Here is a 115,343-nt window from a genome sequence, read left to right as displayed (position 1 = left end):
GACAACAAGCCTAGTTGAGCATAATTACCATTAACATCTGGCTGTGCGCCATCGCGTTTCATATTATTTATTAACTCTTCGTTATGCAGTAAAGTGAAATCTACCGTACTTTTTTCAAACTGAGATTTAGAAATTCCGTCTTCCAATTGAATATATACTGGGTGATTACGAGCATCCCAAACATCTATATTCTCTTTGTATTCATAATGACTATCGAAAGGGATAGCAATATCAAAACTAACACTACTATTATCTGGTATGCTTTTTAGAATGCTTGAAACCTTAAATGGTTTTTCGTCTTTACCTATGAGCACTTTCACCGTTTTACCTATAGCATCTGTAGTACCAAATAACTTTTTAGATGCCTCTTCTGTAAGTGTTATTGAATTTTGATCTTGTATGGGTTTATTGTTATGGCCCGCAAGTGTTGGATAACTAAAAATGGAGAAAAAATCTGTATCTACATATTCGGCATCTAAATTAAAATCATTCTCGCCATACGACACCAAGACATTTTCACTCAATGCTCTAGCAACATGTTTTACACCTGGAACTTCTTCTTTTAATGCCGGAGCAAAAGGCACAGGGTTGGCCGTAGAAATATCTGGACCTTTTGGTGTCTGGTTTGAATAATACACTTGATAGGTAGATGCCTTATTTACATGAAATTGATCATAAGACAACTCAAATAATGCTGTCATGGTCAACAACAACGCCACCGCAAATGCTAAAGTAAGTCCAACAATATTTGCAGCAGTGAATACCCTATTCTTAAACAAGTTTCGCCAAGCTATTTTTATATAATTCTTAAACATGATTTGATTTTAAATTGATTGATGAATTTTAAACTACTCTGTTCTTAGACTCTTTACCGGGTTTGCCTTTGCTGCTTTTACGGCTTGGAAACTTACCGTGATCAAAGCGATTAGCAGTGTTAATACACCAGCGATTGCAAAAATCCACCACGAAATAGCTATTCTAAAAGCAAAGTCTTCTAACCAATTAGACATATAATACCACGAAATAGGTATTGCAATTAAAATGGAAATACATACTAGTTTTAAAAAATCTTTTGATAATAGTGTTACAATTGTACCAACCGAAGCACCTAATACTTTTCTAATACCTACTTCTTTAATTCTATTTTCTGCCATATAGCTAGCCAAACCAAATAAACCTAAACAAGAAATTAATATGGTTAGCAAAGTAAAAAGCCCCGCAAGCTTACTTGTAATCTGTTGATCACTGAATTTCTTAGCATACTCGCCATCTACAAAGTCATAATTAAATGGATACTCTGGGTTATAGTTTTTGTACACGTGTTCTATCGTAGCCAAATTATTTGCCGTGGTATTTGCCTCGTTTAATTTCATATGAACAACGTTGAACCAACCCATTGCCCCTTCAATAACCAAAGGTTCAATCTTCTGAAAAGGAGAATTGAATACAAAATCTTTAACCACACCAATTACATGCCATTTTTTACCATTATCATTTATAATTTTCCCTATTGGATTTTCAAAACCCATTAATGCTACCGAAGCTTCGTTTAATATTACTGCTGTCGAATCTGTTGGGAATTTTTGCAGATCTAAATCTCTTCCTTCCAAAAGCTCTAAGCCTAACGTTCGAACAACAGCATCATCAGCCATCATTCTTAAAATGATTGTTTTATTATTCTCTTTTTTACCTTCCCATTCTACACCCCAAGTATTGCTCCAACTTTCTGTTATTGGAGAGCTTGTTTTAGTTACTGAAGTGGCAGCGCCAGACTTTAAAAGTTCTTCTCTTAGGGCATCATAGTTTTTTTCAATATCACCCTCCATGAAAGTATAAACGAGATTATCTTTTGCGTATCCCAATTGTCTATCCTGTACTTTTTCTAATTGTTGCGTAATAATTAATGTTGCGGTAATTAAAATTATAGCTACCGAAAATTGAACAACAACTAATACTTTTCTAGGGGTAATTAATGTATTTACTTTATGAAATGTTCCTTTTAATACTGCAGATGGTTTAAAAGCAGATAAGTATAATGCAGGATAACTACCTGCCAATATTCCTGTAAATAACACAATACCTATTGCAGATAACCAAAACCATTTACTTGTAAAATCTATGGAGAGCTCTTTACCTACTAAATTACCAAACGCTGGTAATACTAGAAGTATGATTACAAAAGCGAGTAGCGCCGCAATAGAAGAAATCAACATTGATTCGCCCAAAAACTGATATATCAAATACTTTTTAGGAGCTCCCATTACTTTTCGAACGCCTACTTCTTTAGCTCTTTTCTCACTTCTAGCGGTACTTAAATTCATGAAATTAATACAGGCGATGAGCAATATGATCGCTGCTATAAAACCGAACATCCGTATTAATTCTATTCTACCATCTATTTCTTTTCCGTTTTCAAATTCTGAATATAAATAGGTTCTTGAATATGGATATAACAGGGTTTCCATATCTGGCGAATCTTTATCATAATTCTCACGAAGGGTCTTAATCTTTGCTGAAAACGGAGTGAAATCAACACCCTCTTTAAGTTTTACATACGTTGCTACAGAATTGTTCCCCCAGTTGTTATCATCCCAGTCTTTTTGAATCAAATAATCCCAAGGGACTAAAAATTCGAAAGTAAAATCGGTATTATCGGGCAGATCTTTTAATACTCCTGTAACCTTAAAGCTATCGGCATTATCAATTTTAACCAACTTACCAATAGGGTCTTTTTCACCGAATATCTTTTTTGCGAATGTTTCTGTAATTACTACCGAGTTTACGTCGCTTAATACGCTCTCGATATCTCCCTGAACTAAAGGAAAACTGAAAATATGTAAGAAATCTGGATCTACTATTGTTCCATTTCCCTTAATTCGTTTGTCATCTACAGAGAACAAAAAAGGCGTATCATAATAGTATCTAGATACCCGCTCTACTTCTGGGTAATCTTTTTTAATGGCAAGGGCCATTGCCTTTGGTGTGGAATTCCATGTCCAAATTTCTCCATCTACATCATACTGATTATTTACTTCATAAATACGCTCTTGGTTTTCATGAAATCTATCGAAGCCTAATTCAAAATTTATCCAAAGCACAATTAGCGTAAAAACAGTTAACCCTATAGAGAGTCCTGCAATGTTTAATACCGAAAAGCTTTTATTCCGAATTAAATTCCGCCAAGCTACTTTTAGATGGTTTCTAAACATGATTATTTATTTTTTATTGATTGACTGATGATATACTTGTTATTCTGTTCTTAAACTCTTCACTGGGTTTACCATTGCTGATTTTACCGCTTGTATGCCTAATGTGAATGCTGTTATTAAAAAGGCAATTAATCCTGCCAAAACAAACATCCACCATTGTATAGCAATACTGTAAGCGAAACTGCCCAGCCATGCATTCATTACAAACCATGCAATAGGGAAGGCGATTAACGCTCCTATACCTACTAACAAAATATAATCTTTAGACAGTAACACTACTATTTTAAGCACACCAGCACCTAATACTTTTCGTATACCTATTTCTTTGATTCTTCTTTTCGCCATAAATGAGATAAGACCGAACATGCCTAAACATGATATGAAAATGGTCATCATTGCAACCACATTTACCGTCTTTAACATGCCGTCTATTAACCTATATTGACCACTTACTTTTTCACTTATAAATTCTTGCGAGAAACTTTTACGAGAACTTATTTTAGAAAAAGCAGTATTCATTAAATTCTGAATTTCTTTTTCGTTCCCCTCCATTACCCGAACAGATAAATACCGATGATGTGCCAAATCTTTTTCATTATTGTAATAATGCACTAAAGGCTCTACCGAGTTTTGTAAATCTTGATAATTAAAATCTTCCATAACACCTACAATCGCAAAACCATCAGAATCATCACCTCTATATTCTAACCGTTTGCCTTCTATTGATGACCAGCCAAATGCTCTCATAGCACTACGATTAATGATAACCGATTTACTTTCTTCTGTATCTAAAATGTTATCAAAATCTCGACCCATAGCCATCGGTATCTTCAAAGTTTTTAGATAACCATCATCTACATATGAGCGACGTATACGAACATCTACATCGGTATTTGGGTCATAAAACGTACTGTAGTTAAAATAATAATCTGAAGGTACAGCTTGGCTAGTGCTAACACTTTCTACAAATGGATTGGCTTTTAACTCATCTAACAACGCATTAAAGCTAGAGTTCGCTGCATCTATATTTTTATAATCCAGATCTATGTTCGCTGCGATAACATTTTCCCTATCAAAACCTAAATCTGCACTTTTCATAAACCCGATCTGACTATTGAGAATAATGGCAACACAGATAAAAAGTATAGCGATGGTAAATTGCAAAATGACAAAAGAATTTCGAAATAGGAAATTGCCCTTTGCGGCATCTATTTTTCCTTTAATCCCTTTTGAAATGGGTAAAGATATAAACCTCAACGTAGGCAAAATACCTACTATTAAAGTAACAACTAAACCCAATACTACAGCTCCTATAATGACTGGATAATCATCTACAAAACTGAAACTAATCTCACCAAAATCTGCCCCGAAAACAGCATTCATCTTCGGCAATAAAATACCAAGAAAGAGTCCGCCAGAGATTAAAACTGACAATAAAACCAATATTCCATTTTCAAGACAGAACTGTACTATCACTCCTTTTTTAGTTCCTCCTAATATTTTTCTGACCGCTATGTCTTTTGTGCGACGAAACATGGTAGAAGTATTCAAGTTCAACAAATTAACTAGCACAATAAGCAGTACAAAAAAAGCTGCCGCGATATTTCCGTTAATTATAATTTTAGCAACGGGAACGGTATCCATTCGCATCTCCTTATATGGCATCAATTCAATTCTTGAAATGGTTCTAGGATCGGCATAATTTTCTACTACTAGTTGATTTACTTTCTTTTCGAATTGCAATGCATCTGCCTTTTCATCTAGCTTTAAGAATATGGGCGAAAAACTGTTGTCCCAATTTGTTTGTCTGATAAATATCGGATTATCTTCTAAAATCGTATTCGGTAACAATACCCCTAGCCTAAATGATGAGTACGGACTAATAGGTTCTAAAACCCCAGTAATGGTGAGATTTAAAGTATCTGCAGCTATTAAGTTTTTACCAACGGGGTTCTCTTCTCCGAATAATTGTTTACTCACCTTATCAGTTAAAACAATAGAATATTTCTCTTTTAAGGCATCACTCTGATTTCCATATTTTAAAGGCAACCCGAATACCTCGAAAAATTCTGGATCCGCATACGTCGTTGTCTTTTGAAATTCTTTATTATCGCTCTCTAACCAAATATTGCCCCAGCCATGCATGTGTGTACCTGCTTTTATCTCAGGTGAAGTGCTTAGAATTTTATCTAACAAAGGGTAGGTAACTTCATTGTAGCTATTGCCATCTGTTAAGTGCGTTTTTAAATACACTATATTTTCTTGATTAGGAATATTAGCATCTGCTACATAATATGCATACACTGAAAATAACAATGTCAACACACTACCAATACCGATACTTAAGCCTAGTAGATTTAATGAGGAGAGCAATCTGTTTTTCCAGAGGTTTCGAATAGATAACTTTAGGTGGTTTTTTAGCATGATTGCGCGTTTTTTGATTGATGACACTAAATCTAAGACTAAATCCGTGCCACACTATTAACCTATTGAATATTAGTTATTTATGATACTATAGAATATTTAAGTGTCAAATTTTTTGACAAAACATGTACAATATATTTACAAAGACTATTTGAAAAACGGATCGTTACATTAATCCCTGTATCATCTTTATAAGAATGGGTGCAATCTATAGCACGGTTATTCTGAACGTAAACTCTTAACGGGGTTTACAACCGCCGCTTTTATACTTTGATAACTAACCGTTACAATAGCCACTATAATTGCAAGTAGTCCTGCAAGGGCGAAAATGCCAAATCCTATTTCTATTCGGTATGAAAAATCTTCGAGCCATTTATTCATAACATACCAACCTAATGGCAATGACACTAATATTGCTACACCGACCAGTTTTAGAAAATCTACTGTAAGTCGGTAAGAAATTTGACTTACAGTAGCTCCCAACACTTTTCTAACACCGATTTCTTTTGTTCGTTTTTCGGCATTAAAGGCAGCTAATCCAAATAATCCCAAACAAGCAATAAAAATGGACAGCATAGTAAAAATGAAAAATATCTTACTCAGTTTTTGTTCCGCTTCATAGGTGGTATTGAAAGCTTCGTCCATAAAGCGATAATCAAATGGTTGACCGGGTGCAATGGCGTTCCATGTACTTTCTATTGCTGAAATATTATTTACAAAGTTTCCACCGCTCATTCTAACCGCCATATTTTCGGCATCAGATTTAAGTTGTATACCTAGTGCCTCTATATTATTACGCAAAGATGTAAAATGAAAGTCTTTAACTACACCGATGATAGTATAGTAGGTAGGGTTTTCGAGTTCAATTTCTTCTGATATACGCATACCCAAAGCTTCTTCTGCGGTGACATTCATAATAGGCAACGTAGCTTCATTTATAATGATAGCCGTAGAATCTGATACATATTTCGGATTAAAATCTCGCCCAGCAACTATCTCCATTTCCATAGCTTTTAAGTAATCTGAATCTACCTTCCATTCTTGCATTTGAATGGCAAATTCTTGATCTCTTGCACCTTCTTCAAAGAACGAGGTATTTGACCTCCAAGATGGTGTTGGATAGTAATCGCTTAACGTAGCGCTTTCCACAAAAGCCATGTTAGCAATTTGTTCTTTAAAAGCTTTGGTCTTTGATCCTAGCGCCCCTATTTCGTTAATTAACAGCACCCGATCTTTGGAAAAGCCCAAATCTTTGTTCTGTATATAATTTAATTGTTGAAAAACTACCAAAGTGCTTACGATGAGAAATACCGAAATTGAAAATTGAAATATGACCAAGGCATTACGCACCCTACCATTACCTACACTTTCTGTACTACCACCTTTTAAGCTTTTAACGGCAGTAAATCTTGACATGAAAAATGCAGGGTAACTGCCTGAAAATAATCCTAGTAAAAAGGTTGCCCCAAATAACGCCAACCAAAATAAGGGCTGAGTAAACGGAATAACAATTGATTTGCCCGTGAAGCTATTGAAAAATGGTAATGCTATCATTGAAATTATTAGTGCCGCTAACAAAGACACAAATGCTATTAAACCTGATTCTGTTAAAAACTGAAAAACCAGATTCATTCTATTGGAACCCAAAGTCTTTCTAACTCCAACTTCTTTGGCTCTCTTTAAAGAATGTGCCGTAGACAAGTTCATAAAGTTTACACTTGCCAAAATGATCAAAAACAATCCAATAAATGATAAAATGTAAATATTTTGAATACTACTTGTTGCATTCATTTCCGTATCTCTATCAGAATACAAATGAATATCGGTCAATGGCATGGTATGATACCTAATATAATTACCAGATGCCGCAAACGACTCTGCCGTCATACCCGGAAAATACTTTTGTGACCATGGTAACATATACCTTTCTAACATGTCTTGCAAAGGCTTTTGAAAATCTTCTGCATTGGCTTCAGGTATTAATTTTACAAACGTAAAATAATTATTACCACCCCAATTATCTTCCCTAGATGCCACATTGCCCGCCATAGCCAAAAACACACTATAGTCATTGAAATAGGAATTTTGGGGCATGTCTTCAATCACTCCGGTTACCGTATAAGTATCGGTATTGTCCAACAGTAAATTTTGACCAATAACATCTGTATCCCCAAAATGTTTCTCTGCTGCACTTTTGGTCAAGACTAACGAGTTGGTGCCGGTCAATGCCGTTTTAGCGTTACCTGCGAGCAACTCTATTCCGAAAAAATCGAACATTGTAGAATCGGCAAAGGCTATATGGCTTTCTTTGGCACTTCTGTTTCCTCCTTCTTTTTTCACATACGCACTACCTATAGTTCTAAGACGAACAGTTGATTCTACTTGCGGATAATCTCTTTTTAAGGTTTCTGCCATTGGTGCGGCAGCTTCACCTGCCTTCATTTCAGCTCCACCAAATTTTATATCTGCATCTATACGATAAATCCTATCTACATCGGTAAACATTTTATCATAACTAAGCTCGTCGTAGATATATAACGATATAATCAATGCCCCAGCCATACCAATGGCTAGTCCAAATGTATTTAAGAAAGTAAAAAAGGCTTGCTTCTTTAAACTTCTCCAGGCAATTTTTAGATAATTTTTAAACATGATTTTCGTTTTTTGATGCTTAGACTTTGCTTAGCGAGATTTGATGATGGTGATTGACAACAAAAAATAAGAAGTCTAATTTCATGCCATTAGTTTAATGTGCTGATCTATAGTTGTTTAAAATAAAATCTAATATCTTAACTGTCAAATATTTGGACAAAATTTGTAAAATATATTTACAGTAGAATTCTGATAATAAGTCTTGTTATCATAATTAATGCCCTTACTCTGTACGTAAACTTTTAACCGGATTCGCTCTAGCTGCTTTTAAAGCTTGAAAGCTTATCGTTACTAACGCTATAACAATAGCGACAACACCTGCAATTACAAAAGCCCATATATCTATAGAAATACGGTACGAATAACCTTCTAACCAATTGTGCATTAATAGCCATGCAAGCGGACTAGCAATTAAAATTGCGATTACTACCAATTGCATAAAATCTTTTGACAACAAGCCTACAATACTCGATATGCTTGACCCTAAAACTTTACGAACTCCTATTTCTTTTCTACGCTGATCTGCGGTAAAGGCTGATAATCCGAAGAGTCCTAAACAAGAAATTAATATAGCTAGTAGCGCAAAAATTTGAGAAAGGTTCCCGATTAATTTTTCACTTTTAAACTTGGCATTATAGGTATCATCTACAAATTCATATTCAAAAGGAAATGCGGGATTGAACTTTTTCAACGATGTTTCCATAGCTGTCAAAGCCGATGCTGTTGCTATACCCTTTTTTGTCTTTACATAGAGAAAACTTGCATCACTAGGGTTATTAAAAAATATAACCGGATCACTAGATCCATACATGTCATCGTATAAATAATCTTTTACTACGCCAATTACTGGGTAATCACCTTCTACTGTTTTGCCTATAGCACTGCCACTACCCATCAATTTTGCAAAAGATTCACTTACAATAATATTGGTACTGTCTTGAACAGGGTTGTTACTAAATCCTCTACCTTCTACAATCTCCATCCCAGCGGTATTAAAGAAATCTGATGTAATACTTCTAATAGATACCAGCACATTTTCGGTATCAATACCACCTTGCCATTCTAAATTAGATGTATTATTACCACCGGATAAAATATCTGAATTATTGAGACCGATGCTTTCTATCATACCTGAAGATTTCATATCTTCTTCAAGAGGTTTGAAGTTTTTTATGATACCTCCTGTTACAGGAATTTTAACCAGATTTTCTTTATCATACCCTAAATCGCGCCCTTTTACATGTTGTACTTGTTGATACACGATTATAGTACTTATGATGAATACTATAGAAACTACAAACTGAGTAGCCACTAGCCCTTTTCTAATAAATGATGCGCTCCCTTTTGTTTTTCGTGCTCCCTTCAACACATCTATAGGTTTAAAAGAAGACAAATAAAATGCCGGATACCAACCCGCAACAATACCACAAACCAGGGTAATGCCAACTAAGGTTAAAATATGTGTGGGGTTAAATAAACTTAACTCTAGCTGTTTGTCGATAATCATATTGAATTGCGGCACCAATAATTTCAATAACAGCACACTTAATACCGCAGATAATGCTGCAGTTATTATTGCCTCTGCCATAAATTGAGATATCAATCCTTTTCTACCAGATCCCAATACTTTGCGGACTCCGACTTCATTAGCTCTTTTTTCACTTCTGGCGGTAGCCAAGTTCATGAAGTTAATACAGGCTATTAATAATATGATTATTGCAATAAGGCTGAACAGTCTTACATAAGTAATTTGCCCACCTACATTCTTTCCTCCTTCAAAAGCTGACCGTAAATGCCAATCTTTCATAGAAAATAAAAATGCAACAGTTTCATCATCTTCGGTCTTCATAGGCAGTATTGCCTTCACCTTTTGATTAACTACTTCAAAATTTGCTTCTGGCGAAAGTTCTACAAATGTGTCTGAGAAATTAGAGCCGTAATCTTTCATCCACTCTTTACCTTCTGCAAAACGCTCAAATGGCGCCAACCAATCAAAAGTATAGGTGACATTGTTTGGCAAATCTTCATAAACACCAGAGACAGTATAATTAGTTTCGTTATTTATTTTCACCACTTTATTAATGGCTGAAGTGTTTTCTCCGAATAATTGGGTAGCCGTTTCTTGTGAAATAATAATAGCATCTACATCATTAAAAGCTGTTTCTAAATTGCCTTCTACAAAAGTTAGACTGAACATGCTTAAAAAATCTGGGTCAGCATATCGTCCGTTTTTATTAATAGAAGTATCATCTACCTGAAACAAAAAATCATCACTTTTTGTTCTTGCAGCTCCTACAATTCCTGGAACTTCTTGCTTTAAAACTTCTGCTAACGGCCCCGGAGTAGCTTGAAAAAATGTTCTCCATTCGCCATCGTATTGTTGGTTGGTAGGTATGTAATACACCACATCTTGTTTTGCAAAATCTTTATCATAACCTACCTCATCTTCTACCCAAAGTAAAATCATAGCGGCACAGGTTATCCCTATTGCCAGACCAAAAATATTCAATAGGCTATAGCCTTTATTCTTCCAAAGATTTCGCCAAGCGATTTTTATATAGTTCTTAAACATAGTTCTCGTTTTTTCTTCCCTTCCCTTCGGGAAGGGCTGGGGATGGGATATTTATTCTTTTCTAAGGCTTTTCAAAGGTTGTATTAATGCTGCACCAACAGATTGGTAACTTATGGTCAGTATTGCAATGGTTAATGCTATTAAACCTGCAGCTAGAAATATGCCCCAACCGATGGTGATATGATAGGCGAAATCTTCTAGCCAACGGCTCATAATGTACCAACCAATTGGTATTGCAATAATGATGGATACCAAAATAAGCTTCATAAAATCTAACGTTAGTAGTCGGTATATACTTTTAAATGGTGCGCCTAAAACCAGCCTAATGCTTATCTCTTTTTTACGTTGTTCTACCATAAAGGCAGAGAGTGCAAACAACCCTAAACATGCCACCAATATGGCGAACAGTGCAAAGCTGTTGAATATCTTACCCATACGCCCTACATCGTCATGCATACGACTAAACTCTTGATCTAAAAAGCTATAATTTATAGACTGATTGGGAATGTTTTTATTCCATACCGATGCGATAGATGCCAATGCCTGATTCACATTTCCTTTTTCTAACTTCAGTGATATGGACCCTAAATCTTTACCAATTACCAATGACAATGAAGAAATATCTTCTTTTAGAGATTTAAAATGAAAATCATCAACCACCCCTATAACCGTAAATAGTTGTCCGTTGTTATTAATCTCTTTACCAATTGCATTATCCAAGCCAAGCTCTCTTTCCATATTAGCATTTATAATGATGGAATTCAAAGAGTCTGAAGCAAACTGCTTAGAGAAATCTCTACCTGTTTTTAGAGTAATACCCAATGTTTTTATGTAGTCATAATCTACTCGCCAAATTTGAGCAGGTATGCCTCTACCTTCATTACCTTCATCTTCTCTTCTAAAGGTATTTCCGTTTCTACTGCCACCATCTACTGGTAAATAATTAGATATCGTTGCCGATTTTACTTGTGGTAATTGTAGTAATTGTTCTTTAAAATTCTCTGCGCTATTTCCTAAAACTCCTGTTCCCTCTAGTATCACCACTTGTTCTTTATCATATCCCAATTCTTTCTGAAGTATAAAATCCATTTGTTGGTAAATAATCAACGTGGCTATAATCAGAATTACAGATGTAGAAAATTGAAAAATAACGAGTCCGCTTCTTAATTTTCCACTTTTACTACCAATGCTTAAACTTCCTTTTAAAACATTAACCGGTTTAAATGCTGATAAATAAAATGCAGGATAAAGCCCTGCCAAAGAACCTACCAACAGCGCAGCAACTAATATAATTGGAATGAACCACCATGCTGCCCAAGGCATTTCAATTGTTTTTGATGCAATAGAATTGAATGATGGTAATAATGCCCAAGCCAATAAAACCCCTAAAATAAAAGAGACAAAACTGAACATTATTGATTCGGTCATGAACTGAACCACCAAATTGCTTTTATAAGCACCAATAGTTTTTCTAAGTCCTACTTCTTTTGCTCTATTTGCTGATTTTGCAGTAGAAAGGTTTATAAAATTGATCACTGCTAACAGTAATACGAAACCGGCAATAGCCGCAAAAAGCCAAACGAATCTGATATCGCCATGCTTTAGACCATCTGCCATTTTAATGTCTGAATACAAATGAATATCTGTGATAGGCTGAAGCTTATACTCCATGGTTCTTAGCACATCAATAAAGTCTGGAGCACGACCTCGTTCTCTTTGCGCGGGAATGATGTAATCTTCAACAATAGAAACCATTTTTTTCTCTAGTTGCTGAACATTTGTATTTGGATCTACTAGAATATAAGTGAAGTAGTTTTGGTTGGTCCAACTTGCATTGGTATCTTCAATGGGAATTAAAAAATCGTATGTTAAATGCGAGTTTTTAGGCGCATCTTTCATGACACCAGTTACGGTATATGGCTTTGTAGGATCATTGTCTAAAATGATTGTTTCGCCTATAATCGTACCGTCTTTAAAATATTTTGCTGCTTTAGATTCTGAGATAACAATGCTTTTCGGATTTGCCAATGCCGTGCTTGCATTACCTTGTTCGAGCTGAACTTCTAAAATCTCAAATGCTTCTTGGTCTGCAAGTAAAAATCCGTCTTCTAGGTTATTTTGCTTCTCACCAGCTAATCTAATACCACGTTTACCGGCTCCAAATATTCCTGTTGTATTAACTTTTGCTGCTTTTATAATTTCAGGGAAATCACTTTGCAAGGCATCTGCAAAAGGTAACTGAAAGTGTGTACTTTTCATTACCTCTCCTTTATACATACCCTCCAACACTACACGGTACATTTGATCCTTATTGGCGTAGTGTTGATCATAACCCACCTCATTACGAATGAACAATGCTATTAAAAGACATGCTGCTATACCAACAGCGAAACCGCCAATTTTTATAGCGGCAAAGAGCTTGTCTTTCTTTAAACTTCTCCAAGCAATTTTAAGATGGTTTCTAAACATGATTTTTTGATTTTTCCTCCCCCTAGCCCCCTCCGAAGGAGGGGGAATGGTTTGGTGATTGATTGATTGATGATACTCTATTATCCGTGATTAAGGGATAGGTTTGGTTTTCGGTTGATTTGTCTTCGACTCCGATTTGTGAACGAAATTGAAAATTGATTGATAAATAAACTCTTTTTTAAAACCCCCTTCGGGGGCATGGGGGATTACATCATAGCACCGATCGCTCGGTTCTGGCTTTCAGTAACGATTTGACCATCGAATAGATTTACAATTCTATGCGCATAATGCGAATCTCTGTCTGAGTGCGTTACCATGACAATTGTGGTTCCCTCTTGGTTTAGTTCTGTTAATAGGTTCATTACTTCGATTCCGTTTTTAGAATCTAAGTTACCTGTTGGCTCATCAGCTAATATTAATTTCGGGTTAGTTACTACCGCTCTCGATATTGCCACACGTTGTTGCTGACCACCAGATAATTGCTGCGGAAAATGCTTTTCTCTATGTGCAATTTTCATTCGCTCTAACACCTTCATTACCTTTTCTTTTCGTTCTGCCTTACCCATCTTTAAATAGATTAATGGGAGCTCTACATTTTCAAACACCGTTAACTCATCGATAAGATTAAAGCTTTGAAAAACGAAACCTAAATTTCCTTTACGTAATTGTGTACGCTGACTCTCTTTTAATCCGCCTACTTCATTACCTGCAAAATTGTAGCTGCCATCTGTTGGGTTATCTAACATTCCAATAATGTTCAATAACGTAGATTTACCACAACCAGACGGACCCATAATAGCCACAAACTCGCCGTCTTCTACTTTTAGGTTGACACTATTCAATGCCAAGGTTTCTACTTCTTCTGTTCTAAAACTTTTTTTAAGGTTCGTAATGGTTATCATATTCCTGCTATTTTGATTGTTATAATGACACCGAGAATTCTCAGATGTGACAGTTGATTTTCTATTTTAATACTATTCTTTAGTCCTTTTCACCCTTCGGCTACGCTCAGGGTTCGAAACTGAACTTTATAGGTAGCTGAGCGAAGCCGAAGCTATTTTAATACTATTCTCTCGGCTTCTCCGAAATTATCGTAGTTACTTGTAATTACTTTTTCTCCAGGTTCTAAGCCTTCTAAAACCTCATAGTATCTAGAATTCTGTTTTCCTATTCTAATGTTTCTCTTAATTGCTTCTCCTCCATCAGAATTCACAACAAAAATCCATTGTCCGCCTGTGCTTTGAAAAAAGCTTCCTTTTGGTAATAAAAGTGCGTCGTTAGATTCCCCTAATTGTAATTTAATATTATAGCTCTGACCTGAACGAATGGTTTCTGGCTTACTATCGGTAAAAACCAAATCAACCTTAAACCTACCATTTCTAACCTCAGGATATACTTTTCGTAATCGCAATGGAAATTCTGTTCCGTTACGTTCTAAAACCGCTACCAAATCTCTTTTTACACGGTCTATATAGTGCTCATCGATTTCAGCTTCTATCTTATAGTCTGTAAGTACGTTAATCTGACCTATACGCTGACCTTGCGCAATACTCTGCCCAATTTCGGCATCTAAAAACCCTAATTGACCATCTGCAGGGGCACGTACATTTAAGTGATCTAGTCTTTGGTACACCATACCCAAAGTTTTTTGCATACGCGCCAAATCGGTATCTAACCCTTTCAATGATGTCTCACGTAACTCATCATCTTGCACAGTTTGCACTTTGATAATTTCATGTTGTTTTTGAGATAATTCATAGTTTTCTTTAGATAGTTGAAATGCTTCTCTTGAAATTAATTCATCATCGAACAACGCTTTATTTTGCTCATAATTTCTTTTCAAGCGTTGCAAATCTGTACTCGTTGTTGCCAATGACCTTCTACCTTCTACCTGTCTTGAATCGAAACTCATTTTGGTTGATCTTAAATCATTTTGCTTTAGTGCCAAATTACTTTCACTTGCTAAAATCTGCTCGTACAAATTCATGTTCTCAAGCTTCAAGATGATATCACCTTTCTTCACCATGGCACCTTCTTCAATCAATTTCTCACTTACACGACCACCTTCATAAGCATCCATATAAATGGTGGCTATTGGTGCTACGCTACCGTTAATAGTAATGTAGTCATCGAATTTACCTGCAGAAACCTCAGCAATCGAAAGCTTATCTTTTTCTGTTCTAAATGTAGACACAGAACTGGCAAACAATAGCTGATACCCAACAAATAGTAGCAATACACTTAATGCGATGTAGCCGTAATGTTTTGGCTTAAATCCTTTTTTCTTTTCTAATTTTATATCCATGGTAATCGTTTGTTCTTTATTAAATCTTATTTCTTTTTAGCATCTAGTCAAAGGTTCAGCAGTTTGCTTCGTACCTCGCAAAGACGTTTTTTTCTTCTAATCAATATTGAATACTGGTAATCCTCTATAAAAATCTAACGTACTCTTATTAATTTCTGACCTTAATTTTACTTGTAAATTTTCATTTTGGGCACTCGCATATAAATTCTTAGCGGTAAAAAGTTCTAAAGCATTTATCAATCCTTTTTCATATCGCTTTTGAGCAATGGTGAACGCTAAATTCTGCGCGTCCATTTTCTGATTGCTCTGCACCAACTCTACCAGTAATGAATTATAATCTTGTACTAATTTCTGAATAGCCTGAAACAACACCTGTTCTTGTGTCTTTAAATTATTCTCTGCGCGTAACTTTTCAATTTTAGATTGTTTAACCCTTGATCTAGCCGACCAGCCATTACTAATTGGCACATTTAAATTAATACCTAAATATTGTGAAGTATTGTCTCTAAACTGCTCTCTAAATGGTAATGTATTCCCTAATGTATCTCTAAAGGTCTCGAAATATCCTGTTCCAATACCTGCAAAGAATGATAGTGATGGGTACAATCTACCTCTAGAAACCGCCACTTGTTTTTTAGCTGCTTCTGCTCTAAATTCCTGCGCTTTTATCATTGGTATAAACTCCCTTGCTTCAGTATAAACAGAATCAGATTTCATTTCTTGACTATTAAATTCTGATACTATTTCTTCTAAGTCTTTCTGGATCGTTATGTCTGAAGTGTTCTCTAAATTCATTTCTTGAATTAAGGTCAACTTCGCCGAAGCCAATTGATTTTTGCTTTGAGTAACATTTAATTTATCGGTCAACAATAAAGATTCTGCTTCATACAAATCTGCTCCTGCTTTCAAGCCTAATTCTACCTGCTTCTCAACTAAGCTATAGTTCGATTGTGATACTGTTAATTGTTCTTTTGATATTTCTACCAATCCTTCAAAAAATTGAATGTCATAAAAGGCTTGCATGACTCTAAATGCCAATAAATACTTTTGCTGTAATACTTCTTCTTGTGTTGCCTTAAATAACAACTTAGAGGCTTTTATTGAATTTATTTTCTGAAACCCCTGAAACAAATCAATCGAAGATTCTAAAGAGTAGTTATTCGAGTAAAAATCTTGATTTACGAATGTACCTGTGTTAGGATCTTCTGCTCTACCATAATTAATAAGATAGCTTGAAGATGCATTTACCGATGGCAACAAATTACGAACCGATTGTCTGTAGGTTTCTCTGTTAGATTGGTTGGTATATTTAAAGTCGTTCAACTGCAAGTTATGCTCCATTGCATAAGAAACACATTCATCTAATGTCCAGCTTTCTTGAGCAAGTATAGACCCCCAAATAGAGAGTAGTAAAAGTGTCGTTATTTTAAATTTTTGATTCATTTCTTCATTGGTATGCCATTCTCTATACTATATACGTGCCATAATTTTAAAATATTGATTAACAGCTGATTACAACATTAAAATAATCGCCACTTATTTATCAGTGTAAAAATGTTGTACAGATAATGTCAAATATTTTTACAGTACCATGAAAATACAAACTTGTATGTGTAGTTTTAAAAGAGTTAATAGAATTTACCATGATCGATGCTAAAATACTTGTTGTAGATGATACCAAAAGTGTATTGAGCGCTTTAGAGATATTATTACAGTTTGAATATAAAAGTGTACAGACTATTTCTAATCCCAATTTACTTACCTCTTTCCCCAACCTAAAAGACATTGATATCATACTATTAGATATGAATTTTTCTGCGGGAGTAAACACCGGTAATGAGGGATTATATTGGCTTCGAGAAATAAAAAAGAAGGCATCGCATATTTCTGTGATTATGATGACCGCTTATGGTGCCGTAGAACTTGCGGTTGAAGCTATAAAAGAAGGTGCCACCGATTTTGTTCTCAAACCCTGGAACAACGAGCGACTATTAACCACAGTAAAATCTGCCTACGAGCTTAGAAAATCGCAGAAAGAGGTACAGCACCTAAAACAGAAAGAGAGTAATTTGAAGCAGGTTATCAATCAGAATTCAAATTACATTATCGGGAATTCTAAAGCATTGAACAGTGTTTTAAACCTCGTACAGAAAGTTGCCAAAACAGATGTGAATATATTAGTTACTGGCGAAAACGGAACGGGCAAAGAACTAATCGCTCGCGAACTTCACAAATCTTCAGCTAGAAATAATGAGGTTTTTATTTCGGTGGATATGGGGTCTATCTCTGAAAATTTATTTGAAAGTGAACTTTTTGGTCATGTAAAAGGATCCTTTACAGATGCTAAAGATGACCGCGCAGGTAAATTTGAAGCCGCCAATGGTGGTACACTTTTCTTAGATGAAATCGGTAACCTTTCTTTACAGATGCAAGCAAAGCTGCTATCTGTTATTCAGAATAGGGTTGTTGTGCGTGTGGGATCCAATAAACCTATTGCTGTAGATATCAGATTAATTTGCGCTACCAATGGTAATTTAGAACAAATGGTTTCTGACGGCTTGTTTCGTGAAGATCTTTTATACCGAATAAATACCATTCAAGTACAGGTACCTGCATTACGAGATCGAGATAATGATGTGTTAGTATTATCAGATTTCTTCTTGAAAAAATTCGCCAATAAATACGGCAAGCCTAGTTTAAAAATCAATCAATCTGCACAAGAGAAATTAATGAGCTACCCGTGGCCTGGTAATGTTAGAGAGCTTTTGCATACCATGGAGCGTGCCGTTATCCTTTCTGAAGGAAATGTATTAAAACCTACCGATTTTCTATTGGACACCAAAACTACGGTAACTATTGAAGGCGGACCAAAAACGCTGGAAGAAATGGAACTGGTAATGATCAATAAAGCGCTGAACGACCATGAAGGAAATTACAGTGCCGCTGCCGATCAATTGGGTATTTCGAGACAAACGCTTTACAATAAACTTAAAAAATCGAGCAAATAATGGTCAGCAAAAGTATATACTACCAACTTGTTTTCAGAATTATTCTGATAGCCGTTTGTGCGCTACTCACTGCATTTCTGTTTTTTAAAGAACATTATCTGCTCAGTGTTATTTTAAGTCTTGTTTTTATAGGACAGACATACGGACTCATACATTACGTGAACCAGACCAATAGAAAAATTGCTTATTTCTTTGACGCCATTAAAAATGAAGATTTCACTTTACGTTTTCCTGAAAAACTGAGTGTAAAATCTATTGAAGAACTCAACCAAAGCTTGAATATGCTGAATGGAATGATTCAAGATATTCATGTAAAAAAACAAGCCCAAGAGCAGTATTACCAAGAAATATTAAGGCAAGCAGACATTGGTATATTTACCGTTAATGACAAGGGGCATATTTTATACGCGAACCCAACGGTGCAAGATTTGCTCAACTACCGACCACTTAACCATGTTAAGCAATTAAAACAAATAGACCCTAATCTCTATAGCCTTTTTGAATCTTTAGAGCCTTTCGAAAGCACATTATATTCTTTAGGTAATGAACGGGGTAAAAAAGTATTAACGCTAAAGTGTACGCCTATCACTATTGAAGGTAAGCAGTTATTATTGGTTATTGTTCATGATATTCAAAAGGAATTAGATGATAAAGAAACTGATTCTTGGGCAAAATTAATACGTGTTCTAACCCATGAAATCATGAATACCATTACTCCGATTACTTCTATATCTGAGTCTATCTTAAAATACTTTAAAAAAGGTAATGTGCTTTCTACGCCCGAAGAATTCGGAGAACTTCAGATAAAAAATTCTGCAAAAGGTTTAGAGGTTATCAAAGAACAAGGCAATGATTTAATGAGTTTTGTACAGTCGTACCGAACATTTTTAAGTGTACCCGAACCTGATCGAGAATTAATACCAGCTAGCAAGATTTTAGAAAAAGTACGGTTGTTATTACAGGAGTATACCAACGGACATAATATTACCTTAGAAGTATCATCTGAACCTGAAGACTTAGAACTGTATATTGACGAAAAACAGCTTACCCAAATACTTTTAAACCTAGGAAAAAATGCCCAGCAGGCTTTAGAAGAACAAGATGAGGGTAGCATCATTATAAAAGCAGAAGAAGATGCGCAGGGTAAAAAATATATTACGGTTACCGATAACGGACCTGGGGTTTCTGCGGAGTTGTTAGATGAAATATTTGTTCCGTTTTTTACAACCAAAAATACTGGAACAGGAATCGGTTTAAGCTTAAGCAAGCAGATAATGCGTTTGCACGGCGGGTCAATTCGGGTAGTATCTAATGAAAAGACAACATTTACCCTAACATTTCAATAGCGCTATAATTCTGCTTTTAGCTCTGTAAATGGATCCCAAAAGTAATTTTCTAATTGTACTATTTGCAAGTCTTTAATTACTACTCCCTCACCTTCTAACAGTTGTTGCATGAGATTGGTGCCATCAAAATGATGCTTACCAGTTAATAGCCCGGCTTTATTGACTACTCTATGTGCGGGTATGTCATCCATATTGTGCGATGCATTCATTGCCCAGCCTACCATTCTTGCACTACGGGCCGCACCTAAGTATTTGGCTATTGCGCCGTAAGAAGTTACACGCCCCTCGGGTATTAACCGTGCTACCTGATATACTCTTTCAAAGAAATTCTCATTTTCAGGTTTCATCGGCTACATCCGTTTAATTAAACAATCTAAAAGCTGTAATCACAAATAGCAACAACATTAATCCGCTTAAAATAAAATTACTATTCTTAGAGAATGATTTTGTTTTATGCTCCCACTTATTAAAATAGATCACATATAAATACATGGCAAGAAAAGTACCACTGCCTGCAGCCAGAATGAACAAAACCTCATCTATGATTTTAAAGGTCATAAATCCTTGCGAGTGAAAAACCGTATTCAATCCGCTATAGTACGGTATCGCCAAAAGATTAATAAGTGCCAAGAACACTCCTTTAGAAAAACTATTTCGTTTTTTAGTCTCGGTTAGTATCAACGGCTTATTTTCTTGCTTTCTACCTTTTATAAAAAATACAATTGCCAGCACAAAGAAAATACCTAAGGCCAATTGCAATAATATTTCTATAACATGCTGATTTCTAGAAATTAATTTTGCGATACGTACCGATACATACGTTTGTAACATTACGGCAAGAGCAACACCCAAACCAAAAATTATTCCATTTGTTTTTCCCTTTTCTACACTGGTCTTTGCTGCATTTAAATTCAGCAAACCGGGTGGTAATGACGCGAAGAAAGCCGCACCAAAAGTGAATACAAATAAAATAGGTAATTGTTGCATTGAATCAGTTTACCTTGAACCTAATAAAAGTAATAGGCTTTCCTTTTTCAAGATACTGATTTTCGTAGAAAGTCTGTATTTCTAAAACTTCTTTTGGGCTACCTTCATTCTTATACACATCATGATTGGCATAAACTACCTCTAAACCAAGACCGTGAAGTAAACCTAAAGTGTACCCGTGCATGAACTCACTGTCTGTTTTTAAATTAACCGTCCCTTCAGGTTTTAAAACTTGTCTGTAGCGTTCTAAAAATGCCGTATTGGTCATACGGTGTTTGGTACGTTTGTATTTTATTTGTGGGTCTGGGAAGGTGATCCAAATTTCAGATACCTCTTCTTTACCAAAAAGATGATCTACCAATTCTATTTGAGTTCGTATAAAACAAACATTGGGTATATCTTCTTCAACAGCTTCTTTAGCTCCTTTCCAAAAACGGGCACCTTTAATATCGATACCGATAAAATTCTTATTCGGAAATTTTTTAGCCAAGCCAACGGTGTACTCCCCTTTACCACAACCCAATTCTAAGACAATAGGGTTGTCGTTTTTGAAATGTGTATTCCACTTTCCTTTCAACGGGAAACCGCCTACCACTTCTTCTCTTGTTGGTTGAATTACGTTTGAAAACGTCTCGTTTTCCTGAAATCTCTTTAATTTATTTTTACTTCCCACAATTATTACATCTAAACTGCGGCAAATCTAAGAAAAAAGTGAGGGTTAGCGATTATTGTACTTCCTCTATTTGAACGATACTTTTCTCTAAAGTAAAAGAAAACTCAGAACCTACCTCTACAGCGCTTTCTACATAGATTTTTTCTCCATGCGCTTCTATAACATGTTTTACAATGGCCAGACCCAACCCAGAGCCACCTTCACGACGACTACCACTTTGGTCTACCCTATAAAAACGTTCAAAAAGTCGAGGAATATGAATTGCAGGTATACCTTCACCATTATCGGTTACCCTAACAATTACCTTATTCTTGACCAAATTTTCAACACTTACCTCTGTTGTACCATTATCATTGCCGTACTTAATAGAGTTGACCAATAAATTGGTAAGCACCTGTTGTATTTTTTCTTTATCGGCAAATACGAATATGGGATCAACATATTCCATATCGAAAGTTAGGGTTATATTTTTCTTGGCTGCTTTCATCTCCAACAGATCAAATACACTTTGTATTAAATCTATAATATCGAACGAGCGCTTTTCAAGAGTAAGGTGCCCAACTTCTAACTTGGTTATTAAATCTAAATCTTTTACAATATAAATTAACCGGTCTACCGCTTTATTGGCTCGTATTAAATACTTCTTACGAACATTTTTGTCATCAATAGCACCATCTAGCAAGGTTTCAATATAACCTTGCACAGTAAATAACGGCGTTTTTAATTCATGAGATACGTTACCCAAGAAGTCCTTCCGGTATTCTTCCCGAATTTTCAAAGTGTCTATCTCTATCCTTTTATCTTTAGCAAACTTCTCGATTTCTGCAGTTAAGGTTTTCATATCTGTAGTAACAGGGTATGAAAGTATGGTACTTGATTCTAGCAACTCTACATCATCATAGATTTTTTTAATTCGCTTGTAAATGAATTTCTCTATTCTTAATTGTAGTGTAACAAAAGAGATTATAAAAAAAATTATCGCCGCAGATATTAAAATACCCCAGTTTATGGTGCTAAATCGCCATTGTAATAAAGCGAGCATCGCTATGCTAATTATAACAATATAAAGCGATGAGCGCAACGCAAAACGATATGATTTTCTTGAACGAACTTTAGCAGCCATTTAAAGTACAAACTTATATCCTACTCCTTTAACGGTCTTAAAATGGTCTTCTCCAATTTTTTCACGAAGCTTTCTAATATGTACATCTATAGTACGACCACCAACAACCACTTCATTGCCCCAAACTTTATCAAGAATTACTTCTCTCTTGAAAACTTTACTAGGTTTTGAAGTTAACAAAGCTAGAAGTTCAAACTCTTTTCTAGGTAAAATAATCTCTTTACCCTTCTTAACAATTTTATACTCTTCCCTATTAATAACGATATCACCTACCTGGGTAATATCTTCTTGAGCATTCTCATCGTTTTTAAGGCGTCTAAGAAGTGCATTTACTTTACTAACCAAAACTTTTGGTTTTATAGGCTTGGTAATGTAATCATCTGCACCAGCATCAAAACCTGCTACTTGAGAATAATCTTCTCCTCTAGCTGTTAAGAAGGTAATGATAGTATTTTCTAATCCGGAAGTTCTTCTTAGAATTTCACAAGCTTCAATACCATCCATTTCAGGCATCATTACATCTAGTATAATAAGGTGGGGCATTTTCTTTTTTGCCTTGGCAACACCATCAGCTCCATTTTTAGCAGTATACACATCGTACCCTTCAGCAGATAAATTATAAGCTACTATCTCTAGAATATCTGGTTCATCATCAACTAAAAGTATCTTAATGTCCTTCTTTTTCATGGTTTTCAAATTAGATTGATTCGCTCAAAAGTAAAGATAATACTATTACTGCAACGCCACTTAACATTGATTTAATGTAGTAACGTTTACATAACATTAACAAAATAAATGTTTAACATGGATCTAACCCGAACATTACACCCTCTCTGTTTCTTTGCCGCTGATTAAAGAATCGATATATCTAATGAACAAGTTACTATTTTTTACATTCCTTTTTATCTCTATTATTTCTAGTGCTCAAGACACAGGAAGCATTGCCGGAACAATTACAGACAAAGAATTAAACGACGAACCATTACCATTTGCAAACGTATTATTAAAAGGTACTACTAAAGGTACTACTTCTGATTTTGACGGACTATATGAGATATCAGACATTGAGCCTGGCACCTATACCATATCATTTAGTTATTTAGGATACGAAACTGTTGAAATGCCGAATGTTGAAATCTTAGCAGGTAAGTCTACCACTATCGATGTTTCACTTAGCGCATCGCAAGGTGTTTCTTTAGACGAGGTAACGGTTACAACTGTAGCTCGTAAAGATTCTGAGACAGCATTATTATTGGATCAAAAAAGAGCTATCGAAATTAAAGAAAGTATCGGTGCTGTTGAACTTGCTAAGATCGGAGTATCTGATGCTGCTACTGCAACTACAAAAATATCTGGTGTATCTAGTAGCGAAGCTTCTGGCGATGTTTTCGTTAGAGGATTAGGTGACAGATATTTATCTTCTACATTAAACGGACTTCCTGTTCCGTCTGATGATATTGATAAAAAAAACATTAATCTTTCTTTATTCCCAACACGTGTTCTTCAAAATGTAAGTATCAGTAAAACATACGGAGTAGAAGGGTCTGCTGATCAAGCTTCTGGTACAGTTAATATTACTTCTAGAGAATTAGCGGGTTCTAGTGAACTTGCAATTGGTGTTTCTGGTGGTGTAAATTCTAATGTAGCTAAAAGCGGAGTTTACGATAACTTTAGAATATCACAGAATTCTAAGAATACAACATTCGGTTTCTACGACCAAAATCTTTCTACACAACAGTTAATTACCAACCAAGGGTGGAATACTTTACGACAAGAAAACCCGATGGATTATTCTATGTCTATCGCTGCAGGTAAGAAAATAGCAGATAAGCTTGCTATATTTTTCACAGCTTCTCACTCAAGATCTTTTGAGCATAGAGAAGGGGTCTTTAGACAATACCGTTCTAACTTTATCGATGACACCATTACCGATGCAACTACCTATCAAAAGAAAATAGTAAATACGGGGTTATTAGATATTACTTATTTAGCCAACGCCAAGAACAAAATTAAGTCAAGCACTTTTTTCGTTAATAAACTAGATGAAAATGTTTTTGAAGCAGGTCGTAATGGCGAGGCAACAATCTTTGAAGAAACGAGCCCAAGTGAAGGTCTTTTTCAATTTATTAGAGATCAAAACACTAAACAAACGAGATTATTAATAACTCAATTAATAGGTAGACACCAAATTGGTGAGAAAAACACACTGCACTGGGCCGCTGGTTATAATCTTTTAAATGCCGATGAACCAAACAGAATTAGAAACGAAGTCAATTTTGATCCCGATGGCACACTTGTTCAACTAGGTAGAAATGGCGGATTTCAACAACGTAAGTCTAGTCAAAAAATTGAGGACAACGAATTCAGTGCTTACCTAAAAGACGAATTAAAAATAATTGATGAGGAAACAAGAAACTTCAAACTAAACTTTGGTGTTTCTTACCGCAATAAAGAACGTGATTTTAGTTCTGAATTTGTTGGTGTAGAAGAAGTCAATACAAATGCAGTTAACCCATCATCTATTGATGATCTTGGTGCAGTTTTTCGTCAATCTTATTTTGATGCGGGACTCTTAGAAATTAATCTTTTAGGCTCAAATGCTAATGACGAAAGAAAAGATATCTATTTAGGAACTTTAGATTCTAAGGCAGCATTCTTTTCTTTTAATGTCGGACTTGACCAATGGAACTTTGATGCAGGCCTACGTTTTCAAAGAGATGAAATTAAAGTTGCTTATGATATAGGAAACCTTTCGCCTAGAACAGGAGATAGCAATCAAGATTACAGCAACTTCTACCCTAGCTTAAATATTAAGTACACTATTAACGAACTAAACGCATTACGTTTAGCAATAAGCCGCACAATTACATTACCAGAATTTAAAGAAATAGCGCCTTTTAACTATGTTTCTCCTACTGGTCAAATAACTAGAGGTAATCCAGATTTAATAGCTTCAAAAGATATTAATCTAGATTTAAAATGGGAATACTTTCCATCTGCCGCTCAGCTTGTTTCTGTTGCTGCCTTCTATAAAGATATATCTGACCCAATCAACAGAGTTAGAGAAAGAGGTTCTGCAGGTATCTTCTCTTACTTCAACTCTGGTGAGAAAGCTGAAATTTTTGGTCTTGAAGCAGAAACTAAATTAGATTTAGTAACCCCTGCTTACAACGATGACGATGGTTCAGAATCTGGTTATAACCTTAACATGGTTCTTAATGTAACCCGTATGTGGCATCAACAAGATTTAAAAGAAATTTATAACGATGAAGGTAATTTATTAAGAAGCTTTCAATATAAAGGTATCACCAAAACTGATCTTCAAGGTGCTTCTGATTGGATTTTCAATACTAGTTTAAATTATGATACCGCTGGCGACAATCCTTTTGCAGCATCTATAAATGCAAATTACGCATCAGACAAAATTTATTCTTTAGGTGTACCTACCGATCAAACCAATAGAGATATCTTTTATGATGACGCTATCGTTGAAAATGGTTTCGTAGTCTTAAATGCCCAAATCAGCAAAGAATTTGGTGAGCATATTAAAGTAAGTCTTACAGGTAAAAACTTATTGAATCCAGAAATAAAGCAAACACAATTAATTCGCAACCCAGTAACTGAAATAGAACTAGAGCAAACTGTTAGCTCTTACTCTACCGGTATGGGAATAAGCTTAGGGCTTAATTACAAATTCTAATTAGAAACACTCAATACTCACTAATCTTTAATTTTAATCTTTTAAAATGTTTATTATGAAATTGAAAACGAAAAATTTTGTAAAAGTTTTTGCTCTTGCAGCAGCTATTACCTTTGCCAGTTGTAGTAGTGATGATAATGATCCAGATAATGGACCAGACGCGGTATCACCGACTTGTACCGATGGTATAAAAAATGGTGATGAAACAGGAGTTGATTGTGGGGGTTCTTGTACTGCTTGCGAAGCAACAAACCCAGAAGAAAGTACTGTTTTAACAGGAGAATTAACTGAAGAAAGAACACTTGACGCTACTAAAACCTATTCATTAGAAAAAAATTATAGTATTGAAGCTGGGGCTAAATTAATTATACCTGCAGGAACCGTAATCAACGCAACTGTTGAAACAGGTGACGAAACTTCAACATACATTGTTGTTCAAAGAGGTGGTGAAATAGATGTACAAGGTACAGCTGCTGCTCCAGTAACTATGCAATCTACAGGTGGCCAACCTGGTCAATGGGGTGGATTAGTGGTCTTAGGTGACGCAACTACTACCGAAGGTGTTGATGCAACTGCTGAAGTTGGTAACTTTAAATATGGTGGATCTACAAATGATGATAATTCTGGTTCAATTTCGTATTTGATTATAAAGCATGCAGGTGCTCAAATCGATGCCGAATCTCAATATAACGGTCTTACGCTGTATGCTGTAGGTTCAGGTACAACTATTGACAACGTTGCTATGATTGATGGTGATGATGACGGAGTTGAGTTTTTTGGTGGAACTGTTTCTGCTTCTAACTTATACTTCGAGAACAACCAAGATGATTCTATCGACTGGACAGAAGGTTGGAACGGTACCGTTACCAATGCATATGTTCTTCATACTAAAGAAGGTTTCTCTACAGCTGTTGAAGCTGATAAAGCGAACGGGAATCCTCAATTAATAAACTTTACTGCTGTTTCTACAGTAGGTGGTACTGCTTTACAATTTAAAGCGACTTCTGGAGCGACAATTACCGGACTTTCTTTAAGTGGTTATGAAACTTCAATTGATATGAAAGACGACGGTCCTTTGGCTAACGTAATTATAGAAGGTGAAGCTGGTAACCCAGATACTAGCTACAATGCAAATGCAACAGTTGATATCGCAATTTTTGATTGGGTAAATACAGATGCAGCTGTTGGTAGTAGTATTTTAACAGGCAACTTAACTAGCGACCTTACTTTAGATGCTGGTATAAACTACTTCTTATCTAAAAACCTTAGTGTTGAAGATGGCGCTACGCTTACAATACCTGCAGGCACAAAAATTACTGCTCAGGTTGAGTCTGGCGACGAAACTGAAACCTATATTGTAGTACAAAAAGGTGGAATGATTTCAATAGAAGGTACTGCTGCTAACCCAGTAGTTATGACTTCTACAAACGATAACCCTGGCGATTGGGGCGGATTGGTGATTTTAGGTGATGCAACTACTACTGAAGGTGTAGATGCAACTGCAGAAGTAGGAAACTTTAAATATGGCGGTACTACTGATGATGATAATTCTGGTTCAATTAGCTACTTGATAATTAAGAATGCTGGTGCTCAAATTGATGCTGAATCTCAGTACAACGGACTTACGCTTTACGCTGTAGGTTCTGGAACAACTATTGACAATGTTGCTATGATCGATGGTGAAGATGACGGAGTTGAGTTCTTTGGCGGAACTGTTTCTGCTACTAACTTGTATTTCGAAAACAACCAAGATGATTCTATTGACTGGACAGAAGGTTGGAACGGTACTGTTACAACAGCATATGTATTACATAGCGAAGAAGGCTTTTCGACTGCGGTTGAAGCTGATAAAGCAAACGGTAATCCGAAGTTAATTGACTTTACTGCTGTATCTACTGTTGGTGGCACTGCTTTACAATTCAAAGCGACTTCTGGTGCAACCTTAACTAACGTAAGCCTATCTGGTTATGATACTAATGTAGACATGAAAGATAACGGTCCATTAGCTAACGTAATTGTTGACGAAACTGCACTTACTACAGTTGAAGACGATGTTTTTAACGGAACAGCAGTTGATGTTGCAATTTTTGCTTGGGCAACTGGAAACTAAATAACAGTATTATATATATTTTAAAAGCCCGCAAATTGCGGGCTTTTTGTTTAGAATAATTCTTACAATCAAAGACTACACGCTACTTAAAACCACAATAAAACAGGTAGTTTAAGTCATAAATAGTGCATTTCATCGATTATATTGCATTTCATCGATCTTTTCACAATATCTACTCTTACAAAAATAAAAAGGAGTGTTAAATTCTTATATTTGTGGCATAGCATTTGTAACCAGCTATATATGAAGCACCTTTACCTAATCATCTTCTTTTTCTTTATTTCTTTCAGCTATGGGCAAAGTACCCAAAGTAATGGAGACATTGATGGTTTTAGTATGTACCCAAATCCGGTTACTACAGGTAAAGTTTATATTTCTACCAACCTTAACGCACCTAAAGAAATTTTCATCTATGATGTATTTGGTACATTATTATTGAAGACAACTATTTTAGGTAAAGAATTGAATCTTTCTGATTTAGATTCTGGTGTGTACGTATTACGTGTTCTTGAAAAAAACAAGATGTGTACACGTAAGTTGATTGTTAAGTAACAACTCCCCTCTTTTTCTCGGTATTTTCAAAATCCACTATCGGTTAACTACACGTTTTTACGACGAATTACTTCGACTTTCTCATTGACCTACAAAAAAATTGGTTTCACAACATTTTCAGTGTTCAAGTTACACTTAACCATACCTTTGAAGTGTTGATCCCAAATCAATATCAAATGAAGAAAATCTACTTTATGCTATTTATGGCAGTCTCTGTTGGCTTATACGCCCAAGACACTATAGATATCAACGACCTACGTAACGATGAAATTGCCGGATTCAAATTATACCCCAACCCAGCAATTGCTGATGTTGTTTATGTAACAACACAGAAAAACAGTATAAAAGAAGTAAGAGTTTATGATGTATTCGGAGAGCTCGTCTTAACCGAAAAATTGTCTGCAAAGGCAATGAATATCTCTAGACTATCGCCTGGCGTTTATGTTGTTCAGGTAACCGAAGACGAAAAATCTATTACTCGTAAGCTTGTGGTGAAATAAATTACCTACATATTTTCATCTCAAAACAATTAAAATAATTTGGTTCAGTACCTTTGCCAGAATTGGTGCCGAACATGAAGCATAATGCTATTTTTGATATACAAACAGAAGGGGATTTTCTAACCCAAGCACTGCGTATATTCAAGTTTCAATACGACAACAATGTAGTCTACCACGATTTTTGTACTTATTTAAATGTGCAACCAGATGCTGTTCAAACTTTAGAACAGATTCCGTTTTTACCTATAGAATTCTTTAAGTCTAAAGATGTTCTTAGCACCACTGATACACCAGAAATTACCTTTACCAGTAGCGGCACCACAGGCAGTGAAACCAGTAAGCACTTTGTTACCGACTTAAGTCTATACGAGCAGAGCTATTTAAAGGCTTTTAACCATTTTTATGGCGATATTACTGACTATTGTGTTCTTGCACTGTTACCTTCTTATCTAGAACGTACAGGCTCTTCATTGATCTATATGGCAGATGATTTGATCAAAAAATCGAATCACCCAGAAAGCGGTTTCTTTCTAAACGAATACGAACAACTGCATGAGCTACTTATTGAACTTCAAAAAACGGATACCAAAATATTAATTATAGGTGTTTCTTTTGCCTTGCTAGAATTTACCGAGCAATACCAGATGTCTTTACATAACACCATTATCATGGAAACTGGTGGCATGAAGGGTCGTAGAAAAGAAATTGTACGCCAAGAATTGCATCAGCTTTTATCGAACGGATTCGGAGTACCAAATATTCACTCTGAATACGGAATGACAGAACTTTTATCGCAAGCGTATTCTAAAGGAAACGGGGTTTTCGACTGCCCAACTTGGATGAAGATTTTAGTGCGCGATACCGAAGACCCACTTACCTATTTAACCTATGGCAAGTCTGGCGGAATCAATGTAATCGATTTAGCAAACATCAACTCCTGCTCTTTTATTGCCACTCAAGATTTAGGTAAAATAAACCAAGACGGCACTTTTGAAATTATCGGAAGATTCGATAATTCTGATATTAGAGGGTGTAATTTAATGGTGCTTTAATTTTCTTTACAATGCCATTGTATACGTTTTAGAAAAGCCAAACGTTGTTTACTTAAGATATTTCTTACTTATATTTAACGTAAACAAGAATTAATGCGCTTTCATATTTATATCATTCTTTTCTTACTTGCATCTCTTTTCACAAATGCTCAACAAGCAAAAAAAACCTCAACTCCGAATTGGGTTACTCCTATATCAATTACAGACAAAAAAGATGCTAAAGAAGAAGGAGCCTACAAATACTTGCTATTAGATTATCAAGATAATTTAATTAAAAAAGAACAGTTTGTTCACTATGCTTTTAAAATTTTGAATAGTGATGGTATTCAAGAGATGTCTGACATTAGCGCATCTTACGACCCAGAATACCAAAAAATAGAATTTCATAAAGCACAAGTTATTAGAGATGGTGAAATCATTGATAAATTAGAAAAATCATTCATAAATACCTTTCAGAGAGAAACCAATTTAGAACGTTCATTATATGATGGGTCATTAACTTCTGTAATTAATCTATCAGATATTCGTGTTGGTGATATCATTGAATATTCTTACTCTATCAATGGCTTTAACCCCATAAATGAAGGCAATTATTCTAACCTTGTCTATGAGGAATATACAACACCGGTTAATAGTATATACAATAGAATTTTAACCGATTCAAACAACCCCATCACATATAAAACGCTTAATGGAGCTAATGATCCGAAAGTAAATAATACAACTTTAGGTAAAGAATATACTTGGACAAATAATAGTGGTGCATATGTAACTTATGATAGTAACACCCCTTATTGGTATAACTCACAAAAGCGCATTTCTGTTTCAACCTTTAATAATTGGAAAAGTGTCGTTGAGTTAATGACACCATATTATAAATTTCCTAAAGAACATTTGAAGAACCCTATAACTATAGATAAAGAGCTAGATTCTAAACAAGATGTTATCATAAAGCTCATTAGATTTGTACAAGATGATATTCGCTATTTAGGGTTTGAATCTGGTATTGGTGCCTTTAAACCTACTAAACCAGATGTCGTATTAGATCGTAGATACGGAGATTGCAAAGACAAATCTTTACTTCTAGCAACTTTATTACAAAACCAAGGTGTCAGCTCATTTCCTATTTTGGTAAACTCTAAATCAAGTGAAAATTTAGATAAATTTTTACCTAGTCACCTAATGTTCGATCATTGTATTGTCTACTTCGAACACGGCGGCAATGAGTATTTCGTGGATCCTACTATTTCTAACCAAGGTGGTAATCTATACCATCTATACACACCCGATTATAAAAACGGATTACTACTTAAAGAGGGAAGCGCCTCATTAAAGAAGATACCCTATAAAACAAATTCTCGTATTAGAATTGTTGAAGATATCACTGTAGACAAAATTGGTGGTAACGCTAAATTTGAAGTAAAAACAGAATACTTTGGCAGTAGAGCCGATAACACAAGAGCTTATTTCAAAAATAATAAGGAAGAAAGTATAAATAAGGAATATCTAAATTTCTATAGCAGCTTATACCCTTCAATTTCTTCAAGTGAAAAAGTAACTTATTTAGATGATTCAAGACCATGGGAAAATATATTCACCACAAACGAATACTATGATATTGAAGGTCTTTGGAGCACGATAGAAAACGATGAAACAATCTACTTTGATACCAATTCACTAGTCTTAGACGGATTAATTAGCTACAACAATTCTTTAGAAAGAGAAATGCCATATAGTGCTGGAGTTCCTTTTAGTTTTACACAAACTACACGCATATTATTACCAGAACCTTGGTCTTTAAATTTAAAAGACATCAGAATAGATAATGATTATTACAGCTTTTCGAAGACGATTAAGCAAACAGGGAACATGATAACTTTAAATTATGAATATGAATTAAAGAAAGATGTTATACCAGCAGACGATACCCGATCTTTCATAAAAGAACACGACGACCTTAGAGATAAAATTGGATTACAACTTACCTATGGCGATAACGAATCGGAGTCGGGAATTAGTTGGTTATCCATTTTTATAATGTTATTATCAACTGCGTTAAGCATCTTTTTCGCTATTAAACTTTACAAAAGCTACAACCCAAAAAAGGACGAAGAAGCATCTTTACCCGGACAAGAATTTGGAGGCTGGTTAATTCTTCCATTAATCGGTTTAGTGCTGACACCTGTTATACTCATTTTTAATATTTACCAAAATGGGTATTTTGATAAAACTATTTGGGACGGTTTCGAATATGCCGGTTACGAAAATGCAAAAATGTTAGAAGCATACCTAGGTTTTGAGCTCTTCTATAACTTTGCCTTCTTAACATTCGCTGTATTAACCATACTATTGTTTTTACAAAAACGAACGGCTGCCCCAAAAATGATGATCATATTTTATGGTTGCAATTTGGGTATTACATTACTTGAAAGTTTTCTTATGAATCAATTTGCAATACCTGACCCAACAGCTACTGCAGATATTCTTAAAGCCATTATTTCTTCTGCTATCTGGATACCTTATTTTCTAAATTCTGAAAGGGTTAAAAATACTTTTGTGAATACCTATAGCAATACAGAGTCTGAAATTGAAGAATTGCAATTAAAAATATAAGAGATTTAATTCTTACTCAGCGAATAATCTAACCCAGGTCCATCACAAGCCATCCAAAGGCTAGAAATCATGGTTGAATTTCTGTACATTAAAAGCTCTTTATCGTCGCCCGTACAATTACCTGCCAATTCGTTACCTGTTTCAAAGGTTAGTTCTAAGTAATGATTTAGATCATTCTCGTATTCTACGACCTCAAAACTACCCGTAGCTTCAACAAGCTCATCACCAATAGTTCTTGATTTTACAAAAGTACCTTCTGGTGAAAAAATGTAATATTCTTGCCATTCCATTTCTTCGCCTGTAGTTTCTGAATTTTGAAAACTACCAGACATTTGAGTTAGCTCCCATTTTTGTTCTGAGAATACAAATTGTGTTGACTCTAATCCGAAATCATCGTCATTAGCACAAGAGGTAAGAAAAACAAGAAACAAAAATAAAAGGGCATATCTTTTCATAGCTCGAAGACTTTTAACTAGTTACAAGATACCCAACTTAACAAATAGTTGCGTTAAGGCAATCTTAAATTAAAGTCCTAATATTTTGGCATCTACAAAAAAGGTAGAATTCACCTCTAATTCGTGGTCGCTACTCATTAACTCGTCGGTAACGGTATTTAATCGCAAGCTGAATTCATCGCTCTTTATATACTCTTTCAAATCTGTATCTGAAGTATCTAAAGTTATTTTATTACCAGCATCTTCAGGAACTTCGTCTAAACTCGCAATTCTAATTTCTTCTAGTCCATCCGCAGAGATATATACTTCTATCGAATTTAAAAAGCTGAAATCAGCACTTTCTGGCGAAATGATAACCAATTCTAATTCGGTCAACTTAATTTCTTCAATAAGGTCTTTTCTGGTATCGTTTACTTCAAAAGTAGATTCGGAATTCGTCTCTATTTCTGGAGTAAAAACATCAAAAGGTAAATCGATACCTGCAGTAGAAGGTATAGTAGCGCGCTGGCTATATTCCATATCAAACTTTGTCAAATCATCGAGCTTATCGCAAGCAGTAAACAATGTAAACAAACAGATAATAGCAATACTCTTCTTAAACATAACTTGGGGGTTTATGCTAACAAACGCTATTCTAAAAGAAATATTTAAAAATAACTACCCTAAATGACGTACTCTTTACTAGCGCGTAAAAACAAAGGTTACCTCATCATCTGCAATATCAGGATTGTCTTCATACGTAAGTATAAGTTGCTCACCTCTAGTTTCGAAAAAGTACACAGAACCGTCAGAAAAATTGATTCTATTGGCTTGTCCGCCATAAAAATGCTCCCCATTTTCTCTGAAAAAAGCATATTCACTTTCATTGGTAACGGTAACCATACTTCTGCTTGAATCGAAATTAATTGTGGTTAAAGAAAAATCTATATCCTCCTCAAAACCACAATAACAAACAACATTAGAAAGTATCCATTCGCCTTCTAAAGCCAGATCTTCTATTACGCGATCATCATCACTACAAGAAATAAATAACAAGAACAATACTGCTACAAGTTTCAACTTCATAAAATACAGTCTAAAAGAAATTTATCTAGTTAAATACCAATACAAAATAGTTCTTCTTACCTCTTTGTAATAAGACAAACTTGTCATTTATCAAATCATCAGCAGTAATCAAAAACTCTTCTTTTACTTTCTCTTTATTTACTGAAATTGAATTTTGCTTTAATTCTCTTCTTGCCTCACCATTAGATCCTAAAAAGTTAGTTTTAGCTGCCAATGCCCCGATCATATCTAGACCGTCTGTCAATTCAGATTTTGAAAGTTCTGCTTGAGGTACGCCATCAAAAATTTCTAAGAATGTTTTTTCATTCAATCCTTTTAAATCAGACGCTGTAGACTTACCAAACAAAATTTGACTTGCACGTTCTGCATTATCTAAATCATCTTTAGAATGTACCATAACGGTAATTTCGTCGGCTAACCTCTTTTGTAGTAATCTTAAATGCGGTGCTTCTGCATGTTCTTTTATTAAATCTTCAATTTCTTGTTGACCCAACAAAGTAAAAATCTTTATGTATTTATTGGCATCATCATCTGATGTGTTCAACCAGTATTGGTAGAATTTATATGGTGATGTTCTTTCAGCATCTAACCAAACGTTACCGCCTTCTGTTTTACCGAATTTAGTACCATCTGCCTTTGTAATTAACGGGCACGTAAGTGCATACCCTTTACCACCGGCTATTCTTCTAATTAATTCTGTACCCGTAGTAATATTACCCCACTGATCACTACCACCCATTTGAAGGCTACAATTATGTTCCCTGTACAAGTGCAGAAAATCGTACCCTTGAACCAATTGGTAGGTAAATTCAGTAAATGACATACCTTCTTTTGCTTCTGATGAAAGGCGTTTTTTTACAGAGTCTTTAGACATCATGTAGTTTACCGTAATATGCTTACCTACATCTCTAATGAATTCTAAGAAAGAGAAGTCTTTCATCCAGTCATAATTATTGACCAAAACGGCGGCATTTTCTTCATCTCCAGAAAAATCTAAAAAACGAGATAATTGATCTTTTAAGGCATTCTGATTATGACGAAGTGTTTTCTCATCAAGTAAATTACGTTCTGTAGATTTACCAGAAGGATCACCGATCATACCTGTTGCACCACCTATTAAAGCATATGGTTTGTGCCCTGCCAATTGAAAATGACGAAGCATCATTACCCCTACCAAGTGACCTATATGTAAAGAATCTGCGGTTGGATCTATACCCACATACGCAGACTGCATATTTTCTAATAAATGTTCTTCTGTTCCTGGCATTGCATCATGCAACATTCCGCGCCATTGTAACTCCTTGACAAAATTTGTCATCTCTTCCTGTATTTTAATTGAAGTGCAAATATAAATGGAATTCTTGCCAGTACACAGTAGATTAAAGCATGAATTTATCCATCTGTATTTCCTAAATTTGAATTATGGTATTAGTTACAGGAGGCACGGGTTTGGTGGGGTCGCATTTGCTACTGAAATTAACGATGAACAATACAGCTGTTCAGGCTTTGTATAGAACTGAAGATAAGCTTACTCAGGTAAAAAAAATCTTCTCTTACTACGCTGACGATTCTGCTTCTTTATTCGCTAAAATCGATTGGGTACAGGCTGATATTTTAGATATACCTTCTTTAGAAAATGCTTTTGAAAGCATTACCTATGTTTACCACTGTGCCGCTTATATTTCTTTTGACCCGTCAGATTTCAAAAAATTGGAACGTATAAATAGAGAAGGCACCGCTAATATTGTAAATATCTGTATTGCGAACGGTATCAAAAAACTATGCCATGTAAGTACCATTGGCACTATCGGAAGAACGATTACCAATGAACACGCTGACGAAGAAACGGAGTGGACACGACAGAATGCTAATCCATATGCGATAACAAAGCACCTAGCCGAAATGGAAGTTTGGCGTGGTGCTCAAGAAAATCTTGAAGTCGTAATTGTAAACCCGGGAGTGATTCTTGGTCCAGGATTTTGGAATAGCGGTAGTGGTTCTTTCTTCAAAACCGCTTCTAAAGGATATAATTATTACCCACCAGGCGGATCAGGGTTTGTAACTGTAAACGATGTTACTAATATTATGATCGCACTTATGAATTCTGATATTTATAATGAACGTTTTATACTGGTAGCAGAAAACTTGACCTATCAAGAGATATTGAAAAAAATTGCTTTATCGATGGATAAAAAGCCACCTTCTACATCTTTAAAATTTTGGCAGTTAAATATCGGGAAGTTTGCAGATAGACTTAGAAACCTAATAACCGGAAGCCCAAGAACGATAACAAAAAGTACTATCTACGGACTAAAAAACCCTACTACATTCAATAACAAGAAAATAAAGAAGAAGTTGAATATGGAATTTGAGAACTTAGACGAACAAGTGAAATTTTCTTCGAAGCTATTTATTTCTGAACACTCTTAGACGATACCGAGTCTTTCACTTTAATATCGATGTTCTTTTTAGACTTCTCAACAACACTTAAACTATCTCTAATTCTTTTCTCAGTTTCTAATTTTAAACGTTGATCTTCTAGATCAGACTCCACCTTCTTATACATATTTTCGTATCGTAAAGGTTTTGACGCATAGTACCTGTCACTATCTACAAATTGGGCACTATCGATTTCAAACTTCTTAAATATGAAAGATGTTGGCTCTACACCATTTTCGCGTAGTTTAGAAAGGTTCGTCGCTTTTGCAGCATTGACAATAGCCATCTCTTTAATAACCGCCACCATCTTATCTTCTGGTATTAAATTATCTGGCTTTTCTACTAATTCTTCTGCACACGAAGAAAGCATTAACATCGCTACCACTAAAAAGAATAAGTGCTTCATGGTCTATTGAATGTTAGCCTTTTTGCATTTCGTTTCTCAGAAAACTGTCCGTTACTATACCCTAAATGTCCGTTAATGAACGTATGTACAATCTTAGATGAGAATGTAGTATCCTCAAAAGGAGACCATTTACATTTATAAGCGATATTTTCTTTTGTAACCGTCCAAGAACTATTTAAATCTGCTACTACCAAATCGGCATAATAGCCTTCACGTATATACCCACGCTTTTCTATTTGAAATAAAATCGCTGGGTTATGACACATTTTCTGTACCATTTTCTCTAGTGTGATCTTCCCCTCTCTTACCTTCTCTAACATAGCATTTAATGCATGTTGCACTAATGGGCCGCCAGAAGGTGCTTTGGTATACACATTGTCTTTTTCTTCTAATAAATGAGGCGCATGATCGGTTGCGATGACATCTATTCGGTCATCTAACAGCGCATCCCATAACATATCTCTATCCTTGGCTGTTTTCACCGCAGGGTTCCATTTGATCAACGTTCCTTTTTTTGCATAATCGGCATCAGAAAACCACAAGTGATGTATACATACTTCTGCAGTAATTTTCTTTTGCTCTAACGGAATATCATTGCGGAATAAATCGGTTTCTTTTCCGGTGGATAAATGAAAAACGTGCAACCTCGCACCTGTTTTCTTAGCCAACGCAATTGCCCTTGATGAAGAAAGATAACAAGCTTCTTCGCTTCTAATAATAGGATGCATGGCAATAGGAATATCATCGCCGTACTCTGCCTTATACTTCACCATGTTTTTACGAATGGTCGTTTCATCTTCGCAATGTGCAGAGATCACCATTTCGGTATTACTGAATATACTTTCAATTACTTTTTCATCATCTACCAACATATTACCTGTCGATGATCCTAAAAATAATTTAATACCTGAACAGGCATTTTTATCAAGTTTCTTTAATTCTTCAAGATTATCATTGGTACCACCGAATAGAAAAGAATAATTGGCAAATGCAGAATTGGCTGCGGTTGCAAACTTTTCTTCTAACTTTTCTATTGTGGTCGTTTGCGGCGTTGTGTTGGGCTGCTCCATGAAAGTGGTAATACCACCCGCAAGTGCTGCTCTACTCTCAGTTGCTATGGTGCCTTTATGGGTAAGACCAGGTTCTCTAAAATGAACTTGATCATCTATTACACCAGGTAATATATGTTTACCCGTAACGTCTATAACTTCGGCATCTGCATCAGATATGTCTTTTCCGATTTTTGCGATAATATCATCAACAATTAGAATATCACTGTCTTGTGCTACTCCCTCATTAACTATTATTCCGTTTTTCAATAAAATTTTACCCATAACTAAAACTTATTTTTCAAAAATAGACTTCTCATTTTCATAATAAACACCCCAAAAATAGCCTCACTAATAATCGAAGAACTCATTTTTGACTTTCCTAATACCCGGTCTCTAAAAATAATAGAAACTTCTTCTATTTTAAAGTGCTTTAAATGCGCCCTAAACTTCATTTCAATTTGAAATGCATAACCTACAAAACGAACCGAATCTAAATCTATAGCTTCCAACACTTTTCTTTTATAACATACAAAACCAGCGGTAGGATCATCTACACGCATACCGGTAATCAGCTTTACATATATTGAAGCACCATATGACAACAAGACTCTGTGTAGTGGCCAATTGACTACATTTACTCCTTTTTTATATCGAGAACCCACCGCCAAATCAGCACCGTTCTCACAGGCTTTCAGCAATCTTAACAAATCTGATGGTGTATGCGAAAAATCAGCATCCATTTCAAATATATAGTCGTAACCCTTCGCTATCGCCCATTTAAAACCGTGAATGTATGCAGTACCTAAACCTGATTTCTCTAGTCTAGTCTCTAAAAACAATTTCCCCTTAAACTCTTCTTGAAGACCGCGAACACAATCTCCTGTTTTGTCTGGAGAATTATCATCTACTATGAGAACATGAAATTCTTTCTGCAAATCAAATACCGCACGAATTATAGCCTCTACATTCTCAATTTCGTTATACGTAGGTATGATTACGATACTACTAGACATATATTATTTATAGGTGTTTCGACAAAAGTAAGGTTTTAAAAGTCTTATTAAAATGGACAACAATACCTTTATGAAATTTTTACACTAGGTAGCTAACCTTAAATTTGTAATTTTGCCATTTAGTAACCGATGCAAATGTTGACTAAAATTCCGAAGCAGTTTTACTTTTTTTTAGCTGTAATATTCATTCTTAACCTTATTCAATCTAGTTATACGCAACTCATTTTTGACGAAGCTTATTACTGGTACTACAGTCAGAATATGGCTTGGGGTTATTTTGACCACCCGCCGATGGTGGCCTTGATGGTGAAAATCAGCAGCTTCTTTTTTAATGGCGAACTAGGTGTTCGCTTCATGAGCTGCGTACTATCTGCTGTCAATATTATTCTTCTTTGGTTAATGATAGACAACCCAAAAAAGAACGAATACATTAAACACTTCTTTGTATTGGTGTTTTCGATGACACTGCTAAATGCTTATGGCTTTTTCACATTACCAGATACTCCCCTATTATTTTTTACGAGTTGCTTTTTATTGACCTACAAGTATTTCATTAAAAAACCAACCGCAGCTTTAGCGATAGTGATGGGTATATTTATGGCTGCCTTAATGTACAGTAAGTACCATGCCGTACTGGTCATATTCTTTGTACTACTTTCAAACCTTAAACTTACCACCAACAAATATGCATGGCTAGCCGTAGCAGTGGCTTTGTTTTGCTATGCCCCCCATTTTTATTGGTTATACGAAAATGACTTTGTATCTATAAAATATCATTTATATGAACGCCCCAACGGTGCATATCGTTTCGAAAAATACACCCTAGGTTTCTTTGTAAACTTGGTTGCCATATTCGGTTTAACCTTTCCGTTTATTTACAAAGCGTTGTTTAAAACTAAAAGTAATGACCTATTCAACAAGGCTCTGATCTATCTTACTTACGGCGTACTTATTTTCTTTTTTGTTTCTAGTTTTAACAGAAGGGTTCAAACACAATGGATTATTATTGTTTGCATACCATTGGTGATTATTGCCTTTAACTACATGCTACAGAACAAACAAGCCTTAACCTGGATTTTCAGATTAGGACTCATCAATACTGTTCTAATTATTTATTTAAGAATGGGACTTGCCTACCAACCTTTACTTTTTAATTTCTATTACGAAAGTCATGGTAATAAAGAATGGGCAGAGGCTATTGAAGAAGAAGTTGGCAATATACCTGTGGTATTTGAAAACTCGTACAGAAATGCCCCTATGTACTCTTTTTACACCGATGCAACACCGACGTTTTCTTTGAACAACTTTATGTATCGAAAAAATCAATACTCAATTGATGGCTCTGAAGAGCAGGTTCGCGGTAAAGACGTGGCTTATGTTTCTAAATATGCAAATAACCCAACATTTACGTACACTAGAGAAGATGGCGGCTTATACAAAGGCAAATACATAGCTAACTTTCAGTCGTACCGAAAGTTAGATTGTATTGTAGAGGACATTCCTGTTACTTTGAACTCAGAAGAAAGTATTGAACTTAAAATCTACAATCCATACCAAGAAGATATAGACCTTAAAAAACTGAAGTTTGCTGTAAGTTATATGGATGATTACAAAATTCCTGTAGAGACACTTCAAATGACTCCAAAATCTATCCAAACGGGCATTACATTCTTAAAGCAACAAGACACTACTAATTTTATATTTCAACTTCCTAAAACAAAAAAGGAAAACATTGGCTACTTTAGAGTAGTTATTTCTGAGAACGATCTTTTATACGGTCTAAACGGAAAAGCAATTCCTGTTAAATAATGGAACCTATTGCAAGAACTTTTGAGCAAACTGATTGGATCACCATAACACTTATGGTTAGTCTGTTGTTCCCGTTAATTGCAAAAAGCATCTATTATACCCGTTTTTTAAACTTCATTATTCTTCCTTTTAACAACAAGTACATTACGATGTATACAAAGAAAGAAAAGCTGTTTAATTGGTTTCATTTTCAAATGAGCGTGTTTCAAATCATAAATACGACCTTATTTATTTTTTTTATTTGGCGTTCATATTTAAACCCTACCGAAGCAAAAAACCCCTATATTTTTCCTTTACTTCTTGCAGGTGTTTTCTTATTTATAACTGCGAAAACAATGGCGCAATTATTCAACGGATTCATATTTAATTCATATAACACCTTTAATGAGTTGATTTTTAAGAAACTAACTTACCTTAACTATGCAGGTATTGTTCTTTTCATTGCTAATATATTTTTAGCCTATGTTTTTATTGACTCACAAATCGTAATTATTATTGCCCTCATTATGTTTTTCGTTATTAATATAATTGGTTGGGTAACAGTCCTCAGGAATTATCAAAAATTCATAAGCACCTATTTTTTCTATTTTATTTTGTACCTTTGCGCACTCGAAATTGCACCCTTAGTTATTATGGGAAGCTTTCTAAAATAGTGCAGCATATGAAAGTAAAAACGATTTTGGTCTCTCAACCTGAGCCGAAAATGGAAAACTCCCCCTATTCCAAGCTTATTGACAAAGAGAAAGTAAAGGTTGATTTTAGACCGTTCATTCATGTAGAAGGAGTTGACGCAAAAACAGTGCGACAGCAAAAGATAGATTTGAATGATTTTACCGCGATTGTATTAACAAGCAGAAACGCAGTAGACCACTTCTTTAGAATCGCAGACGAAATGCGCTTTAAAGTGCCAGATTCTATGAAATATTTCTGCCAATCTGAAGCGGTAGCCTATTACCTTCAAAAATACGTCGTCTACAGAAAACGTAAAATTTACGTTGGAAAAAGATTATTTACAGATTTAGTACCATTGATCAAGAAATATAAGGATGAAAAATTCTTACTTCCTTCTTCAGATGTACTTAAACAAGATGTACCTGATACTTTAGATTCTTTAAGTATCAATTGGAAAAGAGCCATTTTTTACAAAACTGTAATTAGCGACCTTTCTGATTTAAGAAATGTATACTATGACATTTTGGTATTTTTTAGTCCGTCTGGCATTGAATCCTTATTACAGAATTTTCCAGATTTCGATCAAAAGGAAACTAGAATAGCTGTTTTCGGTAACTCTACGGTAGATGCAGCTACAGGAGCTGGCTTACGTATAGATATCAAAGCACCGACGCCTGAGACACCTTCTATGACGATGGCATTACAGAAATATATTATGAGCGTAAATAAATAATACACTCACATTACTTTATATAAAAAAAGCCTTGCAATGCAAGGCTTTTTTATTGTCTTAAAATGCGTACCGTTGCGGTCCGCCTCTTCTTATTTCTTCACTGGCATAACTTTCAAACTTTTTAAAGTTTTCTCTAAAGGCATTTGTCAATTTAAATGCAGTGGTATAATATTTCTCATCATCGTTCCAAGTTGATCTCGGACTCAATACTGACGTTGGCACACCCGGACACTCTCTAGGTTGCGCTACACCGAATACAGAGTGAATATGGTACTTATCATAAGAATACAAGCCTAAATCGCCATTTAAGGCCGCTGTGATCATCGCTCTAGTATACTTTAATTTCATACGAGTTCCAATACCGTAAGGTCCACCTGTCCAGCCTGTATTTACAAGCCATACATCTACACCAGATTCTTTCATTTTCTTACTCAACATTTCAGCATACTTTGTTGGGTGCAATGGCATAAATGGCGCACCGAAACATGCAGAAAACGATGGTACCGGCTCTACAACACCAGCTTCTGTACCTGCAACCTTAGCAGTATAACCAGATATAAAGTGATATGCAGCCTGACTAGGAGTAAGCTTTGATATTGGAGGTAGTACACCAAATGCATCGGCAGTTAAAAAGAATATGTTCTTTACATTCTTACCAATAGATGGTTGTTGAATGTTATCGATATGATGAATTGGATAACTAACTCTTGTATTTTGTGTAATTGAAGTATCTGCAAAATCTACATTGCCCTTATCATCTAATACAACATTTTCTAATATTGCACCTGGCTTGATAGCACCATAAATTTCTGGTTCTTGCTCTTCAGATAAATTGATAACCTTCGCATAACAACCACCTTCAAAGTTGAAAACGGTGTTTCTACTCGTCCAACCATGTTCATCATCACCTATTAATTTTCTATTAGGATCTGTTGATAAGGTTGTTTTTCCTGTTCCTGATAATCCGAAAAAGATTGCTGTATCGCCATCTTCACCAATATTAGAAGAACAATGCATTGGCAAAGTCTCTTTGTATACTGGCAAAATAAAGTTTAAGGCAGAGAAAATTCCTTTTTTGATTTCTCCGGTATATCCTGTTCCTCCAATTAATGCAATTTTATCTGTAAAGTTTAAGATTGCAAAATTATGCTGTCTTGTTCCGTCAACTTCTGCATCGGCCATAAAGCCTGGTGCGTTGATTACCGTCCACTCAGGAGTAAAATCTTTTAATTCTTCCTCCGTAGGGCGCAAAAACATATTATAAGCAAACATATTCGACCAAGGATACTCATTGATAACCCTAATGTTCAGTTTATAATCTTCATCTGCACAAGCATAACTATCTCTAACAAAAAGTTCTTTTTCGTTTAAATAGGCAATTACCTTAGTGTATAATGCATCAAATTTTTCCTTTTCAAACGGAATATTAATGTCGCCCCACCAGACTTTGTCTTTTGTGATATCATCTTTTACAATAAATCTATCTTTAGGGGATCTGCCTGTAAATTCACCAGTATTGACCGCAAGTGTTCCATTGCTGGTTTCAACTCCCATATCCATTTCTAGAGTGGCTTTCTGAAGTTCTTCTGGTGTTTCCTGATAATGAAAATTGGCGTGTGTAATCCCATAATTTTTAAGGGATATGGTATTCGCATTTGTCATTGAGCTTTTCATGCTTTAGAAAATTTGTTCGTGTAAAACTAAAAAAATAAAAGCTGAACCACTGATTTTCAGAGCTCAATTAGCGCCATTTCTCGTCGAAATACGAATTCGATTAAAGAATCATAATAAATGAAAAATATCCGCAGACACTTTATCTCTTTTAATACACATTATAAAGGAATAACGTATTTTAAATACATTATTGCTATTTTGTATGTATAATTTTAAGAAATGAATAAAAAAATAGACTATTTTTTATAGCCTTTATTTTCACTTTACATTAAAATAATCAGCTGTTTTTGTAGCTAAAAGCAGCGCTGCGTGCTTCATATTATATTCAAGATCTTTACTGTTATCTTGAATTTCAAATACATCAAAAATACCGCTCTCCAGTAATGCCTCTTTTGAAATTTCTAATTTTCCACAAATTGCAATTACAGGCAAATGGTATTTTTTACCCAAATTAAGTATCCCTTGTAATAATTTACCGTTTAATGTTTGCTTATCAATTCTACCTTCACCGGTAATGATATAATCGAATTTCTCTCGAGCCAATAATTTATGTACATCCGATAGTTCTAAAATAAAATCTATACCGCTTAACATTTCTGCATCAAAAAAAGATTTTAACCCAAAGGCTGTTCCTCCAGCCGCACCTGCACCTGGTAATTCTCCGTTATTAACTTTGTATTTTTTAGAAACCACGGCATCTAAATTTCTAAGTCCCTTATCTAAATCTTCAATAATAACATCTGTAGCTCCCTTTTGCTTGGCGTACATATAAGATGCTCCATTTTCTCCGAATAACGGATTGGTAACATCATTTACTGCATAAAAATTTGCCTGCTTCACCTTATCTGAAACAGCCGAATCATCGATACTATGTATTAATTGCAAACTAGACCCTATGGATGCTAACTCTTGCCCTTCATCATTTAAGAACACATAGCCTAAAGCTTGAGCTATACCTATACCACCGTCATTTGTAGCACTACCACCTAAACCTAAATAAATATGTTCAACACCTTTATCGACGGCATCTTTGATCTGTAAACCTGTACCATATGTAGAAGTTAACATTGGGTTTCGTTCTTCTGGCTTCAACAACTCCATACCTGAAGCGTTTGCCAATTCTATATATGCCGAATTAGTTTGCTGATTATATAGATAGTACGATTGAATTAACTTGCCTAACGGATTTTCACTAATTACCTGCATAGCAATACATGGCCTATAGCTTGCCACGGCATTCATAAAACCATCGCCACCATCTGATGCTTTGATGAAATGAGAAGTAAAAGAAACGCCCGATTTCTCTACACCCGAAATAAAAGCCTTTGTAAAAGCTTCACTGGTTAGCGATCCTTTAAATTTATCTGGTATAAGTAATAGCCTCATTTATTTGAATTTGTTGGGGAAACTATTTATTGAAATATCCCATAACTCTGGGAGTACAAAATATACGAAAAAGGTTAATATAATGATAGAAATAATATTCATAAAGAATCCTTTACGCACCATATCAGGAATTCTCAGGTACCCAGAACCAAAAACTACAGCATTTGGTGGTGTGGCTACCGGTAACATAAAAGCACATGATGCCGCGACCGCTGCACCCACCATTAATACGAACGGGTGAACATCTATTGTCAATGCCATTGGCGCCAAAACGGGCAACAACATTGCCGTTGTTGCCAAATTTGAGGTTATTTCTGTTAAGAAGTTTACTGCTGCTATCAATATTAATATCAACACAATTATCGGCAAACCAGCCAATGTTGTCATTTGACTACCGATCCAAACTGCCAAACCACTAACTTCAAAACCTTTTGCCAATGCCATACCGCCACCGAACAAGAGAATAATTCCCCAAGGCATTTTTACCGCTTCTTCCCAATTAATAATTTTCTCCCCTTTTTTCTTTGAAGGGATTAGGAACAATACTATCGCAAAGAATATAGCGATAATAGAATCATCTAAACCAGGTAATATTTTCTGCAATAGAAACGAACGCGTGATCCAGCAAAAAGCTGTTAATGCAAAAACGAATGCCACAACTTTCTCTTCATATGATATTTTACCAAGATTAGATAACAGGCGTTGTATTTCTTGTTTTCCTCCGGGAAAAGATTTTTGCTTAAACTGAAAAGCATATTTAGTCAAGTATTTCCAACATATAAAAATTAGAATGATAGAAATTGGCAGTCCGAACGCAAACCATTGCATGAATGTAATTTCATAACCATAGGTATCAAAAACAACACCTGCCAATACTAAATTTGGAGGTGTACCTATCAATGTCGCCACACCACCAATAGAAGCACTATAAGCAATTGCCAGCATTAGCGCTTTACCAAAAGTCTTGTTTTCATCTTCTGCAGTATCAGGATTATCTTCTAATTGCTTAATTATCGCTAAACCAATAGGTAGCATCATTACAGCGGTTGCCGTATTAGATATCCACATTGACAAAAATGCAGTTGCCAGCATAAAGCCAAGAATTATCTTTCGAACATCTGACCCAATAAAATTGATAATATTCAATGCTATTCTTCTATGTAGATTCCATTTTTCTATGGCAATGGCAATTATGAATCCTCCCATATATAGAAATACATACTTGTGACCAAATGAACCAGAGGTTGATGATAGGTCTAACCCGCCAGAGAGCGGAAAAAGTACTAATGGCAACAATGCTGTTACTGCAATAGGTATCGCTTCGGTGATCCACCAAATGGCAATCCAAACTGTAGAAGCTAATACTGCATTGGCTTGCTCTGAAAGTCCGACCGGATGAAAAAAGAAAAGAATTAGTATAAATGAAAGCGGACCCAAGACTAGTCCTAATAACTTTGTTTTACTCATAGAAGTACCATTACAGAATGAAAATACGTTTTTTAAGTGCTAAAACGACCTAATTAAGCTTCTAATTCTCAATTTTAGATTTCATAATTCCGTAACCTATCATTGCCCAAGCTGCAATTAAAAATAAACCACCGATAGGGGTAACAATACCTAATACCTTAAAGTCGAATGCTACCAAAGAATTCAATGCTAATAGGTAAATTGAAAACGAAAATAGCACCACACCAACTACCGTACAGATATAAATCGCTTTTTTAGACTTCAATAGCCCAGTAGGCAATAACCCAAGTGCAAATAGAAAAAATGCATGGTACATTTGGTACCGAACTCCCGTTTCAAAAGTGGCTACCGCTTGTACATCTACTAATTTTTTTAACCCATGTGCACCAAATGCACCTAACACTACCGCTAGCATTCCAAACAGGCACGCTGTACCTAAAATTGTTTTTTTCATAACTTTTTCTATAACTTTCTTTATAAATGTAACAATTTGATACCTTAGTAAATCGTTAGTAATCAAAAATACTGAAATCGAATGATGCGAAAAATTCTTGTTATAGGCGCAGGTAAATCAACCTCTTATTTATTAGATTACCTTTTAGGTAAATCTGAAACCGAAAATTTAGAGATCACCATTGGTGATATCAACCCTGACGCAATTTCCCCTTCGATTGCCAATCACAAACATTGCAACGTTATAAAACTCGATATTTTTGACGAAACAGCAAGGCAAAAGGCTATTGAAAACTCAAACATCGTTATCTCTATGCTTCCTGCCCGTTTTCACATTAAGGTTGCAGAAGATTGTGTTCGCCTTAAAAAGCATTTGGTTACAGCCTCGTACGTAAGTCCAGAATTATTGGCTCTTGACAAAGAGGTGAAGGAAGCGGGACTCGTTTTCATGAACGAAATAGGCTTAGACCCTGGTGTTGACCATATGAGTGCCATGCAGGTGATCGATCGTATTCGTGATAAAGGTGGGAAAATAATTTTGTTCGAATCTTTCTGTGGCGGATTAGTTGCCCCTGAATACGACAACAATCTTTGGAATTATAAATTTACTTGGAACCCAAGAAACGTAGTGCTTGCCGGTCAAGGTGGTACTGCTAAATTCTTACAAGAAGGCACCTATAAGTATATACCTTACCATCGCTTGTTTAGACGTACCGAATTCTTTGAAATAGAAGGATATGGTCGTTTTGAAGGATATGCCAATCGCGATTCTTTAAACTACAGAGATGCTTATAAATTACAAGACGCCTTAACCATATACAGAGGTACCATGCGTCGTGTAGGATTTTCGAAAGCATGGAATATGTTTATTCAATTAGGTGCTACCGACGATACGTATGCTATAGAAAACTCTGAAAAAATGAATTATCGTGAATTCATTAATCTATTTCTTCCGTATTCACCTACCGATTCTGTTGAATTAAAGCTTAGGCATTACCTGAAGTTGGATCAAGATGATATCCGTTGGGATAAATTATTGGAACTGAACATTTTTGACGACACTAAACTAATCGGAATTCCCAATGCAACACCAGCCCAAGCACTTCAGAAAATTCTAGAAGACAGCTGGACGCTTAAAGCCGAAGAGAAAGATATGATTGTTATGTATCATAAATTCGGTTACGAATTAAACGGAGAAAAGAAACAAATAGATTCTAAACTGGTAGTTACAGGTGAAAACCAAACGTTTACGGCAATGGCAAAAACCGTAGGTTTACCCGTAGCCATGGCTGCTCTAAAAATATTGAATGGCAATATTACGACCCCAGGTGTTCAGATTCCTATCACCAAAGAAGTTTACGAACCTATATTAAAAGAACTTGAAGATTACGGAGTCAATTTTAAAGAATACGAAATACCGTATTTAGGCTATAATCCGAATTCTGTAGTTAACTAGTGCTTTTTAACTATCATATTGAAACCAAATAAGTACATTTATGTTTTAAACCCTCACTGAGGACTTAATTTTTCGAGGTTTGCCTCGAAATGATATATTGATAAGTAAACCTCGTACCCTTGGGTCGAGGTTATTGATTTGAAAAAAACATGAAAACACCGACTTCTTTGGCTAAAATTGATGGTATAGATAAAAAAATCTTGCGTTTTTTAATGGAAGACGCCCGTAAGCCAGTACTTGAAATTGCGAGAAGTATTGGAATATCTGGCGCAGCCATACATCAACGTTTAAGAAAACTAGAAGCATCGGGACTTTTATCTGGCTCTAAATTTATTGTAAACCCTAAATCATTGGGGTATACTACCATGGCATATATTGGAATATATCTAGACAAAGCTATGAGCAACCCAATGGCGGTAAAACAACTAGAGAAAATTCCTGAAGTATTGGAATGCCACTACACTACCGGAAACTGGTCTATCCTCATAAAAGTGTTATGTAGAGATAACGAACACTTAATGCAGGTATTAAATAAAGAAATACAAGCCATTGAAGGGGTTTCAAGAACCGAAACCTTTATATCATTAGCGCAGCAAATAGACAGGCAAATAAGTATATAAAAAAAGCCTCCCCACTTGGGAAGGCTTTTTTTATATTCGATACTAACAGTAGCTTAATCTCTACCGCCAAAAACTTGTAATCCCCAGTACACTAAAGTTGCCAATGAACCAATTGCAGCTACCAAATAAGTACGTGCAGCCCATTTCAAAGCGTCTTCAGAACCTTTATATTCTTCTGGTGTAACTATATTTTTATTTTTCAACCATGCCAATGCTCTATTACTAGCATCATACTCAACTGGCAAGGTTACAAGGCTAAATACTGTTGCCATACCCATCATTATTAGACCAGCTACAGCTACCCAATAACCAAATCCTAATCCGGCAGCGGCACCTAATGCCAAACCACCAAAAACTACCCATTGCGACATGCCTGATGTTACATTTACTATAGGTACTAATTTTGAACGCAAGCCCAACCATTCATAAGCCTCTGCATGTTGCACAGCGTGACCACATTCGTGAGCCGCAACTGCAGCAGCTGAAGCATTTCTTTGGTTATACACACCTTCACTTAGATTTACTGTTTTATTAGCAGGATTGTAATGATCGGTAAGCATCCCAGGCGTAGAAACTACTTTTACATCTCTAATACCATGATCTGCTAACATTTTTTCAGCAATCTCAGCACCGCTCATTCCATTCTTTAAATGAACCTTAGAATAAAACTTAAACTTACTCTTTAACTTATTACTTACTAACCAGCTGACCAAAGCGATTGCTCCGAGCAGTATATAATATCCCATCATAACTTTTCAATTTTTAAATCGATTAAATATACTAAAGATCCTTACTTTTTAAGAATCTATTTATATAAAAGCAAAAACCCCGCCAAATTCCTTTTTAGAACTGGCGAGGTCTATTATACTGACAGAATGTATTGATTAGGCAACTACTTCTTCCCAACCAAAGGCTTCAATAATTTCTTGGAGCACTATTTTTCCTTCTACGATATTTAATCCTTTCTTTAAAGATGCATCTTTCTCACATGCTGCTTCCCATCCTAAATTTGCTAATTTCAAAGCAAAAGGTAAAGTTACATTGGTCAATGCCATTGTCGATGTATAAGGTACTGCACCCGGCATATTTGCAACGGAGTAATGCACTACATCATCTATAATATAAATAGGGTCTTCATGCGTGGTAGGCTTGGTTGTTTCTACACATCCGCCTTGATCCACAGCAACATCAACGATTACGGTACCAGGTCTCATTTCTTTCAACATGTCTCTTGTAATCAAATTCGGAGCTTTAGCTCCTTTCAATAAAACACCTCCAATAATTAGATCATGCGTTTTTATAAGTCTTCGAATATTAAACTCGTTTGAAAATTCTGTTACTACATGCGGTGGCATTACATCATTTGCATAACGTAGACGTTTCATGTTTACATCTAAGATAGTTACGTGAGCCCCTAAACCTGCTGCCATTTTAGCAGCCTGTATACCCACTACACCAGCACCTAAGACTAAAACCTTACCTGGAGCTACACCTGGTACGCCACCTAATAATACACCACGACCTTTTACAGGTTTCTCTAAATATTTAGCACCTTGCTGAATTGCCATTCTACCGGCTACTTCTGACATTGGTGTTAAAAGGGGTAAAGTACCCTCTTCATCTTCTACCGTTTCATAAGCGATACAAACCGCTTTTTGTTTGATCATTGCCTTCGTTAAAGCTTCACTTGATGCAAAGTGGAAATAAGTAAAAAGTATTTGACCTTCTTGAATTAAATTATATTCTTCTTCAATAGGCTCTTTTACTTTTACGATCATTTCGCTCATGGCATATACCTGACCAATAGTATCTAGAATTATAGCCCCTGCTTGTTGATAATCTTGATTGAAGAAACCACTGCCTTCACCAGCATCTGACTGAACATATACTTTGTGGTTGTTCTTTACCAATTCGAAAACCCCGCCAGGTGTCATACCTACCCTGCTTTCATTGTTCTTAATTTCTTTTGGAATACCAACAATCATGATTTATCAATTTATGTTATACTGCAAAATTGATACTAATTACGCAGATAACAAACAATAATTCGATAAAACGTAGGGGTTGATTGATAAAAATATGTATTTATACATATTGACCCCTATAAAATTATGGGGTGTATTCTTATTTATACTTAAATTTTATTATAATCATTAAAATTAACAGGGTAGATGTAATTCCATTTGCTAAAATAACAGGAAGACTATTTATACTTATACCATAAAGCAACCAAAGCAAAACCCCTACTAATAATACAGTATACATGGTGAGGGAAATATCTTCTACAGATTTATTTTTCCAGGTTTTATATACCTGTGGCACATATGCCGCTGTGGTTAAAGTAGCTGCGACCAAACCTAAGATTTCGACACTGTCCATATTTTTATATTTTACAACCGCACAAGTAAATCCAATAAACAAGAAGAGGCGATAAATATCGCCTCTTCTTTTAAATATATTCTCTTAACTACCCTACTATATTGACAATTTTACCTGGCACTACAATTACCTTTTTAGGTTCACGACCTTGTAACTGTTGCTGTGTTTTTTCATTTGCCATTACCGCAGCTTCTATTTCATCTTTTGATAAATCTAAAGAAAGCTCTAAAGTAAACTTCATTTTACCATTGAAAGAAATAGGATATTCTTTACTACTCTCAACCAAATACTTTTCTTCAAACTTCGGAAAAGGCGCTGTAGCTATAGATTCTGTATGACCTAATTTACTCCAAAGCTCTTCTGCTATATGTGGTGCATACGGCGATACCAAAATAGCCAAAGGTTCTAATATTTGTCTACTTACACATTTCTGAGATGAAAGTTCATTTACACAGATCATAAATGTAGATACCGATGTATTAAAACTGAAGTTCTCTATATCTTCTTCTACTTTTTTAATGGTTTTGTGTAATGTTTTCCAAGCATCTTTAGTAGGCTCGTATTCACTAACCAAAAATGATGCATTTCCACTTGTATGAAACTGTCTCCATAGTTTCTTTAAGAAAGAATGTGTACCAGTAATACCAGCCGTGTTCCAAGGCTTAGATTGCTCTAAAGGACCTAAGAACATTTCATATAAACGCAAACTGTCGGCACCGTACTCCTCACAAATAGCATCAGGATTAACGACGTTGTATTTAGATTTGGACATTTTTTCGACTTCGCGACCTACCACATACTTTCCATCCTCTAATACGAAATCAACTTTAGCATATTCTGGCAACCATTTTTTAAATGCCTTAACATCTAACTCATCCGAAGAATTAACCAATGAAACATCTGCATGAATTGGAGTTACATTCCTTCCTTCTATTAATCCTTTAGATATCAAAGTTCCATCCTCATCCCTATAAACAAAAGCACTAGTCCCAGTAATCATTCCTTGATTAATAAGCTTTTTAGCAAATTCATCTTTAGGTACCAATCCTTTATCGAACATGAATTTTTGCCAGAAACGAGAATATAATAAATGACCTGTTGCATGCTCGCTACCGCCTATATATAAATCTACATCTTGCCAATAATTAATGGCTTTCTGTGAGAATATTTCTTCACTATTCTCTGGATCCATGTATCTATTGAAATACTGAGAACTACCGGCCCAACCTGGCATGGTATTCAATTCCAACGGGAATACAGTGGTATTATTTATCTCGCTATTATTTACAACCTTATTTGCTACAGTATCCCAAGCCCAAACCTCAGCATTTCCTAATGGCGGCTCACCAGTTTCAGTTGGTAAATATTTCTCTACTTCGGGTAACTTAATCGGTAAATGTTCTGGAGAAATCATCTGCGGCATTCCGTCTACATAATATACTGGGAATGGTTCTCCCCAATATCTTTGGCGACTAAAAACAGCATCACGTAAACGATAGTTTATTTTTCCTTCGCCTTGTCCTAATTTCTCTAATTCATAAATAGCCAATTTCATCGCTTTCTTATACGGTAAACCACTTAAGAAATCGCTATTCGCTATCACCGTTTTATCTTTATCGGCATGTGCTTCTTCAGAAATATCTACACCTTCAAAAATGTTTGGGATATCAATATTAAAATGTTTCGCAAAATCATAATCACGCTGATCTCCGCATGGTACCGACATTACAGCTCCTGTACCATAACCAGCCAATACGTAATCACCAATCCAAATCGGAATAGGTTCTTTAGTAAAAGGATGCTCAGCATATGCACCTGTAAAAGCACCTGAAATGGTTTTTACATCTGCCATACGATCACGCTCAGAACGTTTTGCTGTTGCTTCAATATATGCTTCAACCTCAGCTTTTTGTTCTGCCGTTGTGATTTCACTTACCAACTCATGCTCTGGAGCTAAGGTCATAAATGACACTCCGAAAATAGTATCGGGTCTGGTAGTAAAGACATCAATAACAGCATCGTGACCATTTACATTGAAAGTTGCAGATGCTCCTTGACTTCTCCCAATCCAATTGGTTTGTGAATCTTTTAATGGCTGTGGCCAATCGATTTTCGCCAAACCATCTAATAAACGTTGTGCGTATGCAGAAATACGCATGCTCCACTGAGTCATTTTTTTACGAACAACCGGGTGACCACCACGTTCTGACACTCCGTTTACTATTTCGTCATTTGCCAATACCGTACCTAGTGCAGGACACCAGTTTACCTCAGTATCTGCCAAATACGTTAATCTATATTGTAATAATATTTCTTGTTTTTTGACATCAGAAAAAGAATTCCACTCATCCGCAGAAAAGGATGCTATATCATCATCACAAACGGCATTTACATTGGCATTTCCATCCGAAGAAAACTTAGAAATTAAGGTTTCTATATCTTCTGCTTTATCAGTATCGGTATTATACCAAGAATTGAAAATCTGAATAAATATCCACTGCGTCCACTTGTAATACTCGGGACTAGAAGTTCTTACTTCTCTACTCCAATCAAAAGAAAAACCTAATTGATCTAACTGTCTTCTGTATGTTTTAATATTTGCTGCAGTAGTAACTGCAGGGTGCTGCCCTGTTTGTATGGCATACTGCTCTGCCGGCAAACCAAAAGAATCGTAGCCTTGTGGGTGCAATACATTAAACCCTTTATGCCTTTTGTAACGCGCATAAATATCACTTGCAATATACCCTAACGGATGACCAACATGTAGCCCCGCACCAGACGGATAAGGAAACATATCTAACACATAGAACTTTTCTTTATCAGAATCGTTCTCTGCTTTAAATGTTTGATGTTCTGCCCAGTATTTTTGCCATTTGGCTTCAATTTCGTTGAAATTGTATTGCATGATCTTTACTTCTTTTCTGTAAGTCGCAAAAATAGGTTTATTCTGCTAAAAGCGAAAGAATAACATCATTGATACTGTTTCGGTTAAACCATCAATAACTTTCCGCCGTAGAGTACCCAAAGCATAGATGCCAATGCCGATAAGTTAATGAGATAACCAAACAATTTCATTTCTGGCAAGGCATACGCTCTACCTTTAAATATTACAAAAATATCTAATACCATAAATGCCGAAAAGAGACCAAGAAATGATGCCAACACCACATCTTCAAACCAATACCAAACCAAAACAGATTCGCATACCAATATCAAGAGCATCAAAAATTTTGAATTTTTACGCCCTATCAATGTAGCGGTGGTTCTTTTGCCCGAAGCTAAATCTGGCTCAATATCCATTATTTCACCAGCAATATGTGCTTGAAATGCAAATAATGACAAATACACCAATGTTTGCCACGGCAGCGTTTCTAAATTATTCAGTTCTGTTGAAAAGAATACCGTAACCACATACCCTACCTGAATTAGAATTTCAAACGGAGGTCTTTCTTTTATTCTGAACGGCTTAAAATTATAAAGAATGTTCACGACCACCATAAACAGCAGCAGAAAGAACATTTTCAACCCAGAAATAAAGGTGAAGGCAATTACAAATACCGATGTCAGAATGGTAATTTTAGTCAGTACACCTTTGAGTTGCGATTTTGAAGCCTTGGCGCCAAATAGAAAATTTCCTTTTCTATCATTAACGGCATCAGCATCTATATCATTATAATCGTTAAGACCATAAACCAAATAATTTAAGGGGAAGGTGACGAAGAACAAACCGAGCCAAAAATTAACCGACTGCCAATAATCCACCTGATTTGCAAAAGGAACTAAATAAATCCAAATAGTAGGAAACCAAAGTCCGGGTCTAGATATCTTTAAATCCAATAGATTAAACATATTATCAAAAATTAGGTGATCACTTTGGTTAACAACCTCTTGGCAAGTCCGCGAAGCAATGAATTGAAAATTTTATTTAAATCTCAATTATCGAGTAAAAATACCAATCTCAAAATAGGCTCCATATCTTGAATTGAGATTATTTATTCATCGTAGTAAAAAGTATATCTTTAACCAGTGAATATGATGTACTCCAGATTTTTTCTACTTACTATTTTACTAACGTGTTGCGGCATAACTTCATTGCACGCGCAACTAGGTTTTTGTGGCGGTAATTCTGGAGACCCAATTTTTACCGAAGATTTTGGCTCTGGCACCACCGACGGACCAGCATTACCCGCCGGCACCACCACTTATAACTTCACCACTGGCACCCCAAATGACGGTGATTATACCATTTCGAGCTCTACTAATTACTACGACTGGCTTTCAATTGAAGACCACACACCAGGCGACAGTAACGGCAAATCTTTTATTGTTAATGCAAGTTTTACTGCGGGTGAGTTTTACCAACGCCAAGTAACAGGCTTGTGCGAAAATACTACGTATGAGTTTTCATCATGGCTTATTAATTTACAAATCGCAGGTAGCTGCGAAGGCAACAGCATACCTGTTAATGTTCGTTTTCAAATATGGGACCAGACAGACACCAACATGCTTGCACAAGGCGATACGGGCAGTATATCTGGTATTGGCACTACCGTATGGGAGCAATATGCCTTAATTTTTAAAACCGCACCTGGGCAAACCTCTGTTATTCTAAAAATGAGAAACAATAGTAATGGCGGCTGCGGTAATGACCTCGCTATAGATGACATTTTATTTAGATCTTGTGGCGATAATGTTACTATTGCAACTGCAGCTGATGAAGCCAGCTTAGTTGTTTGTGCTGACCAAGGCAGTGTGTCAAGAACATTGACCGCAACACCAGATGCTTCTGTTTTTAGCACCCATGCCTACCAATGGCAGCAAAGTACAGACCAACAAATATGGACAGACATACCCGGTGAGAATAGTGCAATTCTAAATACTCCGGCAGTTACTGCTACCACTTATTTTAGAACAAAAATTGCAGAAGATATTGCCAATGTAAATAACGATTTATGCAATGTGGTATCTGACGTTTTTGATATTACCGTTCTACCCATTCCGCCTGCCCCAACAAATAACGGAGACGTAACTATCTGCGAAGGTGAATTAGGCACTTTATCGGTCAATACACAAAACGCATATTCTATTAACTGGTACGATGCCGCTACTGGCGGTAATTTGATTTTATCTGATAATCGAAACTTAGAAATCGACATTGCTGGCACCTATTATGCAGAAGCCAATTCCACAGAAATTGAATGCGCATCTACTACTAGAACTGCAGTTACCTTAACCGTCAACCCTTTACCCGTAGTACCTGGTGACATTAGTACCTTTTTATGTGAAGATTCTTCTACCACGCTAGATGCCGAAGTTGAGAATGCCATGTATCAATGGTCTACAGGTGCGACAACTCAAACAATCGATGTTACCGAACCTGGAGATTATGATGTTAGCATTACCAATGCAAATGGCTGCTCTGCTAAACGCACCTTCACAGTTGAACAAATAGATTTACCTAGAATTGATAAAATAACATCTGACGGACCGTCAATAGTCGTTTCTACTTCTAACAATGGAAATTTTGAATATTCTTTAGACGGAATTTCATTTCAATCTAGTAACATTTTTGAAGCTGTAGAAGGCGGATTCTACACTATTTACGTTCAAGATAATACAGATTGCGGCGTAGTAACCCAAGATTTTTATCACCTGGTCATTCAAAAATTCTTTACACCGAACGGAGATTCTTATAATGATATTTTTGAACCTGACGGATTAGAGGTGTTTAACACTGTTATGATTTCAATTTTTGATCGCTACGGGAAACTCTTAAAATTCGGTAATACAAATTCCACATCTTGGGATGGCACTTTTCAAGGTGAACGATTGCCAGAAGATGATTATTGGTATTTAATTGAAGCTGATTCTACTCAATTTAAGGGACACTTCAGTTTAAAACGTTAAGGCAAACTATCTATTTTAAAAAAATGAATAATGAAAACTAAACTTCTTGTATTAACTCTTATCCTATCAACATTTATATCTTTTTCGCAGAAAGAAATATCTCGTGAATGGACTTCTTTTGCTCAAACTATTACCATTACTACAGATCAAAAAATTAAATTCAGAGTGACCGCATCGGCTAAAACTATTGGCGAGAATACTGACAGCTGGTCTGGACTTTGGGCTAGAGTAGATACTAAAAACGGTGAAAATGGTTTTTTTGATAACATGGGAGACCGACCTATTCTTTCTAAAGATTGGAATTCATACACTATTGAAGGTGAAATAGACGAGAATGCCAAAGCCCTGGTATTCGGCGGACTATGCAGTGGTAACGGAGAATTCTATTATGACAATTTTGTTGTAGAAACAGAAAAACCAGATGGTTCGTTTGAAAAACTGGATATTAAAAATGCAAGTTTTGAAACACGATTAAATGACAAAGGAATCTTGGGATGGATTAGCGGCATTAGCCAAGACAATCCTGTAAAAATTAAAGAGTTCACTTTCAAAAACACCAGTGATACTACTGATGGCAAAAATGCTATTGTTATTGTCGGCGAGGGTGTAGTAAAAGACAAATCTGATCTTATTGGTCCTATTGATGGGTATTCTCCACAAATTGGCACTTTAATTACCATGCTAGACAATTTAAGTATTAGAATAGAAAAGCAAATGAGCTCTTTAGATGTCAGGGAATTAGATCACATCATGGATAAAGAGGCAAATTCTATAGGGGCACTTATCATGCACTTGATTGCTACCGAAGTATATTACCAAAACTTGACTTTTGATGAAATGGAATATGATGAGGAAGACACTAAACTATTAGATATCGCAATGGCTCTTGGAGAGGATGCACGTAACAGTATCAACGGGAAAGAAGCTAGTTACTACTTTAATCTATGGAAAAAAGTTAGAGCAAAAACTAAAGAAAATTTCAAAGCTAGAGATGACGCTTGGTTAGCAGAAGTTTACCCAGGATCAAGCATTAACAATCACTTTTCATGGTTTCATGTAATGGAACATCAATCTAGTCATCTTGGTCAAATGCTTTTATTAAGAAAAAGAATTCCGCCAGCTCCCGAACCTTTAACGCTTCCTAAACTAAATAAAAACTAAAGTATAAGGTTACTTTGTTATTTTTACAGAGAATTTTAAGTTTATGGCGAACTCCTTCGAAAATTATCAAAGACGCAAACTCATCTCCTCCTATTTTTCTGTGGTGCTAAGTATTGCATTGGTCTTATTCCTATTAGGCATTTTAGGATTACTGGTTTTAAATACCAAAAAAATGGCAGATCGTTCTAAAGAACAAATCACCATCTCTGTCTTCTTAAAAGAAAACACCAAAGAAATTGAGATCGAACAGCTTCAAAAGACATTGGCAATGTCTGAATACACGAAATCATCTACGTACGTATCTAAAGAAGAAGCTGCAGAACAGCATAGCGAAGAAATCGGCGAAGACTTTGTTGACTATTTAGGCTACAATCCGCTAAAGAACTCTATCGACGTAAAGTTGAATGCAGATTTCGTTACTGCCGAGAAAGTACAAGAAATTGCCGATACCCTTTCAGAAAAGAGTTTTGTTGATGAAGTTAGTTACGACAAGGTATTAGTAAGCATGGTAGCCAAAAGTGTTGAACAAATAGGTTTCTGGATCTTGGTAGCCAGCGCTATTTTTACCTTTATCGCAGTTCTATTAATTAATAGTTCTATACGTTTATCTATCTATTCTAAAAGATTTATCATCAAAACCATGCAAATGGTTGGGGCGACAAAGACCTTTATAAGAAGACCATTTATATGGCAAAATATTAAACTAGGTATGATCGGTGCAGCAATTGCTTTATTGGCTATTGGTGGCGTCGTATATTATGTAAATACTAATTTTCAAGATTTAGGGTTATTCGATGAACCTTATATTTTAGTCATTTTATTTGTTAGTGTTTTTCTATTGGGAATACTTATTTCGTTCATTAGCACCTATTTTGCGACCCAACGCTTCTTAAATCTTAGAACGGACGAATTATATTATTAAATTTGCGGCATGAGTAAAAACAACAAAGTGGAACAGCACGCTAAACAAGAATTTATTTTTCAGAAGAAAAATTACATGTTCATGTTCATTGGTCTTGCCTGTATTGCGATAGGTTTTATTTTAATGAGCGGTGGCGGCAGCGATGACCCCAACGTATTTAACCCTGAAATTTATAATTTTAGAAGAATTAGGCTAGCACCTACTTTAGTGCTTATTGGCTTAGGTATAGAAATTTATGCCATTTTATTGAACCCCCACAAAAAGAAAGATTAATTGGATACTTTAGACGCAATTATACTCGGCATTATTCAAGGATTAACCGAGTTTCTACCCGTTTCTTCAAGCGGTCATTTAGAATTGGGTAAAGCCATTTTAGGAGACAACTCTGTACCAGAAGATAGTTTATTATTTACCGTAATACTTCATTTTGCTACTGCTCTTAGTACCATTGTTGTTTTCAGAAAAGATATTTGGGAAATTTTAAGCGGTTTGTTTCAATTTAAATGGAACGAAGAAAGTCAGTTTTCCGCTAAGATTATTATCTCTATGCTACCCGCAGTATTCATTGGCTTGTTCTTTGAAGAACAATTAGAAGAATTATTTGGCGGTAATATTCGTTTTGTAGGCTTTATGCTTATCATTACGGCAGTACTTCTATATTTTGCAGATAAAGCTAAGGATACTGATAAAAAGGTAAGTTTCAAAAATGCTTTTATAGTTGGTATCTCTCAAGCAATTGCAATGCTACCTGGCATTTCTCGTAGTGGAGCTACCATTTCTACTTCTGTTCTTTTAGGTGTAGACAAATCGAAAGCTGCTCGATTTTCTTTCTTAATGGTTGTACCATTAATTTTCGGTAAAATCGCAAAAGACATTATGAGCGGAGATCTAAATTTTGATGGAGAAAACAATATCGCAATGGGCGCTGGTTTTATTGCTGCCTTTCTTGCCGGTCTTGCTGCTTGTACATGGATGATTAAACTGGTTCGCAAAAGCAAGCTATCCTATTTTGCCATCTACTGTCTTGTTGTAGGATTGATTGCCGTTATATACGGATTCACTAATCCGTAGTACTACCTAAACTCCCAAATTCATGAAAGATTTGACCCAAGAAGACTATTTAAACGGTCAGGTATTATTAATCGACAAACCACTAGAATGGTCGTCTTTTCAGGCTGTCAATAAGTTGAAATGGGCTATCAGAAAAAAGTTCAGTTTAAAGAAATTTAAAATCGGACACGCAGGTACATTGGATCCGTTAGCAACGGGTCTCCTTATCATTTGTACTGGAAAGTTCACTAAGAAAATTACAGAATACCAAGGTCAAGAAAAAGAATACGCAGGTATTTTTACCTTAGGCGGCACTACAGCTTCTTATGATCTTGAAACAGAAATAAACGAAACTTTCGCAACAGACCACATTACCCCTGATCTTATAAAAACTACCACCCATCAATTTATAGGTGATATTGACCAGGCACCGCCTGTTTTCTCTGCCTTAAAAAAAGATGGTAAGCGACTTTATGAATTGGCTCGCGAAGGTAAAACAGTTGACATACCAAAGCGTAAAGTAAATGTAAGTGCTTTTGATATTACCGCTATCGATGGCTTAAATATTCACTTTAGAATCGCTTGCAGCAAAGGCACTTATATTCGATCTATTGCTCATGATTTTGGCGCAGTGCTGAATTCTGGTGCACATTTAACGGCATTGAGAAGAACCAAAATAGGTGATTTTAACGTAGATAATGCTCAAGACCCTTTAGTCTTTGCTGATTTATTATTAGGTGCAGAAGAAAAATAGACAATAAACTATTGATTACCCTTTATCGATCTTCTAAAATATTTTGGTATTATTAAGGTTATATATCCATGAATCTGAACAGAAAACAATTATCATTACTTGCCACTATCTTTAGCTTGTCTATTGTAGTGCTGGTATTGTATAATATTCAGTTTGGTGGTCAACAAGAATCTAAAGAAGACTATGTTGTTGAAATGGTCATGGACCCTGAGGTTTTAGAAGAAATTCTAAAAGAAGAGGAGCCAAAAGAAGATTTAGCAAACGCAGACCCTATTAAAAGTCATTTAGCTTTTAACGAAACGGCAAAGCCTAGTTATGGTAATCCAGAGCCGTTACAAACTCTAGAAGAGTTAATGGAAGAGCGCAATGAGATGAGCGATGGCGATCCTACCGAAAATCTAATTTCTGATTCAGGTTATTCTGAAAGAGTAAAAGCGCTAGCTAAAAAGCGAGAAGAAAAAAAACAACTTTTAGGCGAAAAGGAAGCGCAAAAGAAAGAGTTTACAAATAACCTTGCGGCAAGAAGAACTTCAGTTTCGTATTCTTTAGTAGATAGAAATAATTATAAATTACCCCCTCCGATATATACTTGTATCGAAGGAGGAAAAGTTGTTATCAATATTGAAGTAAATGCTTTAGGTTATGTTACCGAAGCAGATTATAACGAGAAAAGTTCTGGTACTTCTAACGGATGCCTTGTTGAAAACGCTATTAATTACGCTTTAAAAGCAAGATTTAATTCATCTGATAAAGATTCTCAGAAAGGAACGATTACTTACTTATTTCAAGGGAAGTAACTTCAGCAGATCTCCTAAAATACTTTGCCCTTTATCTTTATTATAAAAAACCTGTAAGTCTTGTTTGAACTCAGGTGTTAATTTACCATGTTCAGCTTTATAATCTTCAACTAACTGTGTTGCCTTCATTGACCTAGGACCCCAAGTTGCCACCACAGCACTCTCCTCTTCATCTATCGCAATTAACTTTGGTATAGACATACCACCGTTGGTCAAAAACTGGTTCATGATATCTAAATTCTCATCGCGAAGAATTATAGACAACGATATATTCGAATTTAACTCAGTAATCTTATTCATTACTGGTAATGCAGGTGAAGCATCGCCACACCAACTTTCTGATAATACCAACCACGAAATTTTCTGATCGACAGCTTTAATTTTGGCTACAGCCTCGTCGCTAAACTTCAAGGTTTTATCCCATCGGCGCATACGGCTATTATTTAATTGGGTATACTGCGATAATGCCTCTGATTGTTCAGGACCAGTAGCCTCACCTTTTTCAGCCAAATCTGAAACCAATGTTCTGTATGCTGAATAACTATAACTTGACGCTAATCCTTTTTTAATCAAATCTTCTATTACTAATTCCATGCGAATACTAATTTATATACTTTAATCGAACGCTTTAGTAGTAATAAAAGTACAATGCTTACAAATTCTCAGGATTCACCGCTAAACTATTGAACAACTTAGCCTTTGCCGTAAAGTATTTGTTCTCTACCTGGTTTTGTTTTAAAACCGCATCTATCAATTTGGTTTCTCTTGAATTAATTAAGAAAAGTGAACTTTCGCCAAAACTGAATTTTCGTTCTTCGGCCGCAAGCAAAGCTTCATAACTCGCTACAATATCATTTATCAATACATTCTGATTCTCAAAAGAATCTAATTCATTGTAGATAGCGGTTATTTTATTCTGAATCTGAACCTCAGCATTATCAAGCTCGAACTGCGCGTCTTTTAGTTTCAATTTCGCCAATTTTAAATCTCCCCTTTCTTTTCTAAGAAATAGCGGAAGTTCAAAATTTAGTCCGGCTTTATAATTCTGTTTTTCAAATGAGTTTAAGTACTGTGGCTCATCTGTAATAAACTTATATTCCACATCTATTCTAGGCAACAGCTTATTCGTTTTTAGTCGCTTATCCACAACCAGACCATCAATTTTATAGCCTAATGATTTTAACTTCGGATGATTCTCTAACACAAAACTATCCAATGGTTTTCCTAAAATTTCTAAAGCTTGATCTATCTCGGTATCTAACGATGTATCTGGTACAACATCTTGCTGCAATTCCATCGGAATATTTTCACCCATCCACAGGTAATTAGAAAGTTCTAATCTAGCATTACGCAAAGCTACATTAGCCTGCTCACGCTCTAACGCTCTATTCTGTACTGAAATCTTTGCTTCTACCGTATCGATAGCTGCAATTTCACCTGCTTGTGCACTTCGGTTAACGCCCTTCAACCGGACTTTAGCATTCAATAAAAAATCATTGAACAACAAACTATTTCTATAGGCTTGCAACCAATTGAAATATGCCAAAGAGGCATCGAACAAAATCTGATTTACCAATAAATCTCTATCTGCTTTTGACTGCTCCCTAAAGAACTTTGCTTTTTTTACAGTGGCCATTCGCTCGTTTATCCAAGAACCACGACCTAGCGACAGCGCGACTCCGGCACTATAGAGTCCGTCATCGGGGACATTTCTTTCTGCGTTCAAGTATTCCCCAGAATATTGCTCAAATTCACCCTTCAACTCTATGCCGTACCATGTAGGCACTTTAAAAGTTGAATTCAATAAATCGTAATACTCCGTACCCTTAAACTCTTTCGTAGAATAATCTAGAGATATCTTAGGATCAAAACCACCACGTGCTTTCATTAGATTTGCCTGACCTATGCTCATCACCATCTCTGCTTGTTTAGCAATAGGATGATACTTTTTCACATAACCCAAATACTCTCTAAAATTTAGCTGTACAGAATCTACAGTCTGGGCATTCGCAAACAACCCAGTTATCAGATATAAAAAGACAACAATTCTCTTCATCGTTATTTTTTTACAGGTTTATCTTGAGCTCCTTCTGGTTGATAATAATTGGCCGGGAATCCGTTAAGCTGACGCCACAGTTCATACCAAATAGGCACATCTTCTAATAAAGCAATCGTATTTGCACCAGAACCTACACGTAGGGCTTCTGGCCATGCTTGATCTTCTTTATCAGGAGAAAGCAATACTCTGTACTTCCCATTCGGATTTATAAAGGTCTCAATAGCCACTACCTTGCCAGCATATGTACCGTAAGATGCATTTGGCCAACCGCTAAATACAATTGCAGGCCAACCATCGAATTGAATTCTAACCGTTTCACCTAAATGAATCAGCGGTAAATCTATAGGGTTCACAAAAGTTTCTACTGCCATATCATACTCAGCTGGCATAATACCTACTAACGGTGTACCTTCTTTAAAAGTCTCGCCGATACCTGCGGTAAGTACTTTATTGATATACCCATTTTGCGGCGCCCGAATGTAACGTAGCGCACTTCGCATTTGATAATTTGTATAATCGTTCTCCAACTTACTTACCTGAGCTTCTGAATCGAACTGATTGGACATTGCCGTAAACTTATCGCTCTGCGCCTTTGAAATCTTATCGGTATATGAAGCTTGAACACTATTGATTTCTACTTCTGCATTGATAATTTCATTTTTAGCAGCCAACAGTTTGTTCTCTTGAGAAAGTAACTTTGCCTGCGTCTCTTGAAGCTTCAACCTTTTTTCTTCAACATCGGTTACTGCCTTTAAGCCTTCACTTTGTAACATGGCCGTACGTTCGTATTGGCGCTCTGCTATTTTAATGTTGGTTTTAGCCGCTTCAAAATCTATACTATCACTTTGTGCTTTTAATTTTGATTGTAACAACTTGTTTTTAGCCTGTTCTAGCTTTAGTCTTCTTTCGTTAACAAGTGCTGCAACCTGATTATCTAAAGACTTGACCTTATCACCATATGATGTTACCGAAGAACTTTTCGACTTTAATTGTTGCCCTGTTCTCTCTACTAAATCCGGATCAAAATATTCTGATTTTACTTCAGATATAAAAAGTATGGTATCGCCCTTTTTTACGTAATCGCCTTCTTGTACATACCACTCTTCTATTCTACCCGGTATTTGAGATTGAATGGTTTGTGGTCTTTGACCAGGTGTTAGCGTAGTTAAAAATCCTCTAGCGTTAATCGTTTGCGTCCAAGGTAGAAACAATACGATTACACCTACCACGGCAAAAGCGAACAAAAAGCGATTGAAGTGTTTGTAATGCCTTTGGTGATTTACTTTTTGAACGGATTTAAATCGCTCAATCGACACCTTTTCATTTAATTTTTTATGAGATATATTAAGCATCTTTTCCTGAGATTTCGTTAATAATCTGTCCTTTATCCATGGTAATAATTCGTGAACATTTTTTAATCCACTTATCATTTTCACTTACTACAAGTAATGCCCACCCGTTAGATGAATCACTTAAAAAGTTCAAAATTCGATCAGCCTCTTCACTGTTAAATTGATCCAGTGGATCTTTTAGAATAAGTAGTTTGGGTTTACGAACAATACTTCTTGCGAGCACTATCTTTTTAGATACGGTATGGGGAATCTGTTTTCCTTCAGGATATAAAATGGTATTTAATCCATCTGGCTGCTTCTTTACAAAATCTGTAAGTCCGACTTTATCTAATGCCCAATACACTTGCTCATTTGTAGTTTCTTTATCACCAAAAGTGATATTATGGAGAATGGTCCCCTCAAAAGGCGATTCTTCTGGCAGTGATTGACCTAGATGTGAACGATAGTAATTTAAATTCATCCCTTTTAAAGAGACTCCGTTTACATAGACACCCCCAGTATCTGGTTCAATAATTCCTGCAATAATTCGCAACAAGGTATTTTTACCAGAGCCACTACTACCCCTCAACAAAATGGTACATGTTGGTGAAATAGTCAAGCTCAAATTAGAAATTATCTCTCTTTTTGGATCTGGAACACTATACGAGATATCGCTTAACTCTACTGTAAAGGCTTGATTTTCTAAGAATGGTTTTTCACCTTCTTGTGTTTCTAATTCTTTATCTACTACCTGACCCATTTTCTCTAAAGATGTCAATAGATCATAAAAAGTTTCTAAACCCACAATTAATTTTTCTACCGAATTAATTACCAAAAGAATAATGATCTCTGCCGCTACAAATTGCCCAATATTCATTTCTTGATTCAATACCAACAAACCACCAATAAGCAAAAGACCAGCAGTAACCAGCACCTTAAAACCAATCATCTGAATAAATTGAATTACAATCACTTTAAAATGACTTTCTCTCGCATTTAAATATTCAACCACCAAGGTGTCGTTCTTATCTAATGCGTGAGAAGTTTTACCTGATAATTTGAAACTAACAATTGAACGAGCAATCTCTTGAAGCCAATGCGCTACTTTATATTTACTCTTAGATTCTTCTAAACTGGTATCTAAACCTCGTTGCGCCGTAAACTTAAAAACCACATAGATTAATAGAAGTAATAGCATACCATACACAATGAAGAATGGATGATAAAAAGATAACAGCAATAAGCCGAAAACTATCTGTAATAGCGCAGCAGGAAAATCTATTAAAACCTTTGACAACGATTTCTGAATGGTCAAGGTATCAAAAAACCGATTCGCTAATTCTGGCGGATAGTAATTATGAAGCTCGCTCATTTTTATTTTCGGGAAACGGTATGCAAATTCGAATGATGCCCTAGTAAATATTTTTTGCTGTACATTTTCTATGATTCGTATTTGCATTAATTGCAGAATACCTACAAATGCTACCCCTAAGGTTACCAATATTACAAGCACCACCCATGATGAGCTTATTTGCGCACCTTGCATTAAATTGATAATTGCCTGTATACCTAAAGGCAAAGAAAGGTTAACGACACCTGCAAATATGGCGTAGTAGAATACCTGAAATACGTCTTTCTTGTCTAATTTTAACAAGCCAAGAAAACGTTGCCATGCGGTTAGTATATTTTTATTCATCTAAGTTTTTGTTTAGTGTATTAAATACTAGGTGGGTTAAGTATTGTGTAGGTGTTACTGTATCGCTACAATCTGTAAGGGACGGAAAATGTTCTTTTAAAAAATGCTGATGCAATCCGTTTTCAAGAATGGTACTCGCTAAACTGGTCGGGTACTCATATTCGGCATCTACCTCAGAAATCATCTCAGCCAACCTGCCCACAAGTCTTTTATATATGGCATAAAAACCTTCTTTATTTTCGGTATCAACCTCTTTTGTGGTGTACGATTTTGAATATTCGTTAATGACAATCTTATTCAACAACACTTCATTAATATGTGAAAATGAAGAGTCTTCTTTTACTTCTCTTGTTATAATTAAAATGGATTTAAGCAGCTTCTCTTTCGAACTTTTAATACTGTTTGTTGCAAATACAAGTTGATACTCCATCCAACCCCAATACCAAGATGTTAGATATAACAACAGCTTATGCTTATTTTCAAAATAACGATATATAGAACTTTCATTAGACCCTATTTGTGCACCTAACTTTTTAAAGGTGAAACTCTCAAAACCTATTTCATTAATCATTTGAATACTAAATTCAATGATTTTTTTACCGAGACCAGAAGATTCTGGATCTTTTAAATAAAGCTTTTCATTGATTCTAATTTGTACACCTTGTAACAACCTATCCATAATCCACTGAAATTTATTGAATTGCAAATATAATAGTATTACTATCATATTCTAATAGTTTAACATTTAATAAAGAATGCTAAACACTTATTTTTTGACTCATATCAATCCATTTGAAGGAAAATAAATTACGGTCAAAATCATATATATCATATTTCAATACACCGAAGCGCACCATATTTCAACTCATTTTCAATACTTTTGTTACTTAAATATTTTACTATGGAACCTAATAGATGTGGCTGGTGCAAAGGCGATACGCTTTACGAAGCTTATCATGATCAAGAATGGGGTGTTCCTGTAAAAGATGATGAACTTTTATTTGAATTTTTAGTGCTAGAAACCTTTCAAGCTGGTTTAAGTTGGATTACCATTTTAAAAAGAAGAGAGAACTTTAGGGTAGCGTTTGATCATTTTGATTACAAGAAAATCGCGAAATACCCTGAAACCAAAATCTTGTCTTTATTACAAGATGAAGGTATTATCAGAAACAAATTAAAAGTACGTGCTACGGTGACCAATGCCATTGCATACCTAGAAATTCAAAAAGAGTTTGGTAGTTTCAGTAGCTATATTTGGAATTTTGTAGATAATGAGCCTATTAAAAACGAGGTGGTAAATTACAAAGACGCTCCAGCAAATACCCCAATTTCTGACACTATCAGTAAAGACCTAAAAAAACGCGGATTCAAATTTGTAGGTAGCACAATTATTTATGCATTTATGCAGGCTACAGGTATGATAAACGATCATCAGTTAGATTGCTTTCGATACAACCAAGTATAGCATAAATTAATTACAACTGACATGAAAAATAATCTTATAAAAATTATACTCGCTGCTTGTCTATTTAGTTTTCAGCTGGGTCATTCTCAATACAAAAATGAAAGAGAACATCGTATTCTCAAATCTCAATTTCCGGCAGCGGCTATCGTGAATATTAATGAAAACGTATCCGATTTTAAGCGTATTAAATTTTACAAGGAAACCGATAGCACTATAATTAGTTATGAAGCCAAGCTTAAAAAAGACAAGCTTTGGTATGGTATTGAATTTGATGAAGAGGGTACATTAGAAGCTATAGAAATACTTATTAAAGTTACCGACATACCCAATGATACTTATGATAAGATTACAGGGTATTTGAACAATAATTTCGCGAAATATAAAATTAGAAAACTAAAACAGCAATATCCTTCAAATAATGAAGCTGTAGGAGAAACTTTCAAAAATGCATTTCAAAATTTAATTTTACCATCTAACAACTATCAAGTAGTTATCGCAGACAAAACAGATAAGGGTTCTATAGATTATGAAATTCTATTTGATGCAGACGGAAATTTCAAAAAAAGTAAAACTTCTCTTCCTCCAAATTACGACCACGTTCTATATTAGAGTCCGGCGAACTAAGAACCAATGGTTGCATTGAAATACAAAGTAAAACCCTTGTTTAGTAATTCTCTTGAATACCCTGGCATCTTACTTTAAAAGCTTGATGAAATCTTGTCTAGAAATTTCTTGCGCACCCATACTTTCTAAATGATCGGTATGCAACTGACAATCTATCATGCTATATTCTTTTTCTTGTAGTTCTTGTGCCAGTTTAATAAATGCAAATTTTGATGCATTAGAGGTTAGACTAAACATACTTTCTCCGCAAAAAATATGCCCTAAATCAACGCCATATAAGCCACCTACCAAAGTATCGCCTTCCCAAACTTCATATGATTTTGCAATACCTCTTTCATGTAATGCTATGTATGCATTTTTCATTTCATCGGTGATCCAAGTGCCGTCTTGACCTTCACGTGGTACAGATGAGCAATATTCTAACACTTCTTTAAAACAGGTATTTTTAGTTAATCGAAACTGGTTGTCTCGAATAACTTTCTTCATGCTTTTTGATATTTTGATGTGATCCGGATAAAGTATCATTCTAGGATCCGGACTCCACCATAAAATAATAGAATCATTATCGAACCAAGGGAAAATTCCGCTTTGGTACGCCAATAGCAGTCGTTCTGGAGAGAGGTCACCGCCAACTGCCAACAAACCCTCTACATTGGCGCTATCTACTGGCGGGAAAATAAGTTCATCGGTCAAAAAGTACATGACTATTTGTGGATTTTTAATTCTCGTTCAAAATAGATAAAGGTCATAAAACAAAAAAACTTGTTTAACTATTTAAGCTAAACAAGTTTCTTAGTATAAAGACATAATGCCTTATAAAATTTCATTCTAATTCTTAGAAAGGAAGATCATCATGATCCTCTTCATTCAACTTATCTGCAGGCTCAAAAGCCTCCATTGGTGCTACCGGAGGCATACCACCAGCTGGTGCTCCAGCAGATGCGCCTTCTATACGCCACCCTTGAATAGAATTAAAGTACTTTACTTCACCTTGAGGGTTTGTCCACTCTCTTCCTCTAAGGTTAATGCTCACTTTTACATCTTGCCCTACACCATAGCTATTCAATAAATCACATTTATCTTGAACAAATTCTACCATGATGTGTTGTGGATATTGCTCATCTGTAGTAACAACTAATTCTCTTTTTCTAAACCCATTAGACCCAAAAGTTTGAGTTTCTCCTACCAATTTTACTTTACCTTCTATTTCCATCTTGAACTCTTTTTACAATAGAGTTCAAAAATACATAAAATGATGCGTTAATAAAACATGGTGCAACGATAACAACACAACAATTATTCACAATTAGGGTTATCTTTAGTATTAGATAACTATTGGATGAACTTTATTCCTAAAAACAAAATTTCCAACATTTTTCTATTGATAGGCTCTTTCGTAGTAGTGAGTCTAATCTTATGGAATACCAATAGCTTTTTTAAACAATTTAAGGAAGAAGAACGCCTTAAAATGGAAATTTGGGCTACTGCACAATCAGAATTTTTACAATCTTCTGAAACTGTAGATTTGGGAAGCCTTCACTTAAAAGTTTTTCAAAACAATACTTCTACCCCAATGATCCTTATCAATAAGGACAAATCTATTCGGGTAAATAACTTTCCGCCGAATAAGTCAAAAGACTCGGTTTATATTCAAAGTCAACTCAGAAAATTCAAAAACGAAAACATACCTATCTCAATCGACCAACAAGGGGAACATTTAGCAACACTGTATTACGGTAACTCTGATGTTCTGACCAAATTAAAATTTTACCCGATTGCCTTACTACTTATTATTTTCCTTTTTGCAGCGGTGATCTATTTTCTTTTTAAAACCAATAAAGCTTCAGAGCAGAATAAACTATGGGCAGGTATGGCAAAAGAAACCGCACACCAAATCGGCACACCACTCTCTTCTCTTTTAGGATGGAACGAACTTTTGAAATCTGAAGATATTAACCCTAGTATAACTATAGAAATAGCGAAAGATATTGATCGATTACAGACCATAACCGAGCGCTTTTCTAAAATTGGCTCATTACCCAAACTTGAAGAAAGCGATATTGTAAAAGAAACTCGAGATGCCTTCGATTACTTAAAGCGAAGAAGCTCTAAACTTATTCACTTTTCTTTTAGCACCAAGGTAGACCACCTACCAGTTATGATGAACAGTTCATTATACAACTGGACCATAGAAAATTTGGTTAAAAACGGAATTGATGCCATGAGAGGCAAGGGTAGTATTGCCATAGAAATTGTGCAAGACAACAAATTTGTGAACATTTTAATAGCCGATACCGGACATGGTATTTCTAAAAGCAACTATAATAGTATCTTTACACCCGGCTTTACCTCAAAAAAGAGAGGTTGGGGCTTAGGACTTTCTTTGGTTAAGCGAATTGTGGAAGAATACCACGATGGAAAAATAAAGGTGTTATCATCTGGCAAAGAAGGAACTATAATGCAAATTTCTTTAAAAGTGTCTCACTAATTATGGCCAAGGAAAAATTAGAAGTTATTAAGGAAGCCAATCTAAGTAATAACTGTCCTGAATGTTTTAATCAAGATTTAAATCTTACTTTCTATCAAAAACATTCATACGGTAGCTTCTTTCATAAAATTACAGGTGAACTAAGTAATAAATTAGTTTGCAATACCTGCCATTCTACTATTTACCCTGTAACCTGGACAGATGATATTGAACGCATGTTCAACTACTATCAAAAAACAGCTATACCTGCTCAAAAATCATCTAAACCAACATTGCTTTTTTACAGCCTTATTTTAGTTCTAATTGCGCTGGTAGCTGGTGCAGTATACTTATTTATTTCTGGAGCTTTTCAACTTTAGAACCTATTGCTTTAGCAAGATCACTAAGCTCTTCATTACTTAATTTTACTTTGTGTTGAAAAGTAGCATCTTTCATTTCATTTAAAGGTATTAAATGAACATGCACATGTGGTACTTCTAAACCAATAACCGACATACCTACGCGCTTACAATCGACAGTTTTCTCTAATGCCTTACCTACTTTTCTAGAAAAAGACATTAACCCTAGATAGGTTTCTTCATCTAAATCTAAAATTTTATTGACCTCTTTTTTAGGTATACACAATGTATGCCCTTTTGCATTTGGGTTGATATCTAAAAAAGCTAAGAAGTTTTCATCTTCAGCTACTTTAAAACATGGAATTTCACCATTTATAATCTTAGTAAATATTGTTGGCATAGTAATTCGTATTTAGTGGTAATAAAAAATCCTACCCTTTATTAAGGATAGGATTAAATATAGTTATTTAAAAAATTTAAGATCTTGTAATTTCAAGAATTTCAAATTTAATAGCTCCGCTTGGCACAGTAATCTCTGCAGTGTCTCCTACCTTTTTACCTAGTAGTCCCTTACCAATTGGTGAATTCACAGAAATTTTTCCTGTTTTTGTATCAGCTTCACTTTCTGCAACCAATTTATAAGACATTTCCATGCCATTATTTTGATTTTTCAATTTCACAGTAGATAGTACCAAAACCTTTGAAGTATCTAATTGAGACTCGTCAATTAAACGTGCATTGGCAACCGTATTCTCCATTTTTGAAATCTTCATTTCTAAAAGACCTTGCGCTTCTTTTGCAGCATCGTATTCAGCATTTTCTGACAAATCGCCTTTATCTCTTGCTTCGCCAATAGCTTGAGACGCCTTTGGGCGCTCAATATCTCGTAAATGATTTAGTTCTGCCTTGAGTTTTTTTAACCCCTCGACTGTATAGTATGATATGTTACTCATAACTTCCTCGTTTTATAAATAGACAAATCCTCTGCAATTGCCTGTTAATTCGGCTTTTTAAGCGAGGATTTAACACAAATATACATAATTTTTACGCACATTTGCTGAAGTTTTTTAAAACTAAATTTAAGCATGATGAAGAGATTAAGCATCGTAATTCTATTGATTATCACGGCTTGTAGCAATGACGGTACAAACAGAAATCCGTATTTACAAGAAATAGGTTTTCGTTTTGAAGCTAACTTAAATCTCCCTTCCTACAGTCCTCTTACAAATACTGGTAGCGCTGTTTATATTAATAGTGATCTTGCTGGTACTAGGGGTGTTTTTGTAATCAACTCTGGCTTTGATCAATTTAGAGCTTTTGAAGGTAGTTGTCCAAATCATGCTCCTAATGACTGCTCTACCATGTCTTTTAGTGGACAAGTTGCCACATGCTCATGTGAAGATTATGAGTATAGCTTATTTACCGGTCAATTATTAAATAGGCCAGATGATGAAAATCGCTATTATGATATGCTAGAATACCGCGCTAGTTTTAGTGGTGGTAGTGTGGTCATTTCTAACTAAGCACTATTCTTCTGATCGATACCTGTCCATAATTTCTTTGAATAATTCGCCTGTACTTGGTGGAGTATATGATATAGCATTTGCCCCAGCATCTATAGCCTGAACTATAGTTTCTTCAGTTTTACCACCTGTGGCTATAATTGCTACATCGGCATCTAAATCTCGTATTCTTTTTATGATATCGGCAGTTTTACCTGCACCTGAAACATTAAAAATATCAACCCCTGCTGCTAACCTACCTTTAAAATCTTCTTTATCAGATACTACGGTAATCGTAACAGGAATATCTATCTTTTCTTTTAGCATTGTTATAAGGCTATTAGGGGTAGGTTTATTTAAAACCACCCCTAAAGCACCTTGAAATTCTGCATGTATTGCCAATTCTAATGACCGCATTCCAGTTGTTAATCCGCCGCCTACTCCGCAAAAAATAGGTTTGTCGGCAGCCAAAATCAATGCATTTGAAATCACCGGTTGTGGTGTAAACGGATATACCGCAATAATCGCATTGGCATTCGTATTTCTTATAATCGCCACATCTGTACTGAACAGAAATGACTTTATAGATTGCCCAAATACTCGAATGCCCGAGCATTGCGAGATTACTTCTGGCACCGTTACAATGTTATTTCTTAACCTACTACCAAAAACCGGAATATTGCGCTCCATAACCCTGTATATTAGAGTTCTAATTTAGATTATTCTTCTACGCGCCGTACTTTTTAAGTAAATATTTAAGACAAATTTGTAACGGATTACCTCAGCCTCTACTTTTAAAAATTAATCGTTGCTCCCAATAAAAAGTTAGTACCCGCTTGTGGATAATACCCTTGAACTTCAAAAGTATTACCTGGCGTAGACCAACTATCTAAATAGGTATAACCATTAGATACATACTTCTCGTTTAAGATATTATTTACCAAACCAGAAAACACAATAGACTTCACTACATTATTCATTTTGATTTCATAAGTAATGTTGAAATCATTCGTGAAATAAGAATCTAATTTTGACGCTTCTGTATCTGTATTACTTAAATACTGTTCGCCAACAAACTTTGAATACAGCGAAAGACTCATTGCATCACACGGCATATAACTAAGAATATTACCCGCTACCAAACCTGGTGAAAATGCAATATTAGTATCACCTAAACCTTGTAATAAACCATCTCTATCAATAAAGAAATCTTTGTTCTTATTATCACTGATGGCGATATTAGGTCGTACACTAAACTTATCTCCTAATTTAATATTGGCATCAACTTCTAAACCAAATCTGTAGCTATCACCAATATTCTCTCTTAATGGGGCACCAACATCATTTAACTCACCAGTAACCACTAACTGATTCTTATATTTCATGTAATAAAGATTGGTATTTACCTGTACATTGGCAGATACGTACCTCCACCCTAATTCAAAATCATTTAATTTTTCTGGCTTCGGGTTTCCACTTTCATAATCATTTCTATTTGGCTCTCTATTAGCTACCGCATATGACAAATAGAAATTGTTATTCGCATTTAAATCGAACGTTACCCCTGCTTTTGGGTTGAAAAAATTAAACGTATCATCAACCAGACCGGTCTCATCTCCGTTTGCCTTATACCCAACTGTTCTATATTGCAAATCTCCATATAACGACCATTGATCTGTTAACTGATAGTTTGCTTTTGCGTATAAATTAAAATCAGTTTTAGTTGAACTATCATCATAGTAGCGGTCTTTATAACTACTATTGCTAGCATATCTAGCCCAAATTACTTCTCCGAAATGATTGCCTTCATACTTATTGAAACCACCACCCATTATTAAATCTAGCTTGTCTTTCTTATAATTTGCAGAAAAAACGGTACCGTAGAAATCATTATCTAACCAACGTCTTCTTATGAGGTCTGTGGTATTTACTTCACTGCCATCAACTATTATCGGTTCAAAACCATAAGTAGAAAAATCGTCTGCCTCTTTGTATTGCTCAAAGAAACCTCTACCTCTTGTATAATGCAATGCAACATTGGTACTCCAAAAATCTGAAATCTTCTCGTTCCATAATAACTGGGCATGGTCTTGCTTGTAGTTATCTACCTCATTTTTATGAAATTGAGTATTACCATCTAAATCTGTATAAATACCTGAAGGATTAAAAGTTCTATCATCCTTTAAAGTTTGGGCATCTATACCGTACCATGCTTGATACGTAACTTCATGACCACCGAATATTATTGCTTTAATCAGCGTATTATCATCTTTGTACGCCCCTTGTAAAAAGTAAGAATCTAAGTCTGATCGGGCTCTATCGATATATCCGTCAGATTTTATTTTAGACAATCTACCTGAAATTTCAACGTGATCATTTAAAAGTCCTGTGCTGAATTTTAGGTTATTTCTTAAGGTACTGTAGCTTCCAATAGAAGTTGATATTTGTCCGTATGCATCTTGCGAAAATCCGTCGGTCAATACATTTAAACTTGCTCCAAATGCACCCGCACCGTTTGTTGATGTACCAACACCACGTTGCAATTGTAAACTCTCTGTTGAAGAAGCAAAATCTGGCATGTTTACCCAAAATGTACCTTGAGATTCGGCATCGTTATAAGGTATGCCGTTAATGGTTACGTTTACACGTGTAGCATCACTTCCTCTTACGCGAATACCTGTGTAGCCAACACCTGCACCTGCATCGGTCGTTGTTACTACTGATGGTAAAAAATTCATTAATACCGGAATATCTTGACCTAAATTTCTAGGCTTGATATCCTCTTTTGTAAGATTTGAAAATGTAACCGGAGATTGCTTGGTTACTCGAATCGCAGAGACGAACACTTCGTCTAACACTACTTTTTGACCCTCTAAAGAGTCGGTTTCCTGTTCTTGGGCACAGACACCCATACTTAGCGCCAAAGACGCCGCAATTGTGAAAATAGATAGTTTCATTCGTAAAATAATTACGAATAAAAGGGGCTATTATTCTAAAGTTAAAATTGATTTTTGAGCAACTACGCTCGATTTCCAAAAGACTTCGTGTCAACAAAATAATCACACTACATCTTACTTCAAAAATTTAAAATAAACTTTTGAATTGTCCCTTGGCAGCATTACCTGCCCAGGTTCGTTGGGTATAATCTCAGCTTTGTTCTAAAACTAGAACTCGGCACCCCTTTGAGATGCCGCAAATGTAATGCACATAATTCATCTCTCATAAAGAAATTTAAAAAAATAACAATGTGTTTAATTAACATCATTTTACAACTTAACATCTGCGTTTTATCGTACGTATACCAAGCGTACCGATACTATATATGAAAGCACAAAAAAATACATTTACCCTTAAAATCACTATTAGCTACCTATTATTAATTATTCTAGGGATTATAGCTTCATATTACATTTACACTGAAGTTCAAGAATATATTGCCACAGAAACAACCGATGAAAAAGACAGTAAATTACTCAAAACCAACTCTTTTCTTGCGCAACTATATGAAGCTGAAAGCTTATCTAAACTAGCGTTACAAACAAAAAGAAAAATTAATTTTACCGCTTACGAAAATAAAATAGACTCGATCTATATCAATATTGAAGAATTAAAAACCCTTACCGAAAGTGATTATCAACACGGACTTTTAGACAGTCTTAGCTCACTTTTGAGCAAAAAAGTGACGAATATCAATGCCATGCGCTCCATTAGATTGAACGACCAAACGGGTACAGCGATTAATTCTGCCTTGAAGGAGTTCGATAAACTTGAAGAATCTTTAGGAATCATTAAACCTAAAGATTTAGCCCCCAATCTTGATGAGCTTTCACCTAAAGCCCAAGATGCTATTAAAAAAATGACCGACTATCTAAATGCCAATGTACCTACAGAGAATAATCAGCAACAGAATGCACAAACTATAGACAGTGTAGTTCAGGTTTCTAAAAATCTATTAAAAGATGTGCAGCAAGAAAACACCTTAAAAGAAAAATCTTTGACCGTACGTGAATCGACAATTAATAGAACCGATATTGAACTCTCTCAGCAATTACGTTCTATACTTTCTTCTTTTGAACAAGAGATTGTAATGAATAGCATAGCAACTTCTATAAAAAAAGAAACTTTATTAAAACGGAGTATTCGACTTGCCGTTATCGCTGCCATACTTGGCTTTTTAGTGGTGGCTATTTTTACTTTTATATTGAATCGTGATTTTTGGAAAGCAAACGTATACCGAGAAAAACTCGAAAAAGAAAAGGCTTTTTCAGAATCTCTATTGAAAAGTAGAGAGCAATTAATCGCTACTGTTAGTCACGATTTACGAACACCCCTAAATACTATAAGTGGCTACGCCAATATTATTGAAGAAAGTGACAACCAAAAAGATAACAAAGAACATATTAGCCATATTAAATCTGCTACTGTCTATGTTAATAATTTAGTGAATGATTTGTTAGATTTCTCACAGCTAGAAGCAGGTAAAATGGTTTCTAAAAATTCTACTTTTAGGGCGGATAAATTGATTGAAGAAAGTGCTAGAAATATATCATCTCAACACCAAAACAAGCATATTGAGTTGATTTTGAATTTAGATGATTCTTTAAAACACCCTATTATAACGGATGCTTTTCGTTTACGTCAAATCATTTCTAACTTATTAGGCAATGCTTATAAATTCACTGAAAAGGGAACGATTACATTGGCAGGATCTATTACAACATCTTCTAAATCTAACATTCTTAGTTTTAAAATAAAAGATACCGGCATTGGTATCTCAAAGGAAAAACAAGAACTGATTTTTAAAGAATTTACACAGGCAGAAAATGACACCGATAAAAAATATGGTGGCTACGGACTAGGACTCACAATTACCAAAAAGCTCACAGAACTACTTGGTGGGTCTATTGTACTGAAAAGTGAACTTGATAAAGGAAGCACCTTTACGCTTCAAATACCAATTGCGTTTGGAGAACAATTAGAAGAAATTTCAGAGCCATCTATAGGTTTTAAGAATCTGAATATGATTGTATTCGACGACGACATCTCGTTCTTAAAACTTATTGGCGAAATGCTAAAATCTGTAGGAATTGAAGCTCGACTATTTTCAGACTTCAACGAATATAAACCTAATGAAAATTTCGATTTCGATGTGGTTTTAACCGATATTGAAATGCCTACGGTTACGGGTTATGAAATAGTCACTCAACTGAAATCTGGTGAATTTCAAAATTTCAATAACCAACCAATTTTGGCTATGACCGGTCGACGCGATTTAACTTTAGAACATTTTACTGAAAAAGGTTTCTCTAATCTTATTCGTAAGCCATTTTCAAAGACTGATTTATTGCAAAAGCTTCATGTCATTTTAAATAACGCGGATGAAATTATCCCTACTGAGGACACTCACATAGCCACTGATTCTCAGCAACTATTTAGCTTAAATACCTTAAAAATGTTTTTGGGTGATGACCAAAATGCTATGGATGAAGTAATACTCATTTTCAAAAAAGACACCGAAGAAAATGCTCTTTTACTCAGAACAGCAGTCGATACTTCTGATATTACCAAAGTAAATAAAGTAGCCCATAAAATGTTACCAATGTTTCGACAACTAGAAGTTCAAACTGCTATTCCTATTTTAGAAATATTTGAAGTTTTGAATAGCGATGATTTCTCTCATCAACAACTCAAGGCGAAGAACATAGAATTACAAAGGGAGATTAAAAAACTAATAGAAATGCTTTCAAAAGAAATATCTACAGATCCAAATCATAATAGTTGATTCTATTATACAATGTTTTTCTGGTTACTTGTAATAATTTAGCCGCTTTAGATTTGTTGAAATTGGTACGTTTTAGCGCATTTACAATTTGTTCTTTTTCGAATTCCGCTTTTGAAAGACTCCCTAATTCAGCCCTTTCTAAAACCGGACTCATCAATTCCGTCGGTAATACCTTTGCTTCCACCTTATCTGAGGCAGATAGCAAAACGGCGCGCTGAATTACATTCTGTAATTCTCGAATATTACCAGGCCAATGATAGGCATTGAAAATATCCCAAACCTCATCAGAAAAATCAACTACTTGTTTGTTCAACTTTTCATTAAACTTTCTTAGAAAGTGAGAAGCTAATACTGACAAATCTCCTTGTCTATTTTTTAAAGCAGGTATTTGCAATGAAAACTCGTTCAATCGATGATACAGATCTTCACGAAAAGTACCTTTTTCAACTGCCGACTTTAAATCTTCATTAGTAGCAGATAGTATTCGTACATCAACCTCTATTTCGGTATTACTACCTATTCTTTTTATTTTACGCTCTTGTAACGCTCTTAATAACTGTATTTGATTTTCGTAAGACAGATTACCTACTTCATCTAAAAATAAAGTACCACCGTTGGCAGCTTCAAAACTCCCAACTTTATCTGTCACTGCACCAGTAAAACTTCCTTTTATATGTCCGAAAAACTCACTTGCTGCCAATTCTTTAGGTATTGCCCCACAATCTAGTGCTATAAACGGTTTTTCATTTCTCGTACTTTTTTGGTGAATGGCTTTTGCTGTAACTTCTTTACCTGTACCGCTTTCTCCAATAATTAAAACCGACATATCTGTAGGTGCTACCAAAACAATATGTTCTTCTAATTTCTGAGTTGCCTCGCTAGTTAAAACTAATTCTTGCGACGTTGTCGCTTCTTTACCACCTACTACCTTTTCTTTTGAATGATTAGTAGTTGACTGAACAGGTTCTTTTGAAGCTACTGGTTTTAAATTCAATGCACCATCAATAACCAATAGCATCTGATCCGGAGTAAAAGGTTTAGAAATATAATCGTAAGCTCCCATTTTCATAGCTTTTACAGCTGTAGAAACTTCTGCATAACCTGTCATTACAATTACAGGAATTTTACCTTTTAACTCAGATACCAATTTAATTCCGTCATAATCTGGTAATCGCAAGTCTGTAATTACTAATTGAAAATCGTGTTCTTTTAATTGTTTTTCGCCATCTAACCCAGTATGACTTAATACTACATCATAACTATTTCTTGCTAAAAACTTTTGAAGCATCTGGGCAAATGAAGTATCATCTTCAATAATTAAAACTTTAGTCATAGACAGTTTGGTGTTCTTAGTATCTACGTAAAAATACCACAAGCCGACTACTTGTATTTTAAAATTATCATAAAGCTTTTATGCATTTATTTAAAAAAAGACATAAAAAAAGGAAAGAATAGCCTTTAGCTATCCTTTCCTGACCAAACCAACTTGAACAAACAAGTTTCTCTATAATTACATATCTATCCAATTACCTTCTTCATCTGCATACACTGTACCTTGTGTACCGTCTTCAAGAGATAATACTAGCTTATATTGTTTCTTTTCATTTGTATATGCCTTATCTAAATTTGCCGTTGGAAAATTCTTTGATACTGCATCTGTTACTGCTTGTGGTACTTCTGCAACCGAAATTTCTTCGAAATCTTCTGTTACTATTGAAATCTCATTTACCTGGTTATGCTGTATTCCATTTTCTGAAACTAATGCATCTTGTGCATTCATTGCAAAACCTCCTATTGTCATTGCTCCTAATAAAAATAAAGTCTTCATCTTTTTTATATTTAAGTTAATAATACATATCAATACTATTAACAAAGAAAAAAGAGTGCCATAAAAAAATTACAAATTAATTATTGATTATCAGATACTTACATCTTTAAAAGCTTTTAGATAGCTGAGTAAAGTTGTACCCGCTGCATACTACTGTGTAATTTTTACACATTTAAATTATCACTGAAGAATAACCTTAGAACACTATTGAAGACAAAAAAAAAGGAGCTGCAAATTGCAGCCCCCCTCAAACCACCTATCAAACTCTTGTCTTAAAATTTTAAATCAACACCTCAATCAATTCAACAACAACTAAAATTGGCAATGCTAATCCGGGGGATTATTTCAAATACAATTATCTGGTGGCACCTTCATAGTTAACGGTTAGTGTTTACGCGAAAGTGATATTTTAATTATTTATTTCTCCAAACATAATTTTGATATTACACCTAATGAAAAAATCAAAACTGTGCTTAAGACTAAAATAAATACTAGTGTGACCATTGTTTCATAACTTGCTTCACTTATTTAGACACAACATTTTCTGGTAGGTCACATTTTAAATAAAAAAAAAACCGCATTTAGCAGTTTTTTTTTATTTCCGCCCTATAAAAAGACTATCTCTTATTGATCCAATTACCGTGCTGGTCTATATATACGGTCTTTCTTGTACCGCTTTTAAGTACCATTATTAATTTAAATTCTCCTTTATCATTTTTAAAAACTCCACCAAGTTTAGATGTTGGGTACTGCTTTAATATTTCTTCAATCACCGGCGGTGTTAATTCGCTCGATTTAATTTTTATGTATTCGTCAGCCGTTTTAACTACAATTGCTGTTTCAACTATATCTGAACTAGTTTTTGCTGCTGCGTTAAACATGATTCCGAAAGTCAAGAATACTAATAATGCGTAATTTTTCATGCTAATAATTTTAATCGTTAATAACTCTAAATCTTAAAATACTTACGGAGTAATCTTACATATGGATTATCAGTTAACGAAATTTTAAAATTTTAAACGTAAAAAAGCTGCCTAGGCAGCTTTTTATAAACAACTAATTCAAACTTATAATTACTACATTTCTAACCAGTTACCCTCAGCATCTGCATAAAGCACACTAGAAACACCATCTTGTGAAGTAATTTCTAATTTATAATTATTTTCATCATCAACGTATGCTTTACTCAACATTGCACCTTCATAATCGGTTGCTAATGCATTTACAATTGGTGTTGGCAGATCAGAAGCTGCTATCTCTGTATAGTCTTGTAAAAAGACATCTTCCATGATACCATCGTGAAATATAATTGGAGTTGCGGCAGTACCTATTGTTAAACTACCTATGGCTAAAGCTGTGGCAAATACTAATTTTTTCATCTTTCTTATATTTAAATTAAACATTCTTGAAAGGTATATTAGAATAATTGTGCCAATACGAAATATGGCACCTTAAATATATCTATATAATTGATTTTCACTTATTTAAATCAAATAGCTACTCAGAGTGCATTGGGTAAAAACGTGTTTAAACAGAAAAAGTGTGTAGAAACTACACACTTTTTTACTCCATATTTTATTAGTTGCCTATGCCTGATGCGAATCTTTCAAAAGATCCACTACACTTTTTACAGGATTAAAGGTTACCAATGGCACTTCTACAAAGATTGTATTCCAAAATGCCATAGCTCCGTTCCATAATCCCGGAAGCTCTAATGCCTTTAGTTCTTTACCATCTTTTGTTTTACCTGTTATAAAACCTTGCTTTTCATCTACGAACTTTAATAGGTCGTATTTCTCACCTTTATAGTTACGAACAGCACAAACCAAATCTACCGGATTAAAGTGGGTAGAATTCTTAAGAAGGTCTGCCTGTTGCGTATTATCCATATCTATTTGGGCAGATTCTATAATCTGTAAAGAAACTTCTCCTTTACCATTAGTTACCCAAAACGGACCACCACCTGGCTCACCTTCATTTTTAACCATACCACAAATACGAATAGGTCTATTTACTCTATCTTTTAGTATCGCGATTTTATCAGTATTCGATTTTGAATCGAAGTCACCTGAGAAACGAACGTTTAAGTTCGTAACTAAAAAGTTTCTGATTTCTTCTATTTGTGCATCATCTACATCGCCCTTATCGAGTAATGCAGCATATTCAAATGCTTTTTCTTGCTCTTTTAATAGTGCACCTGCCAAAACCTTTTTACTATCGGCAACCGCCTTAGCATCTTTCATTACGGCAACATTATCAATATTCTTTATAAAAATAACATCGGCATCTTGCTCATTTAAATTCTGAATCAATGCACCATGACCACCTGGTCTAAACAACACAGAGCCATCTTCATTTCTAAACGGCTTATTGTCCATATCTACCGCTAAAGTATCGGTCGAAGGTTTTTGAAAAGAATAGTCTACATTATATGTAATACCGGTATCTGCAGAAACTTTTGGACCAGATGCTTTAAACTCTTCATCAAACATTTCTTCATGCTGTTCTGAAATCGTAAAATGTAAATTTGCTTTTCCGTTAGAACCTGCATATAATGCACCTTCTTTTAAATGCTCTTCAAATGGTGTAGCTGCATAAGCTTCATATTTATGAAATGGTAATAATCCCTTTGGAAAAAAACCGTAGTTCAATGCATTCTCACCTAAAAGCTCAGCGATAAAACTAAAAACCTTTTCTCCTTCAGCATCAGATTTTAAATTTAATTTATCCATCACCTTTTGGTAAAACGGAAAGCGCTCTAATCCTTCAGAGAATTTCTTAATATCTTTATCATTGGTTCTGGTCAAATAACCCTCTAAAGTTTCTTCAGAAGGATTATAAGCTCCTAAAAAACTGAATAACGCTTTAAACATTCTTGATGCTGCACCAGAAGCTGGTACAAACTTTAAAATATCTAAATCTTTTAATTTTGAATCATAAAACGAAATAAGCTCTTTCTCTTCAGCATCAGAGAATTTTAGAATACCATTACCAATTATGGCTGCATTCTCTAATTTTACAAAAGGTATACCTTCTTTAAAGGTGTTGATATGACTCAACATTTGCTCTTTTGAAATTCCTTTTTCTGCTAATTGCTTAATGTCTTTATCTGTTAGTTCAATCATTTATGTAATAAGGTATCTATATGGTTAATGGCTTTTTCTAAACGTTGTTTTTTGTTCCCCTTCAAGGTAATAAAATTTTTACCGTATTTTTCTAAAGTATCTTTAAAATAATTGAACATTTCTTCCCTTTCTGTTGGTTTATCTCTTAAATCATCAGCCTCCCATGGTATATCTATATAAGTTAATAAATAAAGATCATAGGTATTCTCTAAGGCATACTTTTCTAAAACGGGATCACAATCACCTATATAGTAGGCTTCTGAATATACTTTAGTTTCTAACAAATCAGTATCGCAAATAAGAATATCGGTCGCCTTTTTCGCCAACTTATTTTCTAATGCCATTTGCCCCTCGGCAATGGGTAACAGATCATGCGGTTCACAAGTTTTTCGCTCATTATTCCATTTATCCTGTAGATAATCTCTGGCATATTCTGGCACCCAAACGGTATGGTAGTGCCTTGCCAATTGTTCTGACAAGGTTGTCTTACCTGTAGATTCTGGTCCGAAAAGAACAACCTTTAAGACATCTGAGGGTTCTTGTTTGTATTTTTCTTCCATGCGTTATAACCGTAAAAGGCCAATATTGTAAAAATGAGATATTGAAAACTAGTAAACGTAAATCCTTTATAAAAGTATAACGGTATCGATATTAAATCTCCAATGATCCAATATATCCAATTTTCTACTTTCCTCTTGGCCATCAGCCACATACCCACAAAAAATACAGCTGTTGTTATGGTATCAACATAAGCCGTCCAACTATTCCATTTATCAAAAATCTGGTACACTGTAAAAACAAAAATGATAGTACCTATAAAAATGAAAACTGAGGTGATATTTTCTTTTTTGGTTACTCTAGTTATCGGCGTATAATGCTCTGCATCTACTTTTCTTGTCCATATATACCATCCATACAAACTCATTATAAAATAGTAGGCATTGATCATCATATCGCCCAATAACCCCCACTTTAAAAGTAGGTAAACAAATATTGAGGTACTGATTAGCCCTGTAGGGTATACCAGAATCTTATTCTGTTTGGAAAACCATACCGAAAGCAACCCAAAAATGACGGCTACAATTTCTAGAATAATATCTAGTGTATCATAATCGGAATATTGACCAAAGAGATAATCAAAAATGGGGCTCATAGTCGCTTCTATCAGATTTAACTATTTTCATGAATAAGAGTCCGCGGTCCATCAGTTCAAATGCTGTTTTAATTTCGGTATTCAATACGTTCATTACTTCATCATAAGATCCGTACACCTGTGTGCTTAACGGATTCTCTAAAACGGTTAAGCCACAATCACGAAGTTTTTTAATGAAATTTATAATGTGCTGTTCAAAATCGTCTTGCAATGGCGAAAAGGTCAATTCTACTGATATATCCATATATAGTATGCTATAATTTATTCTATTCTTTATCTCTTGTGGCGTAAACGCAGGTGAATTCTTCAAACTCTAAAAACCTTATCTTATAGTTAGACAAACTTCCTTCGAAAATAATTTGTGCCGTTGTATTGTAGTCGTCAAATTTAAAATCTTGCACATTAATGTGATGTAAAAAACTGACCCCTCTATGACCATATATTTTATAAAGCGATTCTTTAGCTCCCCATACAATAGTCAACTTTCTAACTACCGCTGCAGTATTTGCCAAGGTTTTATACTCCTCAAACGGAGTAAATTTATGCGCTATTCGTAAAATTTTATCGCGCTGCATTTCAATATCGATACCTACATGTTCGGCTGAACTAATAATTATACCCGTAAAATTATGAGAATGCGTAATCGATATAAACTTGCCGTCTTTTAAATGGGGCTTCCCGTTTTCATGATAGATTAAATCGGCATCTGTATAGTCATATTTAGCAAGTAAGTGCCTAATACTCAAGAATGCCTTACGATGGAGTTCAGATTTCATTCCGTCAAATCGATTTTGACAATAGGGCGTGAGCTCAATACCTGTCCACAGGTTTTCTTCTGTCTCTTCAACCTTCCAAATTGCTAAGGAGGTTTCTTCATTTACTGTTATAGTTTTGTAAAGCGGCATGGGATTCTTAGTGTTATTCGTACCTTTGCACGAATTAAAAATTGCTGTACACAGATTAACGAAAGTATAAAATAATAAAGATATGAGCACGAAAACTATTCCGTATGTGCCTTATAAGGTTAAGGATATATCCCTTGCTGATTGGGGAAGAAAAGAAATCGAATTAGCAGAAGCTGAAATGCCAGGTTTAATGGCACTAAGAGAAGAGTACAAAAATGAGCAGCCTTTAAAAGGTGCTCGTATTGCAGGTTGTCTTCATATGACAATACAAACTGCTGTACTTATCGAAACATTGACTGCCCTTGGCGCTGATGTTACTTGGAGCTCATGTAACATATTTTCTACTCAAGACCAAGCTGCTGCAGCTATTGCAGCTACAGGCGTACCTGTTTATGCTTGGAAAGGAATGAATGAAGAGGAGTTTGATTGGTGCATTGAACAAACATTATTCTTTGGCGAAGACAGAAAACCATTGAACATGATCTTAGATGATGGTGGTGATCTTACCAATATGGTATTAGATAAATACCCAGAAATGGCCGGAGAAATCAAAGGTCTTTCTGAAGAAACTACTACAGGTGTTCACCGTTTATACGAGCGTGTAAAGAAAGGAACTTTACCAATGCCTGCTATAAACGTTAATGATTCGGTTACTAAATCGAAATTCGATAATAAATACGGATGTCGCGAAAGTGCTGTTGATGCTATACGTAGAGCTACAGATACTATGCTTGCAGGTAAACGTATAGTTGTTGCTGGTTACGGTGATGTTGGTAAAGGTACCGCTGCTTCTTTTAAAGGTGCTGGTTCTATTGTAACTGTTACTGAAATTGATCCTATTTGTGCATTACAAGCTTGTATGGACGGTTTTGAGGTTAAAAAATTAGAAACGGTTATTGGCAACGCTGATATCGTAATTACAACTACCGGAAATAAAGATATTATTAGAGCTGAACATTTTGAAGCTCTAAAGGATAAAGCTATCGTTTGTAACATTGGTCATTTTGACAATGAAATCGACATGGCGTGGTTGAACAAAAACCATGGTAGCACTAAAGATGAAATTAAGCCACAGGTAGATAAATATACTATTAATGGTAAAGATTTAATCATTTTGGCAGAAGGTAGATTGGTAAACTTAGGTTGTGCAACCGGGCACCCTAGTTTTGTAATGAGTAATTCATTCACCAACCAAACACTAGCTCAAATAGAGCTTTGGAAAAACAGTGCTAATTATAAGAACGATGTTTATATGCTACCTAAGTATTTAGATGAGAAAGTTGCAAAACTTCACTTGTCTCGTTTAGGAGCTGAGCTTACAGAGTTAAAAGATTACCAAGCTGATTATATCGGTGTAACTGTTGAAGGTCCTTTCAAGCCTGAATACTACAGATACTAAAACTTTGGTTTTAGAAACTAAAAAAGTCCTGATGAAAATCAGGACTTTTTTTATGCTTTATACTTTCTTCGGATTAGTTATTTTCTGCCAACATACCCTCTAAATAGTAACAATCTGTTTGCTCTTTAATTTGAGCCAAACCTTCTTCTTTAGAGCTTAACGGATTAATTTTAACCTCTTTTCCGTTTGGCATATAAACGATGTAAAAACCTTCTTCAAAAGATGATAATTTTATAATCTCGCCATTTGGTCTTACAGCGTTCCAAGACTTTTCACTTGGCTTATAAACTAAATCTATTTTCTTTCCTTTTTTAGGTCCATCAACAACAGTCACTTGCATTCTATTCTTTGTTGCGGTCATTTCAAAGGTATTTCCATCCCTTTCTACCATTTGAGTCTCTGACTCTCCTTCTTCCATCGCAATTGGGTTAGACCCACCCCAAAACTCTATTACATTGAAAATAATAGCATCTCCTATAAAGAATAACCCGTAAACCGGAATTATATTCAAGCCCCAAAATACCAAGTTGTTTACAAACTTACTATCAGACAACCCTTGGTTCCAATCTTTTAAATTATTGAACGCGCTAAAAGATCCTAAGCAACTAGAGAATAATAATGTACTCGCCATTGCAACACAGATAATTGATTTTTTCATGATATGATTTGTTTTAAATTACGAGCTCAATTTATAACTTAACCCTTCATGAAAATAGCCTAAAGAAAATTTTTATTGACTTCAAAAATATAGATGCGTGTATCTAATAACCTATTCACAAATAAATTACAATACTCATCAACTCAAACCCTACACAAGAGACTCTCCTTTGTTAAAAGACGCTATTAATTTCTTTATTTAGTACGATATTGCAGCCTCAATCAATATTATCATGATAATTTTAATTACCGGCGCTACAGGAACTTTAGGTTCTCAGGTTTTATTCTCTCTATTAGAAGAACGGTTTTCCGGTATAGAAAAACTATATGTGCCTGTACGTGAAAAGAAAACGATTTCACCAGAGAAACGTATTTTAAATATGTTTAATAGTGAGTTTGCACCTAGTTTCATTAAAAATAATCTTAAAGACATTCTCTCTAAAACCGTAGTCATCTCTGCTAAAGATATTTTTAAACCCGAACAATTTTTAAATGGTAAAAAAATCAGTCATTTCATACATTTAGCAGGTTTTGTAAATCTTTCAACACGACCTGAAGCTAAAGCTGAAATCTTTAAAGAGAATTTTGAATTCACTAAATCTATATTTGAAACCTATACTCCATTTATTGAGAAGTTTACTTACATAAGTACCGCCTTTTCAGCTGGCAATGTTGGCGGACTCATTTCTAACGACTATTTGCAAATGAAACCTAAAAGTCATAGAAACCATTATGAGGCGTCTAAATTTGCTTCAGAGCAATTTTTAACCCAAGCTGGAGCAGCCCAAAACATACCTGTACAAATTTTAAGACCTAGCGTTTTAGGTGGAAATATAACCAACAAGCCTAGTTTTTTTATTTCTAAGTACATGGTCTTTTATCTATTCGCTAAATTCTTTTATAATACCACTACAACAGATATAATTAGAATTACCGCCAATTCAAATAGTGGTTTAAACATTATACCAACAGATTATGCAGCCAAGGTCATTGTAAAAGTATTTGACACCACTATAAAACAATTAAACATTGTACATTCTAAAACAACACATGTTACAAGAGGTGTTTCTAGAATATTAGAAACTATAGATTTTGAAAACTTTAAGCTTACGCCAAATATTATAAGTGCCACAACAGGTTTTGAGTCTAAATTAGAAAAATTTTATTATGAAACTATTGGTATCCATATCACTCCTTACCTAACTTCTAAGCCATGTGAGTGGGACACGACCGAACTAGAGAAAATTTTGCCCATACCCAAATATAATCTAGAGGAGTATCTAGGAAGCACGATAACTTTTGCCAAAACCAACGAATTTAGAAATCAAAAATGGTAGTGGTATTAAGTGATTTTATGGTTGCCACAGAAGTTAAATTCTCATTTCAAAAAAGGTTTATTACACTGTTTGCAAAAAATATTATAGTCCAACAGAAACTATATTAAGTTTTATCTTTATTCTAATAAAAATCAAAAAATTATGATACTATTTGTTGACATGGACGAGGTAATCGCTGATACCTATGGCGCACACATAGAAATTTATAATACTGAGTTTAACGGCGAGCTTACTAAAGGTTTATGCTCGGGTACCGAAGTATGGCGTATGGTGCCAGAGGCACATCAAGATAGTGTTCGCAAACATGCTACCAGAAAGGGTTTCTTTAGAAACTTAAAACCTATTGCAGGCAGTCAAGAAATATTATCTCAGCTCTCTGACAAGCATGAAGTGTATATTGCTTCGGCAGCTATGCAGTTTCCAAATTCTTTAGAAGAAAAAAGTGAATGGCTAGACGAACACTTTCCTTTTATACCTTGGCAAAATAGAATTCTTTGTGGTCACAAACACATTCTGAAAGGCGATATTTTAATAGATGATAGAAGTTTTAATCTAGAAGCTTTTGATGGCAGAAGTTTACAATTTACATCACCCCATAACGTAAATACCGAAGGATTTGAACGTGTTAATACGTGGTTTGAGATTGGGAAGAAGTTGCTGTAATTACTCTAAATTATTTATATTTAAAGTGTATCACTTTGTTCCTTACATTCTTACCCTATGGCCCATCCTAAAATTAAGAACACAATAACAGTTACAGATCAGTATGGTGAGCAGTTAAACCTATCTAAAAGGCAGATTCTCGAAATTGATGAACTGACCTATAAGCAGCTCAAAGATTATGCATGGAGTATTGATCCTGATTATGATGAAAAAATAGAACGCTGGCGCTATTATAAGGCCATTTACAGAAAATTAAATGATAAACAAAGAAGTCAATTTAGAGAAATAAAACAAGAGTTAAAAAGTAATTACGAAAAACAAGATTTTGAAAAAAGAAGATTTGAAATCAAAAAAAAGGAATACGCTTCTTTAAAACTGAGCGACAATGAATTAGTAGAACTTCAAGAAATACTTCAAAAAATTCAAAGGGAAACGAGTGATAAATCTGGCTATAAAGTAGAAGATTATACAGTAAACCATAGGCGTAAAATATATTTAAAAATAGCCCATGAAAAATTAAAAACTTTTCTAAACCAAGAACAATTAAAAGAGTTTTATAAGGTAGATCAATTAAATGAAGATTGGATTCTAAAAGGTCAAATAGAATTGATAGTTAATATGAATGAATCTCTAAATTTAACAAACGAGCAAGCCGAGCTAATTTATAATTACAGAGAAAATAAAACCAGTAAAGATTCTAGTGGAGAAATTTTGAGCGAATTTGAAGAATGGGAATTAGAAAAAACTTTTAAAAAATCTATATTAAGCGAACAACAATTTAAAAAATATATAGAATGGCAAGAGCACACTGAAAAGCTTAGAATCTCATATTTCGATGATGAGAATAAAGGGAAAGTTCAAAAAATAAAAGAAACTGAGAGTTATTTAGATTACCTAATCAAACAACACTTACCAGTTTTATGTAATTGGCGAGAAACTATTGAAAAAGAAATTCCTAATAATATTAAGTTAGAACTAGATATTCTACGGAATACTTATCAAAACGATTTAAAAAAAAGGTTATTAGAGCATTTAAAAGCTCACAAAAGACATACAAAAGATTACGTACCGAAAGGAGAAATTCTTATAAAGCTGGAATTCAAACAACGAGCACTCATACCTGGGGTGTATTGTCTAAATAAAAAACAAAAAACTCTTATCAATAATCTTTCAAAAAAATTGATTAAACTAATCGACAATAAACAAATAGAATTAAAGGATTTATATATTAAAAAGCATAATTTTTATATTGACAATTACGAAGAACATGGTGGTACTTACGGAGGTTCCTTAACGGTTATCCGAAACAAAGAGCCGAATACTAACATTCAATTAATCAATACCCTACTTCTACATCCACAACTCTCCAAGAATATAGAGTTTGCTCACTCTATTTAAAATATTAGTACAAAAAAACCCTCTTCATTGCTGAAGAGGGTTTTTTAAATAATTTGCTTAAAGCTTATGCTTCAAAAGGCTCTATGGAAACAAATGATTTTCCACCAGCTTTTTTAGTAAACTTTACTAAACCATCTACACGTGCGTGTAATGTATGATCTTTTCCTGCGTAAACATTTTCACCAGGATTGTGTCTTGTTCCTCTCTGTCTAACTAAAATGTTACCAGCGATTGCAGCTTGACCACCAAAAATCTTAACTCCTAATCGTTTTGATTCTGATTCTCTACCGTTTTTCGAACTACCTACACCTTTCTTATGTGCCATTGTCTAAGGTTTTAAATTTTATTATACTTAATGGTTTAGCTTATTTAGCTACACCACCATCTAATTCGTCTTGCCATTTTTGTAACTCGTCCCATTTACCATCAGCAGCTAATTGTGCTTGCTTTGGCCAAGTGTCAGTTACGTGATTTCCACGAACGTCAGCAATAATTTCAGAAATTTTAGCTGCGTCTGTTTTTGCTAATTCAGCAAAAGTAGAAATACCTGCATTGTTTAAGGTCTCAGCGATTTTTGGTCCGATACCTTCAACTTTTTTCAAATCATCAGCTTTACCTGTAGCTTTTTTAGCTTTTGGCTTAGCTGCAACTGGTGCTACTTTTTCTTCAACTTTTTTAGCTTTTGGTTCAGCTTTTTTAGTTTCAGTTTTTTTAGCTCCTTTAGAAATAATAGACTCAATTACAATCTCTGTAAGAGACTGACGATGTCCATTTTTCTTTCTGTAACCTTTACGTCTTTTCTTATGAAAAACGATTACTTTGTCACCTCTTAGGTGTTTAACGACTTTAGCCTCTACTGCGGCTCCGTCTATAGCCGGGGCGCCGATAGTAACGTTCGATCCATCAGCCAAAAGAAGTACATTGTCAAAAGTGACTTTTTTACCTTCTTCTACCTGTAAACGGTGAACGTACACTTTCTGGTCTTTTGCAACTTTAAACTGCTGCCCTGCCATCTCTACAATTGCGTACATATTGTTAAATGTAATGATTAAACCTGATGGATTTTTTCCATAGGCGGGTGCAAATATAGTTGTTAATCGTGAATTTACAAGTGTTTTTTACGAATTTTACGCTCTCTTCATACTTCTAGTGTTCGAAGTCTTAAATAGTTGCATAAAAGATAGCGTTAATACCAAGCTTGTCGTAAAACCCATTACTGCAACCACTAAAAATACGATAGCCTCAAAACTACGATAAGTACTTGCCCATTTTGTAGATAGCTCTTCTAAAAAACCTGGTTGAAGCTCGGTGGAATACAATGTAAAAAATAGTGTGAATATTAAAGTTGCAACACCACCTGTTATTAAACCTGCCATAAATCCGCCAGCATATGTGAAATCACTTCCCTTCTTTAATTTGTAATATTTTATCGATTCAAAAATAGCAAAGCCTGTAATTACAGCATTAAAAAGACTATAAAATACATTTACATGTAGCCCAAGTAATGACAAGATTAAAAAATAGGCAATCAAAGAACCACTGGCAGCGACGCCAAATCTAATTGGTAGAGCATAGTTATTCATAACGAGTATATTTTTGTTTAGACTTTTAAGATAAACAATAAACAGCTACTAAATAAATTTAATCTGTTAAAGAATACTTATATTGAAGATTGTTCTTACAAAAAAATATTTTTTATGTAACATTTTTGTAAAATCACATACTAACTAAACAGAACATTAAACACTAACCTAAAACAGTTTTAAATGAAAATGAAATTACTACTGGTTTCGGCTATATTCCTTTATGGTTTTACCGGACTTGCACAAGAGGTCGCTTTTGAAGAGTACAACTTAGACAACGACCTACACGTTATTCTACATCAAGACAATACCGCACCTATTATCTCAATTTCGGTTTTATACCATGTCGGATCTAAGGATGAAGATCCAAAACGAACCGGATTTGCACATTTTTTCGAACATCTTCTTTTTGAAGGCACCGAGAACATTGAAAAAGGGGAATGGGATAAAATAGTCTCTTCTAATGGCGGATCAGGTAATGCTACCACCAATGAAGATAGAACGTACTATTATGAAGTTTTCCCTTCCAACAACCTAGAACTAGGACTTTGGCTAGAATCTGAAAGAATGCTTCATCCTGTTATCAATCAAAAAGGTGTTGACACTCAAAATGAAGTTGTCAAAGAAGAAAAAAGACTTCGTGTCGATAATTCACCTTACGGTAAATTCATTGAAAACATAAAGAGGAACCTTTTTAAAAGCCATCCTTATAAAGAAACGGTAATCGGTAAAATGGCAGATTTAGATGCTGCTACCCTAGATGAATTTATAGCATTTCAGAAAAAATTCTATTCTCCTAACAATGCGGTATTAGTTATTGCTGGCGATTTTGAGAAAGAAAATGCCAAAAAATTAATTTCAGATTACTTTAAGGACATCCCGAAAGGAGCAGAAATTGCAAGAAACTTTCCAAAAGAAACTCCTATAACATCAGAAATTAATGCAAAGGCTTACGACTCTAATATTCAAATACCGGCTACTATGATCGCTTATAGAACTCCCGGTCTAAAAAATAGAGAAAGCCAGGTATTAGAAATGATTTCTACTTATTTATCTGACGGACCTTCTTCTAAACTTTATAAGAAAATGGTCGACGAAGAAAAGCAAGCCTTACAAATTGGTGCCATACCGGTTACATTAGAAGATTATGGTATGTATATCGTTTTTGCACTTCCGGTAGGTGAGACTAGCTCAAGCACACTTAATACCGCTATTGAAACAGAAGTAGAGAAATTAAGAAGTAACCTTATTTCTGAAAATGATTATCAAAAATTACAGAACAAGTTTGAAAATGAATTTGTAAACAGCAATTCAAGTGTTGAAGGTATTGCTAGTTCTCTAGCTGAATACTATATGCTTTACGGTGACACTTCTTTAATTAATAAAGAAATAGAGGTTTATAGATCTATTACCCGAGAAGAAATCAAAGAAGTTGCCAATAAGTATTTAAAGCCCAACCAAAGATTGGTTCTAGAATATTTACCTGAACAAAATTCTGCAAACTAAAAATAACTATGAAAAATACATATATATTACTACTAACATTATTCTCCTTTTTCGCTGTTCAAGCACAGGTAGACCGTACAATTATGCCTAAACCAGGACCAGCACCTGAAATTAACTTAGGAGAACCGCAATCTTTTAACCTCAATAACGGATTAAAAGTATTGGTAGTCGAAAACCATAAACTACCAAGAGTATCTATGCAATTATCAATTGACAACCCGCCAATTTTAGAAGGTAACAAAGCTGGCACAGCTAGTTTAACTGGTAGTCTATTAGGGCTAGGATCTAAAAATATAACTAAAGAAGCCTTCAATGAAGAAATCGATTTTTTAGGAGCTAGACTTTATTTTAGCTCTCAAGGTGCTTATGCTCAATCTCTTTCTAAATACTTTTCTAGAATGATGGAGCTTATGGCAGACGCGGCTATAAATCCGAATTTTACTCAAGAGGAATTTGACAAAGAAAAAGATAAACTTATTACCGGGTTAAAATCTGAAGAGAAAGTAGTTTCTTCAATTTCTAGTAGAGTTCAAAGGGCTTTAGCTTACGGTAAAAATCATCCTTACGGAGAATTTACCACCGAAGCCACAGTAAACAATATTTCCCTTGGTGATGTTGAAGAGTTTTACAGAGAGTACTTTGTACCTGCTAATGCCTATTTAATTGTTATTGGTGATGTAAATTTCGAAGAAGTAAAGACTTTAACAGAAACCTATTTTACATCTTGGACGAAAGCCGTGCCACCAAGCTTCTCTTATTCTCAGTCTAAGAACGTACCGAATACGCAAATCAACTTCGTTGATATGCCAAATGCCGTTCAATCAGAAATTACAGTACAAAATATCGTAAACCTTAAAATGAAGGACGATGATTATATAGCTTCCCTTTTAGCCAACGAAATATTGGGCGGGGGATCTGATAGTAGATTGTATTCTAATTTAAGAGAAGACAAAGGCTACACTTATGGTGCCTATTCTTCTATTGGCAACGACAAATATGGTCCGTCTAGATTTAGAGCATCTGCAGAAGTTAGAAATATGGTTACCGATAGTTCTGTAGTCGAAATGTTAAAAGAACTTGAGCTTATTACCACTAAGCCCGTTACCGATGAGGAATTAAAAAATACCAAAGCCCTATATGCCGGTAGTTTCATAATGGCACTAGAAGATCCAGAAACCATAGCGAGATATGCTTTGAATGTTGAGAAAGAAAATTTACCTAAAGATTTCTACAAAACATTCTTAGAGAAACTAGACAAGGTTAGCAAGGAAGAAGTAGAAACAGCTGCTAAAAAATATTTCAACGTTGACAATGCCAGAGTAATTGTCGTTGGTAAGGGAAGTGATATTTTAGCCAACCTAGAAAATGTGGAATTCAAAGGAAAAAAACTTCCAGTACTTGCCTATTCTAAAACTGCCGACAGAGTTGATACTCCCGATTATAATGCAGCATTACCAAGCGACGTATCTGCGCAATCTGTACTTGAAAAATATATTGAGGCTATTGGCGGAAAATCAAAACTAGAAGGTGTCAACACCCTAGCAATGATGGCCGAAGCAGAAATGCAAGGCATGAAGCTTAATCTGAACATCAAAAAAACATCTAGCGATCAACTAATGCAAGATGTACAAATGATGGGTAATTCGGTTAGCAAGCAAGTACTTAATGGCGATAAAGGATATATGATTGTGCAAGGGCAGCGCAAAGATCTTGCTGGTGACGAAATCAAAACCTTTAAAGGCGAATCTGCTCCATTTTCTGAACTCCAACTATTAAGTGACGACACCATTACTTTAGAAGGTATGGAAATGGTTGGCGATAAAAACACCTACAAACTTAAAGTTGGCGAAAACAAATCTGCTTTCTATGATGCTGAAACCGGACTTAAATTACAAGAGGTGACCGTAACTGAAATGCAAGGGCAGCAAATTGCAAGTACTTCTAATTTTGAAGATTACAAAGAGGTGTCTGGCATATTGTTTCCTTATAAAATAATGCAGACCGTTGGTCCACAATCTTTTGAATTCATAGTTTCTGAAATCAAAGTGAATGATGGCGTGTCATCTGCCGATTTTGAATAATAATTATTTTTTTAAAATAAAAAAACCCGCTACTTAGCGGGTTTTTTGTTTTTGAATTTCCAGGTTAAGTTCTTATCCTATTTTTCTAATTGTTGCTTCTCCGAATATTAATCCTTTATCCACTTCTGGATCACCGGTATAATTAATATTTGTTTCTCCATAGCAAGTAACTTTCAACCTTTCAACAACATTTACCCTAAAATTACTTTCACCATAAGCGGTAATTTTAGTTTCATCTGCAACCATACCCTCAGTGTTTACTTCACTTTCACCATATGCTCTAAATACTTGGCGAGCAACAGTACCTTCTCCAACTTCTAAGTAACTGCTGCCATAAATTGCTACTGTTAATTCATCTATAGAAACCGAATCAAAGTACACTTTAGCTGCTCCGTATAGCGACATTTTAAAATCATCGGCATTGAATAGATTTTTGCATCTTACAATTTCTTCTCCTCGAATCGATAAATTTTCTAGTTTTCTATAGGTAACCGTTATAGAAGCCATAGTACCATTATAAAGCGATTTACTACCCCTCCATTTGTCAGTTGAAATACGTTCAGATTTGGTTACCACCTTAGCACCATCTAAGTACAAACGCAACGTTCTACCTTCTACTTCTACATTTATTTTATCTAACGATATTTTTGCATTGTCAATAACAACACTTTCTTCTTCGCCTTCAATAAGATTTAATTCTATATGCGGACTAACAATTAGTTTATCGAAAGATTTTACGTTGAATGTTTTTTCTTGAGCCTGTATACTGCCTATAAAAAAGGTTACTGCAAGTAGCGTAAATATGATTTTTTTCATGATTTTCAGTTTTTTGATTAATTCTATACAAAGACAACGATAAATAGATTTTGTTACAGTACGCCTAACTATTTTCCCAGAACTATCACTTTTTTTCTATTTACCAGCCAAACACCAAATAAGATAATGAGTCCGCCCAAGAGCTGTAGAATACTGATATTCTCGCCATCTAGAAAACCCCATAACACTGCTACAAGAGGAATTAGATACGTTACTGATGCTGCAAATACAGGACTAGATAACTTTATTAATTTATTAAATAGGATGTTCGCCAAAGCTGTACCTAAAAACGCCAATGCCAAAATATACCAAAGAGCCTCATGCATAGCACTATCTCCTGCAAACTGCTGAAATACTCCTGTATACATCAATATAATTAATGCTGGTAAAAAGGCAACACCGAAACTAGCCGTAGTTACTGCTAATGGCGTTAAATGAGACAAATACTTCTTAATGATGTTGATATTAAAAGCATAACCCAATGCAGCAATAATTATGAACAAAGAATACCAATAATTCTGATTTACATTATTCTCCATACCCGCAGCAATAAGCACTATAGTACCAAAAAGACCTATCAAAACCCCCAACACCTGCCTTCCTTTAAGTGAAAGTCCGAAAAGCGCTATACCCACCAACGTGGTAAATAATGGTGCTACAGAGTTTAAAATAGAGGTTATACCACTACTAATTTCCATTTGTGCCAAGGCAAAGAAAAAAGGAGGAAAGAACGAACTACACAAACCTGCGATAGCCACCCATTTCCAATCGGTCTTTGAAAGTGTCTTTAAAGATTTAAAACCAAGAACAAACAATAATATAGATGCAAATACGATTCTTAACCCACCAACTTGTAATGCTGTATACCCAACTAAGGATCTTTTAATTAGTATAAAAGAAGAACCCCATATAAGTGCCAGAACAACTAGGTAAATCCACTTTTGATCTATATTCTTCAATTCTTTTAGTTTACAACAAAAGTGGGGTTTTTTCTAAAAAATACAACTAGTTACAGACTAATTTTTACTAATGATTAGATAAAGCATTTTACATATTTGGTATCTTTACATTATAATAAGGTTTACACTAACAACGTAACCATCAATACAGTGTTATGAAATTCAAAGTATTATTTCTATTTGTGACCATATTCACACTAGCAACCAATGTTTCTTTCGCGCAAGAAGACGCCTCTTTACCTGATGAAATTGTAAACAGTATTTCTAATACGGTTTTGATCAATATAGAAGGCATGGCTTGCCAAGAAGGTTGTGCCGATAAAATTTCTTCTAACTTAATGGAAACCGAGGGTGTAGTTTCTTCAGAAATTAGTTTTGAAAATAAAAACGGACTTATAACTTTTGACCCTTCAATTATGACTATCGAAGATATTAAAGCTGTAATTACCAACACCAAAGTAAAAGATTATACATACACTATAACTTCAATTATTCCTCAAGAAAACTAAAATGAAAAATATACTTTACACACTATTCGTAGCTGCATTAGTAACATTCACTTCTTGCAAAGAAACCAAGAAAACTGAAGAGCCTTCAAAAATGGAGCACGTAATGAGCATTCATGATGAGGTCATGCCAAAAATGGGGACTTTAGGAAAGTTAGTTGGTCAATTGAAACCAATGGCAGATTCTTTAGGAGCAGAGTCCGTTGAAGCAAAAGCAATGAAAGATCTTCAAGAAGCCAATAGATCTATGATGGATTGGATGCAAGGTTTTGGTGATCGTTTCGATTCAGAAGAAATAATGGACGGCAAAGAACTTTCTGACGAAAAGAAAGCATGGCTAAAAGAAGAAGAAGAAAAAGTTCAACAAGTAAAAGAGAACATTAATTCTAGTATTGAGCGTGCTGAAGAGATTCTAAGCAAGCAATAAAACAACGTATTCTAAAATGGTAAATTAGATAAATCTACATTACCACCAGATATTATAATACCCATTTTTTTATTCTGAAAAACTTCTGGCTGCTCTTTTGATTGTTTCAAAACTGCAGCCACAGTTACCGCACTAGAAGGTTCTATAATAATTTTCATACGCTCCCACACTAGTTTCATAGCAACGACTATCTCATCTTCGGTAATTCTAACAATACCGCTTACCAGTTCTTTTATAATAGGGAAATTCTTATCACCCAACATTGTTTTTAATCCGTCGGCAATGGTATTTGTTGTTTCGTTACTTTCTATTTTACCACTTTGCAAAGAACGGTATGCGTCATCCGCCTCATACGGCTCTGCACCATAAACTTTACAATTGTTACCGAAATATGTAGCCGCCAACGCAGAACCGGCAATAAGTCCGCCGCCGCCTACTGGGCAAAATATAAAATCTAAATCGGGTTGTTTTTGAAGCAATTCTAGAGCTGCAGTACCTTGCCCTAAAATAACATTAATATCGTTGGATGGATGGACGAAAGTAGCTCCCGTTTTTAATCCTATCTCATCAGCATACGCCTGTCTTGCTTTAACGGTTGGCTCACACTCATAAATTTTACCGCCATACTCCCTTACTCCAACTTTTTTAACTTCTGGGGCGGTATTTGGCATTACGATATGTGCGGTAACACCAACACTCTGTGCTGCTAATGATAAAGCTTGGGCAAAATTACCCGACGAATGCGTTACTACTCCGTTTTTCTTTAGTTCTTCTGATAATTGTAAAATAGCATTGGTAGCACCGCGCATTTTATACGCTCCTGCCCTTTGAAAATTCTCGCATTTGAAAAAAACCTGAGCATTGATTTCTTTATCAATCAATCTTGATTTTAAAACGGATGTATTATGAATATAAGGGGCTATTCGTTTATGACAATCTAAAAGGTCTTTTTTTGTCATCATACGGCTTTATTTTTTCCAACGAAGTGTTTCTATAATTCCCCTAATGTCATTCTGAAGATATGACGCTGCAGGCAGAATAGAATCATAATTCGGTTTTGTATAAAAATATACAGAACCGGTTAAAAAGTGTTTAGTACTATCGGTTACATAAAATTGAGATTGTGAAGCGGCATTACCTTGCACCTCAAATAAAGCACCATATATTTTATTATTAGGATTTACATACGGCTGCTCAACTATGTTGTCTGCCTTAGCAGCATGCTCATAACTAAGTCTCTTAGAATCGTTAATCAGTTGAGCCAAATTACCATCAATCTTTTTATAGCTTAGAAAAATAGCACCATTCATTTCTGGATATGAGATAGTGTATGCCTTATCGCCATTCAACTCTGCATTTGCTAATTGATTGTACTTAAAACTAAAGTTCTCGGTTTCTAAATCTGCCAATTTACCCTGAGGATATTCCAATCGCATTTTAGCCTTAGGCTTAGGAAGCGTAGGTTCATCATTACAACTAACCATTAAAAGAAATACTACTAAAAATCCAACGAACGACTTACTCTTCATGTGGCAAGGTTACTTTTATTTGTTTTAATCTTTTCTTGTCCATACCCTCAACTACAAAAGTATAGGAATCAAATTGTATTTTTTCTCCTCTTTTCGGGAAGCTTCCTGCCTTTTCCAAAACAAAACCAGCCAAGGTTTCTGATTCCCCTTTATTCTCTTCAAAGATTTCACTATCCTCTAATTTAATGACTCTATAAAAATCTTTAAGAGGCGTTTTTCCTTCAAAAACATAATTGAAATCATCTAATTTCGAAAAAATCAAATCTTCATCATCAAACTCATCACTAATATCACCTACTATTTCTTCGATAATATCTTCTAAAGACACCAAACCAGAAGTTCCACCATATTCATCTACAACTATAGCTAAGTGATTTTTCTTCTCTTGAAATTCACCCAATAAATCATCTAATTTTTTATTCTCAGGCACAAAGTAAGGCTCCCTGATTAAGGTTATCCAATTAAAGGTTTTTCGATCTAGATAAGGCAACAAATCTTTTACATACAAGACTCCTTTTACCGTATCGATGTTCTCACCAAAAACCGGAATTCTAGAATACCCGTTCTTCTTTATTTCCCCTAAAACTTCAAGAAACTTCATTTGCTCATTAAGAGCAAAAATATCTATTCGAGGTCTCATTACCTGTTTGGTATCTGTATTACCAAAGGTTACAATACCTTCTAAAATCTTTTTCTCCTCTTTAGTAGTATCGCCATGAGAAGTTAAATCTAATGCTTGCGACAACTGATCAACACTTAAACTTGATTTCTGCTTACCAAGCTTGTTATACAAAAACAATGTGCCAGAACGCATTGGCAAACTCAATGGTGAAAAAATAAAATCTAACACCCTTAACGGATAAGCCATTAAATGCGCAAAGCTCATTCTATTTCTGTTGGCATATACTTTTGGTAGAATTTCACCGAACATTAAAATAAGAAACGTTGCAACCACGACTTCTAAAAGAAAACGTACCGATACAACACCGAACCATACTTGATTTACATTTTCAAAAAGAGTATCTCCTATTATACTAAACAATAGCACCACGCCAATGTTAATAGCATTATTTGCTATTAAAATGGTGGCCAATAATTTTTTTGGACGCTCTAGAAGCTTAATTAGAATTGAACTTTGGGCCGATTTTTCGTCTTGCAGCTCTTTAACTTCGGTTGATGAAAGTCCAAACATAGCTACTTCTGCTCCAGAAATAAGTGCAGAGCAAACAAGCAGTACACATAGTACAACTATATTCATTGCAAAAACACCGTTTACAACCAATGTTGTCATTAATAACAGTAAGGGGTCTGGGTCCAATAGTTGCTATTTAAATTTTGTTAGAATGGTAAATCATCATCTTCTTCTGGACTTGCAGGTGCAGGTGCAGACGCTTTAGACGGTGCTTTATTTTCAATACTTGCCGGTTTCTGAGCAGCAGGCGCTGAACCACCATTATTTTGCATACCTTCTTTCTTGGTAGTCAAAAAAGTAAATTCTTGTACATGTACTTCAGTTGAATATCTGGTATTACCATCTTCACCTTGCCATTGACGATTTTTCAATCTACCCTCTACATATACCTTATCGCCTTTACTTAAATATTTCTCACAAATTTCAGCAGCTTTATTTCTAACTACCACATTGTGCCAATCTGTATTTGTAACACGTTCACCAGTAGATTTATTGGTATATGTTTCATTTGTAGCTATTGGAAATCTTCCAATACTACCGCCTCCTTCAAAATAATGCATTTTAACTTCATCACCTAAATGCCCTATCAACATTACCTTATTTAATGTACCGCTCATAACTTAAAGATATAAAAATCAAAAGTACTAAAATTTAAATGCTTTGATAAAATCTGCGATTAAAACTGGCACCGGAAAATCACTTATTTTTTCAACGGGAATCTTATCTGCAAAATCATCATTTATATATACTATCCAGAACTTCGTATGCAGATGTTGATGCGACAATTTATGAACGATTGCATTTACATTGTATACTATTATCTCGTTAGACTTCATATCACCAAGTACTTCTTTATACCTAATAGTGACATCGTCTATTTCTAATACATTATCTGACTCTAATAAAGGAAACTGCCATAGATTCTGCCAAATACCTTTACCGATTCTTTGATGTATACTTGTAAATTGATTCCCTTTAGCATCCTTATATATAGGTATAAGAAAATTGAAGTACCGATTACGCACTTTTGTCTTCTTTAACTTCACTGGCAAAGTATCTACCAAGCCTTTTTCTAGAGCAACGCAACTATCATTTAAAGGACAATGCAAACATAATGGCTTTTTTGGGGAGCATTGTATGGCTCCAAACTCCATAATACCTTGATTATAATCTCGAATATTAGCGGGATCCATGACTTTTTGAGCCAAGCTTTTAAAATATTTGATACCCTCTGTACTATTAATAGGAGTATCTATACCATAGTATCTAGAGAGTACTCGATACACATTTCCGTCTACTACGGCTTGCGCTTCATTGAAACAAATAGACGAAATGGCACTTGCGGTATAGTCACCGACACCTTTCAGTGTTAAAAGTTTCTTATAATTATCAGGAAATTTACCATCATACTGCTCGACCACCATTTTTGCAGCTGCATGAAGATTTCTAGCTCGCGAATAATACCCGAGTCCTTGCCAAAGTTTTAAAACTTGTTCTTCATTCGCATTGGCAAGATCATAAACCGTGGGGAAATTTTCTACAAAACTCAAGTAATACGGGGTTCCCTGAGCTACACGTGTTTGTTGAAGAATAATTTCTGATAGCCAAATTTTGTATGGATCAGTACTTGCGCGCCATGGTAAACTGCGCTTATTTTCATGATACCAATCTAAAATTTTACTCGAAAATGACATGCTATTCTATACTAAGTGATAAAAGTAGCAGTTTATACACTTAAAATTAACCCATTAGAAAGAAAGATTGAATTTAATTTATATATTTGCAACCCGAAAAAACATACAGAAAATCTAATATTGAAAGATGACGAAAGCGGAAATTGTATCGAAGATCTCAGATAAGCTGGGAATTGAAAAAGGAGATGTACAGGCAACTGTTGAGTCTTTTATGGAAGAGGTAAAAACATCATTAGAAAGTGGTGATAATGTTTACCTAAGAGGTTTTGGTAGTTTTATCATTAAAACTAGAGCCGAAAAGACCGGTAGAAATATTTCCAAAAACACAACTATTAAAATACCCGCTCACAACATTCCAGCATTTAAGCCTGCAAAGGTTTTTGTAGAAGGAGTTAAGAGCAACGTACACGTAAAATAATTAATCTTAAAAAAAGAACTTTATGCCAAGCGGTAAGAAAAGAAAGAGACATAAGGTAGCTACACACAAGCGCAAGAAGCGTAGAAGAGCTAACCGACACAAGAAAAAGTAGTTTTAATAACTACTTTTTCTTTTTAAAATACGTTCATTGACATAGAGATCCATAATTCGGATTTCGGCAAGTACATTTGTATTTGTCTATGGTATTGTTTAATCAGTTCGTTCCCTATTTTAATAGGCGAAACGACTAAAAATATATTCAGGTGAATAGAGAATTAATCGTAAGATCTAGTTCCCAATCTGTTGACTTTGCCTTGTTAAAGGACGGAAAACTCACTGAACTGCATAAAGAAGAAAATAGTAACGACTTTTCTGTAGGCGACATTTTTCTTGCCAAAATCAGAAAGCCGGTTACCGGACTTAACGCAGCGTTTGTAAACGTTGGTTATGAGAAAGATGCATTCTTGCATTACCACGACCTTGGTCCGCAGTTATCTTCCATGCTTAAGTTCATTAAACAAGTGAGCACAGGAAAACTAAATGATTACACTTTAGGAAATTTCCCGACCGAAACCGATATTGACAAAAACGGTGTTATTACCGATGTCATAAAAGCGAACCAATCATTATTGGTTCAAATTGTAAAAGAACCTATATCTACTAAAGGACCAAGAATTAGTTCTGAGCTATCAATTGCCGGACGTTACTTGGTAATGGTTCCTTTTTCTGACCGTGTATCTGTATCTCAAAAGATAGCGAGCAAAGAAGAAAAAGACAGGTTAAAAAGACTCGTTAGAAGCATTAAACCTAAAGGTTTTGGTGTTATCATTAGAACAGTCGCAGAAGGACAAAAAGTTGCAGAACTGGACAAAGATCTAGAAAACTTGCTGAACAAATGGACAGCAATGTGTAAAAAATTACAACGTGCTCAAACACCATCAAAAGTATTCGTAGAACTCAATAGAGCATCTTCTATTTTAAGAGATGTATTCAATGATAGTTTTACTGGAATACATGTAGATGACGACACCTTATACAATGAAATTAAGGATTATGTGTCGGAAATTGCTCCTGAAAAAGAGAGCATCGTTAAGCACTACAATAACAACAACGTACCTATTTTTGAGAAATTTGGTATTGAAAGACAAATTAAAACGTCTTTTGGCCGTACTGCCGCAATGAGCAAAGGCGCCTATTTAATTATAGAGCATACAGAAGCACTTCATGTAATAGACGTTAACAGTGGTAACAGATCCAACAAAGCCAAAAACCAAGAAGACACTGCCCTAGAGGTAAATCTTTTATCCGCATCAGAGATTGCAAGACAGTTACGTCTTCGTGATATGGGCGGTATTATAGTTGTAGATTTTATCGATATGGTAAAACCACAACATAGAAAAAGGCTATTTGAACATCTTAGAGATGAGATGAAAGATGATCGAGCCAAGCACAAAATACTACCTCCTAGTAAATTTGGTTTAATTCAGATTACCCGACAAAGGGTACGACCTGAAATGAATATTAAAACAACAGAAGAGGACCCTAACAATGCAGGGAAAGAGGTGGAAGCACCTATTGTTTTAATAGATAAAATTACATCGGACCTTGAAAAACTCCTTAAAGGACCTGCAAAAGACAACAGTATATCTCTAAATATACACCCGTTTATAGCAGCCTATATAACAAAAGGTTTTCCATCAATGAGAACAAAATGGTTCTTAGAATACAAAAGATGGATTAAAATTCAGCCGCGTGATGCGTATACGTATCTTGAGTACCGTTTTAAAAACAAAGACGGCAAAACAATATATTAATAAAAAAAGCGATTTCCTTAGGGAGTCGCTTTTTTTGTTTCCAAAAATGAAGGAGGCATATTAACTAATCTTAACCATTTCAATTGAAGATGAAAAAATATCTATCTATATTTCTATTGAGTTTTTTGAGTTTCAACACCTTTGCCCAAATTACTTTTGAACCAGGCTATATTATTGATAATTCTGGAGAAAAGATAAATTGTTTTATTAAGAACAACGGCTGGAAAAACAATCCAACAAAATTTGAATATAAAATTGATTCAAATGCTGAAGTACAAGATGGTGGAATCTACAACATAGCCGAATTCTCAATTGAAAACGGAAAAAAGTATATTAGAAAAGAGATTAAAATAGATAGGTCTAAATCGATTCTGAAAAGATTAAGCAAAATAAAAGAAGCTGAATTCACACCAGAAACCTTATTTCTTGAACAGTTAGTTGATGGTGATGCAAATTTATTTTATTATGAAGATAGTAATCTAATAAGGTTCTTTTACAACCTAAACAATGCTTCTACAACACAATTAATTTATAAAAAATACCTCACCGAAAACAATCGTATTGGAGAGAATACTGAATATAAAAAACAATTGTGGGATGACTTAAAATGTGGAAACTTATCTCTTAACGATGTAAAATCTACTGATTATAAAAAATCTGAATTACTTTCGTTTTTTACCTCATACAATCAATGTAAAAATCCTAATTACGTAATCCCCACTACTTCTAAAAGGGATAATAAAGACGTATTTAATTTAGGCATTCGCGCTGGTTTAAATTCTGCCTCTATGAATTTTAAGTCACCTCAATCAAGTACTAATTTCGAGCTAGAAAACAACTCTAGTATAAGATTTGGTGTCGAGCTTGAAGCTATTTTACCTTTTAACAAAAACAAATGGTCATTGTTTATCCAACCTATGTATCAAACATTTGAAGGTCAAAAACAATTAGAATTTCAAAAGGTCTCAGTAGATTACAAATCAATTGAAACTTCTATAGGAGTCAGACATTACTTTTTTCTTAATCCCGACTCTAAAATATTTTTAAATTCTGCATTTCAAATTGACACAGCTTTAGATTCTAAGATAGATTTTGAATCTAGTAGCGATTTTGAAATCGCACCTCGCACTTCTTTTAATTTTGGATTAGGTTTTGCTCACAAAAATGCTAGTATTAAACTAAACTATAACCCTAGAAGAGCATTACTCAGTAACTATGCGGCTATTTCGTCTGATTACAAAGTGCTTTCTATAGTGCTTGGCTATAACTTTTTATAAATTAGCACATGTAATAAACGTTTAAAAATACTATTGGTTTACTATTTTTGAACTACATGAATCAAAAAACTAAAGGCTACACTGTTCAAGAAGCCACAAAAAAAATAGAAAGCTACTGTGCTTACCAGGATCGCTGCCACAAAGAAGTGGTTTCGAAATTGAAAGAAATGGGTATGATACCATTAGCAGTAGATACTATTATCGCCCAACTAATCGAAGACCGATTTTTAAATGAAGAACGCTTTGCCAAAAGTTTTGCCCGTGGAAAATTCAACATTAAAAAATGGGGCAAAAATAGAATTGTAAGAGAACTGAAATTTAGAAACATCTCTAAATATAATATTACCACCGCCTTAAAAGAAATTGAGCCCGATGCTTACCTGACAGCTTTAGATGATTTAGCTCACAAAAGATTACGGCAGATTACCGAAACCAATATTCAAAAGCGAAGAAAAAAATTAGCAGATTATCTTTTATACCGTGGTTGGGAAAGTCATTTGGTGTATGAGAAAACATTTGAGCTTATTAAATAATAGGCATCCCTTTTCAGTTTACACTTTTTGATTTTTGTTGGTTCTAGATATGGCTTCTTTGTTTTTCCAATCTATCCAATCTTGCCCTTTTAATTTGCGCATTAGCACATCATAGTAACGCATTATTACAATGTTATACGATGCTTTAGCTAAATTCTTAGGATTACGCGCTAACCCTCGTAAACTCATTGAGAAACCAGGAGTATTGTATTTCATATAGTGCCAATAACCTTCTGGCATATATAAAACTTCACCATGAGAAAGGGTCGTTTTAAATCCGTTTGCTTTTTTCAAAGCAGGCCACTTATCATAATCCGGATTCGAGAAATCTATACTCTCATGTGTAATTAGAGAATGCGGAACTTTATAAAGCTTTTCGGTTTCTGACTGAGGAAACAATACTACTTCCTTTTCTCCATTGAAATGAAAATGAAAAATATTAGCAAAATCGATATCGTAATGCATGAAAGTGTACGAGTCTCGTCCGCCGAAAAACATCATTGGCACTCCTTTTAAAAGTCTTAATCCGAAGTCTGGGAACTTATAATCTTTCTGTAACGCAGGCACTTCCTTTAAAATATTCCAAAGAAAAATTCTATACTTGGTCGGCTCCTTCTTTAATAAATCAACATACGCTGCCATTTTCATTTTGGCATGTGGTTCATTAAAACCATCTTTATGCTGCACCGGTCTATCATCATACAAAGGCACAGTAATATCTCCGGCTACTTCTTTAATATAGTCTAGATTCCACTTGTTATAAGCAGGCCAGTCTTCAATTGCCTGTTCTAAAACAACAGGTTTTTGAGGCTTAAAGTAGTCGTTAATAAAGTTGTCCTTAGTAATATGTTTTACCCTCGGAATATCTGCTAACTTCAATTACACTTGGTTTTTTAGGGAAGCCAAAGGTAATTAACGATACCAAAACAATTTCTTAAAAAAGTATTAATGTGACCTTAGTCAATAACTTTAGCCTTCTGCTTTGCAGTTTCATTACGTTCAATAGAGTGACCTGGTCTAGACCATTTTGGTTTTTCACCTAAAGAGTCTAGTTGAGAATCTTCTGCTTCTACCGTTTTAGGCTGTGATACTTTCGTAAATGGTTTTTGCGGATTTAAACCTAACATCTTGAACATCGCCATATCCTCATTTACATCAGGATTCGGAGTAGTCAACAATTTATCGCCTGCAAAAATAGAATTTGCACCGGCAAAGAAACACATTGCCTGCCCTTCTCTACTCATTTCAGTTCTACCTGCAGATAAACGTACTTGCGTTTCTGGCATTACAATTCTGGTAGTTGCTACCATACGAATCATATCCCAAATAGAAACCGGCTCAATGTCTTCCATTGGCGTACCTTCTACAGCAACTAGTGCGTTAATCGGCACTGATTCTGGTTGCGGATTCAATGAAGTCAAAGCAACTAACATACCTGCTCTATCTTCTAACTCTTCACCCATACCAATAATACCACCGCTACAAACAGTAACATTACTTTTACGAACATTTTCTATAGTATCTAAACGATCCTCAAAGGCACGAGTAGAAATTACATCTTTATAATAATCTTCTGAAGTATCTAAATTGTGATTGTAAGCATATAAGCCTGCTTCTGCTAAACGTTTTGCCTGATTCTCGGTAATCATACCCAAAGTACAACAAACCTCCATGTCAAGCTTGTTAATGGTACGCACCATTTCTAAAACTTGATCAAACTCAGGACCATCTTTTACATTTCGCCATGCAGCACCCATACATACACGAGAACTACCTGATGCTTTTGCTCTAAGCGCTTGAGCTTTAACCTGAGAAACAGCCATAAGGTCATTCCCTTCAATGTCGGTGTGGTAACGAGCAGCTTGCGGACAATAGCCACAATCTTCTGGACAACCACCAGTTTTAATAGAAAGTAAGGTAGAAACTTGTACCGTATTAGGGTCATGATTTTTTCTATGCACAGTTGCAGCTTCATAAAGTAGCTCCATTAAAGGCATATTATATATTTCTAAAATTTCTTCTTTTGACCAATTGTGTCTTGCTTCGCTCATATAATCTTAGGTTGTTACCAGGGTTCAAAAATAACGGAATTTAAATTGAAAAAATAATTGGTAGGTTTTAAAAAAATTACCACACCGCTATATCTGTTATCTTTTAACTTACTTTATTCGTTTTTACTTACTAAAATACTCACTGCATTACCACCAAAACCTACTGCATTTACAAGTATTTTTTTAAGGTTTCTATTTTTAGATTTCTTCTCTAAAAAAGGGACAGAAACCATCGTATTGTTTTGCAACATTAAAACTGCCAACTCTAGATTCAGCATACCCGAGGTAGCGAACGTATGCCCTATTTTCCATTTATTGGTTGTTAGTTGAGGCATAACATCGCCAAAAACTTCTTGAATGGCATTATATTCTGATGAATCTCCTTTTATGGTGCCAGGCGCATGCATTACAATGGCATCTACCTCAGCAACATCTAAATCGCCCAAAGCCATTTTCATAGATTTCTGAAAACATACGGCGTTTGCTGAAATAGACGTATTATGTTTCAATATTTCTGTTGCATACCCTACTCCATCTATTATTGCCAAGGCATTTTTTACCACTCCCGTTTCTAGACATGCTACTGATGCAGCTTCGCCTAAAATCATAGAATTGTATTCTTTCTTTAGGTTTAGTGCTTGGCACGGGTAGTTTCGGCTACGCTCAACTACCGTTGATGTATCGACTACCGAACTAGAATTTGACTCGGGTGCTTTTGCGTAAATTTTCAATGCCTTCATTTGGGCAATGGTGAAATTGGTCAGCGGAGCTTCACTTGCACCTACCAAAAACTTAGTCGCCATTCCGCTATTTAGCCAAGCCACTCCGTTCAATACCGAGTGCAAACCTGTTGAACAGGTTATGGAATGTGATATTTCTGGTCCGGTTGCCCCTAAATCATGAGAAACCCATGAAGATATATTACCCAATGTAGTTGTTGGTGAACTTAAAGTTGATGAAATACCTGTTTCTAAATACTCTGAATGATACTGCTCAAATAGTTTTGTTGCCCCACGAGACGAGCCCATGTTAATTCCGAATTCAGCGGCATTTTCCCAACCTGATTGCTTCACTGCCATTCTTGAAGCTACCATTGCGAATAGTACACTATCATCTAATTTTTTGTATTTACTATCAGATGCTCTAAGTTCATCTACTTTTAATCTTGCAGATTGTGATAATGGCGCAACCCAAGATTTACATTCATTCGCTTCAACCAATGAAAAGTAATGTTCATTATTCTGATAAGCCGCCCAAGTTTCTTCTAATGTACTACCTAAAGGTGACATCGAAGCTATGGCTGTTATGGATATTTTTTCTTTCAAATTCTAATCTAAAATGTATCTAAAGCCTCAGTGATGGCGTCGTAAATTTTTTGGAGTTGGGCATCTGTAATTACGTAGGGCGGTAATGTATAAATGGTATTACCTAAAGGTCGTAACAATACCCCTCTTTCTAAAAAGAAGTTATATAGCTCGTCTCGTAAACTACCGTAACGTTCCATTTTTATTTCAAGGTCTATAGCAAGAATAGCACCCATTACCCTAACTTCTTTTACTTTTTTATGATTCTGAATTTTGCTAGCATATGCGTTATGGGCATTTTCAATATAGATTCTTCTTTCTATAATTTCTGGCGAATTCAAAAGTTCAATGCCCGCCAATGCAGCTGCACAACCTAAAGGATGCGCGCTAAACGTATGCGCATGAAAGAAACCTTTATGTACCTCATCGCTAAGAAAACGATCATAAATTTTCTGCGAACAACTGGTAATACTTAACGGAAACATACCTGCCGTTAGCGCTTTACTCAAACAAATAACATCAGGTTTATTCGTTAAATTATCAGATGCAAAATTTTTACCCGTTTTACCAAAACCGGTCATTATTTCATCTGCTATACACAATACTTCATGCTCTTGACAAAGACCAATCAAAGCATCTAACCCTTCAGCTGAATGAAACTTCATACCTGCAGCACCTTGCACTAATGGTTCAAAAACAAATGCTGCACAGCTATTTTCTTTCAAAATTTCAGACAGCCTGCTTTTTACTTCTTCTATGTTATCTTTTTGCGGAGTAGGTATTCGTACAACTTTTAATAAAAAATCTTCAAACGGACCATTGTACGACGACAGACCCGATGCACTCATGGCACCAAACGTATCGCCATGAAAACCATCTTCAAACGCGATTAGGGTATCTCTTTTTTCTCCGTTATTATGAAAATACTGAAGCGACATTTTTATAGCTGCCTCAATAGCCGTAGAACCATTATCGTTGAAGAATATTTTTGCCTGATTATCAGGCAAAATGGCCATCAATTTTTCAGATAATTCTATTGCTGGTTCGTGAGTTAAGCCACTGAACATTACAAAATCTAACTTTTGCATTTGCTCGGTCATTGCAGAAATAATATAGTCATTGGCATGACCGTACATTACGGTATACCAAGATGCAATACCGTCTATATATTCTTTTCCTTCCTCATCAAACAATAATACTCCCTTTGCTTTAGTTATAGGTAATTGTGGTTTACCCAACTTATGTTGAGTTAACGGATGCCATAAATATTTTTTATCTCGTGTAGATAGATTTTCCACTTTCATAGAATTTATAATTCTTCATTTTATCTATCTTGCAAAGATCGGGAAATAAACCGCAACAAAGAGATGCCCTTAAAAAGAAACGAAAAAGCGTTTTTAGATTTTTCCGAATTGAAGAATACAGCCGTATTCTGCCTATTCTTTTTAATTACTTTTTTTATTCGTTTTCCTTTTTTCTTTAGAGACTATGTCGATCGCGATGAAAGTACCTTTATTCTTTTAGGTCAATCTTGGGCTAATGGTTTTTTACCTTATACCCAGTTGTGGGATCTAAAGCCACCGCTAACGTTTGCTTTTTTCGCTGGCATTATATCCATATTTGGCAAAAGTTTTATAGCTATTCGGCTCGCCGGTGTATTTCTAGTGGTCATTACTACATTTTACACCTATAAGATTGCTCTTACTATGATACCTAAAAAGGCTTCTATTTTAGTTGGGGCATTCTGTATTGTTCTTTTAAGCCTTTTTGGTAGTCTACAAGGTGTAATGTCTGAACATATTTGCATTGCATTATTTGTACCAGCTATTTACCTTCTGCAATCAAAGAAATCTAATGCCTATATTTTCTTGGCAGGAGTATTAATGGGTGCCACGGTTATGGTGAAATTAAACATGGCTTTCCCTATTTTATTTATTGGCTTATACCTGGTTTACGAGAGTATATTTACAAAAAAGAATAGTAATTTTTTCTCTATTCTGTTATTTAGCATAGGCGTACTAGCTGTAATTTTCGCTACCATAATACCTTATTATTTAAGTGACCAAACCTATATATGGTGGGAATCTGTAGTACTAGCCCCTTTAGAATATACCGGAGCAAGAAGATATTCCATTTTTAAACTCGCACCTATTTTTGTAATTACAGGACTATTTCTTGTATACGCCTACAAAAGCAAAAAGCTTGACTTCAAGAACAGAACTATTCAGATACTTTTAGTCGGTATTTTAGGAGTCTTATTTTCTTTTGCAAAAGGCGGAAGAATCAATGGCCACTACCTTATACAATTACACCCCATGTTACTTATTTTAGTGGGGATTGTCATCTACAACTTAATAGCGCAGTACAAACCAAAACTACCAGTTTATGCCGCATTTATTGCGTTATTGATTCCTGCTGAAAGTTATATTGAATATGTAAATGTAATACAGAACAAATTTGAAAAAGGCACTTTCTTTAATGGGGAAGGGTTTTCTGCCCCGCAGTATATTTTAGAACATAATTTAGATACTGAAAACATCCTATTTTTTGAATACCATATCGGATACTGGAATTTAGACACCTTACCACCTACCACAGCTTCTACACACCCAAGCAATATTTGTAGAGATGAGCTATTTCCTTTTTATGACAACCCCAGAAAGAATTCTATCGAGGAGCTTACATATATCATGGAAGATTTACAACCCAAAACTGTTGTAATACGAAAAGGGCGACGAATTTTAGATAAAAAAGAAATTGAGGAAAATGAATATATAGATGCCTATTTAGCGAAACATTATAAGGTATTTGCTACAGTAGATAATGCTGAAATTTTACAGCGACTATAACGTTCTTAAAATACCGTCAAATTTATCGGCATACTTTTTAATCACCTCTTTGTTGAATTCTTTTTCTTCATCTATTCTACCTATTAACG

At 35.1% G+C, this 115,343-nt stretch carries 106 protein-coding genes (2 of these 106 running past the window's edge); 40 read left to right on the top strand and 66 right to left on the bottom strand.

Annotation, left to right across the window (positions count from 1 at the left end):
• From QSV08_RS18260 to QSV08_RS18220, 9 genes are all read right to left on the bottom strand, one after another.
• A protein-coding gene (locus tag QSV08_RS18260; RefSeq protein ID WP_324025135.1) for an FtsX-like permease family protein crosses the window boundary here: on the bottom strand, positions 1–815 show its beginning. The gene continues 1,603 nt to the left of window position 1, outside the view; only the first 815 of its 2,418 coding nucleotides appear in the window; it begins with the start codon at positions 813–815; its stop codon lies off the left edge, out of view.
• 33 nt (positions 816–848) lie between these two features.
• Positions 849–3,209: an ABC transporter permease gene (locus QSV08_RS18255; protein WP_324025134.1), complete on the bottom strand. Its 2,361-nt coding sequence runs from the start codon at positions 3,207–3,209 to the stop codon at positions 849–851.
• Positions 3,210–3,248: 39 nt separating this feature from the next.
• Positions 3,249–5,633 carry an ABC transporter permease gene (locus QSV08_RS18250; protein WP_324025133.1) on the bottom strand — a complete coding sequence of 795 codons (2,385 nt, stop codon included), beginning with the start codon at positions 5,631–5,633 and terminating at the stop codon, positions 3,249–3,251.
• A 219-nt stretch (positions 5,634–5,852) separates the two neighbouring features.
• Complete coding sequence (locus tag QSV08_RS18245) at positions 5,853–8,285, bottom strand: ABC transporter permease (RefSeq protein WP_324025132.1); 2,433 nt, start codon at positions 8,283–8,285, stop codon at positions 5,853–5,855.
• Between the two features lie 223 nt (positions 8,286–8,508).
• Positions 8,509–10,857 carry an ABC transporter permease gene (locus tag QSV08_RS18240; protein WP_324025131.1) on the bottom strand — a complete coding sequence of 783 codons (2,349 nt, stop codon included), beginning with the start codon at positions 10,855–10,857 and terminating at the stop codon, positions 8,509–8,511.
• Between the two features lie 51 nt (positions 10,858–10,908).
• Entirely contained in the window at positions 10,909–13,326 is a 2,418-nt protein-coding gene (locus QSV08_RS18235) for an ABC transporter permease (protein WP_324025130.1), read from the bottom strand.
• A 206-nt stretch (positions 13,327–13,532) separates the two neighbouring features.
• Positions 13,533–14,228 (bottom strand): ABC transporter ATP-binding protein, encoded by a 696-nt coding sequence (locus tag QSV08_RS18230; RefSeq protein ID WP_324025129.1) that lies wholly within the window; start codon positions 14,226–14,228, stop codon positions 13,533–13,535.
• Positions 14,229–14,380: 152 nt separating this feature from the next.
• On the bottom strand, positions 14,381–15,631 hold the full coding sequence (locus QSV08_RS18225) for an efflux RND transporter periplasmic adaptor subunit (protein ID WP_324025128.1): 1,251 nt from the start codon (positions 15,629–15,631) through the stop codon (positions 14,381–14,383).
• Positions 15,632–15,727: 96 nt separating this feature from the next.
• Positions 15,728–17,074, bottom strand: coding sequence for a TolC family protein (locus QSV08_RS18220; RefSeq protein WP_324025127.1), 1,347 nt, complete (start codon positions 17,072–17,074; stop codon positions 15,728–15,730).
• Positions 17,075–17,274: 200 nt separating this feature from the next.
• Between QSV08_RS18220 and QSV08_RS18215 the strand changes: the two genes are divergently transcribed.
• Both QSV08_RS18215 and QSV08_RS18210 read left to right on the top strand, forming a co-directional pair.
• Complete coding sequence (locus tag QSV08_RS18215) at positions 17,275–18,639, top strand: sigma-54-dependent transcriptional regulator (RefSeq protein ID WP_324025126.1); 1,365 nt, start codon at positions 17,275–17,277, stop codon at positions 18,637–18,639.
• Positions 18,639–19,985, top strand: a complete 1,347-nt coding sequence (locus QSV08_RS18210; protein WP_324025125.1) for a sensor histidine kinase — start codon at positions 18,639–18,641, stop codon at positions 19,983–19,985. The genes QSV08_RS18215 and QSV08_RS18210 overlap by 1 nt, the downstream gene beginning before the upstream one ends.
• Positions 19,986–19,987: 2 nt before the next feature.
• Here QSV08_RS18210 and QSV08_RS18205 read toward each other — a convergent pair whose 3' ends face one another.
• From QSV08_RS18205 to QSV08_RS18185, 5 genes are read right to left on the bottom strand one after another with little or no spacing between them, the layout of a single operon-like run.
• Positions 19,988–20,332 (bottom strand): MGMT family protein, encoded by a 345-nt coding sequence (locus QSV08_RS18205; protein ID WP_027065899.1) that lies wholly within the window; start codon positions 20,330–20,332, stop codon positions 19,988–19,990.
• 13 nt (positions 20,333–20,345) lie between these two features.
• Positions 20,346–20,972: a LysE family transporter gene (locus tag QSV08_RS18200; protein WP_324025124.1), complete on the bottom strand. Its 627-nt coding sequence runs from the start codon at positions 20,970–20,972 to the stop codon at positions 20,346–20,348.
• A 4-nt stretch (positions 20,973–20,976) separates the two neighbouring features.
• The gene (trmB, locus tag QSV08_RS18195) at positions 20,977–21,645 is read right to left on the bottom strand and encodes a tRNA (guanosine(46)-N7)-methyltransferase TrmB (RefSeq protein ID WP_324025123.1); all 669 of its coding nucleotides are present in this window, start codon (positions 21,643–21,645) and stop codon (positions 20,977–20,979) included.
• A 52-nt stretch (positions 21,646–21,697) separates the two neighbouring features.
• Positions 21,698–22,768 carry a sensor histidine kinase gene (locus QSV08_RS18190; protein WP_324025122.1) on the bottom strand — a complete coding sequence of 357 codons (1,071 nt, stop codon included), beginning with the start codon at positions 22,766–22,768 and terminating at the stop codon, positions 21,698–21,700.
• A complete protein-coding gene (locus tag QSV08_RS18185) occupies positions 22,769–23,455 on the bottom strand; it encodes a response regulator transcription factor (RefSeq protein ID WP_324025121.1) in 687 nt (228 codons plus the stop codon).
• Between the two features lie 184 nt (positions 23,456–23,639).
• Here QSV08_RS18185 and QSV08_RS18180 point away from each other — a divergent pair, with 184 nt between their 5' ends.
• The 6 genes from QSV08_RS18180 (at position 23,640) to QSV08_RS18155 (ending at position 33,295) form a co-directional block, all read left to right on the top strand.
• Positions 23,640–26,468 carry a TonB-dependent receptor gene (locus QSV08_RS18180; protein ID WP_324025120.1) on the top strand — a complete coding sequence of 943 codons (2,829 nt, stop codon included), beginning with the start codon at positions 23,640–23,642 and terminating at the stop codon, positions 26,466–26,468.
• 55 nt (positions 26,469–26,523) lie between these two features.
• The gene (locus QSV08_RS18175; protein ID WP_324025119.1) at positions 26,524–28,578 is read left to right on the top strand and encodes a hypothetical protein; all 2,055 of its coding nucleotides are present in this window, start codon (positions 26,524–26,526) and stop codon (positions 28,576–28,578) included.
• Positions 28,579–28,821: 243 nt separating this feature from the next.
• Positions 28,822–29,130: a T9SS type A sorting domain-containing protein gene (locus tag QSV08_RS18170; RefSeq protein WP_324025118.1), complete on the top strand. Its 309-nt coding sequence runs from the start codon at positions 28,822–28,824 to the stop codon at positions 29,128–29,130.
• Positions 29,131–29,306: 176 nt separating this feature from the next.
• Positions 29,307–29,630 carry a T9SS type A sorting domain-containing protein gene (locus QSV08_RS18165; RefSeq protein ID WP_324025117.1) on the top strand — a complete coding sequence of 108 codons (324 nt, stop codon included), beginning with the start codon at positions 29,307–29,309 and terminating at the stop codon, positions 29,628–29,630.
• Positions 29,631–29,704: 74 nt separating this feature from the next.
• Positions 29,705–30,682, top strand: a complete 978-nt coding sequence (locus QSV08_RS18160; RefSeq protein ID WP_324025116.1) for an acyl transferase — start codon at positions 29,705–29,707, stop codon at positions 30,680–30,682.
• Positions 30,683–30,775: 93 nt separating this feature from the next.
• Positions 30,776–33,295 (top strand): DUF3857 domain-containing protein, encoded by a 2,520-nt coding sequence (locus tag QSV08_RS18155; RefSeq protein WP_324025115.1) that lies wholly within the window; start codon positions 30,776–30,778, stop codon positions 33,293–33,295.
• Positions 33,296–33,300: 5 nt separating this feature from the next.
• Here the strand turns inward: QSV08_RS18155 and QSV08_RS18150 are convergent, their stop codons facing one another.
• The 4 genes from QSV08_RS18150 to tyrS all read right to left on the bottom strand — a co-directional run bounded on the left by QSV08_RS18150 (position 33,301) and on the right by tyrS (position 36,133).
• Positions 33,301–33,750, bottom strand: coding sequence for a hypothetical protein (locus tag QSV08_RS18150; RefSeq protein ID WP_324025114.1), 450 nt, complete (start codon positions 33,748–33,750; stop codon positions 33,301–33,303).
• Positions 33,751–33,819: 69 nt separating this feature from the next.
• On the bottom strand, positions 33,820–34,353 hold the full coding sequence (locus QSV08_RS18145) for a hypothetical protein (RefSeq protein WP_324025113.1): 534 nt from the start codon (positions 34,351–34,353) through the stop codon (positions 33,820–33,822).
• Between the two features lie 78 nt (positions 34,354–34,431).
• Positions 34,432–34,815 (bottom strand): hypothetical protein, encoded by a 384-nt coding sequence (locus QSV08_RS18140; protein ID WP_324025112.1) that lies wholly within the window; start codon positions 34,813–34,815, stop codon positions 34,432–34,434.
• 25 nt (positions 34,816–34,840) lie between these two features.
• Entirely contained in the window at positions 34,841–36,133 is a 1,293-nt protein-coding gene (gene tyrS / locus QSV08_RS18135) for a tyrosine--tRNA ligase (RefSeq protein WP_324025111.1), read from the bottom strand.
• A gap of 104 nt (positions 36,134–36,237) precedes the next feature.
• On the opposite strand from tyrS, the gene QSV08_RS18130 reads away from it, so the two are divergent.
• Positions 36,238–37,245: an NAD-dependent epimerase/dehydratase family protein gene (locus QSV08_RS18130; protein ID WP_324025110.1), complete on the top strand. Its 1,008-nt coding sequence runs from the start codon at positions 36,238–36,240 to the stop codon at positions 37,243–37,245.
• Here the strand turns inward: QSV08_RS18130 and QSV08_RS18125 are convergent.
• From QSV08_RS18125 to QSV08_RS18115, 3 genes are read right to left on the bottom strand one after another with little or no spacing between them, the layout of a single operon-like run.
• Positions 37,226–37,660, bottom strand: a complete 435-nt coding sequence (locus QSV08_RS18125) for a DUF4296 domain-containing protein (protein ID WP_324025109.1) — start codon at positions 37,658–37,660, stop codon at positions 37,226–37,228. The two genes, QSV08_RS18130 and QSV08_RS18125, sit on opposite strands and share 20 nt — an antisense overlap.
• On the bottom strand, positions 37,657–38,994 hold the full coding sequence (locus tag QSV08_RS18120; RefSeq protein ID WP_324025108.1) for a dihydroorotase: 1,338 nt from the start codon (positions 38,992–38,994) through the stop codon (positions 37,657–37,659). The genes QSV08_RS18125 and QSV08_RS18120 overlap by 4 nt, the downstream gene beginning before the upstream one ends.
• A 2-nt stretch (positions 38,995–38,996) precedes the next feature.
• Positions 38,997–39,725: a polyprenol monophosphomannose synthase gene (locus QSV08_RS18115; protein ID WP_324025107.1), complete on the bottom strand. Its 729-nt coding sequence runs from the start codon at positions 39,723–39,725 to the stop codon at positions 38,997–38,999.
• A 135-nt stretch (positions 39,726–39,860) separates the two neighbouring features.
• Between QSV08_RS18115 and QSV08_RS18110 the strand changes: the two genes are divergently transcribed.
• Genes QSV08_RS18110 through QSV08_RS18100 form a run of 3 tightly spaced genes read left to right on the top strand, consistent with a single transcriptional unit; the run spans position 39,861 to position 42,939 of the window.
• Entirely contained in the window at positions 39,861–41,534 is a 1,674-nt protein-coding gene (locus tag QSV08_RS18110) for an ArnT family glycosyltransferase (RefSeq protein ID WP_324025106.1), read from the top strand.
• Entirely contained in the window at positions 41,534–42,187 is a 654-nt protein-coding gene (locus QSV08_RS18105) for a DUF4271 domain-containing protein (RefSeq protein ID WP_324025105.1), read from the top strand. The genes QSV08_RS18110 and QSV08_RS18105 overlap by 1 nt, the downstream gene beginning before the upstream one ends.
• A gap of 8 nt (positions 42,188–42,195) precedes the next feature.
• A complete protein-coding gene (locus QSV08_RS18100) occupies positions 42,196–42,939 on the top strand; it encodes a uroporphyrinogen-III synthase (RefSeq protein WP_324025104.1) in 744 nt (247 codons plus the stop codon).
• Between the two features lie 57 nt (positions 42,940–42,996).
• On the opposite strand, the gene pckA is transcribed toward QSV08_RS18100, so the two are convergent.
• From pckA to QSV08_RS18080, 4 genes are all read right to left on the bottom strand, one after another.
• Entirely contained in the window at positions 42,997–44,613 is a 1,617-nt protein-coding gene (gene pckA / locus QSV08_RS18095; protein WP_324025103.1) for a phosphoenolpyruvate carboxykinase (ATP), read from the bottom strand.
• Between the two features lie 258 nt (positions 44,614–44,871).
• Positions 44,872–45,999, bottom strand: coding sequence for a glycerate kinase (locus tag QSV08_RS18090; protein WP_324025102.1), 1,128 nt, complete (start codon positions 45,997–45,999; stop codon positions 44,872–44,874).
• The gene (locus QSV08_RS18085) at positions 46,000–47,466 is read right to left on the bottom strand and encodes an SLC13 family permease (RefSeq protein ID WP_324025101.1); all 1,467 of its coding nucleotides are present in this window, start codon (positions 47,464–47,466) and stop codon (positions 46,000–46,002) included.
• A 61-nt stretch (positions 47,467–47,527) separates the two neighbouring features.
• Positions 47,528–47,920: a DUF423 domain-containing protein gene (locus QSV08_RS18080; protein WP_324025100.1), complete on the bottom strand. Its 393-nt coding sequence runs from the start codon at positions 47,918–47,920 to the stop codon at positions 47,528–47,530.
• 81 nt (positions 47,921–48,001) lie between these two features.
• Between QSV08_RS18080 and QSV08_RS18075 the strand changes: the two genes are divergently transcribed.
• A complete protein-coding gene (locus tag QSV08_RS18075; RefSeq protein WP_324025099.1) occupies positions 48,002–49,375 on the top strand; it encodes a saccharopine dehydrogenase family protein in 1,374 nt (457 codons plus the stop codon).
• A gap of 149 nt (positions 49,376–49,524) precedes the next feature.
• Entirely contained in the window at positions 49,525–49,995 is a 471-nt protein-coding gene (locus tag QSV08_RS18070) for an Lrp/AsnC ligand binding domain-containing protein (protein ID WP_027065872.1), read from the top strand.
• Positions 49,996–50,048: 53 nt separating this feature from the next.
• On the opposite strand, the gene QSV08_RS18065 is transcribed toward QSV08_RS18070, so the two are convergent.
• The 5 genes from QSV08_RS18065 to QSV08_RS18045 all read right to left on the bottom strand — a co-directional run bounded on the left by QSV08_RS18065 (position 50,049) and on the right by QSV08_RS18045 (position 56,223).
• Complete coding sequence (locus tag QSV08_RS18065; protein ID WP_324025098.1) at positions 50,049–50,744, bottom strand: zinc metallopeptidase; 696 nt, start codon at positions 50,742–50,744, stop codon at positions 50,049–50,051.
• Positions 50,745–50,879: 135 nt separating this feature from the next.
• Positions 50,880–51,980 carry an alanine dehydrogenase gene (gene ald / locus QSV08_RS18060; RefSeq protein ID WP_324025097.1) on the bottom strand — a complete coding sequence of 367 codons (1,101 nt, stop codon included), beginning with the start codon at positions 51,978–51,980 and terminating at the stop codon, positions 50,880–50,882.
• 139 nt (positions 51,981–52,119) lie between these two features.
• Positions 52,120–52,374 (bottom strand): SemiSWEET family sugar transporter, encoded by a 255-nt coding sequence (locus QSV08_RS18055; protein WP_324025096.1) that lies wholly within the window; start codon positions 52,372–52,374, stop codon positions 52,120–52,122.
• A gap of 88 nt (positions 52,375–52,462) precedes the next feature.
• Complete coding sequence (gene leuS / locus QSV08_RS18050; RefSeq protein ID WP_324025095.1) at positions 52,463–55,279, bottom strand: leucine--tRNA ligase; 2,817 nt, start codon at positions 55,277–55,279, stop codon at positions 52,463–52,465.
• A gap of 83 nt (positions 55,280–55,362) precedes the next feature.
• Complete coding sequence (locus QSV08_RS18045) at positions 55,363–56,223, bottom strand: UbiA family prenyltransferase (protein ID WP_324025094.1); 861 nt, start codon at positions 56,221–56,223, stop codon at positions 55,363–55,365.
• Between the two features lie 183 nt (positions 56,224–56,406).
• Between QSV08_RS18045 and QSV08_RS18040 the strand changes: the two genes are divergently transcribed.
• The 7 genes from QSV08_RS18040 to QSV08_RS18010 all read left to right on the top strand — a co-directional run bounded on the left by QSV08_RS18040 (position 56,407) and on the right by QSV08_RS18010 (position 62,965).
• Positions 56,407–58,281 (top strand): T9SS type B sorting domain-containing protein, encoded by a 1,875-nt coding sequence (locus QSV08_RS18040; RefSeq protein ID WP_324025093.1) that lies wholly within the window; start codon positions 56,407–56,409, stop codon positions 58,279–58,281.
• A gap of 30 nt (positions 58,282–58,311) precedes the next feature.
• On the top strand, positions 58,312–59,442 hold the full coding sequence (locus QSV08_RS18035) for a DUF664 domain-containing protein (protein WP_324025092.1): 1,131 nt from the start codon (positions 58,312–58,314) through the stop codon (positions 59,440–59,442).
• 43 nt (positions 59,443–59,485) lie between these two features.
• On the top strand, positions 59,486–60,364 hold the full coding sequence (locus QSV08_RS18030; protein ID WP_324025091.1) for a cell division protein FtsX: 879 nt from the start codon (positions 59,486–59,488) through the stop codon (positions 60,362–60,364).
• 9 nt (positions 60,365–60,373) lie between these two features.
• The gene (locus QSV08_RS18025) at positions 60,374–60,637 is read left to right on the top strand and encodes a DUF3098 domain-containing protein (RefSeq protein WP_073240777.1); all 264 of its coding nucleotides are present in this window, start codon (positions 60,374–60,376) and stop codon (positions 60,635–60,637) included.
• Entirely contained in the window at positions 60,638–61,435 is a 798-nt protein-coding gene (locus QSV08_RS18020; protein ID WP_324025090.1) for an undecaprenyl-diphosphate phosphatase, read from the top strand.
• Between the two features lie 22 nt (positions 61,436–61,457).
• A complete protein-coding gene (gene truB, locus QSV08_RS18015) occupies positions 61,458–62,168 on the top strand; it encodes a tRNA pseudouridine(55) synthase TruB (RefSeq protein ID WP_324025089.1) in 711 nt (236 codons plus the stop codon).
• A 68-nt stretch (positions 62,169–62,236) separates the two neighbouring features.
• Positions 62,237–62,965, top strand: a complete 729-nt coding sequence (locus tag QSV08_RS18010; protein WP_324025088.1) for a hypothetical protein — start codon at positions 62,237–62,239, stop codon at positions 62,963–62,965.
• Here the strand turns inward: QSV08_RS18010 and QSV08_RS18005 are convergent.
• The 5 genes from QSV08_RS18005 to QSV08_RS17985 are packed head-to-tail and all read right to left on the bottom strand — an operon-like array spanning position 62,948 to position 68,730.
• A complete protein-coding gene (locus QSV08_RS18005) occupies positions 62,948–63,559 on the bottom strand; it encodes a thioredoxin family protein (RefSeq protein WP_324025087.1) in 612 nt (203 codons plus the stop codon). The two genes, QSV08_RS18010 and QSV08_RS18005, sit on opposite strands and share 18 nt — an antisense overlap.
• A 58-nt stretch (positions 63,560–63,617) precedes the next feature.
• Positions 63,618–65,021 (bottom strand): TolC family protein, encoded by a 1,404-nt coding sequence (locus QSV08_RS18000; RefSeq protein WP_324025086.1) that lies wholly within the window; start codon positions 65,019–65,021, stop codon positions 63,618–63,620.
• Between the two features lie 2 nt (positions 65,022–65,023).
• Positions 65,024–66,376 carry an HlyD family secretion protein gene (locus QSV08_RS17995; RefSeq protein WP_324025085.1) on the bottom strand — a complete coding sequence of 451 codons (1,353 nt, stop codon included), beginning with the start codon at positions 66,374–66,376 and terminating at the stop codon, positions 65,024–65,026.
• Positions 66,369–68,051, bottom strand: coding sequence for a peptidase domain-containing ABC transporter (locus QSV08_RS17990; RefSeq protein ID WP_324025084.1), 1,683 nt, complete (start codon positions 68,049–68,051; stop codon positions 66,369–66,371). The genes QSV08_RS17995 and QSV08_RS17990 overlap by 8 nt, the downstream gene beginning before the upstream one ends.
• Positions 68,044–68,730, bottom strand: a complete 687-nt coding sequence (locus QSV08_RS17985) for a TetR/AcrR family transcriptional regulator (RefSeq protein ID WP_324028390.1) — start codon at positions 68,728–68,730, stop codon at positions 68,044–68,046. Before QSV08_RS17985 ends, QSV08_RS17990 begins: the two co-directional genes overlap by 8 nt.
• A gap of 222 nt (positions 68,731–68,952) precedes the next feature.
• Here QSV08_RS17985 and QSV08_RS17980 point away from each other — a divergent pair, with 222 nt between their 5' ends.
• Entirely contained in the window at positions 68,953–69,516 is a 564-nt protein-coding gene (locus QSV08_RS17980; protein WP_324025083.1) for a DNA-3-methyladenine glycosylase I, read from the top strand.
• Positions 69,517–69,537: 21 nt separating this feature from the next.
• Positions 69,538–70,125: a hypothetical protein gene (locus QSV08_RS17975; protein WP_324025082.1), complete on the top strand. Its 588-nt coding sequence runs from the start codon at positions 69,538–69,540 to the stop codon at positions 70,123–70,125.
• Between the two features lie 84 nt (positions 70,126–70,209).
• Here the strand turns inward: QSV08_RS17975 and aat are convergent, their stop codons facing one another.
• Positions 70,210–70,842: a leucyl/phenylalanyl-tRNA--protein transferase gene (aat, locus tag QSV08_RS17970; protein ID WP_324025081.1), complete on the bottom strand. Its 633-nt coding sequence runs from the start codon at positions 70,840–70,842 to the stop codon at positions 70,210–70,212.
• Between the two features lie 133 nt (positions 70,843–70,975).
• The gene (locus tag QSV08_RS17965) at positions 70,976–71,353 is read right to left on the bottom strand and encodes a DUF3127 domain-containing protein (protein WP_324025080.1); all 378 of its coding nucleotides are present in this window, start codon (positions 71,351–71,353) and stop codon (positions 70,976–70,978) included.
• Between the two features lie 126 nt (positions 71,354–71,479).
• Between QSV08_RS17965 and QSV08_RS17960 the strand changes: the two genes are divergently transcribed.
• Entirely contained in the window at positions 71,480–72,628 is a 1,149-nt protein-coding gene (locus tag QSV08_RS17960) for a sensor histidine kinase (protein WP_324025079.1), read from the top strand.
• Between the two features lie 2 nt (positions 72,629–72,630).
• A complete protein-coding gene (locus QSV08_RS17955; RefSeq protein ID WP_324025078.1) occupies positions 72,631–72,987 on the top strand; it encodes a hypothetical protein in 357 nt (118 codons plus the stop codon).
• On the opposite strand, the gene QSV08_RS17950 is transcribed toward QSV08_RS17955, so the two are convergent.
• The gene (locus QSV08_RS17950) at positions 72,962–73,366 is read right to left on the bottom strand and encodes an HIT family protein (protein WP_324025077.1); all 405 of its coding nucleotides are present in this window, start codon (positions 73,364–73,366) and stop codon (positions 72,962–72,964) included. The genes QSV08_RS17955 and QSV08_RS17950 overlap by 26 nt on opposite strands.
• A 76-nt stretch (positions 73,367–73,442) precedes the next feature.
• Positions 73,443–73,919 carry a transcription elongation factor GreA gene (gene greA / locus QSV08_RS17945; protein WP_324025076.1) on the bottom strand — a complete coding sequence of 159 codons (477 nt, stop codon included), beginning with the start codon at positions 73,917–73,919 and terminating at the stop codon, positions 73,443–73,445.
• A gap of 132 nt (positions 73,920–74,051) precedes the next feature.
• On the opposite strand from greA, the gene QSV08_RS17940 reads away from it, so the two are divergent.
• On the top strand, positions 74,052–74,489 hold the full coding sequence (locus QSV08_RS17940; protein ID WP_324025075.1) for a hypothetical protein: 438 nt from the start codon (positions 74,052–74,054) through the stop codon (positions 74,487–74,489).
• A gap of 3 nt (positions 74,490–74,492) precedes the next feature.
• On the opposite strand, the gene QSV08_RS17935 is transcribed toward QSV08_RS17940, so the two are convergent.
• Both QSV08_RS17935 and QSV08_RS17930 read right to left on the bottom strand, forming a co-directional pair.
• Positions 74,493–75,158 carry a hydrolase gene (locus QSV08_RS17935; RefSeq protein ID WP_324025074.1) on the bottom strand — a complete coding sequence of 222 codons (666 nt, stop codon included), beginning with the start codon at positions 75,156–75,158 and terminating at the stop codon, positions 74,493–74,495.
• Positions 75,159–75,262: 104 nt separating this feature from the next.
• Complete coding sequence (locus QSV08_RS17930; RefSeq protein WP_324025073.1) at positions 75,263–77,425, bottom strand: TonB-dependent receptor; 2,163 nt, start codon at positions 77,423–77,425, stop codon at positions 75,263–75,265.
• Between the two features lie 365 nt (positions 77,426–77,790).
• On the opposite strand from QSV08_RS17930, the gene QSV08_RS17925 reads away from it, so the two are divergent.
• The gene (locus tag QSV08_RS17925; protein WP_324025072.1) at positions 77,791–80,250 is read left to right on the top strand and encodes a hybrid sensor histidine kinase/response regulator; all 2,460 of its coding nucleotides are present in this window, start codon (positions 77,791–77,793) and stop codon (positions 80,248–80,250) included.
• Here QSV08_RS17925 and QSV08_RS17920 read toward each other — a convergent pair.
• The 9 genes from QSV08_RS17920 to QSV08_RS17880 all read right to left on the bottom strand — a co-directional run bounded on the left by QSV08_RS17920 (position 80,225) and on the right by QSV08_RS17880 (position 87,261).
• Entirely contained in the window at positions 80,225–81,583 is a 1,359-nt protein-coding gene (locus tag QSV08_RS17920; protein WP_324025071.1) for a sigma-54-dependent transcriptional regulator, read from the bottom strand. The genes QSV08_RS17925 and QSV08_RS17920 overlap by 26 nt on opposite strands.
• Before the next feature lie 177 nt (positions 81,584–81,760).
• Positions 81,761–82,078, bottom strand: coding sequence for a hypothetical protein (locus QSV08_RS17915; protein WP_324025070.1), 318 nt, complete (start codon positions 82,076–82,078; stop codon positions 81,761–81,763).
• A gap of 617 nt (positions 82,079–82,695) precedes the next feature.
• On the bottom strand, positions 82,696–83,001 hold the full coding sequence (locus tag QSV08_RS17910; RefSeq protein WP_324025069.1) for a hypothetical protein: 306 nt from the start codon (positions 82,999–83,001) through the stop codon (positions 82,696–82,698).
• A gap of 153 nt (positions 83,002–83,154) precedes the next feature.
• Positions 83,155–83,457 (bottom strand): hypothetical protein, encoded by a 303-nt coding sequence (locus tag QSV08_RS17905; protein ID WP_324025068.1) that lies wholly within the window; start codon positions 83,455–83,457, stop codon positions 83,155–83,157.
• 207 nt (positions 83,458–83,664) lie between these two features.
• Entirely contained in the window at positions 83,665–85,203 is a 1,539-nt protein-coding gene (locus QSV08_RS17900) for a DUF4301 family protein (protein ID WP_324025067.1), read from the bottom strand.
• Positions 85,200–85,763, bottom strand: a complete 564-nt coding sequence (locus QSV08_RS17895) for an ATP-binding protein (RefSeq protein WP_324025066.1) — start codon at positions 85,761–85,763, stop codon at positions 85,200–85,202. Before QSV08_RS17895 ends, QSV08_RS17900 begins: the two co-directional genes overlap by 4 nt.
• A complete protein-coding gene (pnuC, locus tag QSV08_RS17890; protein ID WP_324025065.1) occupies positions 85,724–86,356 on the bottom strand; it encodes a nicotinamide riboside transporter PnuC in 633 nt (210 codons plus the stop codon). Before pnuC ends, QSV08_RS17895 begins: the two co-directional genes overlap by 40 nt.
• Positions 86,340–86,600 (bottom strand): thiamine-binding protein, encoded by a 261-nt coding sequence (locus QSV08_RS17885; RefSeq protein WP_324025064.1) that lies wholly within the window; start codon positions 86,598–86,600, stop codon positions 86,340–86,342. Before QSV08_RS17885 ends, pnuC begins: the two co-directional genes overlap by 17 nt.
• 22 nt (positions 86,601–86,622) lie before the next feature.
• A complete protein-coding gene (locus QSV08_RS17880; protein ID WP_324025063.1) occupies positions 86,623–87,261 on the bottom strand; it encodes a 4'-phosphopantetheinyl transferase family protein in 639 nt (212 codons plus the stop codon).
• Between the two features lie 82 nt (positions 87,262–87,343).
• Here QSV08_RS17880 and ahcY point away from each other — a divergent pair, with 82 nt between their 5' ends.
• Complete coding sequence (gene ahcY / locus QSV08_RS17875; RefSeq protein WP_324025062.1) at positions 87,344–88,660, top strand: adenosylhomocysteinase; 1,317 nt, start codon at positions 87,344–87,346, stop codon at positions 88,658–88,660.
• Between the two features lie 73 nt (positions 88,661–88,733).
• On the opposite strand, the gene QSV08_RS17870 is transcribed toward ahcY, so the two are convergent.
• A complete protein-coding gene (locus QSV08_RS17870) occupies positions 88,734–89,318 on the bottom strand; it encodes a DUF3332 domain-containing protein (RefSeq protein WP_299321776.1) in 585 nt (194 codons plus the stop codon).
• A gap of 232 nt (positions 89,319–89,550) precedes the next feature.
• Between QSV08_RS17870 and QSV08_RS17865 the strand changes: the two genes are divergently transcribed.
• From QSV08_RS17865 to QSV08_RS17855, 3 genes are all read left to right on the top strand, one after another.
• Positions 89,551–90,654: an SDR family oxidoreductase gene (locus QSV08_RS17865; protein ID WP_324025061.1), complete on the top strand. Its 1,104-nt coding sequence runs from the start codon at positions 89,551–89,553 to the stop codon at positions 90,652–90,654.
• 141 nt (positions 90,655–90,795) lie between these two features.
• Positions 90,796–91,317: a 5' nucleotidase, NT5C type gene (locus QSV08_RS17860; protein WP_324025060.1), complete on the top strand. Its 522-nt coding sequence runs from the start codon at positions 90,796–90,798 to the stop codon at positions 91,315–91,317.
• 57 nt (positions 91,318–91,374) lie between these two features.
• Positions 91,375–92,715 (top strand): hypothetical protein, encoded by a 1,341-nt coding sequence (locus tag QSV08_RS17855; protein WP_324025059.1) that lies wholly within the window; start codon positions 91,375–91,377, stop codon positions 92,713–92,715.
• A gap of 64 nt (positions 92,716–92,779) precedes the next feature.
• On the opposite strand, the gene rpmA is transcribed toward QSV08_RS17855, so the two are convergent.
• The 3 genes from rpmA to QSV08_RS17840 form a co-directional block, all read right to left on the bottom strand.
• Entirely contained in the window at positions 92,780–93,040 is a 261-nt protein-coding gene (gene rpmA / locus QSV08_RS17850; RefSeq protein ID WP_091620949.1) for a 50S ribosomal protein L27, read from the bottom strand.
• Positions 93,041–93,080: 40 nt separating this feature from the next.
• Entirely contained in the window at positions 93,081–93,746 is a 666-nt protein-coding gene (gene rplU, locus QSV08_RS17845; RefSeq protein WP_324025058.1) for a 50S ribosomal protein L21, read from the bottom strand.
• A 96-nt stretch (positions 93,747–93,842) separates the two neighbouring features.
• The gene (locus tag QSV08_RS17840; RefSeq protein WP_324025057.1) at positions 93,843–94,298 is read right to left on the bottom strand and encodes a DUF4199 domain-containing protein; all 456 of its coding nucleotides are present in this window, start codon (positions 94,296–94,298) and stop codon (positions 93,843–93,845) included.
• A gap of 183 nt (positions 94,299–94,481) precedes the next feature.
• On the opposite strand from QSV08_RS17840, the gene QSV08_RS17835 reads away from it, so the two are divergent.
• Both QSV08_RS17835 and QSV08_RS17830 read left to right on the top strand, forming a co-directional pair.
• Complete coding sequence (locus QSV08_RS17835) at positions 94,482–95,804, top strand: M16 family metallopeptidase (protein ID WP_324025056.1); 1,323 nt, start codon at positions 94,482–94,484, stop codon at positions 95,802–95,804.
• Positions 95,805–95,812: 8 nt separating this feature from the next.
• Positions 95,813–97,885, top strand: coding sequence for an insulinase family protein (locus QSV08_RS17830; protein WP_324025055.1), 2,073 nt, complete (start codon positions 95,813–95,815; stop codon positions 97,883–97,885).
• Between the two features lie 72 nt (positions 97,886–97,957).
• Here QSV08_RS17830 and QSV08_RS17825 read toward each other — a convergent pair whose 3' ends face one another.
• Together QSV08_RS17825 and QSV08_RS17820 are read right to left on the bottom strand one after the other, a co-directional pair.
• A complete protein-coding gene (locus tag QSV08_RS17825) occupies positions 97,958–98,701 on the bottom strand; it encodes a head GIN domain-containing protein (RefSeq protein WP_324025054.1) in 744 nt (247 codons plus the stop codon).
• 68 nt (positions 98,702–98,769) lie between these two features.
• Positions 98,770–99,660: a DMT family transporter gene (locus QSV08_RS17820; RefSeq protein ID WP_324025053.1), complete on the bottom strand. Its 891-nt coding sequence runs from the start codon at positions 99,658–99,660 to the stop codon at positions 98,770–98,772.
• 155 nt (positions 99,661–99,815) lie between these two features.
• Here QSV08_RS17820 and QSV08_RS17815 point away from each other — a divergent pair, with 155 nt between their 5' ends.
• Positions 99,816–100,169: a heavy-metal-associated domain-containing protein gene (locus tag QSV08_RS17815; protein ID WP_324025052.1), complete on the top strand. Its 354-nt coding sequence runs from the start codon at positions 99,816–99,818 to the stop codon at positions 100,167–100,169.
• 1 nt (position 100,170) lies between these two features.
• On the top strand, positions 100,171–100,593 hold the full coding sequence (locus QSV08_RS17810) for a hypothetical protein (RefSeq protein WP_324025051.1): 423 nt from the start codon (positions 100,171–100,173) through the stop codon (positions 100,591–100,593).
• Between the two features lie 11 nt (positions 100,594–100,604).
• Here the strand turns inward: QSV08_RS17810 and QSV08_RS17805 are convergent, their stop codons facing one another.
• The 5 genes from QSV08_RS17805 to mutY are packed head-to-tail and all read right to left on the bottom strand — an operon-like array spanning position 100,605 to position 105,008.
• The gene (locus tag QSV08_RS17805; protein WP_324028389.1) at positions 100,605–101,552 is read right to left on the bottom strand and encodes a pyridoxal-phosphate dependent enzyme; all 948 of its coding nucleotides are present in this window, start codon (positions 101,550–101,552) and stop codon (positions 100,605–100,607) included.
• A gap of 9 nt (positions 101,553–101,561) precedes the next feature.
• Positions 101,562–102,122 (bottom strand): gliding motility lipoprotein GldD, encoded by a 561-nt coding sequence (gene gldD / locus QSV08_RS17800; protein WP_324025050.1) that lies wholly within the window; start codon positions 102,120–102,122, stop codon positions 101,562–101,564.
• A complete protein-coding gene (locus tag QSV08_RS17795) occupies positions 102,112–103,440 on the bottom strand; it encodes a gliding motility-associated protein GldE (RefSeq protein ID WP_416382024.1) in 1,329 nt (442 codons plus the stop codon). Before QSV08_RS17795 ends, gldD begins: the two co-directional genes overlap by 11 nt.
• A gap of 20 nt (positions 103,441–103,460) precedes the next feature.
• Positions 103,461–103,931, bottom strand: a complete 471-nt coding sequence (locus tag QSV08_RS17790; protein WP_324025049.1) for a single-stranded DNA-binding protein — start codon at positions 103,929–103,931, stop codon at positions 103,461–103,463.
• A gap of 27 nt (positions 103,932–103,958) precedes the next feature.
• Positions 103,959–105,008, bottom strand: coding sequence for an A/G-specific adenine glycosylase (gene mutY / locus QSV08_RS17785; protein ID WP_324025048.1), 1,050 nt, complete (start codon positions 105,006–105,008; stop codon positions 103,959–103,961).
• A 127-nt stretch (positions 105,009–105,135) separates the two neighbouring features.
• On the opposite strand from mutY, the gene QSV08_RS17780 reads away from it, so the two are divergent.
• From QSV08_RS17780 to QSV08_RS17765, 4 genes are all read left to right on the top strand, one after another.
• Positions 105,136–105,426 carry an HU family DNA-binding protein gene (locus QSV08_RS17780; RefSeq protein WP_027065813.1) on the top strand — a complete coding sequence of 97 codons (291 nt, stop codon included), beginning with the start codon at positions 105,136–105,138 and terminating at the stop codon, positions 105,424–105,426.
• Between the two features lie 263 nt (positions 105,427–105,689).
• On the top strand, positions 105,690–107,240 hold the full coding sequence (locus tag QSV08_RS17775) for an Rne/Rng family ribonuclease (RefSeq protein ID WP_324025047.1): 1,551 nt from the start codon (positions 105,690–105,692) through the stop codon (positions 107,238–107,240).
• Between the two features lie 89 nt (positions 107,241–107,329).
• On the top strand, positions 107,330–108,517 hold the full coding sequence (locus QSV08_RS17770; RefSeq protein WP_324025046.1) for a tRNA modification GTPase: 1,188 nt from the start codon (positions 107,330–107,332) through the stop codon (positions 108,515–108,517).
• 56 nt (positions 108,518–108,573) lie between these two features.
• Positions 108,574–109,050 (top strand): regulatory protein RecX, encoded by a 477-nt coding sequence (locus QSV08_RS17765; protein WP_324025045.1) that lies wholly within the window; start codon positions 108,574–108,576, stop codon positions 109,048–109,050.
• An 18-nt stretch (positions 109,051–109,068) separates the two neighbouring features.
• Here the strand turns inward: QSV08_RS17765 and QSV08_RS17760 are convergent, their stop codons facing one another.
• The 4 genes from QSV08_RS17760 to bioA form a co-directional block, all read right to left on the bottom strand.
• Positions 109,069–109,929, bottom strand: coding sequence for a cupin-like domain-containing protein (locus tag QSV08_RS17760; protein WP_324025044.1), 861 nt, complete (start codon positions 109,927–109,929; stop codon positions 109,069–109,071).
• Between the two features lie 77 nt (positions 109,930–110,006).
• Positions 110,007–111,101 carry a biotin synthase BioB gene (bioB, locus tag QSV08_RS17755; protein ID WP_324025043.1) on the bottom strand — a complete coding sequence of 365 codons (1,095 nt, stop codon included), beginning with the start codon at positions 111,099–111,101 and terminating at the stop codon, positions 110,007–110,009.
• 113 nt (positions 111,102–111,214) lie between these two features.
• A complete protein-coding gene (locus QSV08_RS17750; RefSeq protein WP_324025042.1) occupies positions 111,215–112,426 on the bottom strand; it encodes a beta-ketoacyl synthase N-terminal-like domain-containing protein in 1,212 nt (403 codons plus the stop codon).
• 8 nt (positions 112,427–112,434) lie between these two features.
• Complete coding sequence (gene bioA, locus QSV08_RS17745) at positions 112,435–113,709, bottom strand: adenosylmethionine--8-amino-7-oxononanoate transaminase (protein WP_324025041.1); 1,275 nt, start codon at positions 113,707–113,709, stop codon at positions 112,435–112,437.
• Between the two features lie 63 nt (positions 113,710–113,772).
• Between bioA and QSV08_RS17740 the strand changes: the two genes are divergently transcribed.
• A complete protein-coding gene (locus QSV08_RS17740; protein ID WP_324025040.1) occupies positions 113,773–115,254 on the top strand; it encodes an ArnT family glycosyltransferase in 1,482 nt (493 codons plus the stop codon).
• Here QSV08_RS17740 and bioD read toward each other — a convergent pair.
• Positions 115,249–115,343: the 3' portion of a dethiobiotin synthase gene (bioD, locus tag QSV08_RS17735; RefSeq protein WP_324025039.1), read on the bottom strand. Its footprint extends 523 nt past the window's final position; 95 of the gene's 618 nt are visible here — the last part of the coding sequence; its start codon lies off the right edge, out of view — the gene reads right to left on this strand; the stop codon is at positions 115,249–115,251. The genes QSV08_RS17740 and bioD overlap by 6 nt on opposite strands.

Origin of the sequence: Maribacter sp. BPC-D8, from assembly GCF_035207705.1 — a bacterium.
Classification (GTDB): domain Bacteria; phylum Bacteroidota; class Bacteroidia; order Flavobacteriales; family Flavobacteriaceae; genus Maribacter.
This window is presented reverse-complemented; position numbering and strand designations above follow the sequence as displayed.

Bases quoted from the DNA above. Each gene is read 5' to 3' on its own strand.
- QSV08_RS18255 (WP_324025134.1), bottom strand. From the start codon at position 3,209: ATGTTTAGAAACCATCTAAAAGTAGCTTGGCGGAATTTAATTCGGAAT.
- QSV08_RS18250 (WP_324025133.1), bottom strand. From the start codon at position 5,633: ATGCTAAAAAACCACCTAAAGTTATCTATTCGAAACCTCTGGAAAAAC.
- QSV08_RS18245 (WP_324025132.1), bottom strand. From the start codon at position 8,285: ATGTTTAAAAATTATCTAAAAATTGCCTGGAGAAGTTTAAAGAAGCAA.
- QSV08_RS18240 (WP_324025131.1), bottom strand. From the start codon at position 10,857: ATGTTTAAGAACTATATAAAAATCGCTTGGCGAAATCTTTGGAAGAAT.
- QSV08_RS18235 (WP_324025130.1), bottom strand. From the start codon at position 13,326: ATGTTTAGAAACCATCTTAAAATTGCTTGGAGAAGTTTAAAGAAAGAC.
- QSV08_RS18230 (WP_324025129.1), bottom strand. From the start codon at position 14,228: ATGATAACCATTACGAACCTTAAAAAAAGTTTTAGAACAGAAGAAGTA.
- QSV08_RS18225 (WP_324025128.1), bottom strand. From the start codon at position 15,631: ATGGATATAAAATTAGAAAAGAAAAAAGGATTTAAGCCAAAACATTAC.
- QSV08_RS18220 (WP_324025127.1), bottom strand. From the start codon at position 17,074: ATGAATCAAAAATTTAAAATAACGACACTTTTACTACTCTCTATTTGG.
- QSV08_RS18215 (WP_324025126.1), top strand. From the start codon at position 17,275: ATGATCGATGCTAAAATACTTGTTGTAGATGATACCAAAAGTGTATTG.
- QSV08_RS18210 (WP_324025125.1), top strand. From the start codon at position 18,639: ATGGTCAGCAAAAGTATATACTACCAACTTGTTTTCAGAATTATTCTG.
- QSV08_RS18205 (WP_027065899.1), bottom strand. From the start codon at position 20,332: ATGAAACCTGAAAATGAGAATTTCTTTGAAAGAGTATATCAGGTAGCA.
- QSV08_RS18200 (WP_324025124.1), bottom strand. From the start codon at position 20,972: ATGCAACAATTACCTATTTTATTTGTATTCACTTTTGGTGCGGCTTTC.
- QSV08_RS18190 (WP_324025122.1), bottom strand. From the start codon at position 22,768: ATGGCTGCTAAAGTTCGTTCAAGAAAATCATATCGTTTTGCGTTGCGC.
- QSV08_RS18185 (WP_324025121.1), bottom strand. From the start codon at position 23,455: ATGAAAAAGAAGGACATTAAGATACTTTTAGTTGATGATGAACCAGAT.
- QSV08_RS18180 (WP_324025120.1), top strand. From the start codon at position 23,640: ATGAACAAGTTACTATTTTTTACATTCCTTTTTATCTCTATTATTTCT.
- QSV08_RS18175 (WP_324025119.1), top strand. From the start codon at position 26,524: ATGAAATTGAAAACGAAAAATTTTGTAAAAGTTTTTGCTCTTGCAGCA.
- QSV08_RS18170 (WP_324025118.1), top strand. From the start codon at position 28,822: ATGAAGCACCTTTACCTAATCATCTTCTTTTTCTTTATTTCTTTCAGC.
- QSV08_RS18165 (WP_324025117.1), top strand. From the start codon at position 29,307: ATGAAGAAAATCTACTTTATGCTATTTATGGCAGTCTCTGTTGGCTTA.
- QSV08_RS18160 (WP_324025116.1), top strand. From the start codon at position 29,705: ATGAAGCATAATGCTATTTTTGATATACAAACAGAAGGGGATTTTCTA.
- QSV08_RS18155 (WP_324025115.1), top strand. From the start codon at position 30,776: ATGCGCTTTCATATTTATATCATTCTTTTCTTACTTGCATCTCTTTTC.
- QSV08_RS18150 (WP_324025114.1), bottom strand. From the start codon at position 33,750: ATGAAAAGATATGCCCTTTTATTTTTGTTTCTTGTTTTTCTTACCTCT.
- QSV08_RS18145 (WP_324025113.1), bottom strand. From the start codon at position 34,353: ATGTTTAAGAAGAGTATTGCTATTATCTGTTTGTTTACATTGTTTACT.
- QSV08_RS18140 (WP_324025112.1), bottom strand. From the start codon at position 34,815: ATGAAGTTGAAACTTGTAGCAGTATTGTTCTTGTTATTTATTTCTTGT.
- tyrS (WP_324025111.1), bottom strand. From the start codon at position 36,133: ATGACAAATTTTGTCAAGGAGTTACAATGGCGCGGAATGTTGCATGAT.
- QSV08_RS18130 (WP_324025110.1), top strand. From the start codon at position 36,238: ATGGTATTAGTTACAGGAGGCACGGGTTTGGTGGGGTCGCATTTGCTA.
- QSV08_RS18125 (WP_324025109.1), bottom strand. From the start codon at position 37,660: ATGAAGCACTTATTCTTTTTAGTGGTAGCGATGTTAATGCTTTCTTCG.
- QSV08_RS18120 (WP_324025108.1), bottom strand. From the start codon at position 38,994: ATGGGTAAAATTTTATTGAAAAACGGAATAATAGTTAATGAGGGAGTA.
- QSV08_RS18115 (WP_324025107.1), bottom strand. From the start codon at position 39,725: ATGTCTAGTAGTATCGTAATCATACCTACGTATAACGAAATTGAGAAT.
- QSV08_RS18110 (WP_324025106.1), top strand. From the start codon at position 39,861: ATGTTGACTAAAATTCCGAAGCAGTTTTACTTTTTTTTAGCTGTAATA.
- QSV08_RS18105 (WP_324025105.1), top strand. From the start codon at position 41,534: ATGGAACCTATTGCAAGAACTTTTGAGCAAACTGATTGGATCACCATA.
- QSV08_RS18100 (WP_324025104.1), top strand. From the start codon at position 42,196: ATGAAAGTAAAAACGATTTTGGTCTCTCAACCTGAGCCGAAAATGGAA.
- pckA (WP_324025103.1), bottom strand. From the start codon at position 44,613: ATGAAAAGCTCAATGACAAATGCGAATACCATATCCCTTAAAAATTAT.
- QSV08_RS18090 (WP_324025102.1), bottom strand. From the start codon at position 45,999: ATGAGGCTATTACTTATACCAGATAAATTTAAAGGATCGCTAACCAGT.
- QSV08_RS18085 (WP_324025101.1), bottom strand. From the start codon at position 47,466: ATGAGTAAAACAAAGTTATTAGGACTAGTCTTGGGTCCGCTTTCATTT.
- QSV08_RS18080 (WP_324025100.1), bottom strand. From the start codon at position 47,920: ATGAAAAAAACAATTTTAGGTACAGCGTGCCTGTTTGGAATGCTAGCG.
- QSV08_RS18075 (WP_324025099.1), top strand. From the start codon at position 48,002: ATGATGCGAAAAATTCTTGTTATAGGCGCAGGTAAATCAACCTCTTAT.
- QSV08_RS18070 (WP_027065872.1), top strand. From the start codon at position 49,525: ATGAAAACACCGACTTCTTTGGCTAAAATTGATGGTATAGATAAAAAA.
- QSV08_RS18065 (WP_324025098.1), bottom strand. From the start codon at position 50,744: ATGATGGGATATTATATACTGCTCGGAGCAATCGCTTTGGTCAGCTGG.
- ald (WP_324025097.1), bottom strand. From the start codon at position 51,980: ATGATTGTTGGTATTCCAAAAGAAATTAAGAACAATGAAAGCAGGGTA.
- QSV08_RS18055 (WP_324025096.1), bottom strand. From the start codon at position 52,374: ATGGACAGTGTCGAAATCTTAGGTTTGGTCGCAGCTACTTTAACCACA.
- leuS (WP_324025095.1), bottom strand. From the start codon at position 55,279: ATGCAATACAATTTCAACGAAATTGAAGCCAAATGGCAAAAATACTGG.
- QSV08_RS18045 (WP_324025094.1), bottom strand. From the start codon at position 56,223: ATGTTTAATCTATTGGATTTAAAGATATCTAGACCCGGACTTTGGTTT.
- QSV08_RS18040 (WP_324025093.1), top strand. From the start codon at position 56,407: ATGATGTACTCCAGATTTTTTCTACTTACTATTTTACTAACGTGTTGC.
- QSV08_RS18035 (WP_324025092.1), top strand. From the start codon at position 58,312: ATGAAAACTAAACTTCTTGTATTAACTCTTATCCTATCAACATTTATA.
- QSV08_RS18030 (WP_324025091.1), top strand. From the start codon at position 59,486: ATGGCGAACTCCTTCGAAAATTATCAAAGACGCAAACTCATCTCCTCC.
- QSV08_RS18025 (WP_073240777.1), top strand. From the start codon at position 60,374: ATGAGTAAAAACAACAAAGTGGAACAGCACGCTAAACAAGAATTTATT.
- truB (WP_324025089.1), top strand. From the start codon at position 61,458: ATGAAAGATTTGACCCAAGAAGACTATTTAAACGGTCAGGTATTATTA.
- QSV08_RS18010 (WP_324025088.1), top strand. From the start codon at position 62,237: ATGAATCTGAACAGAAAACAATTATCATTACTTGCCACTATCTTTAGC.
- QSV08_RS18005 (WP_324025087.1), bottom strand. From the start codon at position 63,559: ATGGAATTAGTAATAGAAGATTTGATTAAAAAAGGATTAGCGTCAAGT.
- QSV08_RS18000 (WP_324025086.1), bottom strand. From the start codon at position 65,021: ATGAAGAGAATTGTTGTCTTTTTATATCTGATAACTGGGTTGTTTGCG.
- QSV08_RS17995 (WP_324025085.1), bottom strand. From the start codon at position 66,376: ATGCTTAATATATCTCATAAAAAATTAAATGAAAAGGTGTCGATTGAG.
- QSV08_RS17990 (WP_324025084.1), bottom strand. From the start codon at position 68,051: ATGAATAAAAATATACTAACCGCATGGCAACGTTTTCTTGGCTTGTTA.
- QSV08_RS17985 (WP_324028390.1), bottom strand. From the start codon at position 68,730: ATGGATAGGTTGTTACAAGGTGTACAAATTAGAATCAATGAAAAGCTT.
- QSV08_RS17980 (WP_324025083.1), top strand. From the start codon at position 68,953: ATGGAACCTAATAGATGTGGCTGGTGCAAAGGCGATACGCTTTACGAA.
- QSV08_RS17975 (WP_324025082.1), top strand. From the start codon at position 69,538: ATGAAAAATAATCTTATAAAAATTATACTCGCTGCTTGTCTATTTAGT.
- aat (WP_324025081.1), bottom strand. From the start codon at position 70,842: ATGTACTTTTTGACCGATGAACTTATTTTCCCGCCAGTAGATAGCGCC.
- QSV08_RS17965 (WP_324025080.1), bottom strand. From the start codon at position 71,353: ATGGAAATAGAAGGTAAAGTAAAATTGGTAGGAGAAACTCAAACTTTT.
- QSV08_RS17960 (WP_324025079.1), top strand. From the start codon at position 71,480: ATGAACTTTATTCCTAAAAACAAAATTTCCAACATTTTTCTATTGATA.
- QSV08_RS17955 (WP_324025078.1), top strand. From the start codon at position 72,631: ATGGCCAAGGAAAAATTAGAAGTTATTAAGGAAGCCAATCTAAGTAAT.
- QSV08_RS17950 (WP_324025077.1), bottom strand. From the start codon at position 73,366: ATGCCAACAATATTTACTAAGATTATAAATGGTGAAATTCCATGTTTT.
- greA (WP_324025076.1), bottom strand. From the start codon at position 73,919: ATGAGTAACATATCATACTATACAGTCGAGGGGTTAAAAAAACTCAAG.
- QSV08_RS17940 (WP_324025075.1), top strand. From the start codon at position 74,052: ATGATGAAGAGATTAAGCATCGTAATTCTATTGATTATCACGGCTTGT.
- QSV08_RS17935 (WP_324025074.1), bottom strand. From the start codon at position 75,158: ATGGAGCGCAATATTCCGGTTTTTGGTAGTAGGTTAAGAAATAACATT.
- QSV08_RS17930 (WP_324025073.1), bottom strand. From the start codon at position 77,425: ATGAAACTATCTATTTTCACAATTGCGGCGTCTTTGGCGCTAAGTATG.
- QSV08_RS17925 (WP_324025072.1), top strand. From the start codon at position 77,791: ATGAAAGCACAAAAAAATACATTTACCCTTAAAATCACTATTAGCTAC.
- QSV08_RS17920 (WP_324025071.1), bottom strand. From the start codon at position 81,583: ATGACTAAAGTTTTAATTATTGAAGATGATACTTCATTTGCCCAGATG.
- QSV08_RS17915 (WP_324025070.1), bottom strand. From the start codon at position 82,078: ATGAAGACTTTATTTTTATTAGGAGCAATGACAATAGGAGGTTTTGCA.
- QSV08_RS17910 (WP_324025069.1), bottom strand. From the start codon at position 83,001: ATGAAAAATTACGCATTATTAGTATTCTTGACTTTCGGAATCATGTTT.
- QSV08_RS17905 (WP_324025068.1), bottom strand. From the start codon at position 83,457: ATGAAAAAATTAGTATTTGCCACAGCTTTAGCCATAGGTAGTTTAACA.
- QSV08_RS17900 (WP_324025067.1), bottom strand. From the start codon at position 85,203: ATGATTGAACTAACAGATAAAGACATTAAGCAATTAGCAGAAAAAGGA.
- QSV08_RS17895 (WP_324025066.1), bottom strand. From the start codon at position 85,763: ATGGAAGAAAAATACAAACAAGAACCCTCAGATGTCTTAAAGGTTGTT.
- pnuC (WP_324025065.1), bottom strand. From the start codon at position 86,356: ATGAGCCCCATTTTTGATTATCTCTTTGGTCAATATTCCGATTATGAT.
- QSV08_RS17885 (WP_324025064.1), bottom strand. From the start codon at position 86,600: ATGGATATATCAGTAGAATTGACCTTTTCGCCATTGCAAGACGATTTT.
- QSV08_RS17880 (WP_324025063.1), bottom strand. From the start codon at position 87,261: ATGCCGCTTTACAAAACTATAACAGTAAATGAAGAAACCTCCTTAGCA.
- ahcY (WP_324025062.1), top strand. From the start codon at position 87,344: ATGAGCACGAAAACTATTCCGTATGTGCCTTATAAGGTTAAGGATATA.
- QSV08_RS17870 (WP_299321776.1), bottom strand. From the start codon at position 89,318: ATGAAAAAATCAATTATCTGTGTTGCAATGGCGAGTACATTATTATTC.
- QSV08_RS17865 (WP_324025061.1), top strand. From the start codon at position 89,551: ATGATAATTTTAATTACCGGCGCTACAGGAACTTTAGGTTCTCAGGTT.
- QSV08_RS17860 (WP_324025060.1), top strand. From the start codon at position 90,796: ATGATACTATTTGTTGACATGGACGAGGTAATCGCTGATACCTATGGC.
- QSV08_RS17855 (WP_324025059.1), top strand. From the start codon at position 91,375: ATGGCCCATCCTAAAATTAAGAACACAATAACAGTTACAGATCAGTAT.
- rpmA (WP_091620949.1), bottom strand. From the start codon at position 93,040: ATGGCACATAAGAAAGGTGTAGGTAGTTCGAAAAACGGTAGAGAATCA.
- rplU (WP_324025058.1), bottom strand. From the start codon at position 93,746: ATGTACGCAATTGTAGAGATGGCAGGGCAGCAGTTTAAAGTTGCAAAA.
- QSV08_RS17840 (WP_324025057.1), bottom strand. From the start codon at position 94,298: ATGAATAACTATGCTCTACCAATTAGATTTGGCGTCGCTGCCAGTGGT.
- QSV08_RS17835 (WP_324025056.1), top strand. From the start codon at position 94,482: ATGAAAATGAAATTACTACTGGTTTCGGCTATATTCCTTTATGGTTTT.
- QSV08_RS17830 (WP_324025055.1), top strand. From the start codon at position 95,813: ATGAAAAATACATATATATTACTACTAACATTATTCTCCTTTTTCGCT.
- QSV08_RS17825 (WP_324025054.1), bottom strand. From the start codon at position 98,701: ATGAAAAAAATCATATTTACGCTACTTGCAGTAACCTTTTTTATAGGC.
- QSV08_RS17815 (WP_324025052.1), top strand. From the start codon at position 99,816: ATGAAATTCAAAGTATTATTTCTATTTGTGACCATATTCACACTAGCA.
- QSV08_RS17810 (WP_324025051.1), top strand. From the start codon at position 100,171: ATGAAAAATATACTTTACACACTATTCGTAGCTGCATTAGTAACATTC.
- QSV08_RS17805 (WP_324028389.1), bottom strand. From the start codon at position 101,552: ATGACAAAAAAAGACCTTTTAGATTGTCATAAACGAATAGCCCCTTAT.
- gldD (WP_324025050.1), bottom strand. From the start codon at position 102,122: ATGAAGAGTAAGTCGTTCGTTGGATTTTTAGTAGTATTTCTTTTAATG.
- QSV08_RS17790 (WP_324025049.1), bottom strand. From the start codon at position 103,931: ATGAGCGGTACATTAAATAAGGTAATGTTGATAGGGCATTTAGGTGAT.
- mutY (WP_324025048.1), bottom strand. From the start codon at position 105,008: ATGTCATTTTCGAGTAAAATTTTAGATTGGTATCATGAAAATAAGCGC.
- QSV08_RS17780 (WP_027065813.1), top strand. From the start codon at position 105,136: ATGACGAAAGCGGAAATTGTATCGAAGATCTCAGATAAGCTGGGAATT.
- QSV08_RS17770 (WP_324025046.1), top strand. From the start codon at position 107,330: ATGAAAAAATATCTATCTATATTTCTATTGAGTTTTTTGAGTTTCAAC.
- QSV08_RS17765 (WP_324025045.1), top strand. From the start codon at position 108,574: ATGAATCAAAAAACTAAAGGCTACACTGTTCAAGAAGCCACAAAAAAA.
- bioB (WP_324025043.1), bottom strand. From the start codon at position 111,101: ATGAGCGAAGCAAGACACAATTGGTCAAAAGAAGAAATTTTAGAAATA.
- bioA (WP_324025041.1), bottom strand. From the start codon at position 113,709: ATGAAAGTGGAAAATCTATCTACACGAGATAAAAAATATTTATGGCAT.
- QSV08_RS17740 (WP_324025040.1), top strand. From the start codon at position 113,773: ATGCCCTTAAAAAGAAACGAAAAAGCGTTTTTAGATTTTTCCGAATTG.